This window comes from Streptomyces sp. NPDC030165, assembly GCF_055573595.1.
Genome location: NZ_JBVIBD010000005.1, coordinates 292,005 through 407,347 on the forward strand (window position 1 = coordinate 292,005; position 115,343 = coordinate 407,347).

88 protein-coding genes, 1 pseudogene and 2 riboswitches (1 of these 91 only partly in view) are annotated in these 115,343 nt (G+C 72.0%); of the genes and pseudogenes, 32 read left to right on the top strand and 57 right to left on the bottom strand.

Translation table 11 applies throughout. From position 1 onward, the window contains the following. Window positions 1–121: 121 nt before the first annotated feature. The 6 genes from ACZ4Z1_RS12355 to ACZ4Z1_RS12380 all read right to left on the bottom strand — a co-directional run bounded on the left by ACZ4Z1_RS12355 (window position 122) and on the right by ACZ4Z1_RS12380 (window position 8,090). Window positions 122–1,780 carry a catalase gene (locus tag ACZ4Z1_RS12355; RefSeq protein WP_468486508.1) on the bottom strand — a complete coding sequence of 553 codons (1,659 nt, stop codon included), beginning with the start codon at window positions 1,778–1,780 and terminating at the stop codon, window positions 122–124. 101 nt (window positions 1,781–1,881) lie between these two features. Further along, window positions 1,882–2,898: a YihY/virulence factor BrkB family protein gene (locus ACZ4Z1_RS12360; protein ID WP_468486509.1), complete on the bottom strand. Its 1,017-nt coding sequence runs from the start codon at window positions 2,896–2,898 to the stop codon at window positions 1,882–1,884. A 137-nt stretch (window positions 2,899–3,035) separates the two neighbouring features. Beyond that, the gene (locus tag ACZ4Z1_RS12365; RefSeq protein ID WP_468486510.1) at window positions 3,036–5,600 is read right to left on the bottom strand and encodes an ABC transporter permease; all 2,565 of its coding nucleotides are present in this window, start codon (window positions 5,598–5,600) and stop codon (window positions 3,036–3,038) included. A 42-nt stretch (window positions 5,601–5,642) separates the two neighbouring features. Then, complete coding sequence (locus ACZ4Z1_RS12370; RefSeq protein ID WP_468486511.1) at window positions 5,643–6,425, bottom strand: ABC transporter ATP-binding protein; 783 nt, start codon at window positions 6,423–6,425, stop codon at window positions 5,643–5,645. A 198-nt stretch (window positions 6,426–6,623) separates the two neighbouring features. Next, a complete protein-coding gene (locus ACZ4Z1_RS12375) occupies window positions 6,624–7,355 on the bottom strand; it encodes a mycothiol-dependent nitroreductase Rv2466c family protein (RefSeq protein WP_468486512.1) in 732 nt (243 codons plus the stop codon). A gap of 33 nt (window positions 7,356–7,388) precedes the next feature. Beyond that, on the bottom strand, window positions 7,389–8,090 hold the full coding sequence (locus tag ACZ4Z1_RS12380) for a helix-turn-helix domain-containing protein (RefSeq protein ID WP_468486513.1): 702 nt from the start codon (window positions 8,088–8,090) through the stop codon (window positions 7,389–7,391). Between the two features lie 342 nt (window positions 8,091–8,432). Here ACZ4Z1_RS12380 and ACZ4Z1_RS12385 point away from each other — a divergent pair, with 342 nt between their 5' ends. Next, window positions 8,433–12,341, top strand: a complete 3,909-nt coding sequence (locus ACZ4Z1_RS12385) for an nSTAND1 domain-containing NTPase (protein ID WP_468486514.1) — start codon at window positions 8,433–8,435, stop codon at window positions 12,339–12,341. 49 nt (window positions 12,342–12,390) lie between these two features. On the opposite strand, the gene ACZ4Z1_RS12390 is transcribed toward ACZ4Z1_RS12385, so the two are convergent. The 6 genes from ACZ4Z1_RS12390 to ACZ4Z1_RS12415 form a co-directional block, all read right to left on the bottom strand. Continuing rightward, window positions 12,391–13,098: a S1 family peptidase gene (locus tag ACZ4Z1_RS12390; protein WP_468486515.1), complete on the bottom strand. Its 708-nt coding sequence runs from the start codon at window positions 13,096–13,098 to the stop codon at window positions 12,391–12,393. Between the two features lie 25 nt (window positions 13,099–13,123). Next, window positions 13,124–13,975: a carbohydrate ABC transporter permease gene (locus ACZ4Z1_RS12395; protein ID WP_468486516.1), complete on the bottom strand. Its 852-nt coding sequence runs from the start codon at window positions 13,973–13,975 to the stop codon at window positions 13,124–13,126. A 4-nt stretch (window positions 13,976–13,979) separates the two neighbouring features. Then, window positions 13,980–14,897: a carbohydrate ABC transporter permease gene (locus tag ACZ4Z1_RS12400; RefSeq protein WP_468486517.1), complete on the bottom strand. Its 918-nt coding sequence runs from the start codon at window positions 14,895–14,897 to the stop codon at window positions 13,980–13,982. Next, the gene (locus ACZ4Z1_RS12405) at window positions 14,894–16,258 is read right to left on the bottom strand and encodes an extracellular solute-binding protein (protein WP_468486518.1); all 1,365 of its coding nucleotides are present in this window, start codon (window positions 16,256–16,258) and stop codon (window positions 14,894–14,896) included. The genes ACZ4Z1_RS12400 and ACZ4Z1_RS12405 overlap by 4 nt, the downstream gene beginning before the upstream one ends. A gap of 63 nt (window positions 16,259–16,321) precedes the next feature. Beyond that, window positions 16,322–17,023 carry a response regulator gene (locus ACZ4Z1_RS12410; RefSeq protein ID WP_468486519.1) on the bottom strand — a complete coding sequence of 234 codons (702 nt, stop codon included), beginning with the start codon at window positions 17,021–17,023 and terminating at the stop codon, window positions 16,322–16,324. After that, window positions 17,020–18,648 (bottom strand): sensor histidine kinase, encoded by a 1,629-nt coding sequence (locus tag ACZ4Z1_RS12415; protein ID WP_468486520.1) that lies wholly within the window; start codon window positions 18,646–18,648, stop codon window positions 17,020–17,022. The genes ACZ4Z1_RS12410 and ACZ4Z1_RS12415 overlap by 4 nt, the downstream gene beginning before the upstream one ends. A gap of 245 nt (window positions 18,649–18,893) precedes the next feature. On the opposite strand from ACZ4Z1_RS12415, the gene ACZ4Z1_RS12420 reads away from it, so the two are divergent. Beyond that, window positions 18,894–20,309: a cation:dicarboxylate symporter family transporter gene (locus tag ACZ4Z1_RS12420; RefSeq protein WP_468486521.1), complete on the top strand. Its 1,416-nt coding sequence runs from the start codon at window positions 18,894–18,896 to the stop codon at window positions 20,307–20,309. A gap of 64 nt (window positions 20,310–20,373) precedes the next feature. Here the strand turns inward: ACZ4Z1_RS12420 and ACZ4Z1_RS12425 are convergent, their stop codons facing one another. After that, on the bottom strand, window positions 20,374–21,021 hold the full coding sequence (locus tag ACZ4Z1_RS12425) for a TetR/AcrR family transcriptional regulator (protein WP_468486522.1): 648 nt from the start codon (window positions 21,019–21,021) through the stop codon (window positions 20,374–20,376). Window positions 21,022–21,203: 182 nt separating this feature from the next. On the opposite strand from ACZ4Z1_RS12425, the gene ACZ4Z1_RS12430 reads away from it, so the two are divergent. The 3 genes from ACZ4Z1_RS12430 (at window position 21,204) to ACZ4Z1_RS12440 (ending at window position 24,654) form a co-directional block, all read left to right on the top strand. Then, window positions 21,204–22,892, top strand: a complete 1,689-nt coding sequence (locus ACZ4Z1_RS12430; protein ID WP_468486523.1) for an MFS transporter — start codon at window positions 21,204–21,206, stop codon at window positions 22,890–22,892. 123 nt (window positions 22,893–23,015) lie between these two features. Then, the gene (locus ACZ4Z1_RS12435; RefSeq protein ID WP_468486524.1) at window positions 23,016–23,432 is read left to right on the top strand and encodes a DUF4259 domain-containing protein; all 417 of its coding nucleotides are present in this window, start codon (window positions 23,016–23,018) and stop codon (window positions 23,430–23,432) included. A gap of 157 nt (window positions 23,433–23,589) precedes the next feature. Beyond that, a complete protein-coding gene (locus ACZ4Z1_RS12440; protein WP_468486525.1) occupies window positions 23,590–24,654 on the top strand; it encodes an aldo/keto reductase in 1,065 nt (354 codons plus the stop codon). Window positions 24,655–24,729: 75 nt separating this feature from the next. On the opposite strand, the gene glgB is transcribed toward ACZ4Z1_RS12440, so the two are convergent. From glgB to ACZ4Z1_RS12465, 5 genes are all read right to left on the bottom strand, one after another. Next, on the bottom strand, window positions 24,730–26,925 hold the full coding sequence (gene glgB / locus ACZ4Z1_RS12445) for a 1,4-alpha-glucan branching enzyme (RefSeq protein WP_468486526.1): 2,196 nt from the start codon (window positions 26,923–26,925) through the stop codon (window positions 24,730–24,732). 518 nt (window positions 26,926–27,443) lie between these two features. Continuing rightward, the gene (locus tag ACZ4Z1_RS12450; protein ID WP_468486527.1) at window positions 27,444–29,015 is read right to left on the bottom strand and encodes a maltokinase N-terminal cap-like domain-containing protein; all 1,572 of its coding nucleotides are present in this window, start codon (window positions 29,013–29,015) and stop codon (window positions 27,444–27,446) included. Window positions 29,016–29,297: 282 nt separating this feature from the next. Continuing rightward, window positions 29,298–30,998: a maltose alpha-D-glucosyltransferase gene (treS, locus tag ACZ4Z1_RS12455; RefSeq protein WP_468486528.1), complete on the bottom strand. Its 1,701-nt coding sequence runs from the start codon at window positions 30,996–30,998 to the stop codon at window positions 29,298–29,300. Further along, window positions 30,995–32,998: an alpha-1,4-glucan--maltose-1-phosphate maltosyltransferase gene (locus ACZ4Z1_RS12460; protein ID WP_468486529.1), complete on the bottom strand. Its 2,004-nt coding sequence runs from the start codon at window positions 32,996–32,998 to the stop codon at window positions 30,995–30,997. Before ACZ4Z1_RS12460 ends, treS begins: the two co-directional genes overlap by 4 nt. A gap of 214 nt (window positions 32,999–33,212) precedes the next feature. Then, the gene (locus tag ACZ4Z1_RS12465) at window positions 33,213–33,575 is read right to left on the bottom strand and encodes a S8 family serine peptidase (protein ID WP_468486530.1); all 363 of its coding nucleotides are present in this window, start codon (window positions 33,573–33,575) and stop codon (window positions 33,213–33,215) included. Window positions 33,576–34,180: 605 nt separating this feature from the next. On the opposite strand from ACZ4Z1_RS12465, the gene glgP reads away from it, so the two are divergent. Further along, window positions 34,181–36,898: an alpha-glucan family phosphorylase gene (glgP, locus tag ACZ4Z1_RS12470; protein ID WP_468486531.1), complete on the top strand. Its 2,718-nt coding sequence runs from the start codon at window positions 34,181–34,183 to the stop codon at window positions 36,896–36,898. 19 nt (window positions 36,899–36,917) lie between these two features. Here glgP and ACZ4Z1_RS12475 read toward each other — a convergent pair whose 3' ends face one another. Next, window positions 36,918–37,901, bottom strand: a complete 984-nt coding sequence (locus ACZ4Z1_RS12475; RefSeq protein WP_468486532.1) for a GlxA family transcriptional regulator — start codon at window positions 37,899–37,901, stop codon at window positions 36,918–36,920. Window positions 37,902–37,986: 85 nt separating this feature from the next. Here ACZ4Z1_RS12475 and ACZ4Z1_RS12480 point away from each other — a divergent pair, with 85 nt between their 5' ends. Beyond that, window positions 37,987–38,919: an NADP-dependent oxidoreductase gene (locus ACZ4Z1_RS12480; RefSeq protein ID WP_468486675.1), complete on the top strand. Its 933-nt coding sequence runs from the start codon at window positions 37,987–37,989 to the stop codon at window positions 38,917–38,919. Between the two features lie 46 nt (window positions 38,920–38,965). On the opposite strand, the gene ACZ4Z1_RS12485 is transcribed toward ACZ4Z1_RS12480, so the two are convergent. From ACZ4Z1_RS12485 to ACZ4Z1_RS12500, 4 genes are all read right to left on the bottom strand, one after another. Continuing rightward, entirely contained in the window at window positions 38,966–40,582 is a 1,617-nt protein-coding gene (locus ACZ4Z1_RS12485) for a sensor histidine kinase (RefSeq protein WP_468486533.1), read from the bottom strand. A gap of 90 nt (window positions 40,583–40,672) precedes the next feature. Beyond that, entirely contained in the window at window positions 40,673–41,347 is a 675-nt protein-coding gene (locus ACZ4Z1_RS12490; protein ID WP_468486534.1) for a response regulator, read from the bottom strand. A gap of 154 nt (window positions 41,348–41,501) precedes the next feature. Then, window positions 41,502–43,145, bottom strand: a complete 1,644-nt coding sequence (locus ACZ4Z1_RS12495; protein WP_468486535.1) for a M4 family metallopeptidase — start codon at window positions 43,143–43,145, stop codon at window positions 41,502–41,504. A gap of 270 nt (window positions 43,146–43,415) precedes the next feature. Continuing rightward, complete coding sequence (locus ACZ4Z1_RS12500) at window positions 43,416–45,683, bottom strand: M4 family metallopeptidase (RefSeq protein WP_468486536.1); 2,268 nt, start codon at window positions 45,681–45,683, stop codon at window positions 43,416–43,418. Between the two features lie 573 nt (window positions 45,684–46,256). Here ACZ4Z1_RS12500 and ACZ4Z1_RS12505 point away from each other — a divergent pair. From ACZ4Z1_RS12505 to ACZ4Z1_RS12515, 3 genes are all read left to right on the top strand, one after another. Continuing rightward, the gene (locus ACZ4Z1_RS12505; protein WP_468486537.1) at window positions 46,257–46,763 is read left to right on the top strand and encodes a DinB family protein; all 507 of its coding nucleotides are present in this window, start codon (window positions 46,257–46,259) and stop codon (window positions 46,761–46,763) included. 178 nt (window positions 46,764–46,941) lie between these two features. Next, window positions 46,942–48,483 (top strand): carboxylesterase/lipase family protein, encoded by a 1,542-nt coding sequence (locus tag ACZ4Z1_RS12510; RefSeq protein ID WP_468486538.1) that lies wholly within the window; start codon window positions 46,942–46,944, stop codon window positions 48,481–48,483. 74 nt (window positions 48,484–48,557) lie between these two features. Then, on the top strand, window positions 48,558–48,725 hold the full coding sequence (locus ACZ4Z1_RS12515; protein WP_468486539.1) for a hypothetical protein: 168 nt from the start codon (window positions 48,558–48,560) through the stop codon (window positions 48,723–48,725). Here ACZ4Z1_RS12515 and ACZ4Z1_RS12520 read toward each other — a convergent pair. The 6 genes and pseudogenes from ACZ4Z1_RS12520 to glgX all read right to left on the bottom strand — a co-directional run bounded on the left by ACZ4Z1_RS12520 (window position 48,694) and on the right by glgX (window position 57,451). After that, on the bottom strand, window positions 48,694–49,344 hold the full coding sequence (locus tag ACZ4Z1_RS12520; RefSeq protein WP_468486540.1) for an MFS transporter: 651 nt from the start codon (window positions 49,342–49,344) through the stop codon (window positions 48,694–48,696). The genes ACZ4Z1_RS12515 and ACZ4Z1_RS12520 overlap by 32 nt on opposite strands. Before the next feature lie 19 nt (window positions 49,345–49,363). After that, window positions 49,364–49,945: pseudogene (locus ACZ4Z1_RS12525) on the bottom strand (MFS transporter); the annotation flags it as partial. A gap of 322 nt (window positions 49,946–50,267) precedes the next feature. Continuing rightward, window positions 50,268–50,978: a DUF4328 domain-containing protein gene (locus tag ACZ4Z1_RS12530; protein WP_468486541.1), complete on the bottom strand. Its 711-nt coding sequence runs from the start codon at window positions 50,976–50,978 to the stop codon at window positions 50,268–50,270. 76 nt (window positions 50,979–51,054) lie between these two features. Further along, window positions 51,055–52,983, bottom strand: a complete 1,929-nt coding sequence (locus tag ACZ4Z1_RS12535) for an ABC transporter ATP-binding protein (RefSeq protein ID WP_468486542.1) — start codon at window positions 52,981–52,983, stop codon at window positions 51,055–51,057. After that, window positions 52,980–55,079: an ABC transporter ATP-binding protein gene (locus ACZ4Z1_RS12540; RefSeq protein WP_468486543.1), complete on the bottom strand. Its 2,100-nt coding sequence runs from the start codon at window positions 55,077–55,079 to the stop codon at window positions 52,980–52,982. The genes ACZ4Z1_RS12535 and ACZ4Z1_RS12540 overlap by 4 nt, the downstream gene beginning before the upstream one ends. Before the next feature lie 134 nt (window positions 55,080–55,213). Beyond that, window positions 55,214–57,451 (bottom strand): glycogen debranching protein GlgX, encoded by a 2,238-nt coding sequence (gene glgX, locus ACZ4Z1_RS12545; protein WP_468486676.1) that lies wholly within the window; start codon window positions 57,449–57,451, stop codon window positions 55,214–55,216. 542 nt (window positions 57,452–57,993) lie between these two features. Between glgX and ACZ4Z1_RS12550 the strand changes: the two genes are divergently transcribed. The 7 genes from ACZ4Z1_RS12550 to ACZ4Z1_RS12580 all read left to right on the top strand — a co-directional run bounded on the left by ACZ4Z1_RS12550 (window position 57,994) and on the right by ACZ4Z1_RS12580 (window position 64,880). Continuing rightward, the gene (locus ACZ4Z1_RS12550) at window positions 57,994–59,175 is read left to right on the top strand and encodes a L,D-transpeptidase (RefSeq protein ID WP_468486544.1); all 1,182 of its coding nucleotides are present in this window, start codon (window positions 57,994–57,996) and stop codon (window positions 59,173–59,175) included. A gap of 224 nt (window positions 59,176–59,399) precedes the next feature. Continuing rightward, on the top strand, window positions 59,400–60,626 hold the full coding sequence (locus ACZ4Z1_RS12555; RefSeq protein WP_468486677.1) for a L,D-transpeptidase: 1,227 nt from the start codon (window positions 59,400–59,402) through the stop codon (window positions 60,624–60,626). A gap of 81 nt (window positions 60,627–60,707) precedes the next feature. Continuing rightward, complete coding sequence (locus tag ACZ4Z1_RS12560; protein WP_468486545.1) at window positions 60,708–61,475, top strand: enoyl-CoA hydratase/isomerase family protein; 768 nt, start codon at window positions 60,708–60,710, stop codon at window positions 61,473–61,475. A gap of 263 nt (window positions 61,476–61,738) precedes the next feature. Beyond that, on the top strand, window positions 61,739–62,293 hold the full coding sequence (locus ACZ4Z1_RS12565; protein ID WP_468486546.1) for an ATP-binding protein: 555 nt from the start codon (window positions 61,739–61,741) through the stop codon (window positions 62,291–62,293). Window positions 62,294–62,769: 476 nt separating this feature from the next. Further along, a complete protein-coding gene (locus ACZ4Z1_RS12570; RefSeq protein WP_468486547.1) occupies window positions 62,770–63,168 on the top strand; it encodes a hypothetical protein in 399 nt (132 codons plus the stop codon). Between the two features lie 60 nt (window positions 63,169–63,228). Beyond that, window positions 63,229–64,053, top strand: a complete 825-nt coding sequence (locus ACZ4Z1_RS12575; RefSeq protein ID WP_468486548.1) for a DsbA family protein — start codon at window positions 63,229–63,231, stop codon at window positions 64,051–64,053. Further along, window positions 64,050–64,880: a cytochrome c biogenesis CcdA family protein gene (locus ACZ4Z1_RS12580; RefSeq protein ID WP_468486549.1), complete on the top strand. Its 831-nt coding sequence runs from the start codon at window positions 64,050–64,052 to the stop codon at window positions 64,878–64,880. Before ACZ4Z1_RS12575 ends, ACZ4Z1_RS12580 begins: the two co-directional genes overlap by 4 nt. 78 nt (window positions 64,881–64,958) lie before the next feature. Here ACZ4Z1_RS12580 and ACZ4Z1_RS12585 read toward each other — a convergent pair whose 3' ends face one another. The 3 genes from ACZ4Z1_RS12585 to ACZ4Z1_RS12595 form a co-directional block, all read right to left on the bottom strand. Continuing rightward, entirely contained in the window at window positions 64,959–65,306 is a 348-nt protein-coding gene (locus ACZ4Z1_RS12585) for a hypothetical protein (protein WP_468486550.1), read from the bottom strand. Window positions 65,307–65,513: 207 nt separating this feature from the next. Then, complete coding sequence (gene nadE, locus ACZ4Z1_RS12590) at window positions 65,514–66,344, bottom strand: ammonia-dependent NAD(+) synthetase (RefSeq protein WP_468486551.1); 831 nt, start codon at window positions 66,342–66,344, stop codon at window positions 65,514–65,516. 80 nt (window positions 66,345–66,424) lie between these two features. Beyond that, window positions 66,425–66,979: a GH25 family lysozyme gene (locus ACZ4Z1_RS12595; RefSeq protein WP_468486552.1), complete on the bottom strand. Its 555-nt coding sequence runs from the start codon at window positions 66,977–66,979 to the stop codon at window positions 66,425–66,427. A 535-nt stretch (window positions 66,980–67,514) separates the two neighbouring features. Between ACZ4Z1_RS12595 and ACZ4Z1_RS12600 the strand changes: the two genes are divergently transcribed. The 3 genes from ACZ4Z1_RS12600 (at window position 67,515) to ACZ4Z1_RS12610 (ending at window position 70,064) form a co-directional block, all read left to right on the top strand. After that, on the top strand, window positions 67,515–68,108 hold the full coding sequence (locus tag ACZ4Z1_RS12600) for a phosphatase PAP2 family protein (RefSeq protein ID WP_468486553.1): 594 nt from the start codon (window positions 67,515–67,517) through the stop codon (window positions 68,106–68,108). A 283-nt stretch (window positions 68,109–68,391) separates the two neighbouring features. Further along, window positions 68,392–69,057, top strand: a complete 666-nt coding sequence (locus ACZ4Z1_RS12605) for a class I SAM-dependent methyltransferase (RefSeq protein ID WP_468486554.1) — start codon at window positions 68,392–68,394, stop codon at window positions 69,055–69,057. Next, entirely contained in the window at window positions 69,054–70,064 is a 1,011-nt protein-coding gene (locus ACZ4Z1_RS12610) for an HNH endonuclease (RefSeq protein WP_468486555.1), read from the top strand. Before ACZ4Z1_RS12605 ends, ACZ4Z1_RS12610 begins: the two co-directional genes overlap by 4 nt. A 199-nt stretch (window positions 70,065–70,263) precedes the next feature. On the opposite strand, the gene ACZ4Z1_RS12615 is transcribed toward ACZ4Z1_RS12610, so the two are convergent. From ACZ4Z1_RS12615 to ACZ4Z1_RS12625, 3 genes are all read right to left on the bottom strand, one after another. Further along, window positions 70,264–71,568 (bottom strand): FAD-dependent monooxygenase, encoded by a 1,305-nt coding sequence (locus ACZ4Z1_RS12615; protein WP_468486556.1) that lies wholly within the window; start codon window positions 71,566–71,568, stop codon window positions 70,264–70,266. Window positions 71,569–71,750: 182 nt separating this feature from the next. Continuing rightward, complete coding sequence (locus tag ACZ4Z1_RS12620) at window positions 71,751–72,047, bottom strand: putative quinol monooxygenase (RefSeq protein ID WP_468486557.1); 297 nt, start codon at window positions 72,045–72,047, stop codon at window positions 71,751–71,753. A gap of 143 nt (window positions 72,048–72,190) precedes the next feature. Continuing rightward, a complete protein-coding gene (locus ACZ4Z1_RS12625) occupies window positions 72,191–73,375 on the bottom strand; it encodes an acyl-CoA dehydrogenase family protein (RefSeq protein ID WP_468486678.1) in 1,185 nt (394 codons plus the stop codon). 534 nt (window positions 73,376–73,909) lie between these two features. Between ACZ4Z1_RS12625 and ACZ4Z1_RS12630 the strand changes: the two genes are divergently transcribed. Further along, window positions 73,910–75,385 carry an NAD(P)/FAD-dependent oxidoreductase gene (locus tag ACZ4Z1_RS12630; RefSeq protein WP_468486558.1) on the top strand — a complete coding sequence of 492 codons (1,476 nt, stop codon included), beginning with the start codon at window positions 73,910–73,912 and terminating at the stop codon, window positions 75,383–75,385. A gap of 133 nt (window positions 75,386–75,518) precedes the next feature. Beyond that, window positions 75,519–76,331 carry an alpha/beta fold hydrolase gene (locus ACZ4Z1_RS12635; protein WP_468486559.1) on the top strand — a complete coding sequence of 271 codons (813 nt, stop codon included), beginning with the start codon at window positions 75,519–75,521 and terminating at the stop codon, window positions 76,329–76,331. A gap of 55 nt (window positions 76,332–76,386) precedes the next feature. Here ACZ4Z1_RS12635 and ACZ4Z1_RS12640 read toward each other — a convergent pair whose 3' ends face one another. Together ACZ4Z1_RS12640 and ACZ4Z1_RS12645 are read right to left on the bottom strand one after the other, a co-directional pair. Then, the gene (locus tag ACZ4Z1_RS12640; protein ID WP_468486560.1) at window positions 76,387–78,213 is read right to left on the bottom strand and encodes an ABC transporter ATP-binding protein; all 1,827 of its coding nucleotides are present in this window, start codon (window positions 78,211–78,213) and stop codon (window positions 76,387–76,389) included. Continuing rightward, window positions 78,210–79,868 (bottom strand): ABC transporter ATP-binding protein, encoded by a 1,659-nt coding sequence (locus ACZ4Z1_RS12645; protein ID WP_468486561.1) that lies wholly within the window; start codon window positions 79,866–79,868, stop codon window positions 78,210–78,212. Before ACZ4Z1_RS12645 ends, ACZ4Z1_RS12640 begins: the two co-directional genes overlap by 4 nt. 402 nt (window positions 79,869–80,270) lie before the next feature. On the opposite strand from ACZ4Z1_RS12645, the gene ACZ4Z1_RS12650 reads away from it, so the two are divergent. Next, a complete protein-coding gene (locus ACZ4Z1_RS12650) occupies window positions 80,271–81,965 on the top strand; it encodes a CocE/NonD family hydrolase (RefSeq protein ID WP_468486562.1) in 1,695 nt (564 codons plus the stop codon). Between the two features lie 350 nt (window positions 81,966–82,315). Beyond that, a complete protein-coding gene (locus ACZ4Z1_RS12655; protein ID WP_468486563.1) occupies window positions 82,316–83,692 on the top strand; it encodes a methyltransferase in 1,377 nt (458 codons plus the stop codon). Window positions 83,693–83,727: 35 nt separating this feature from the next. Here ACZ4Z1_RS12655 and ACZ4Z1_RS12660 read toward each other — a convergent pair whose 3' ends face one another. Together ACZ4Z1_RS12660 and ACZ4Z1_RS12665 are read right to left on the bottom strand one after the other, a co-directional pair. After that, complete coding sequence (locus tag ACZ4Z1_RS12660; RefSeq protein WP_468486564.1) at window positions 83,728–84,447, bottom strand: nucleoside 2-deoxyribosyltransferase domain-containing protein; 720 nt, start codon at window positions 84,445–84,447, stop codon at window positions 83,728–83,730. Beyond that, window positions 84,437–85,237 carry a helix-turn-helix domain-containing protein gene (locus ACZ4Z1_RS12665; protein WP_468486565.1) on the bottom strand — a complete coding sequence of 267 codons (801 nt, stop codon included), beginning with the start codon at window positions 85,235–85,237 and terminating at the stop codon, window positions 84,437–84,439. Before ACZ4Z1_RS12665 ends, ACZ4Z1_RS12660 begins: the two co-directional genes overlap by 11 nt. 478 nt (window positions 85,238–85,715) lie before the next feature. Between ACZ4Z1_RS12665 and ACZ4Z1_RS12670 the strand changes: the two genes are divergently transcribed. Continuing rightward, window positions 85,716–86,393, top strand: coding sequence for an MmyB family transcriptional regulator (locus ACZ4Z1_RS12670; protein ID WP_468486566.1), 678 nt, complete (start codon window positions 85,716–85,718; stop codon window positions 86,391–86,393). A 91-nt stretch (window positions 86,394–86,484) separates the two neighbouring features. Here ACZ4Z1_RS12670 and ACZ4Z1_RS12675 read toward each other — a convergent pair whose 3' ends face one another. After that, the gene (locus tag ACZ4Z1_RS12675; RefSeq protein ID WP_468486679.1) at window positions 86,485–86,967 is read right to left on the bottom strand and encodes a helix-turn-helix domain-containing protein; all 483 of its coding nucleotides are present in this window, start codon (window positions 86,965–86,967) and stop codon (window positions 86,485–86,487) included. 80 nt (window positions 86,968–87,047) lie between these two features. Next, window positions 87,048–88,751, bottom strand: coding sequence for a carbamoyltransferase family protein (locus tag ACZ4Z1_RS12680; RefSeq protein WP_468486567.1), 1,704 nt, complete (start codon window positions 88,749–88,751; stop codon window positions 87,048–87,050). A 217-nt stretch (window positions 88,752–88,968) separates the two neighbouring features. On the opposite strand from ACZ4Z1_RS12680, the gene ACZ4Z1_RS12685 reads away from it, so the two are divergent. Next, complete coding sequence (locus tag ACZ4Z1_RS12685; protein WP_468486568.1) at window positions 88,969–89,892, top strand: GNAT family N-acetyltransferase; 924 nt, start codon at window positions 88,969–88,971, stop codon at window positions 89,890–89,892. Window positions 89,893–89,906: 14 nt separating this feature from the next. Here ACZ4Z1_RS12685 and ACZ4Z1_RS12690 read toward each other — a convergent pair whose 3' ends face one another. The 10 genes from ACZ4Z1_RS12690 to vioD all read right to left on the bottom strand — a co-directional run bounded on the left by ACZ4Z1_RS12690 (window position 89,907) and on the right by vioD (window position 100,690). Next, window positions 89,907–90,941, bottom strand: coding sequence for a glycosyltransferase family 2 protein (locus ACZ4Z1_RS12690; RefSeq protein ID WP_468486569.1), 1,035 nt, complete (start codon window positions 90,939–90,941; stop codon window positions 89,907–89,909). A gap of 46 nt (window positions 90,942–90,987) precedes the next feature. Next, a complete protein-coding gene (locus tag ACZ4Z1_RS12695; protein WP_468486570.1) occupies window positions 90,988–91,707 on the bottom strand; it encodes a class I SAM-dependent methyltransferase in 720 nt (239 codons plus the stop codon). 67 nt (window positions 91,708–91,774) lie between these two features. Further along, window positions 91,775–93,016 (bottom strand): ATP-grasp domain-containing protein, encoded by a 1,242-nt coding sequence (locus ACZ4Z1_RS12700; protein ID WP_468486571.1) that lies wholly within the window; start codon window positions 93,014–93,016, stop codon window positions 91,775–91,777. Window positions 93,017–93,035: 19 nt separating this feature from the next. Further along, a complete protein-coding gene (locus ACZ4Z1_RS12705) occupies window positions 93,036–93,707 on the bottom strand; it encodes a PIG-L deacetylase family protein (protein ID WP_468486572.1) in 672 nt (223 codons plus the stop codon). Then, the gene (locus ACZ4Z1_RS12710; RefSeq protein ID WP_468486573.1) at window positions 93,704–94,702 is read right to left on the bottom strand and encodes an NAD-dependent epimerase/dehydratase family protein; all 999 of its coding nucleotides are present in this window, start codon (window positions 94,700–94,702) and stop codon (window positions 93,704–93,706) included. The genes ACZ4Z1_RS12705 and ACZ4Z1_RS12710 overlap by 4 nt, the downstream gene beginning before the upstream one ends. A 5-nt stretch (window positions 94,703–94,707) precedes the next feature. Beyond that, on the bottom strand, window positions 94,708–95,760 hold the full coding sequence (locus tag ACZ4Z1_RS12715) for a Gfo/Idh/MocA family protein (RefSeq protein WP_468486574.1): 1,053 nt from the start codon (window positions 95,758–95,760) through the stop codon (window positions 94,708–94,710). A gap of 69 nt (window positions 95,761–95,829) precedes the next feature. Continuing rightward, entirely contained in the window at window positions 95,830–96,549 is a 720-nt protein-coding gene (locus ACZ4Z1_RS12720) for a hypothetical protein (protein ID WP_468486575.1), read from the bottom strand. A 42-nt stretch (window positions 96,550–96,591) separates the two neighbouring features. After that, window positions 96,592–97,620: an arginine beta-hydroxylase, Fe(II)/alpha-ketoglutarate-dependent gene (gene vioC, locus ACZ4Z1_RS12725; protein WP_468486576.1), complete on the bottom strand. Its 1,029-nt coding sequence runs from the start codon at window positions 97,618–97,620 to the stop codon at window positions 96,592–96,594. 56 nt (window positions 97,621–97,676) lie between these two features. Then, a complete protein-coding gene (locus ACZ4Z1_RS12730) occupies window positions 97,677–99,521 on the bottom strand; it encodes a non-ribosomal peptide synthetase (protein WP_468486577.1) in 1,845 nt (614 codons plus the stop codon). After that, window positions 99,518–100,690, bottom strand: coding sequence for a capreomycidine synthase (gene vioD / locus ACZ4Z1_RS12735; protein ID WP_468486578.1), 1,173 nt, complete (start codon window positions 100,688–100,690; stop codon window positions 99,518–99,520). Before vioD ends, ACZ4Z1_RS12730 begins: the two co-directional genes overlap by 4 nt. A gap of 154 nt (window positions 100,691–100,844) precedes the next feature. Between vioD and ACZ4Z1_RS12740 the strand changes: the two genes are divergently transcribed. Continuing rightward, window positions 100,845–101,768, top strand: a complete 924-nt coding sequence (locus ACZ4Z1_RS12740) for a macrolide 2'-phosphotransferase (protein WP_468486579.1) — start codon at window positions 100,845–100,847, stop codon at window positions 101,766–101,768. A 250-nt stretch (window positions 101,769–102,018) separates the two neighbouring features. Here ACZ4Z1_RS12740 and ACZ4Z1_RS12745 read toward each other — a convergent pair whose 3' ends face one another. The 5 genes from ACZ4Z1_RS12745 to gcvT form a co-directional block, all read right to left on the bottom strand. Further along, on the bottom strand, window positions 102,019–103,401 hold the full coding sequence (locus tag ACZ4Z1_RS12745; protein WP_468486580.1) for an L-serine ammonia-lyase: 1,383 nt from the start codon (window positions 103,399–103,401) through the stop codon (window positions 102,019–102,021). 123 nt (window positions 103,402–103,524) lie between these two features. Further along, window positions 103,525–105,255 (bottom strand): APC family permease, encoded by a 1,731-nt coding sequence (locus ACZ4Z1_RS12750; protein WP_468486581.1) that lies wholly within the window; start codon window positions 105,253–105,255, stop codon window positions 103,525–103,527. A gap of 258 nt (window positions 105,256–105,513) precedes the next feature. Then, window positions 105,514–106,773 carry a serine hydroxymethyltransferase gene (gene glyA, locus ACZ4Z1_RS12755; RefSeq protein WP_468486582.1) on the bottom strand — a complete coding sequence of 420 codons (1,260 nt, stop codon included), beginning with the start codon at window positions 106,771–106,773 and terminating at the stop codon, window positions 105,514–105,516. 55 nt (window positions 106,774–106,828) lie between these two features. After that, on the bottom strand, window positions 106,829–107,203 hold the full coding sequence (gene gcvH, locus ACZ4Z1_RS12760; RefSeq protein ID WP_365839675.1) for a glycine cleavage system protein GcvH: 375 nt from the start codon (window positions 107,201–107,203) through the stop codon (window positions 106,829–106,831). An 88-nt stretch (window positions 107,204–107,291) separates the two neighbouring features. Then, window positions 107,292–108,419: a glycine cleavage system aminomethyltransferase GcvT gene (gene gcvT, locus ACZ4Z1_RS12765; RefSeq protein WP_468486583.1), complete on the bottom strand. Its 1,128-nt coding sequence runs from the start codon at window positions 108,417–108,419 to the stop codon at window positions 107,292–107,294. Window positions 108,420–108,450: 31 nt separating this feature from the next. After that, window positions 108,451–108,559: riboswitch (glycine riboswitch) on the bottom strand. Next, window positions 108,560–108,655: riboswitch (glycine riboswitch) on the bottom strand. 250 nt (window positions 108,656–108,905) lie between these two features. Between gcvT and ACZ4Z1_RS12770 the strand changes: the two genes are divergently transcribed. Continuing rightward, window positions 108,906–109,658: an AAA family ATPase gene (locus ACZ4Z1_RS12770; RefSeq protein WP_468486584.1), complete on the top strand. Its 753-nt coding sequence runs from the start codon at window positions 108,906–108,908 to the stop codon at window positions 109,656–109,658. A 183-nt stretch (window positions 109,659–109,841) separates the two neighbouring features. On the opposite strand, the gene ACZ4Z1_RS12775 is transcribed toward ACZ4Z1_RS12770, so the two are convergent. After that, complete coding sequence (locus ACZ4Z1_RS12775) at window positions 109,842–110,651, bottom strand: hypothetical protein (protein WP_468486585.1); 810 nt, start codon at window positions 110,649–110,651, stop codon at window positions 109,842–109,844. 235 nt (window positions 110,652–110,886) lie between these two features. Here ACZ4Z1_RS12775 and ACZ4Z1_RS12780 point away from each other — a divergent pair, with 235 nt between their 5' ends. The 4 genes from ACZ4Z1_RS12780 to ACZ4Z1_RS12795 all read left to right on the top strand — a co-directional run. Continuing rightward, the gene (locus ACZ4Z1_RS12780) at window positions 110,887–111,684 is read left to right on the top strand and encodes an enhanced serine sensitivity protein SseB (protein WP_468486680.1); all 798 of its coding nucleotides are present in this window, start codon (window positions 110,887–110,889) and stop codon (window positions 111,682–111,684) included. 160 nt (window positions 111,685–111,844) lie between these two features. After that, window positions 111,845–112,651 carry an enhanced serine sensitivity protein SseB C-terminal domain-containing protein gene (locus tag ACZ4Z1_RS12785; protein ID WP_468486586.1) on the top strand — a complete coding sequence of 269 codons (807 nt, stop codon included), beginning with the start codon at window positions 111,845–111,847 and terminating at the stop codon, window positions 112,649–112,651. Between the two features lie 652 nt (window positions 112,652–113,303). After that, complete coding sequence (locus ACZ4Z1_RS12790) at window positions 113,304–114,302, top strand: ABC transporter permease (RefSeq protein ID WP_468486587.1); 999 nt, start codon at window positions 113,304–113,306, stop codon at window positions 114,300–114,302. A gap of 70 nt (window positions 114,303–114,372) precedes the next feature. After that, on the top strand, window positions 114,373–115,343 hold the 5' portion of the coding sequence (locus ACZ4Z1_RS12795) for an ABC transporter substrate-binding protein (protein WP_468486588.1). 778 nt of this gene lie beyond the right edge of the window; the window shows 971 of its 1,749 coding nt (coding positions 1–971); its start codon is at window positions 114,373–114,375; the stop codon falls past the right edge of the window.

A 115,343-nucleotide genomic window follows, 5' to 3' on the forward strand; every position in this document is an offset into this window, starting at 1 on the left:
CCTCCCCCCCCCCCCCCCCCCCCCCCCCCCCCCCCCCCCCCCCCCCCCCCCCCCCCCCCCCCCCCCCCCCCCCCCCCCCCCCCCCCCCCCGGGACGTCGTCCGTGCGTACACCCGTGCCCTTCAGGAGGCGACGGTATGCCGCGCGTCGGGTACGCAGTGGGTCATGGTCAGCCCGGAGACGTCCCGCGGCGGGTTCTCGCCGAGGCGCGACAGCCGCTCGCGGTCCTCGTCCGTCAGGTTCTGGCCCGCCAGCGGCTCCAGGTGGGCGACGTCCTTCGGGCCGATGCCCAGGCCCTCGCCGACGCGCAGCCCGAGCTCGTTCTCGACCAGCAGGAAGTGCCACACCATCCGCTCCTGGACGGCACGGTCGGTCTGGGAGATCAGATCGGTGAAGTTCTTCACCAGGTCGTCGCGCTCCCAGTCCTCCATGAGGCGGAAGCGCTGGCCCGCCTGGAGGTAGTCGTTGGTGCGCGGGATGCGTTTGCGGGTGAGCCGGCCGCGGATCTCCGGCCCCTGCTCGTCGTGGGTCGGATAGCTGCCCTCCCGCAGGCCCCCGGTGATCGACGGCTCGTAGTTGACCTCCGGGTTCTGCCCGTGCCGGTCCTGCTCGTACGCCATCAGACCGTCGCGCTGGTTGGTGTGCACGGGGGCGTGCTTGGCGCGGTTGACCGGGAGCTGGAGGTAGTTCGGGCCGACGCGGTAGCGCTGGGTGTCGCTGTAGGAGAAGGTCCGGCCGACGAGCATCTTGTCGTCGGAGAAGTCCAGGCCGTCGACGAGGACGCCGGTGCCGAAGGAGATCTGCTCGTTCTCGGCGAAGTAGTTCTCCGGCATCCGGTCGAGCACCATCCGGCCCACCGGCTTCGGCGGGAAGTCCTGCTCGGGCCAGGTCTTGGTGTCGTCCAGCGGGTCGAAGTCCAGCTCCGGATGGTCGTGGTCGTCCATCATCTGGACGACCAGCTCCCACTCGGGGTGGTCGCCGCGGCCGACCGCCTCGTACAGGTCCTTGGTCGCGTGGCCCAGTTCCCCGGCCTGGACGGCGGCGGCGTCCTCCTCGGTCATGCTGCGCACGCCCAGCTTGGGCAGCCAGTGGTACTTGACCAGGACGGTGTCACCGGCGTCGTTCACCCATTTGTAGGTGTTGACGCCGAAGCCCTGCATGTGCCGGTAGTCGGCCGGGATGCCGCGCGGGCTGAAGAGGTTGACCAGCATGTGCATCGACTCCGGCGTCTGCGACATGAAGTCGAAGATGCGGGCCGGCTTCTGCTCGTGCGAGACCGGGTCGGGCTTGAGGGCGTGGATGACGTCGGGGAACTTGATGGCGTCCCGGATGAAGAAGACGCCGAGGTTGTTGCCGACCAGGTCCCAGTTGCCGTCCTCGGTGTAGAACTTCACCGCGAAGCCGCGCGGGTCGCGGGCCGCCTCGGAGGAGTCCCGGCCGCCGATCACGGTGGAGAACCGTACGGCCACGTCGGTGCGCTTGCCGGCCTCCTGGAACAGCTTGGCCCGGGTGTAGCGGCCGACCGGCTCGTCGCCCCACTTCCCGTAGCTCTCGAAGTAGCCGTACGCGGTCACGCCGCGAGCGTGCACCACCCGCTCCGGGATGCGCTCCCGGTCGAAGTGGCTGATCTTTTCGAGGAACTGGTAGTTCTCCAGCGTGGCGGGTCCGCGCGCGCCGACCGTCCGCTGGTTCTGGTTGTCGTAGACCGGGTGGCCTTGCCGGTTGGTGAGCACCGGGCGGTCGTCGCCGGGTGCCGGTCCCTGGTTTGCTACGTCTGTCACTGCTCTCGGTTTCCTTAGCACTCGAAGGCGCTCGGGTCCGCGCCGTGGGTGGGGCTCCGGAAGGACAGGGGTACCCGCTGGAGCGGCGGTGGTGCAGACGCTCACCTCTTTGGGGCAGTGTCCTGACCGCCGGGGACCGGCTCCGGGTCCGTACGGTGGCGCCGGCGCGGCAGCCGCAGGCGGTCCGGCCACTTACGGGTGTCCCGCGGCTCCACGTACGGCTCCTCCCGCGGCGGGTGCCCCTCGGTGATCGCCCGCTGCCGGGCCAGCTCGGCGTCGAACTCCAGGCCCAGCAGGACCGCCAGGTTCGACAGCCACACCCAGACCAGGAAGACGATGACGCCGGCCAGGGTGCCGTACGTCTTGTTGTACGAGCCGAAATTCGCCACGTAGAGCGCGAAGCCCGCCGAGGCGGCCAGCCACAGCAGGACGGCCAGGAAGCTGCCGGGGGTCAGCCACCGCAGACCCTGGCCCCGTACGTTGGGCGTGGCGCGGTACAGGATGGTGATCATCAGCACCACGAGCAGGACCAGCACGGGCCACTTGGCGACCGACCAGACCGCCAGTCCGGTGTCACCGATGCCCAGGCCGCGGCCCGCCTGCCGGGCCAGCGGGCCGGTGAAGACCACGATCACCGCGCTGGTGGCCAGCAGCACCATCAGCACGACCGTCACGCCGAGCCGCAGCGGCAGGGTCTTCCACGCGGGCCGCCCCTCCGGCAGGTCGTAGACGGCGTTGGCGGTACGGATGAAGGCCGCGATGTAGCTGGAGGCCGACCACAGCGCGGCCAGCAGCCCTACGACGGCCAGCACACTGCCCGTGCCGGGCCCGTTCTGCAACTGGCGCACGGCGCCGCGCAGAATCTGTTGCGCCGCGTCCGGTGTGATCGCCTCGAGAGTGCCGAGCACGGCGTCGGTCGCCGACTTCCCGATCACCCCGAGCAGGGAGACGAGGACCAGCAGCGCGGGGAAGAGGGAGAGCACCCCGTAGTACGTGAGCGCCGCGGCACGGTCGGCGAGCTCGTCGTCCACGAACTCCTTGGCCGTACGCCGCAGGACGTCCCACCACGAGTGAGCGGTCAGACCGGTGGGTTTCTCGGACGAGGATTCGACTGCCATACGGCTGCGAGTTGCCCGTTCGGGGCGGGCGAACCCCGTCGTCCGGCACGGCCTGCCGGCACCGGAAAAGCGCCTGCCCCGTCCCTGGGGAAAAGGGACGGGGCAGACGGGCGGGAGGGGGACCGCCTTCGGGAGGGCTACTGGGCGCCGATGGACTCCAGCATGTTGAGGCGGGCGGCGCGGCGGGCCGGCCAGGCGGCGGCGAGGACGCCCACGACCAGGGCGATCGCCAGGAAGATGCCCAGCCGGTCCCACGGCAGGATCATTTCGTACGTCGGCATCGAGGAGGCCGCCATCTTGCCGCCGGCCCAGGCGAGGAAGACGCCCACGCCGATGCCGAGCACCGCGCCGAACAGGGAGATGACGACCGATTCGAGGCGGACCATCTGCTTGATGCCGGTGCGGGCGAGGCCGATCGCGCGCAGCATCCCGATCTCCCGGGTGCGTTCGAAGACCGACATGGCCAGGGTGTTGACGACACCGACCACCGCGATGATCACGGCCATGCCGAGCAGTCCGTAGACCATGTTCAGCACCATGTCGATCTGGCCGGCGTTCTCCTTGCGCAGGTCGTCCTTGTCCTGGACCTTGAGCAGCGGGCTGTCGCCGAGGACCTTGCGGATCTCCTTCTCCAGCCCGGCCTCGGGCCCATTGGCGGTCTTGACCAGGACCTTCTCGTCCTTGAGGGGCTTGACGTGCGGGTCGACCAGCGCGGTGGCGCCGAACATGTCGCCGACGGTGGCGTTGTCCTCGTAGACGGCGGCGACCTTCAGCCGGGCCTTCTCCTTCTTCTCCGTGCCGGTGAAGAAGCCGACCTCGTGGGTCTCGCCCGGCTTCCAGCCCAGCTTCTCCGCCCGGCTGCGGGAGACCGCGACCCCGCCGTCGCGTACGGCGTCCAGCGAACCGCTGCGGAACGTGAGGTCGGTGACCTGGTCGAGGTGCGCGAGGTCGGTGCCGGTGAGCTGGCCGTAGCCGCTGCCACCGTCCGTCTCGAAGGCGGCCGAGCGGATGGGCACCGCAGCCGTCACGCCGGGCAGGTGGGCGGCCTTCTTCGTCAACGCCGGGTCCAGCCCGCGGAAGTTGGCCGTGCTGACCTGGTAATCGGCGGTGAGGCCCTGCGCGGCCATCTCGTCCGAGGCCCGCTGTCCCGAGACGCCGGCGACCGTCATGCCGGTGATCAGGGTGAGGCCGATCATCAGGGCGGAGGCGGTGGCGGCGGTACGGCGCGGGTTGCGCAGCGCGTTCTCCTTGGCCAGCTTGCCGCTGACGCCGAAGATCCGGGTGGTGACCTTGCCGGTCAGGGCGACCAGCGGCCGGGACAGCAGCGGCGCCAGGATGATGACGCCGACCAGGGTGAGCGCCGAGCCCACCATGGGGATCATCATGTCCTCGGCGTCCTTGAGGGTGGAGACGTAGAGCATCACCGCGACACCGAGGGCGGTGACGATCGCGCCGATGACGTTGCGCAGCACCATGCTGCGCAGCGCGGGCGGCGCGTCCACGGTGTTCAGCGCTTCGACCGGGGCGATCTTCGCGGCCTTGCGGGACGGCAGCCAGGCGGCCAGTACGGTCACCAGCACACCGACGGCCAGCGCGGACAGTACGGCGTTCGGACTGATGACCAGCGGGCCGTCGGGGAAGCCCGCGCCGTTGGCGTTCAGCACCGCGCGCATGGTGACCGCGATACCGGTGCCGAGCGCGAATCCGACGACCGAGGAGACGAGGCCGAGCAGGCCCGCCTCGGCGAGCACCGAGCGCACCACCTGGCGGCGGGAGGCGCCGATCGCCCGCATCAGCGCGATCTCGCGGCTGCGCTGGGAGATGAGCATGGTGAAGGTGTTGGCGATGATGAAGATGCCGACGAACAGCGCGATGCCCGCGAACACCAGCAGCGTCTTGCTCATCGCCTGGTTGCCCTGTTCGACCCTCTTGGCCTGCTCGGCGGCGAGTACGGTGCCGCTGGTCGCCGTCGCGCGGTCCTTCGGCAGCAGCTTCTCGACCGCGGCGGTCAGCGCCTTCTCGTCGGTGCCGGGCTTGGCGGCCACCACCAGCTCGTCGTACTGGCCGGGGTGCACGAACAGCTTCTGCGCGGTCGTGGTGTCGAACAGCGCGAGGCTGCCGCCCGCGGTGACCTGCGGGTCCTCGGAGTGGACGACACCGACGAGCTTCTTGCGCAGGGCCGGTCCGTCGGTGGCGAAGCGCACGCTGTCGCCGACCTTCAGGCCGCTCTTCTTCGCGGTGCCCTCGTCCAGCGCCATCTCACCGGCCGAGGCGGGGCCGCGGCCCTGGACGAGCGGGTAGCGGCTGTCCTTGCCGTCCGCGCCCGGCTGGTAGTTGGTGGCCACGTTCTGCCAGTCGTTGCCGATCGGCTGGTTGTCCTTGTCGGCGACGGTGGCGCGGCCGCTGACGTTGGTGTGGACGGCGGCCACGCCCGGCAGCGAGCGGACCTGGTCCGCCAGCCGGTCGGTCAGCAGCGTGGTGCGGCGGGCCTCCGGGTCCTCGGGCACCTCGCCCGAGGTGGCCTGTACGGAGACGGCGACGTCCTTGAAGCTCTTGGCCGAAGCCTTCTTGACGGCCTCGCCGACGGTGTCGCTGAAGACCAGGGTGCCGGAGACGAAGGCGACGCCGAGGAGGACCGCGAGCGCGGTCATCATCAGGCGGGCTTTGTGCGCGAGCACGTTGCGCAGGGCGGTTCGGAACATGGTGGTGGTGTCAGTCCTGGGGTGAGGTGTCGGCGGCGGGCGTCAGCTCGTACGGTTCTTGGCGTCGAACAGCCGCATCCGGTCCAGGACGGCGTCGGCGGTCGGTTCGTACAGTTCCTCGACGATGCGGCCGTCGGCGAGGAAGATCACCCGGTCCGCGTAGGCGGCGGCGACCGGGTCGTGGGTGACCATGACGACGGTCTGTTCCATCGCCCGTACGGACTCGCGCAGGAAGCCGAGCACCTCGGCGCCGGAGCGGGAGTCGAGGTTGCCGGTCGGCTCGTCGGCGAAGATGATCTCCGGCTGGGAGGCCAGCGCGCGGGCCACCGCGACGCGCTGCTGCTGGCCGCCGGAGAGCTGCGACGGCCGGTGCTTGAGGCGCCCGGAGAGGCCGACCGTCGATACGACGCGGTCCAGCCAGTCCCGGTCGGGCTTGCGGCCGGCGATGTCCATCGGCAGCGTGATGTTCTCCAGCGCGGTCAGCGTCGGCAGCAGGTTGAACGCCTGGAAGATGAAGCCGATCTTGTCGCGGCGGAGCCGGGTCAGGTGCTTGTCGCTCAGCCCCGTCAGCTCCGTGTCCCCGATCCGTGCGGAGCCGGAGGATATGGAGTCCAGGCCCGCCATGCAGTGCATCAGCGTGGACTTGCCGGAACCGGACGGGCCCATGATGGCGGTGAAGCGGGCCCGGCCGAACTCGACGGACACGTTGTCCAGCGCGACCACGCGGGTCTCGCCCGCCCCGTAGACCTTGCTCAGGTCCGTGGCACGGGCGGCGACGGCCGCGGTGGCTCGGGCGGGGGCGGGGAAAGCGGCCGCGTGGGACACGGGTGAACTCCTGGGAAGGGGACGGACGGGCCGCGGGGCACACGGGGCCCCGGCGGAACACCCGGCTCCGCGGGGCCGGAGGGCCCTGAGAGCCGGGTGAGTGGTGCTGTCCCATTCTCGGCCGGGCGGGGGCCCCGATGCCTCAGCCCGGAGAGGGGAAAGCCGCACCGGCCGGAAGTCCGACCCGGGCGGGGTCCGTCATCCCGTGGAGGGACGGGCGTCCGACTTATGGCCGACGTGCGCGGAGCCTCCGGAGGGCGGCTCGGGACCGAAGTCGGGCTCCGCGGCGGCCGGGCGGCGCAGCTCGAAGAAGCCCGGTACGGACGCCATCTTCAGGGCACCGTCCCACAGCCGCCCCGCCGCCTCGCCCCGGGGCGCGGGGGAGACCACCGGACCGAAGAAGGCCACTCCGGCCGTCCCGCCCGCTCCGGCCGCCCCGTCCACCGCGACGACCGGCGTTCCGACGTCCTCGCCGACCAGGGCGACGGCGCGCGCGTGCGAGGCCCGGATCACCGCGTCGTACTCCGTGGTCCACGCCGCCGCGGCCACGTCGCGCGGCAGCCCCGCGTCCGACAGCGCGCGCTCGATCCCGTCCCACTCGCCCCGATGGTGCAGCCGTACGCCGAGCGCCTGGTAGAAGCGGTCCAACGCCTCGGGCCCGTACCGCTGTTCCACCGCGGCGCAGGCCCGCACCGGCGCCCACAGGTACGCGCGCCACTCACCGTCCGGGTCCTCCGGGTTCACCTCCCGGCCCTCGTTGAGCACCTGGAGGCTCATCAGCCGCAGGCGCACCCGGACCGGTCGGACCCGGGTCACTTCCCGTATCCACTGCGCGGCGATCCAGGTGTAGGGGCAGACGGGGTCGAACCAGAAGTCCGCCGTGACGCCCGGTCCGGCCACCGTACGCGCCGCTCCCGCCGTCCCGTCCATCCGCGCCCTCCCCGCCGTCGAGGCCGGACGCGGTCAGCCGCCGCCGGCGCGCGCCCAGAACGTCTCCAGGATGCCATCGAGGAACGCCTGCCCGGCATGGCCCGACGCGTCGGCGCTCCCGCCGCCGCCCCAGTTCAGCGAGGCGGCCATCAGCCCCTGGTAGTCACCGTGCAGCCCCTGGAGGGCGGCCTGTACGCGCGGCTTCGGCAGCGGGACCAGCTTGGTGACCGGCCGTACGTACGCCTGCCAGCGCGTGGTCGCGGCGCTGTGCAGCAGCTCGGTTAGCTTTCCGTCCCGGCCGGTCAGCCGGACCAGCGCGCGGCACGGCAGCCGCAGCGCCGCGGCCAGATCCGCCGCCTGCCGGTCGTTGCCGGCCCAGGTCCCGGCCGCCTCCATCCGCGCGTACGCGGCGGGCTCCATCCCGATGCGCAGCGCCAGGTCCTCCGCTGCCAGACCGCGCGCGAGCCGGTGTTCGCGCAAGGTCCGCGGCGCCGCGAGCAGTTCGCCCGGCGCGCACCACAGGGCCCCGGCCAGCGCGGACAGCTCCGCCTCCGAAGGGGACGCCTCGCCCCGCTCCCAGGCGGCCACGGCCGCGGGCAGGACCCGCAGCCCGTACGCCGCCCAGATCCCGTACGCGACATGCGCGTGCGTCATGCCGAGCGCCTCGCGCAGCCGCCGTGCCGCCGAGGCGTCGAACGGTGGTCCGGGCGGGCCGCCGGTGGGGTGCGTGGTCACCGGCCCACGGTAGGGGCGGCGGCACCGGCGTACCTATGGTGCGGAGGTACAGGACGCGAAGTCGTAGGAAGCTACGGCCGCGCTCCGTACGTCCGGCCCGCCGGGGGCGCCGCGGCGCGAGGACGCACGGTACTCGCACCACCCCCGTTCGCCACCCCGACGGCGCTGGAGACCACGACTGTGCCCCGCCGCGGAGTTGTCCGAAAGTGCGGCTCGTCAGGGACGAACAAGCCGGACAATGGGAGACCGGGCCGCGGGGGCGGCCCCGGCGCAGGAAGAAGGTGGCGGGTTATCGCAGGGGGCGGGCAGCACAAACCCCGGCTGGGACGGCCCGAACGGCCGGTGGACCCGCAGGCCGGGCCGGTCGAGCGGCTGGCCTGGGAACTGCGGCAGCTGCGGCAGCAGGCCGGGACGCCGAGCTACCGCACGCTCGCCAAAACGGCGCACTACTCCGCCAGCACACTGGCGGAGGCGGCCAAGGGCGAGCGGCTGGCGACGCTGGACGTCGTGCTCGCCTACGCCCAGGCGTGCGGCGGGGAACGGGCCGAGTGGGAGGCGCGGTGGCGGGCCGCCGCCGGGGCGGGCGACGACGAACCGGTCACGCCGCGGTGCCCGTACCCGGGCCTGGCCGCCTTCGAAGCGGCGAACGCCGCGGAGTACTTCGGCCGCGCGACCCTCGCCAAAGAGCTGTCAGGACGCGTCGAACAGCACGCCCTCACCGTCGTCTTCGGCGCCTCGGGCAGCGGCAAGTCCTCCCTGCTGCGGGCCGGACTGCTGCCCCACCTCGGCGCGCACTGGCACCCGGTGCTGCTGACCCCCGGCGCACGGCCGCTCGGCGCCCTCGCGGCAGCGGTAGCCCGCCTGGTGGCGGAACAGGAACCACCGGACGGCGGCGGAAGCCCGGCCGCCGACACCGTCCCGGCGGTGGGGGAGGCGGCTGTGGCGGTGGGGGCTGCGGAGGGTGCGGGGAAGGAAGGTGCTGCCGGGGGTGCGGAAGAGGGCGCGGGTACGGCCGAGGACGCGCGTACGGGCGAACACCCCGCCTCCGTCCCCGAAGCCCCCACCTCGACCCCCGAAGCCCCCACCCCCACTTCCGAAATCCCCACCCCACCCCCCGAAGCCCCCACAACCCCCCTCCTCCGCCGCCTGGACGACGACCCCGCCGCCCTCGACCTCGCCCTGCGCACCTGGCTCGCCGCGCGGCCGGACACCGCGCGTGCGCTGCTGGTCATCGACCAGTTCGAGGAGGCCTTCACGCTCTGCGCCGACGAGGCCGAGCGCACCGCCTTCCTCGGCGCGGTGGCCGATCTGGCCCGTTCCGGGGACCGGCGGATCCGGCTCGCCGTCGGCATCCGGGCGGACTTCTACGCGCGCTGTTTCGTGCACCCGGGGCTGGTCGCCGTGTTGCGTACGGCCGCCCAGCTGCCCGTGGGGCCGCCGAGCCGCGCCGAGTTGCGGGACATCATCGCCGAGCCCGCCGTCCGGTCCGGTGTCCAGGTGGACGCGGACCTGGTGGAGGCGGTGCTCGCCGAGGCGGCCGGCCAGCCGGGGGCGCTGCCGCTGGTCGGGCACGCGATGCGCGAGGCGTGGCACCGGCGCAGTGGGGAGAGCCTGCGGCTGGCCGATTACCGCGCCACCGGGGGGATGCGCGGCGCCGTCGCGCAGACCGCCGAGCGAATGTACGACGAGGCCGGGCCCCGGCAGCGGGACGTGATGCGGGCGGTGTTCCTGCGGCTGACCGCGCTCGGTGAGGGGACGGAGGACACCCGGCGCCGGCTGGCCCGCCGCGAACTGGACGGCCTGGCCGATCCGCACGAGATCGACGGGCTGCTGCGCAAGCTGGCCGCGGCCCGGCTGGTCGTGCTGTCCGACGGCACGGTCGAGGTCGCCCACGAGGCCGTCATCCGGGCCTGGCCCCGGCTGCGGCACTGGCTCGACGAGGACCGGGAGGCGCTGCGGACCCACCGCAGGCTCACCGCCGCCGCCGAGGCGTGGCACGAACTGGGCCGGGACGCGGGCGCGCTGTACCGGGGCGCGCAGCTGGCCGGCGCGCAGACCTGGGCGCGGCTGCACGGCGCCGCCCTCAACGCCCTGGAACGGGACTTCCTGCGCAGCGCCACCGGCGCCGACCGGCGGCGGGGCCGCCGCGCGCGCTGGCTCACCGCGTCGCTCGGCGCCCTCCTGGTCCTCGCCCTGATCGCGGCGGGCATCGCCTTCGAGCAGCGGGCGGACGCCGAGGCGCAGCGCCGGATCGCGGTGTCCCGCCAGTACGCGGCGGAGGCGGGCGAGCTGCGCCGGGAGCAGCCCCAGGCGGCGGCGCTGACCGCGCTGTACGGCTACCGGCAGGCGGAGACGGCCGAGGCGCGGGGCAGTCTGCTCAGCGCCTACGCCGCCCACCGCGCCAACCAGTTCACCGGCCACACCGGCGTCGTGAACGCGGTGGCCCACAGCCCGGACGGCCGTACGCTGGCCACCGGTTCGGTGGACCGTACGGTCAAGCTGTGGGACACCGCCACCGGCCGGATGCGCGGAACCCTCATCGGCCACACCGGCCCGGTGTACGCGCTCGCCTTCAGCCCGGACGGCCGGACGCTCGCGACCGCCGGGGACGACGGCAGCGTCCGGGTGTGGGACGTCGCCCAGCGCCGCCGGATCGGTGTGCTGGACGGCCCTTCGGGCCGGGTGGTCTCGCTGTCCTTCTCCCACGACGGCCGTGCCCTCGCGTCGGGCAGTACGGGTGACGCGGTACGGCTGTGGGACGTGCCCTCGCTGCGCCGGGCCGCCGACCTGACCGGGCACGCCGGCAACGTGACGGCGGTGGCCTTCTCGCCGGACGGGAAGGTGCTGGCGTCGGCCGGTGACGACCGTACGGTCCGGCTGTGGGACGCGCGTACCCACCGGCCGCTGGCCACGCTCACCGGACACGTCCAGCCGGTGTTCGCGCTGGCCTTCGACTCGGACGGCCGCACCCTGGCCAGCGGGGGCGGCGACCGCACGGTCCTGCTGTGGGACGTCGCGAAGCGCCGCAGAGCGGGCGAGCTGACCGGGACCGCCGACCGGATCACGGCCCTGGCCTGGGAGCCGAACCGCCGCACGCTCGCCGTCGCGAGCTACGACGGCATCGTCCGGCTCTGGGACGTCAACGCCCGGCACGCGCGGGAGAAGTTCACGGCGCGCGTGGAGTCGGCGAGCGCGCTGTCCTGGGCGCGGGACGGCTCCGTCCTGGCCGCGCCTTCGGACGACGACACGGGCACGGTCCGGCTGTGGCGCGCCGCCGGGGGCGGGCGGGAGACGCTCGGCGGCCGGCAGAGCGCGATCACCTCGGTCGCGGTGTCCCCGGACGGCCGGATCATCGCGGCCGCGGGCAGCGAGCTGACGCTGTGGTCGGCGGACCGGCCGCGGCCGCTGCGGACGCTCGACGCGCCGCCCGGGGTGATCATGAGCCTGGTGTTCTCGCCGAACAACGACGTGTTCGCGTCCGTGCACGCCGACCGCACGGTCCGGCTGTGGGACGCGCACACCGGCCGGCTGCTCGCCACGTTGCGCGGGCACACCAACACCGTCCGCCAGGCGGCCTTCTCGCGGGACGGCCGGGTGCTGGCCACCGTCGGGGACGACCACAACCTGTTCCTGTGGCACGTGGCCGGCCACCGCCGGATCGCCGAGCGCAAGCTGGCGGGCAGCGGGTCCACCGTCACCTTCGCTCCGGACGGCGAGACCCTGGCGGTCACCGAGAACGCCGCCAACCGGGGCATCGTCCGGCTGTGGAACGTGGCGGATCTCCGGGAGACCGCCCGCTTCGCCGGCCGTTCCTACCCCATCTTCGCCGCCGCTTTCGCCCCGGACGGGAAGACCCTGGCGACGTCCGGCACGGACCACGACGTCCAGCTGTGGGACGTACCGGGGCGCCGGATGAGCGGCACGCTGCGCGGCCACTCCAGCAGCGTCGCCTCGCTGGCGTTCAGCCCGGACGGCCGCACCCTGGCCTCGGGCGGGGACGACGACACCGTACGCCTGTGGGACCTGGCCGGCCGCCGCACGTCGGCCGTGCTCTCCGGGCACACCGGCAGTGTGCTGTCCCTGTCGTTCTGGCCCGACAGCCGGGCCCTGGTCAGCGGCAGCGCGGACGGTACGGTCCGCGAGTGGTACATCGTCGTGGCCGACGCGGCCAAGTCGATCTGCGAGCTGAGCCGGCAGGGCCACTGGGCGCGGACGGCGCTGGGCGTGCCGGCCGACTGGTACTGCAGGTGACCCGCGCCCGCGGGGACGGGCGCGGGTGTGCCGCTCGGACCGTGGACGCTCAGTGCAGGGTCAGGCCGTACGCCTGCAGGGCCGGGACGACCGGCTGGAGGTAGGTGCTGCCGCCGGAGGCGCAGTTGCCGGTGCCGCCCACGGCGAGGCCGAGCGCGGTGCTGCCGGAGACGGCGGGGCGGCCCGCCGTCGTACCCGGCTCGGAGCAGGCAGAGGTCTGGACGAGTCCGGACACCGTGCCTTCCGGGTAGCTGACGCTGGCGTTCACGGCGCGCACCCGCCCGCAGTGCGTGCCCGTCGAGGGCCCGGCCAGGCACACCGACTGGCCCACCGCGGGCCGGGCCGCGCCGGTGATGTCGAGGAACCGGCCGCCGCCCAGGTCGATCTCGCCCGGGTAGGTCACGGCCGGGGCGGTGTAGCGGATGAGGGCGTAGTCCTCGCCGGGGAAGCGCACGGCTTCGGTGACGCCGACGTGGACGGTACGGGCGGCGTCGGCGTACCAGTCCCGGGCGCCGCCCACGCACCGGCCCTCCATGATCGCGTAATAGGTGCCGGCCTTGGTGGCGTTGAAGCCGACGGTGCAGCGGCCGGACGCGCTGTACAGGACGTTGCCGCCGCGGACCGCCGTCGCGGCGGCCGTACGGGACGGACCGGTGTCCGGGGCGGCGCCGGCCGGCGGCGCGGCGGCCAGGACGGCCGACGCGGCGGTGGCCAGCGCGGCCAGGGAACGGAGCACTGCGGTGGGTCTCGGTCGCACGGTTCCTCCTCCGGGAGGGGACGGGTCAGCCCTTCACCGCGCCGCCCAGCGCGAACCCGCCGCCCAGCCGGCGCGAGATCAGCACGTACAGCAGGACGACCGGCGTCGAGTACAGGATCGAGAAGGCCGCCAGCTGGCCGAAGGCGATGGCGCCGTAGTTGCCGAAGAAGGTGAAGATGCTGACCGAGGCGGGCAGTTGCTCGGGGGTCAGGAGCAGCAGGAACGGGACGAAGAAGTTGCCCCACATGATGGCGAAGGTGTAGATCGTCACGACCGTGACGCCCGGCCCCATCAGCGGCAGGATCACCCGCCACAGCGTCTGGAACCAGGACGCGCCGTCGGTCCAGGCGGCCTCTTCGAGGGCGCGGGGGATGCCGTCCATGAAGTTCTTCATCAGCCAGATGGCGAAGGGGAGCTGGGAGGCGGCGAGGAACAGCGCGGTGCCGTACACGGTGTCGATCAGGTTGACCTGTACGTACAGCGCGTACACCGGGACCATGATCGCGGTGATGGGCAGGCAGGTGGAGAACAGGACGGTCAGCAGGTACGGGCGGCTGAACCGGGAGCGGTAGCGGGACAGCGGATAGGCCGCCAGGGCCGCGCAGGCGACCGTCAGGGCGCTGGCGCTGCCGCACAGCACCAGGCTGTTGAGCATCGGCGTGAAGGTGATCTCGTCCGTCAGGACCGCCGAGAAGTTGTCCAGCGACGGCGACCCCGGCACACGGACCCGCAGCGTCGCCCCGGTGTCCAGCGAGGAGAGCACCAGCCAGGCCAGCGGTACGGCGAAGGCGACGGCCACGGCGAGCAGCGCCGCGTCGGCGGCGAGACGGCGCCGGGTGCGGCGGGTCAGCAGGGGCTTGGCGGACCGGGCGCGCACCGCGTCACACCTCCTCGCGCAGCAGGCGCAGGTAGACGACGGAGAACAGGGCGCCCACCACGAGCAGCAGCAGGGCGACGGCGGTGCCGTAACCGATCAGCGACTTCAGGAACGCCTGGTCGTACATGAACACCGGCAGGGTCTGGCTGCGGCTGCCGGGGCCGCCGCGGGTCATGGCCCAGATCAGCCCGAAGACGGAGAGCGTCTGGAGGGTGTTGAGCATCAGGTTGGTGCCGATGGAACGGCGGATCATCGGCAGCGTCACGTGCCACAGCCGCTGCCGGCCGTTCGCCCCGTCCACCTCGGCGGACTCGGTGACCTCCTGGGGGACCTCGGAGAGCGCGGCCGAGTAGATCAGCATCGAGAAGGCGGTGCCGCGCCAGACGTTGGCGAACGACACGGCCAGGATGGGCAGCGTGAACAGCCAGTTCTGGGCGGGCAGATGGAGCCAGTCCAGGATCGCGTTGAGCGTGCCGCGCCGTTCGAAGAACGTGTACAGCAGGAAGCCCGCGACGATCTCCGGCAGCACCCAGGCGGTGAGGACGACCGCGCCGGTGACCGTACGGACGGCCCGGGAGGCGCGCCGCATCAGCGTGGCGAGCGCCAGGCCCAGGGTGTTCTGGCCCAGGACCGACGAGATCAGGGTGAAGACCAGCGTCAGGACGACGGCGTTCAGGAAGGCGGGATCGCCGAAGGCGTGCCGGAAGTTGTCCAGGCCCACGAACGAGGTGGACTCCTGGCCGGTCAGCTGCATGTCGGTGAAGGCGATGCAGACGCAGTAGCCGATGGGCCCGGCGAGGAAGAGCAGCAGCAGGAGGGTCGCGGGGGCCAGCGGTGACCAGCGCAGCAGGGCGGTACGGCGGGACCGGGCGCCGCGGCCCGCCGTGCCGTACGCGGTGGCCGGGGTGGCGGCGCGGCTCATGGCTTGGCGACGACCTGTCCGTCCGCGATGGACTTCAGCTGCTCGTCGTAGTCCCGGGCCGCCTTCTCCGGGGTGGCGTCACCGGAGGTGACCGCCTCCATCGCCTCGCCGATCGCCGCCGACACCTTGGGGTAGACGGGCAGTGCGGGCCGGTACCGGCTGACCTTCACCAGGTCGGTGAAGAAGTCGATGCCCGGAAGGGACTTCAGGTACGCGGGGTCCGCCGCCACGTCCTTGCGTACGGCGATCTGTGCGCCGCGCACACACCACTCCAGCGCGTTGCGCTGCGTCTGGAAGGTCTCGATCAGCTTCCAGGCCAGGTCGGGCTTCTGGGACTGCCGCGGTACGGACCAGGTCCAGCCGCCCGCCAGGCTGACCCGGCCGGGCGCCGCGCCGGTCTGCGTGGGGAACGCCGTCCGGCCCAGCACCGCCGGCCACCCGGGCCACGGCTTGCCGCCGCCTTTCGGCTGCCACTGCTGGCCCAGCCACGAGCCGTCCAGGTTGATCGCGAGCTTCTCCTCGGGCATCAGCTCGGTGGCGACGTTCGTCTGGATGTTGGGGCTGAGCGCGTCGGACACGTCGGGTCCCAGCTTTTCGCTGTAGACCGTGCGCAGGAACTCCAGGCTGTCCCGGAAGCCCTTGCTGCCGGTGACCCACTTCTTCGTCGCCGGATCGTAGAGCTGGTCCCTGCCCGTGCCGTACAGCAGCATCTCGAAGCCCTGCATGACGGCGGCCTCGCCCGCTCCCTTGCCGGTGTAGACGTTCAGCGGGATGACGCCGGGGACCTTCCGCTTGATGGTGCGGGCCGCGTCCAGCACCTCGTCCCAGGTCTTCGGCTGCCAGTTCTGCGGCAGCCCCGCCTTCTTGAAGATCTTCTTGTTGAACCACAGGCCGCGGGTGTCCGTGCCGTCCGGTACGCCGTAGGTCCTGCCGTCCTGCGCCCGTGCGGCGGCCTTCGCGGCCGGCTCGAACTGTTTCCAGTCCGCCCACTTGGCGATGTAGTCGTCCAGCGGGCGCAGCAGCCCGGCGGTGATGTCGGAGTTGATCAGGAAGGTGTCCTCGTAGACCAGGTCGGGGGCGGTCTTCGGGGAGCGCATCATCTGCTGGATCTTGGCGTAGTAATCGTTCTCGGACGCCTGGATCGGGATCAGTTCGACCTTCTTGCCCGGGTTGGCCTTCTCGAACGCGCGGGCCACCATCTCGACGTAATCGTCCCGGACCGTCACCTTGTTGTTGGTGTCCTTGATGAACGCGACCTTGAGGGTGTTCTTGTCGCCTCCCGAGCCGCCGCCGCAGGCGGTGAGCGTGCCTGCGGCCAGCACGGCGGCGGTGAGCAGAGCCATCGGAGCGGTGCGGCGCACGGCATGACCTCCAACTAGCCACGGCAGGCTGCCCGGTGACCGTAAGACAGGGGTAAGGGGAGGTCAATGCCCCATCCAGCGGTAGCGCAATTCAGGACGGCCCACCTGGCCGTACTGCGGGGAGCGGGCGGCGCGGCCCGTGTCGACGAGGTGTTCGAGGTAACGGCGGGCCGTGATACGGGAGATGCCGGTCTCCTCGGCGGCCGCGGTGGCGCTCAGACCGCCGGGGGCGGCGCGCAGCGCGTCGGTCACCACGCGCAGGGTCGCCGAGGTCAGTCCCTTGGGTGGCGCGGCGGGCCGCGGTGAGCGCAGGGCCGCGATCGCCCGGTCCACCTCGTCCTGTCCGCTGGCCTCCCCGGCGGCCGCGCGGAAGGCTGCGTAGCGCAGCAGCCGGTCGCGCAGCGTGGCGAACGTGAACGGCTTCAGCACGTACTGCACGACGCCGAGCGAGACGCCCTCCCGGACGACGGCCAGGTCACGCGCGGAGGTGACGGCGATGACGTCGGCGGCGTGCCCGGCCGCCCGCAGCGACCGTACGAACGCCAGGCCGTGCCCGTCCGGCAGGACCAGGTCCAGCAGGATCAGATCGACACCGTGCCGGTCCAGATGCCGCCGGGCCCCGGCGACGGAACGCACCGTCCCCGACACGGTGAAGCCGGGCACGCGGCCCACGTACAGCGCGTGCGCGTCCGCCGCCACGGGGTCGTCCTCGACGACGAGCACCCGCAGCGGCGGTGCCGTGGTCTGCGGACCTGGCAGGTTCATCCGGTGCTGCCCGCTCCGGCCGCGGTGTCCCCGGCCCGCAGCGGCAGCCGCACCGTGAACTCCGCGCCGCCCCCGGGTGCCTCGCCCACCCGCACGGTCCCGCCGTGCCGCCGGACGGCCTGCCGGACGAGCGCCAGCCCGAGCCCGCGGCCCGCGCCGCCCTTCGTGCTCCACCCCCACCGGAACACGTCCTCGGCGTCCGCCACGCCCCGCACGCCGCCGCCGTTGTCCGCCACCCGCAGCAGCAGTTCCCCGCCGTCGGCCAGCGCGGTGACCCGCACCCGGGCACCCTCCGGGGCCGCCTCGATCGCGTTGTCCAGGAGGTTGCCGAGGACCGTGACCAGGTCACGCGGCGGCAGGGACGCCGGCAGGACACCGTCGTCGATACGGCTGTCGGTGGTCAGGACGAGTTCGACGCCGCTCTCGTTGGCCTGGGCGGCCTTGCCGAGGAGGAGGGCGGCGAGGACGGGTTCGGCGACCGCGCCGACGACCTGGTCGGTGAGGGCCTGGGCCAGCTCCAGCTCGGCGGTGGCGAACTCCACGGCTTCGGCCGTACGGCCCAGTTCGACGAGGGAGACGACGGTGTGCAGCCGGTTGGCGGCCTCGTGCGCCTGCGAGCGCAGCGCCCGGGTGACGCCGCGTACGGAGTCCAGTTCGCCGGAGAGCGCCTGGAGTTCGGTGTGGTCGCGGAGGGTGACGACGGTGCCGCGCCGTTCGCCGCCGGAGACCGGCGAGGTGTTGACGACCAGCACCCGGTCGTCGGTGAGGTGGGGTTCGTCCGTGTGGGGGGCGGGGGACAGGAGGGTGTCGGTGAGGGGCGCGGGCAGGCCGAGGCCGGTGACGGGCCGTCCCAGGGGGTCGCCCCTCAGTCCGAGCAGTTCGCGGGCCCCGTCGTTGAGGAGCGCCACCCGCCGCTCCCCGTCCAGCATCAGCAGCCCCTCGCGTACCGCGTGCAGCGCCGCCTCATGGTAATCGTGCAGGCGGCTCAGTTCTTCGGCGTTCATGCCGTGGGTGTGCCGGCGCAGGCGCGCGTTGACGAGGTACGTACCGAGTCCGCCCAGGGCGAGCACCCCGGCCGCGACGGCGGCCAGCGCCATGACCTCCTGCCGCAGCCCGTCGCTGATCGTCTCGACGGTGATGCCGGAGCTGACCAGGGCGACGATGCGGCCGCCGTCCTTCTGGTCCCGTACCGGCGTGATGACGCGCACGGACGGGCCGAGCCTGCCCCGGTGCGTCTCGGTGTACGTCCGGCCGGCCCGGGCCTCGGCGGTGCGGCCGAGGTAGGTGCGGCCGATGGCGGACGGTTCGGGGTGCGTCCACCGCTTGCCTGCCGTGTCCATGACCACAATGAAGTCGACCCCGGCGTCCCGCCGCAGCCGCTCGGTGTACGGCTGGAGCTCCGCGGTGGGATCGGCCGAGCGCACCGCCCGCGCCACCGCCGGAGCGTCGGCGACCGCGGCGGCCACCGCCGTCGTCTGCCGCCGCGCGGTCTCCTCGGCCTGCCGTCCGGCGCTGACGTACGCGAAGACGGCGTACCCCGCCACCACCACGCTCACCAGCACCACCTGCACGGCGAACAGCTGCCCGGCCAGGCTGCGCGGCCACCGGACGCGCGGACGGCGCACGCCCGTCGCACCAGGTGCCGGGCGCGCGCTGCGCGGCGGGTCCCCCCGTCGGGAACGTGGCATGGCCGACAGTCTGCCCGTCCCTTGACGCGTGAACGAAATGCACGCAAGGGTGACGGGCGCCACAACGGCGTGCATAGTCACCGGGACTGTTCTGCGTACGGGCCGCGTACCGGCACGACACGGGCCGGATACGGGTTGCAGAGCCGCAGACCGGCGCAGGACCAAGGACCGAGGAGTCAGCCGTGGCCGCACAGACCCCACCGCCCGGGGGCACGACCGAGGAGACCGCACCGCGACAGAAGCGGGACCGGACGCATTACCTCTACATCGCCGTGATCGTCGCCGTGCTCGCCGGCATCGCCGTGGGCTTCGCCGCCCCCGGCTTCGCCGTCGGGCTGAAGCCGCTGGGCACCGGCTTCGTGAACCTGATCAAGATGATGATCTCGCCGGTGATCTTCTGCACGATCGTGCTGGGCGTCGGCTCGGTCCGCAAGGCCGCCAAGGTCGGCGCGGTCGGCGGCCTGGCCCTGGGCTACTTCCTGGTGATGTCCACGGTCGCGCTGGGCATCGGCCTGGTCGTCGGCAACATCCTGGAGCCGGGCTCCGGCCTGCACCTGACCGAGTCGCTGCGGCACGCGGGACAGGCCCAGACCAAGGGTGGCGCCGAGTCGACCACGGACTTCCTGCTGGGCATCATCCCGGAGACGCTGGTCTCGGCCCTCACCCACGGAGAGGTGCTCCAGACGCTGCTGGTGGCGCTGCTCGTGGGCTTCGGCCTCCAGGCGATGGGCGCCTCCGGCGAGCCCGTACTGCGCGGCATCGGGCACCTCCAGCGGCTGGTGTTCCGCGTACTGTCGATGATCATGTGGGCCGCGCCGGTGGGCGCGTTCGGCGCGATGGCCGCGGTGGTCGGCGCGACCGGCGTGGACGCGCTGAAGTCGCTCGCCGTCATCATGGTCGGCTTCTACGTGACCTGCCTGCTGTTCGTCCTGGTCGTGCTCGGCACCCTGCTGCGCCTGATCGCCGGGGTCAACATCCTCTCCCTGCTGAAGTACCTGGGCCGGGAGTTCCTGCTGATCCTGTCCACCTCCTCCTCCGAGTCCGCGCTGCCCCGGCTGATCGCGAAGATGGAGCACCTGGGCGTCAGCAAGCCGGTCGTCGGCATCACCGTGCCGACCGGCTACAGCTTCAACCTCGACGGCACCGCCATCTACCTGACGATGTCCTCGCTGTTCATCGCGGAGGCGATGGGCAGCCCGCTCTCCCTCGGCCAGCAGGTCTCGCTGCTCGTCTTCATGATCATCGCCTCCAAGGGCGCGGCGGGCGTGACCGGTGCCGGCCTGGCGACGCTGGCCGGCGGCCTCCAGTCGCACCGCCCCGAACTGGTGGACGGCGTCGGCCTGATCGTCGGCATCGACCGCTTCATGAGCGAGGCGCGGGCACTGACCAACTTCGCGGGCAACGCGGTGGCCACGGTCCTGGTCGGCACCTGGACCAAGGAGATCGACAAGGCCAGGGTGGGTGAAGTGCTCGCCGGCCGCCTCCCGTTCGACGAGCGCACGCTGAGCCCGGACGGCCACGCGGCGGACGCCGACGCGGTGCCGGGCGGCGTGCCGGAGCAGCACGCGGACGGGTCCAAGGAGCCGGCGAAGGTCTGAGACCGCGGGTCCGGCACGGTACGAGCCCCGGTGGCGCTCATCGAAGCGCCGCCGGGGCTCGCCGTCATTCCGCCCGTCCCGCCCCGCCGTCTCCCGTCACCGGCGACGCCTCCGCCTCCCGTACCGCCTCCGCCACCCGCTCGTCCGGTACGCCCGCCGCCGCCAGCACCGTCTGCGCCGCCGCGTGTCCGGCCGCCTCGGCGCCCAGGTCGCCGTCGTTGACCGCCTGCATCAGCCCGAACAGCATGTGCTCGTGTACGTGCGCGAGGGCGCGCGGGGGGAGCGGTGAGCGGAACAGGCCCGCCTCCAGGCCGCGCGTCAGGATGGTCGTCGCCCGGCGCCGTACGGGCTCCAGGCGGGCCCGGATGCCCGCGTCCGTGACGCTGCACTGGGCGAGCGAGACCAGCAGCCGGTAGCGGTCGGCGCACTCCCACGCGGCGAGGGTGGCCCGGGCCAGTGCCACGTCGGCGGGCTCGGACGGGTCGGCCGTGCCGTCGGCGAAGGCGGTCGTCACGTCGTCCACGGCGGCGTCCGTCAGTGCGGTGATCAACGCCTCCCGGCTGGGGAAGTGGCCGTAGACGGTGCGTCGTACCACTCCGGCGGCGCGGGCGATCTGGTCCATGGTCGCGTCCGGGTGCCGCAGCAGTTCGGCCAGCGCGATGTCCATGATCCGGCGGCGGTTGGCGTGGGCGCGGCTGGTGAGTGCGGTCATGGCGCGGCGGCTCCTCGGTCGGCGGACGCGTGCGGTCACGGTCCCGCTCCCCCCTCATTTTGCACATGGCTGTGCAGCGACGTAAATTGCACACCGCTGTGTAATTGCACATCGGCGTGCAAGATCGTGCGCGCCTGCCCGGCGCGCCACCGAGAACGTTCTGAGAGCCAGGGGTGAATCGGGTGCCTTCTCCGCAGACCCGGCCGGTCCACGACACGGACCGGCCCTATCCGAAGCGCTGGTGGGCCCTGGGCGTGCTGTGCCTGAGCCTGCTGATCATCGTGATGGCGAACACCTCGCTCACCGTCGCGGCCCCCGACATGACCGCCGACCTGGGCCTGTCCAGCTCCGACCTGCAGTGGGTCATCGACGCCTACACCGTCCCGTACGCCGCGCTGATGCTGATGCTGGGCGCAGTCGGCGACAAGTACAGCCGCCGCGGAGCCCTCGTCCTCGGCCTGCTGGTCTTCGCCGGCGGATCGGTCGCGGGCGCCCTGGTGGACAGCTCCGGCGGCGTCATCGCGGCCCGCGCCGTGATGGGCGTGGGCGCCGCCATGATCATGCCCGCGACGCTGTCCCTGCTGGCCGCCACCTTCCCGCGCCGCGAACGCGCGCTGGCCATCACCATCTGGACCGCGACCGCCGGCCTCGCCATCGCCGTCGGCCCGCTCGTGGCCGGCGCGCTCCTGGAGGACCACGGCTGGTCCTCGTCCTTCCTGATCAACGTGCCGGTCGCCGCGCTCGGCATCCTGGGCGCGCTGCTGGTCGTCCCGGCGTCCAAGGCGGGCCACAGCGACCGGCTCGACTACGTCGGCGGCCTGCTGTCCGTCGTCTGGGTCGGCTCGCTGATCTACATGCTCATCCAGGGCCCGCACTTCGGCTGGGACGCCCGCGCCGTCGGCGCCGCGGTGGCCGCCGCCGTCGGCCTGGTCCTGTTCGCCGTCTGGGAGCTGCGCCACCCGCGCCCGGTGCTGGACGTACGCCGCTTCGCCCACCGCGGCTTCGCCGGCTCCAACCTCGCCGTGGCCCTCTTCTTCCTCGCGGTCTTCGGCGCGTTCTACTACCTCACCCAGCACCTCCAGTTCGTCCTGGGCTACTCCCCGCTGGACACCGGCATACGCATGCTGCCGCTGGCCGGCGCGGTCTTCGTGGGCGCCGCGCTGACCGGCTTCCTGACGCCGCGGCTGGGCATGAAGGTCACGGTGACCACCGGCATGGTCGGGGGCACGGTCGCCCTCGCCCTGCTCACCCGCGTCGACGCCGGTTCCTCGTACGGCGACTTCCTCGCCCCGCTCATCGTGCTGGGCCTGGCCATCGGCCTGTCCCTGTCGCCCTGCACGGACGCCATCATGGGCGCCTTCCCCGAGGACCAGCTCGGCGTCGGCGGCGCCGTCAACGACACCTCCATCGAACTGGGCGGCTCGCTCGGCATCGCCATCCTGGGCTCCGTCCTGGCGAGCACGTACTCCACCAAGCTGTCCGACGCGGCGGCCTCGGCCGCGGCGCACGGCGGCCCGAAACTGCCGGGCGACGCGCTGTCCACCGCGCAGGACTCGGTGGGCGCCGGGCTGGCGGTGGCCAAGGAGGTCGGCAAGCAGGTCGCGCAGGGCGCCGCGCCCAAGGTGGGCCCGGAGAAGGCGCAGGCGCTCGGCCTCCAGCAGGCCCAGGCGGTCGCGGACGCGGTGCGCGGGGCGTTCTCCGACGCGGTGGCGCACACCAGCCTGATCGGCGCGGTCGTGCTCGGCGTGGGCACGGTGCTGGTCGCCGTACTGCTGCCGCGCCGCCGCCGTACGCAGGAGCCGGTGACCGGGCCCGAGGCCGCCCGCGAACCGGTCGCGGCGGGCAGCGGCGGCACCTCTGCGCGCGACTGAGCCGCGTCCGCACGGAATCCGTACCGCACCGCCGGGCCGATTGTCAGTGGCAGATGCCACGATGCAATCGGCCCGGTGGTGGTGCGGGGCCGCGGGGTGGCAGCGAATGAGGGGTGGAAGCTGATGGGTACGCGGGGTTCCGGGCCGTTCGACGGTGACGCGGCGGCGGACTTCCTGGGCGAACTGGCCGCGATGCCGGAAGACCGGCGGCTCGGCGCGATACGGGGCGTGTTGTCCACGGCCGCCGCCGAACGGGACTACCTGGAGGCCCCGGAAGCCGAGATGGCGGTGGCCGCGGCGGCCCTGCTCGCCGCCGCCCGCGCCGGCCGTGCGCTCCCGGACGGTCTCGCGTACGGCCCGGAGCTGGCGGTCGGCCCGCCGCCGCAGCAGCTCGCCGTGCTGGCGGGCCACGCCCTGGACCGGATTCTCGCGCCGGACTCGGAGCTGGCCGAGCTGTGGGACGCGTCGGGAGGCGGCGGTCGGGAGTGGCGGGCGGGCCTGGCCCGGCTGCGTGCGGAGCTGACCGGGCGTGCGGACTGAGAAGCCCGGGGCAGGGCGCCCGGCCGCCCGGAGCGGACCGCCCGGGCCCGGACGCGCGGCCGTACGCCGCCACGCCGCGCACCTGCCGCGCTGCGTACCGGCCCGGACCTACGGTTGACCGCGGAGCGTCACCAGCGCCGGCGACCGAGGAGAAACCGTGGAGTACCGCACGCTCGGGCAGTCGGGCCTGAAGGTGTCCCGGCTCGTGCTCGGCACCCTCAACGTGGGTGCGCGCGAGCAGTTCGCCCAGATCGGCGGGCTCGGCACCGACGAGGCCCGCCGGCTGTTCGACATCGCGCTGGACGCCGGCGTCAACATGATCGACACCGCGAACATGTACTCCTTCGGCCAGGCCGAGGAGATCACCGGCGAGGCGCTGCGCGGCCGGCGGGACGACGTCCTGCTCGCCACGAAGGTACGGATGCAGGTCGGCGACGGGCCCAACGAGGGCGGCTCGTCGGCGTACAGCGTCCTGCGCGAGGTCGAGCGCAGCCTGCGCCGCCTCCAGACCGACCACCTGGACCTGCTCTACCTGCACCAGTGGGACGGCCAGACACCGGTCGAGGAGACCCTGACCGCCCTGGACCGGCTCGTCGCCGACGGCAAGGTCCGCTACGTCGGCATCTCCAACTTCAACGGCTGGCAGATCATGAAGACGCTGTACACCGCGCGGCTGCACCGCCTGGTCGCGCCGGTGGCCCAGCAGGTCTACTACACCCCCGAGGCCCGCGAGGCGGAGTACGAGATCCTGCCGGCCGCCCTCGACCAGGGCCTCGGCACGCTGGTCTGGAGCCCGCTGGGGGAGGGGCTGCTCAGCGGCAAGGTGCGGCGCGGACAGCAGGTGCCGTCCACGACCCGGCAGGGCACCGACTGGCCCGAACCGCACGTGGTCGACAAGGAGCGGGCCTACGACATCATCGACGCCCTCGCCGGAATCGCCGAGGCGCACGGCACGTCCGTACCGCGCGTCGTGCTCGCCTGGCTGCTGGGCCGCCCCGGCGTCACCGGCCTGGTGATCGGGGCCCGCAACGAGGAGCAGCTGCGCGACAACCTCGCGGCCACCGGCCTCTGCCTCACCGAGGCCGAGACGGCCCGGCTCACCGAACTCTCCCAGCTGCCCGCCTACTACCCGTACTGGCACCGTGTCCTGAACGCCTCCGACCGCCCCGATCCGGCCGAGGCGCCCTTCCTGGAGGGCTGGAAGCGGGCCATGGACGGCTGAACGGGCCGGCGCGGAAGGCGGAACGGACCGGGGCTCCGCCGCCCCGGCCCGTTCACCGCCTCGTACGGGCCGCCGTCACACCGGCCGCAGCCAGACCGTCGCCAGCGGCGGCAGCACGGGGGTGATCGATGCCGGCCGACCGTGCCACGGTACGGACGCGTCGGGCACCAGCGGTTCGGAGTTGGCCACCCCGCTCCCGCCGTACCGCGTCTCGTCCGTGTTCAGGACCTCCCGCCACGCCGCCACGTCCGCCGGCACCCCGAGCGGATACGCGTGCCGCACCACCGGCGAGAAGTTGGAGACCGCCAGCAGCGGGGTGCCGTCCGTGCCGTACCGCAGGAAGGCGAAGACGTTGTCCTCACTGGCGCCGCCGTCGATCCAGGAGAAGCCCTCCGGCACCGTGTCCTGCTCCCACAGCGCGGGCGTGTCCGTGTAGCGGCGGTTCAGGTCGCGGACCAGGTCCCGTACGCCCCGGTGGTCGGGTTCGGCCGAGTACGACGGGTCCAGCAGCCACCAGTCGGGGCCGTGCCCCTCCGCCCACTCCGCCCCCTGCGCGAACTCCTGCCCCATGAACAGCAGCTGCTTGCCCGGGTGCGCCCACATGAACCCGAGGTACGCCCGCTGCGTGGCCCGCTGCTGCCACCAGTCGCCGGGCATCTTGGAGACCAGCGAGCGCTTGCCGTGCACCACCTCGTCGTGCGAGATGGGCAGTACGTAGTTCTCCGAATACGCGTACACCATCGAGAACGTCATCTCGTTGTGGTGGTACTTGCGGTGCACCGGCTCCTTGCCGACGTAGTCCAGCGAGTCGTGCATCCAGCCCATGTTCCACTTCAGCCCGAAGCCCAGCCCGCCGAAACCGCCGGGCCCCACATGGTGGGTGGCGCGGGTGACGCCGTCCCAGGCGGTGGACTCCTCGGCGACGGTGACCACGCCGGGGCAGCGCCGGTAGACGGTGGCGTTCATCTCCTGGAGGAAGGCGACCGCGTCCAGGTTCTCCCGCCCGCCGTGCACGTTGGGCGTCCACTCGCCGCTCTCGCGGGAGTAGTCCAGGTAGAGCATGGAGGCGACGGCGTCCACCCGCAGCCCGTCGATGTGGAACTCCTGGCACCAGTACACCGCGTTGGCGACCAGGAAGTTGCGCACCTCGGTACGCCCGTAATCGAATTCGAGGGTGCCCCAGTCGGGGTGCGCGGCCCGCGCCGGGTCCTCGTGCTCGTACAGCGGCCGCCCGTCGAACTCCGCCAGCGCCCAGTCGTCGCGCGGGAAGTGCGCCGGCACCCAGTCCATCAGCACGCCGATCCCGGCCTGGTGCAGCGCGTCGACCAGGTACTTGAAGTCGTCGGGGGTGCCCATCCGGGCGGTCGGCGCGTAGAAGCCGGTGACCTGGTAGCCCCAGGAGCCGCCGAAGGGGTGCTCGGCGACCGGCATCAGCTCGACGTGGGTGAATCCCAGGTCCTTGACGTAGGCGGGCAGCTGCTGGGCGAGCTGCCGGTAGGTGAGCCCGGGACGCCAGGACGCCAGGTGGACCTCGTAGACGGAGAACGGCGCCGCGTGCACCGGGCGCTCGGCGCGCCGCTCCAGCCACGCGGCGTCCTGCCAGCGGTGGTGCGAGGCGTGCACGACGGAGGCGTTGGCGGGCGGGCACTCCGTACGGCGGGCCATCGGGTCGGCGCGCAGCGTCTTCGAGCCGTCCGGCCGGGTGATCTCGAACTTGTACAGCTCGCCCTCGCCCAGCCCCGGCAGGAACAGCTCCCACACCCCGGACGAGCCGAGTGAGCGCATCGGGAAGCCGGTGCCGTCCCAGTAGTTGAAGTTGCCGACGACGCGCACGCCCCGGGCGTTCGGCGCCCAGACGGTGAAGCGCGTCCCGGTCACCCCCTGGTGGGTCATCGGCCACGCGCCCATCGCCTGCCACAGCTCCTCGTGGCGGCCCTCGCCGAACAGGTACAGGTCCAGTTCGCCGACGGCGGGCAGGAAGCGGTACGGGTCGTGCACGTTCACGTCGTTGTCCTCGTACGAGACCAGCAGCTCGTACTCGGGGATCGCGGACAGCGGCAGCACACCGCCGAACAGGCCGTCGCCCTCGTCGTGCAGGTCGGCCCGCAGACCCTTGGCGAGGACGGTGACGGCCCGCGCGTACGGGCGCAGTACGCGAAAGAGCACGCCGCCGCGTACCGGGTGGGCGCCGAGCAGGCCGTGCGGGTCGTGGTGCGCGCCGGACAGCAGCCGGTCGCGGTCCCCGGGATCGAGCGGTGGCGCGGTCCGCACGCCGTGGCTCCCGCCGCTGGGCTCGGGGCCGGGCTCGGGGCCGGAGCCGTCGGGCCGGGCGCCCCCGGCTTCCGGCAGCGGCTCGCCGTGGTCCCGCTGGTGCGGTGGCCGCTCGGCGGACGGCGACGGTGAGGGCGACGGAGCGGCGGGCGCGGAGGGAGCGGCGGGCGCGGTGGGGGAGGCGGCTCCGCCGGGTCCGGCAGGCTCATCACGTCCCGGCAGGAAGGTCGCCGGGACACCGGACCGGCCGGCGGGCGCCTCCGGGGACGTGTCCCGGACGGCCGTGCCTCGGGCGGGCGCGGGTTCTTGCGATGGGCGGCGGGACGACGAACGGGCGGTCACGAGAGGAGCCTCCTCGGCCAGATGTCAGGTATCAGGGCTGTCTGAGATGTCTGATGTGTCTGGTATGCGGGGGTCTGGCGCACGCCGGGTACGCCGGGCCCACGGGCGGGGGCGCCGGTGCCGCACCCGCCGGCGGCGGTGCTCCGTAGAGCCCCGGGTGGCCCGCTCCCGCCGTTTCATGCGCGCCCATCGGCCCCGTCCAGGTCCGGCCCGGCACAGGGGTCCGTGCCGGCGGCGCCCCGGGAGGCCTGTGCCCCGGCCAGCCGCCGCACCGCGGCCATCGGTACGGGCAGCCAGTTCGGCCGGTGGCGGGCCTCGTACAGCACTTCGTAGACGGCCTTGTCGGTCTCGTACGCCCGCATCAGCTCGGGCGCCGAGCGCGGGTCGAGCCCGCCGGCCTCCGCGTACCCGAGGCAGTACGCGGCCCGGGTGCGCCGGGCCCACTCCAGCGACCACGGATCGCCCCCCGAAGGGCCGCTGCGCGCCGCGTAGTCGAAGGAGCGCAGCATGGCCGCCACGTCCCGCACCGCGGGCTGCGGGCGCCGCCGTTCGGCCAGCGGCCGGGACGGCTCGCCCTCGAAGTCGATCAGCGACCAGCGGCCCTCGTCGGCGGTCCGCAGCGTCTGGCCCAGGTGCAGGTCGCCGTGGATGCGCTGGGCGGACCAGGCCCGGCCGTCGTGCCCGAGCGCCGCCAGTTCGTCGAAGGCGGTGCGCAGCCGCGCGCAGTACGGCCGCAGGGCGGGCACCACGCGCGCGGTGGCCACCAGCCGCTCGTTCATCCGGGCGGCGATCGCGTCGAGTTGGGGGCGGCGCAGCTCCGTGGTGGGCAGCGTCTCGGCCAGCGCGGTGTGCACCTCGGCGGTGGCGTGCCCGAGGGCCCGCGCCGAGCTGGTGAAGTCGGCCTGCACGGCGAGCGCGTTGAGGGCCAGCTGCCAGCCGTCTGCGGAACCGCTCAGATAGGGCTGGAGCACGCCGAGCGTGACCGGCTCGCCCTCGCCCGCCTCCGGGTCGGTCTCGAACCACGCGGCGGGCGCGGGGACCCGCCCGCACTTGGCGCGGGCCAGCGCCAGCGGCAGTTCGAGGTCCGGGTTGAGGCCGGGCGCGGTACGCCGGAACACCTTGAGGATGTACGCATCGCCGTAGACCACCGAGGAGTTGGTCTGCTCGGCGGTGACCGGCCGGGCGGGCATCCCGGAGGAGATGGTGCTGTCGGCCACCCGGCAGAACCGCAGCCCGCCGAGCCGCCCCGGCACGCGAAGCCGCTCCAGCAGGAGCGCGCACAGCCGGTTGTCGAGCAGGGCGTCGTAGACCGTGCGGCCGTGCAGCGGTCCGCCGGCGGGGCGGCCGATCACGGCGGGGGCGAGCTGCGGCGGCAGGGCGCTGTGCACGCCGAGCAGGAGCTGGTAGCAGTCCGCGGTCGCCACCGGGCCCGTGGGCGGCGCGGTGGTCTGATCGGCCGGGCTCTCCGGGGGCACCGGCTGCGGGCCCCCGGGGGGAACCGCCGACTGCTGCGCCCGTACGAGCAGGTGCAGCAGCCCCGGTGTGGCGCCACCCGCCGCGCACGGCAGCAACTCGGTCGCCGACACCAGCTGGAACCCCGTGATCGGCCGCCCTTTGCCGGCGAACCACCGCTGCCGCGGCAGCCATTCGCTGAGCAGGGGGACGAGTGAGGACAACAGCGCGGGAGCGGTGGTCGAGAGGCGGTCATGCGAACTGCGGATGGCACGGGTCGAGGCGGTCTCCGACATGGCGTCGCGTCCTTTCCCCGGGCACACGACAGATAGGGCAAAGTGTCCCGGAATGCGGCCTTGACTGTGCGGCGGTGCGGGACGTGTCGGGTGAGGATCGTCCGTACGGCAGCGGTGTCTGTGGGGATTACCCCTGACACCGGGGTTTCGGCGCTGGCTCACCCGGCCCGTGCGGTAGTAGGGAGACTGCCCGTGGGGGCGGTCGGAAAACGCCCGTACCCGCTTCGCGAGCGGATACGCGCGATGGTTTTCCGCCGCCCCGGCCGGACGCCGGTGGGGCCCCTAGACCGCCCCCCTCCGCAGCCGGAACCAATAGAAGCCGTGACCTGCCAGGGTCAGCAGATAGGGCCATTCGCCGATGGGCGGGAAACGGACGCCACCGATCAGCTCGACCGGGTGCCGCCCGTTGAATGTGCGCAGATCCAGTTCGGTGGGCTGCGCGAAACGCGAGAAATTGTGCACGCACAGCACCAGGTCGTCCTGGTATTCGCGCAGGAAGGCCAGTACCGCGGGGTTGGACGAGGGCAGTTCGGTGTAGGTGCCGAGGCCGAACGCCAGGTTCTGCTTCCGGATCTCGATCATGCGGCGGGTCCAGTGGAGCAGCGACGACGGTGAGGACATCGACGCCTCGACGTTGGTGACCTGGTAGCCGTAGACCGGGTCCATGATGGTCGGCAGGAAGAGCCGGCCGGGGTCGCAGGAGGAGAAACCGGCGTTGCGGTCGGGCGTCCACTGCATCGGTGTGCGGACCGCGTCCCGGTCGCCGAGCCAGATGTTGTCGCCCATGCCGATCTCGTCGCCGTAATACAGGATCGGCGAGCCCGGCAGTGACAGCAGCAGCGCGGTGAACAGCTCGATCTGGTTGCGGTCGTTGTCGAGCAGCGGGGCCAGCCGGCGGCGGATGCCGATATTGGCCCGCATGCGCGGGTCCTTGGCATATTCCGCGTACATATAGTCGCGCTCTTCGTCCGTGACCATTTCGAGCGTCAGCTCGTCGTGGTTGCGCAGGAAGATGCCCCACTGGCAGTTGGCCGGAATCGCCGGGGTCTTGGCGAGGATTTCCGAGACCGGGTAGCGCGATTCGCGGCGTACCGCCATGAAGATGCGCGGCATGACCGGGAAATGGAACGCCATGTGGCATTCGTCCCCGCCCTTGGAGTAGTCACCGAAATAGTCGACCACGTCCTCCGGCCACTGGTTGGCCTCGGCCAGCAGCACCGTGTCCGGGTAATGCGCGTCGATCTCCGCCCGTACGTGCTTGAGGAAGGAGTGCGAGGCGGGCAGGTTCTCGCAGTTGGTGCCCTCCTCGGCGTACAGGTACGGCACCGCGTCCAGCCGGAACCCGTCGATGCCCAGGTCGAGCCAGAAGCGCAGGGCGGAGAGCATCTCCTCCTGGACGGCCGGGTTCTCGTAGTTCAGGTCCGGCTGGTGGGAGAAGAAGCGGTGCCAGAAGTACTGCTTGCGCACCGGGTCGAAGGTCCAGTTGGACGCCTCGGTGTCGACGAAGATGATGCGCGCGTCCTGGTACTGCTTGTCGTCGTCGGCCCAGACGTAGTAATCGCCGTACGGGCCGTCCGGGTCGGTGCGCGACTCCTGGAACCACGGGTGCTGATCGCTGGTGTGGTTCATGACGAAGTCGATGATCACCCGCATCCCGCGCTGGTGCGCGGCGTCCACGAACTCCACGAAGTCGGCCAGGTCACCGAATTCCGGCAGTACGGCGGTGTAGTCCGACACGTCGTAACCGCCGTCCCGCAGCGGCGACTTGAAGAACGGCGGCAGCCACAGGCAGTCCACGCCCAGCCACTGGAGATAGTCCAGTTTGGCCGTGATGCCCTTGAGGTCGCCGATGCCGTCGCCGTTGCTGTCCTGGAAGGAACGCACCAGGACCTCGTAGAAGACGGCCCGTTTGAACCAGTCGGGATCGCGGTCCTTGGCCGGCGTGTCCTCGAACTTGTCCGGGACGGGCTCGTTGACGATCAATTGGGTGACCCTCCGATCGGTGAGGACGGTCGCAGGGAGAACAGGTGCGCGGGCGCCGGTGCACGGCCCGGATCGAGGCGCACATAGTTGTCCCTGCCCCAGTGGTAGGTCTCGCCGGTGAGCTCGTCGCGCACCGGGACGGAATCGTGCCAATCGAGGCCGAGTTCCGGCATGTCCAACGACACCGTCGCCTCGTGGGTGTGGTGCGGGTCGAGGTTGACGACGGTGAGCACCGTGTCGGCTCCGGCGCCGTTCCCGGCCCGTTTGGAATAGGCGAGGACGGCGTCGTTGTCGACGCGGTGGAAATGGAGGTCGCGCAGCTGTTGGAGTGCCGGGTGCCGGCGTCGCAAGCGGTTCAGAGCGGTGATGAGGGGGGCGATGCTACGTCCCCGGCGCGCCGCTGTCTCCCAGTCCCGGGGCCTGAGTTGGTACTTCTCCGAATCCAGGTACTCCTCGCTGCCACTTCGTACCGGTGTCGACTCGCACAGCTCGAATCCGGCGTATACACCCCACGTCGGGGAGAGGGTGGCGGCCAGTACGGCCCGTACCTCGAACGCGGGGCGTCCGCCGTGCTGCAGATAGGCGTGGAGGATGTCCGGCGTATTGACGAAGAAATTCGGCCGCATGTACGAGGCCGTTTCCCGCGACAGCTCGGTGAGGTACTCGGTCAGCTCGTGCTTGGAGTTGCGCCAGGTGAAATAGGTGTACGACTGCTGGAACCCGATCTGCGCCAGCGTGCGCATCATCGCCGGGCGGGTGAACGCCTCGGCCAGGAAGATGACGTCCGGATCCGTGCGGTTGACGTCCGCGATGACCTTCTCCCAGAAGAGCACCGGCTTGGTGTGCGGGTTGTCCACCCGGAAGATGCGCACCCCGCGCTCCATCCAGAAGCGCAGCAGCCGTTCCGTCTCCCGCACCAGGCCGTTCAGGTCCGCGTCGAACGCGATCGGGTAGATGTCCTGGTACTTCTTCGGCGGGTTCTCGGCGTGGGCGATGGAGCCGTCCGCCCGGTGGTGGAACCACTCGGGTTGTTCGGCGACCCAGGGGTGGTCCGGCGAGCACTGCAGGGCGAAGTCCAGTGCCACCTCCATGCGCAGGTCGCGCGCCGTACGGACGAAGTGCTCGAAGTCCTCGAAGGTGCCGAGGTCCGGGTGGAGGGCGTCGTGCCCGCCCTCGGCCGAGCCGATGGCCCACGGCGACCCCACGTCGTGCGGGCCCGCGGAGAGCGCGTTGTTGGGGCCCTTGCGGTAGGAGGTGCCGATGGGGTGCACGGGCGGCAGGTAGACGACGTCGAACCCCATGGCCGCGACCGCGGGCAGCCGCTCGGCCGCCGTCCGGAACGTACCGCTGACGGGCGGCGCGCCCTTGCGTACGACCGCGCCCTCCGAGCGCGGGAACAGCTCGTACCACGACCCGAACAGGGCGCGGCGGCGCTCGACCAGTAGCGGCACCGTCCGCGAGGCGGTGACCAGTTCGCGCAGCGGGTGCCGGGCGAGCGCGCCGGTCACCTCGGGGGTGAGTGCGGCGGCGAGCCGGGTCGCGGCGGGCAGCTGCGGGTCGCGCAGGGCGTCCGCGGCGGCCAGCACCGCTTCCCGGCCGTCTCTCTTGGGCACCCCCTCGGCGGCGCGTTCGTGCAGCGCCGCGCCCTCGGCCAGGACCAGTTCGGTGTCGATACCGGCCGGAATCTTGATGCCGGCGTGGTGGCGCCAGGTGGTGACCGGGTCCGACCAGCCCTCGACGCCGTACGTCCACCGGCCCTCCACGTCCGGGGTGACGTCGGCGCCCCATCGGTCCGTGCCGGGCGCCAGTTCGCGCATCGGGGTCCAGGGGCCCGGGCGGCCCAGGGGATCGCGCAGGACGACGTTGGCGGCGACCGCGTCGTGGCCCTCGCGGAAGACGGTGGCCGAGATCTCGAAGGTCTCACCGACCACCGCTTTCGCCGGACGACGGCCGCAGTCGATCAGGGGGCGGAGGTCGAGCACGGGGATGCGGCCGATCATGGGGTCACCTGACGGTTGGGAGGTGCTACCGAATTCTGTCCTTTCTATCGTTTTTGTGGCGGATGGACGGGCTGCGGGCATGGGCTCTCCTGTCCGCTTTCACTCGGTTGGCGGATGGGGCGGTGCGGGAAGCCGTGCGGCGCGCCGGGGCGCAAGAGCGGTACCGCACAAGCCTTCCCGCGGCGCACGGGCGGGCAATCGGGCCGTCCGCGCACTACCGGTACGTAACCGCGGAACGGAATATGACCCGGGCTCCGGCAGCACCCGCAGGCGGTACGGACGCCTCCCGGCGCACGGTGACCACCCCGCCCGTACGCGGTACGGGGTCGCGCTTTCCTGGGCTCATCAGCCGGAGCTGACCTGCGACGACGCGGTCGGCGAACCGGGGCCGGCCGCCTTGGTCCGATGCTCGGCCGCCGCGGCGGCCGGGCGCGTTCCGCACCTCCTTGGGTCCGGCCCGCCGAGGGGACGGGAGGTGGAGCGCAGCTGCGCCGGCTGCGTGCGGAGCGGCCATGGACGTACCGGAGAGGGGCCACTTCGCTGTGTCTCCCGGGTTCCACACCGACGTGATGTCCACACCCGGTGCGAACAGGCCGAGCAGCGCACCCCAGTTGGAGAACGCGGCACGCCGGTCCCGGGCGGGCCGGCCTGTGCGGTGGTGCCTGTGCCCGTACGGTCCAGGACGCGTACGCGGCCCGGCCGCGGCGCGGCGTAGGGCCGGTCCAGCGGCAGGCTCGGGTGGTCCGGCCGATCCGGCCGGTCCAGCCCCCAGGGGGGGGGCGGATTGCGCTGCGTACGGTCCAGTGGCACGGTCCCCTCCTCAACTCGGGCGGGAGCCGCCGGAGTCGCGGGTGGAGGGCCGGGTACCGCACCCGGGCCGGCGGCGCCACCCGGCAGCCTTCCGCCCGACGGGGATCCGAACAAGAGTGCACGAGGGTGGGGAACCGGCCATATCGGCCGCGAGAGGTGGGTGGGAAGCGAGGGGAGGGCCGGGCCGGATCGTGTCACCGTGGCGCGCCGCACCGCGTCCCGCGGTGGCCCGAAGACGCCCGTCGGGTGACTGGCTCGGCCGAACGGGTGACGAGTCAAGGGCCGTGCCGATCATGGCAGTTGGCGTCCGGATCCGACCGGATTCCGGGGTACCGGGCGAATCGGGCGGGGGTGCGCCGCTACCGTCGTAGCGTGAAGGCCATTCGTCGGTTCACCGTTCGCCCCGTCCTCCCGGAGCCCCTGCGGCCCCTCAGCGACCTGGCGCGCAATCTGCGCTGGTCCTGGCACCCCGAGACCCGCGAACTCTTCCACGCCATAGCCCCCGCCGGCCGGCGCCGGGCGGGGCTGGACCCCGTACGGCTGCTGAGCACCGTCTCCGCCGAGCGGCTCGCGGAGCTGGCCGGGGACCGCAGATTCCTGCGCCGGCTCGGCGCCGCCGCCGACGACCTGCAGGACTACCTCACCGGGCAGCGCTGGTACCAGAGCGCCCAGCAGGGCGGCCGGGACGGCCGGCTGCCAGATGCCGTCGCCTACTTCTCGCCGGAGTTCGGCATCACCGCCGCGCTGCCCCAGTACTCGGGCGGCCTCGGCATCCTCGCCGGCGACCACCTCAAGGCCGCCAGCGACCTCGGTGTCCCGCTCATCGGGGTCGGCCTGCTCTACCGGCACGGGTACTTCCGCCAGTCGCTCTCCCGCGAAGGCTGGCAGCAGGAGCACTACCCGGTGCTGGACCCCAACGAGCTGCCGCTGGACCTGCTGCGGGAGGCCGACGGGACGCCCGTCCAGGTCGCCCTCGCGCTGCCCGGCGGGCGGCAGCTGCGGTCGCTCGTCTGGGTGGCCAGGGTCGGGCGCGTACCGCTGCTGCTCCTGGACTCCGACGTGGAGGAGAACGGCCCCGGCGAGCGGGACGTGACCGACCGGCTCTACGGCGGGGGCAGTGAGCACCGTCTGTTGCAGGAGATGCTGCTGGGGATCGGCGGGGTGCGGGCCGTACGGACGTACTGCCGGCTCACCGGACACGCCGCGCCCGAGGTCTTCCACACGAACGAGGGACACGCGGGCTTCCTCGGCCTGGAGCGCATCCGGGAGCTGGCGGACGCCGGCCGCGAGGGCGGCCCCGGCGAGGCCGGCGGGCCGGTCGGCCTGGACTTCGACGGCGCCCTGGAGACCGTACGCGCCGGAACGGTCTTCACCACCCACACCCCCGTCCCCGCCGGCATCGACCGCTTCGACCGCGAGCTGGTCGCCCGGCACTTCGGCGAGGCGGCGGAACTGCCCGGCATCGACGTCGAACGCATCCTCGCCCTCGGCCTGGAGACCTATCCCGGCGGCGAGCCCAACTGCTTCAACATGGCGGTGATGGGGCTGCGGCTGGCCCAGCGCGCCAACGGCGTCTCCACCCTGCACGGCCGCGTCAGCCGGGAGATGTTCGCCGGGCTGTGGCCGGGCTTCGACCCGGAGGACGTGCCGATCACCTCGGTGACCAACGGGGTGCACGCGCCCACCTGGGTGGCGCCCGAGGTCTTCCGGCTGGGCGCGCGCCAGATCGGCGCGGGCCGCACCGAGGACGCGCTCTCCGTCGGCGACTCGCGGCGCTGGTCGGCGGTGGCCGACATCCCGGACGCGGACGTCTGGGACCTGCGGCGGGTGCTGCGTGAACAGCTCGTCGAGGAGGTACGGCGGCGGCTGCACGTCTCCTGGCGCCAGCGCGGCGCCGGGGCCGCCGAGCTGGGCTGGATCGACGGCGTGCTCGACCCGGACGTCCTCACCATCGGCTTCGCCCGCCGGGTGCCCTCCTACAAGCGGCTCACCCTGATGCTGCGCGACCGCGACCGCCTGATGGACCTGCTGCTGCACCGCGAGCGGCCGATCCAGATCGTCGTCGCGGGCAAGGCCCACCCGGCCGACGACGGCGGCAAGCGCCTCATCCAGGAACTGGTCCGCTTCGCCGACGACCCGCGCGTACGGCAGCGGCTGGTCTTCCTGCCCGACTACGGCATGGCCATGGCGCAGAAGCTCTACCCCGGCTGCGACGTCTGGCTCAACAACCCGCTGCGCCCACTGGAGGCCTGCGGCACCTCCGGCATGAAGGCCGCACTCAACGGCTGCCTGAACCTCTCCGTCCTCGACGGCTGGTGGGACGAGTGGTACGAGCCGGACTTCGGCTGGTCCATCCCGACCGCCGACGGCCACGCCACCGACGAGAACCGGCGCGACGAACTGGAGGCCAACGCCCTGTACGAGCTGCTGGAACAGCGGGTCGCGCCGCGCTTCTACGACCGCGACGCGGACGGCGTACCGCAGCGCTGGGTCGAGATGGTCCGGCAGACCCTGGTCAACCTGGGGCCGAAGGTACTGGCGGGCCGCATGGTGCGCGAGTACGTGGAACGCCTGTACGCCCCCGCAGCCCGCTCCCAGCGCTCCCTGACCCCGCAGTCCGCGACCGAACTGGCCGCCTGGAAGACCCGGGTACGGGCCGCGTGGCCACAGGTCGCGGTGGACCACGTCGAGACCGGAGCCCCGGTCGTGGACCGCGCCGAGCCCGTCGGCGTACCGGGCGCCCCGCCCAACGGCAGCGCCGAACTGGGCGCCACCCTGGCGCTGCGGGTCCGCGTCGCCCTCGGCGACCTCGCCCCCGACGACGTGGAGGTCCAGGCCGTCTCGGGCCGGGTGGACGAATCCGACCGCATCACCGACGCCACGACCGTCCCGCTCAAACCCACCGGCGGCCCCGACCTGGAAGGCCGCTGGCTCTACGAAGGCCCCCTCGCCCTCGACCGCACCGGCTCCTTCGGCTACACGGTCCGTGTCCTGCCGGCCCACCGCCTGCTGGCCTCCGCGGCCGAGATGGGCCTGCTGGCGGTGCCGTCGGAGGCGACGGGGGAGGAAGCGGGGGTGCTGATGCGGTGACCGGCCACCGCCTTGCGCGTCAGTGGCCGGTGGCCACCGGCTCCGTCCCCACCGTCCGGCCGGGCGCCCGGAACGTACGGCGGTACGCCTGGGGGGAGACGCCGATGGCGGCGTGCAGATGCTGGCGCAGGGAGGCGCCGCCGGCGAAGCCGACGTGGCCGGCGACCAGGTCCACCGGGAGGTCACTGGTCTCCAGCAGCTGACGGGCGCGGAGCAGGCGCTGCTGGATGAGCCACCGGCCGGGGCTCAGGCCGGTCTCGTCACGGAAGCGGCGGTTGAAGGTGCGCAGGCTCATTCCGGCGTGCTGGGCCAGCCGGGTCAGCGTCAGCGGTTCGTCCAGGTGCTCCAGGGCCCACTGCTGGGTGGCGGCCGTGCCGGTCGCGGTGGGCGCGGGCACCGGCTGCTCGACGTACTGGGCCTGGCCGCCGTCGCGGAACGGCGGCACGACGCACTTGCGGGCCACGTGGTTGGCGAGCGCGCCGCCGTGGTCGGCGCGCACCACGTGCAGGCACACGTCGATGCCGGAGGCGGCGCCGGACGAGGTCAGCACGTCGCCGTCGTCGACGAAGAGCACGTCGGGGGTGAGCCGGACCCGCGGGAACCGCCGCCGGAAGTCGTCGGTGAGCTGCCAGTGCGTGGTGGCCGGGCGGCCGTCCAGCAGTCCGGCGGCGGCCAGGACGTAGGCGCCGGTGCAGATGGACACCGTGCGCGTACCGGGCCGGACGGCCGCCAGCGCGGCGGTCACCGCGTCGGGCAGCTCGGTGCGGACGTGGTCGGGGGCGATGGACGGGATCACCACGGTGTCGGCGGTGCGCAGCACCTCGGGTCCGTGTTCCACCACGATCGAGAAGTCGGCACCGCAGCGCACCGGGCGCCCGTCGGCCGAACAGGTCAGCACCTCGTAGCGGCCCTCGGCCGCGCCGAACACCCGTCCCGGGATGCCGAGTTCGAACGGATAGACGCCGTCCAGGGCCAGGACCACCACTCGATGCGCACGCTGCATGGCACGATCCTATCGGACGATGGCCATCGTGCCATTGTTGTGGCCGCCGGGGCCGGTGATGCTGGACGGCATGAGCGAACACACCATGCGTGCCATCAGCCAGGACGTCACGGGCGGCCCCGAGGTCCTGAAGGAAACCGAACTCCCGCGGCCCGAGCCGGGCGTCGGCCAGATCCAGATCGCGGTCCGTGCCGCCGGGGTGAACCCCACCGACTGGAAGCACCGCGCGGCCGGTCTCTTCGTCGAGCGGCTGCCCCGCGTCCTGGGCTGGGACGTCTCCGGCGTCGTGACGGCGGTCGGCATCGGCGTCACCCTGTTCGAGCCGGGCGACGAGGTCTTCGGCATGGTCCCGTACCCGTACGGCGTAGGTACCCATGCCGAGTACGTCACCGGCCCCGCGCGGGCCTTCGCGCACAAGCCCGCCGCCCTCGACCACGTCCAGGCGGGCGCCCTGCCGCTGGCCGCGCTCACCGCGTACCAGGCCCTGGTGGACACCGCGGACGTACGGCCGGGACAGCGCGTCCTGATCCACGCGGCGGCGGGCGGCGTCGGCCACCTCGCCGTACAGATCGCCAAGGCCAAGGGCGCGTACGTGATCGGTACGGCCGGCTCCGGCAAGCACGACTTCCTGCGCTCCCTCGGGGCCGACGAGGTGATCGACTACCGGGAGACCGACTTCACCGAGGCCGCCGGTACGGTTGATGTCGTCCTGGACGCCATCGGCGGTGACACCCTCACCCGCTCCCTGGACGTGGTGCGCGAGGGCGGCACCGTCGTCTCGATCCTCGTCGGCAGCACCCCGGAGGACCGCGCCAAGGCCGCGGAGCGCGGGGTCCGCCTCGCGCTGATGATCGTCGAGGCCGACCACGCGGGCATGAGCGAGATCGCAGCCCTCGCCGAGGCCGGCACACTGCGTGCGCACATCGCCGCGGTCTTCCCGCTGGAGCAGGCCGCGAAGGCGCACGAGATGGGTGAGAGCGGCCGTACGCAGGGGAAGATCGTCCTTGAGGTGAAGTGACGTCTCTTCCGTACGGGGCCGGACGGGGACCGGGCCGCACGTCCGGCTACCCGGCCGGCGGCCGGTCCCGCCGGTGTACCAGTCCCTTCGACGCCAGCCGGCCGTCCGCGAAACACAGCTGGTAGGCCACATCGTCGTCGTACGCACGGAAGGTGTAGTACCGGCAGGTGCGGCCGGGAGGCGGCGCCGGGGTGCCGTCCGGCGGTACGTCCAGGGAGAAGAACGGCAGCCGCGACTCCACCGCCTCCCGCCCCTCACCGATGCGCAGCGCGTCGTACGTCCCGCGGTCCAGGACCGACCAGGACGGGCTGACCAGCGCGAAGACGCCCATGAGCAGCAGCAGCCCGGTGAACAGCGCCGCCGGTACGGCCACCGTCTGCACCAGCCGCCGCCGCACTTGGTGCCGGGCGGACGCCAGCTCCCGCTGCGACCGGCTCCACCGCGCGCTGTCGCCGGGGCCGCGCACCGGCGCCCCGTCGGCCGTCGGCAGCCGCGCCGCCACCTCGTAACCACCCTCCGGCGTCGGCCCGGCCCGCAGCTCGCCGCCCGCGAGGCGCACCCGTTCGTCCAGCCCGACCAGCCCGTTGCCGCCCGGGACCAGGGCCGGTGCCGATGCCGTGCCGGGCGGCGGCGGTGCGTTGGTCACCGTCACGTCCAGCCGCTGCCCGTCGCCGGTCAGCCGTATCTCCACCGGCGCGCCCGGCGCGTGCTTCGTGGCGTTGGTCAGCCCCTCCTGCACCACGCGGTACACCGCGCGGCAGCCCATCACCGGCATGGCGTCCGGGTCCTCCGCCGCGGCCCCGTCACGCCGCAGCACAACGTCCAGGCCGCAGGACCGGGCGCGTTCGACGAGCGCCTCGACGCTGTCGTCGGCGGGCAGCCGGGAGGGCGCCGGCTGGTCGTCGGTGCGCAGGACGCCGATGATGTCCCGCAGGTGCTCGGTGGCCGCGCCGGCTGCCGCCCGCAGCTCGCCGACGGCCGCGCGCTGGTCGGGCGCCAGCCGCGGGTCGATCTCCAGGGCCCCGGCCCGCAGGGCGAGGAGCGCCAGTTCGTGGCCGAGCGAGTCGTGCATGTCCCCGGCGATCCGGGCCCGTTCGCGCAGCCGGGTGCGGTCGGCGACCGCCTGCTGCTCGTGCTCCATCCGCTCGGCCAGCTGCCAGCCCGTACGGACCAGCGCCGCGTACTGGCGGCGGTAGCGGCCCAGCAGCCACGGCAGGACGACGTTGAAGAGCAGGGTGAGTACGGCGGAGAACCACGGCCACAGGTTGCGGGTGACGACGACGCACAGCGGCAGGCTGACGGCCGCGACACCGGTGAAGAACCAGAGGGCGGCGCGGGCCCGTCCGACCCGTACACCGGCCAGGTAGGCCAGCACGGCCAGCGCGGTGGCGTACTCGAACGTGAAGAAGTCACGGGCCGACGTCAGCCCCAGCACCACCGGCACGGCGAGCGCCCCGAGCGGCCACTTCCGCCGCACCACCACCGCCAGCCCCAGCAGCGGAATGCCGGCCAGCGCGGTCCAGGTCCGTACCTGCGGCACCCCGTCGAACGCGGCGGTGAGCGGTAGGGACAGCGCCAGCCAGAGACAGACGGCCGGCAACCGGGCCGCCCACCGGGAACGTTCGGCGGCGGGCGGCGCGAGCCGGGTCGGACGAGTGAGCATGACATCAGCTTCGCCGATGGAGGCCAGCGTGCGCCCCTGACGAAAGTAACGGAAGCACCGCCACCGGACCTGCGTCCCGGCGCCCCCGGCTCACACGTCCCGCACCAGCCCCGCCTCGTACGCGAGGATCGCCGCCTGCACGCGGTTCTTCAGGCCCAGCCGGGCCAGGATCGCGCTGACGTACGCCTTGACCGTGCCCTCGACGACGAACAGCCGCCCGGCGATCTCCGCGTTCGACAGTCCGGCGCCGACCAGCGCGAGCACCTCGCGCTCGCGGGAAGTCAGTTCCTCGGTACGGGAGCGCGCCGCGGCCGCCCTGCCCAGCGCCACACCGCCGAACTGGCTGATGACGCGCCGCGCCACGGACGGCGAGAGGTACGCGCCGCCCTCGGCGGCCGCCCGTACCCCGGTGATCAGCTCCCGCGGGTCGCCGGTCTTCAGCAGGAAGCCGCTGGCGCCGGAGCCCAGGGCCCCGGCCACGTACTCGTCCTCGGAGAAGGTCGTCAGCATCACCACGGCCGTCTCCGGCAGCGCCCGGCGCAGTTCGGCAGCGGCGCCCAGGCCGTCCAGCCGCGGCATCCGGATGTCCAGCAGGCACACGTCGGGACGGTGCCGCAGCGCCAGCTCCACCGCCTCGCGCCCGTCGGCCGCCTCCGCGACCACCTCGACACCGGGTGAGGCCGTCAGGATGGCCCGCACCCCTGCCCGGATCATCGCCTCGTCGTCCGCCAGCAGCACCCGGACGGTCACCCCCGCATCGCTCATACGGCCACCCTAGCCAGCGGCCCGGCGACGGCCGCCGGGCATATGGAAGGGCGGTGTCCGAAGGGAGGTTGGGAGCCTCCGGACACCGCCCGGTCACGGGGGCGTACTGCCCCGGGAGCGCCGACCGGCCGTCAGGGGCCGGCCGGTGTCGTGCTTACTTCACCGCGACGCCCGTCCACGCCGCCTCGACGCCCTTGACCTCGGCGCTGTCCGCGCCGTACAGGTCGGTGGCCGCCTTGACGGTCGCCTCGCGGGCGCCCTTGTAGTCGGTGTTCGAGGTCATGTAGGTGGTCAGGGCCTTGAACCAGATCTTCTCGGCCTTGTCCCGGCCGATGCCCTCGACCTTCTTGCCGTCCGCGGTGGGGCTGTCGTACTTGACGCCGCCGATCTCCTTGGCGCCGCTGCCCTCGGACAGCAGGTAGAAGAAGTGGTTGGCGATGCCGGAGGAGTAGTGCACGTCGACGTTGCCGGCGTCCGCGCTCCAGCTGTCCAGGGACTGGCCGTCCTTGGAGGGCTTGTCCATGTAGCGCAGCGGCTTGCCGTCACCGGCGATGTCGATCTTCTCGCCGATGAGGTAGTCGCCGGCGTCCTCCTTGTTCTTGGCGAAGAACTCCACGGAGGTGCCGAAGATGTCCGAGGTCGCCTCGTTCAGACCGCCGGACTCGCCGCTGTAGGTGAGGTTGGCGGTGGCCGAGGTGACGCCGTGGCTCATCTCGTGCGCGGCGACGTCGATCGAGGTGAGCGGCTTCTTGTTGCCCTCGCCGTCGCCGTACGTCATGCAGAAGCAGCTGTCGTCCCAGAACGCGTTGGAGTAGTTCTGGCCGTAGTGGACACGGGAGGTGGCGCCCTTGCCGTCACCCTTGATGCCCGCGCGGCCGTGCACCGTCTTGTAGTAGTCCCAGGTCAGCTGGGCACCGTACGCGGCGTCGACGGCGGCGGTCTCCGGGTCGTCGGCCTTGCCGTTGCCCCACTTGTCATCCTTGTTGGTGAACAGCTTGCCCTCGCCGCTCTCGCTGCCGCTCAGGTTGAACGTCGAGTGGCCGCCGCGCCCCTCGTCGGTCAGCTCGTAGCCGCTGCCGCCCTTCTTCGAGCCGATCTCGACGGAACCGCTGTAGGCGGAGGTGCCGGCGCCGTTCTCGATCCCCTGGTACTGGAAGATCTTCTTGCCGGTGTTGGCGTCGGTGATGACGTGCAGCTGGTTGGGCGTGCCGTCCTTCTGGAAACCGCCGACCACGGTGTCGTACGCGAGGACCGGGGTGCCGGAGGCGGCCCAGACGACCTTCTTGGGCGTCACGGCGGCGGCCTGCTGGGCGCCGAAGGACTTCGCGGTGCCCTGGGCGGCCTGGGCGGCGGCCTTCGGGGCGACCTTCGGGGTGGTCGAGGCGACGGCGATCTTCGCGCTGTTGGCCTTGGTGGTGCTCTTGACCGCACCGCCCTTGGCCCGGTGCACGATCAGGTCGCCGCCGAGGACGGGCAGTCCGGCGAAGGTGCGGTCGTAGCGGGTGTGGGTGGTGCCGTCGGCGTCCTTGACGACGTCCTTGACGACGAGCTTCTCCTGGGCGCCCAGGCCCAGTTCCTTCGCGGCCTGTGCCTTGGTGGCGCCGGCGTCACGCAGCAGTTCGGCGCGGTGCGAGGCGGTCAGCTGGACGGGCGAGGCCGCCGCGGCCTTGGCGGTGGTGCCGGGGCCGGCGGGGGAGGCCCCCGCGGTGCCGGCCGTGACGGCCGCGGCTATCAGTGCGCCGGCCGCTGCCAGCGAGGTGCCGGTGATACGCGCCTTACGGGAAATGTGGGGGGACACGCGTGTGCTCCTTCGACTTTGCCAGGGTGGGGGTGCAAAGCGATGCGGGTGTGACTTGAGGGGGAAGACTGCCATTCGAACGCGTGCATGTCAGGAGGCGGTAGCGAAGTTGGCGAGAAATCGTCCGTAGAGCGAACATCACTGTTCGTATGCCGGAGTTGAACGCAACGGAACGGGCGTCGCCCCTGGTGAGGAGCGACGCCCGGTCGAACGGGGAGCTGGAACTGTCCGGCCGGCCACGGCGGTTCACCCGCGCGGCCCGCCGTCACCTCAGAAGGTCAGCTTCCAGCTGTTGATGTAGCCGGCGTCCTGCTGGTAGACGTCCCGGACCCGCAGGTTCCAGGTGCCTTGCGCGACCTCAGAGGAGGCGTTGACGGTGTACGTCGTCTTGACGTTCGCCGCCGAGTCGGCCGCGTCGGAGTTCTTCAGCCGGTAGGCGGTGCCGTCCGGGGCCACCAGGTCGATGACCAGGTCACCGCGGTAGGTGTGCACGATGTCCACGCCCACCTTCAGGGCGCTCGGCGCGTTGCCCGTACGGGTCACCTTGACCGGCGAGTTGACCGCGCCGCCCGCGTCCGGAATCTGCACGTCGTCGGTGTTCTCGAAGACGTCACCGCCGCTGGCCGGGTTGACGGTCCAGGTGAAGCTGGTGGTGCCGGTCTTGTTCGCGGAGTCGGTGACGGTGACCGTCACATTGCTGGTGCCCGCGGTGGTCGGGGTGCCCGAGATCAGACCGGAGTCCTGGTTGACCGACAGCCCGGCCGGCAGCCCGGTGGCCGCGTACTTCAGCGCGCCCGCGTTGCTGCTGGTGGCCTTGATCTGCAGGCTGGCGGGCTGGCCGACGGTGCTGGTCTGGTTGCCCGGGTTGGTCACGCTGACCCCGGAGTCCGGGACGCGCTGGCCGACGTTGACCGCCGCCCAGGTGTTGGCGACCGTGTTGTACGTGGCGCTGCCCTGGCCGAACAGCTCGGCGGCGGCGGACAGCGTCGCGGTGCGGGCGGCCGCGTAGTTGGTGTTCGCGTTCATGAACTTCGTCAGCGCCGAGAACCAGACCTTCTCGGCGTTGGCCCGGCCGATGCCGGGCACCGGCAGGTTGTCGTAGGTCGGGCTGTCGTAGTGGACGCCGTTGATGTCCTTGGGCCCGCTGCCCTCGGCCAGCAGGTAGAAGAAGTGGTTGGCGACACCGGACGAGTAGTGGACGTCGATGCCTCCGATGCCGGAGTACCAGTAGTCCTTGGACCGGCCGTCCTTGCTGGGCTTGTCCATGTAGCGCAGCGGCGTGCCGTTGCCGTTGATGTCGATTTCCTCGCCGATGAGGTAGTCACCGACGTCGTTGGGGTTGTTGGCGTTGAACTCGACGGCGGTGGCGAAGATGTCCGAGGTGCCCTCGTTCAGGCCGCCCGGCTCACCGCTGTAGGTGAGGTTGGCGGTGGCCGAGGTGACACCGTGGGTCATCTCGTGGGCCGCCACGTCGATGGAGGTCAGCGGCTTGACGTTGCCGCTGCCGTCGCCGTACGTCATGCAGAAGCAGCTGTCCTGCCAGAACGCGTTGACGTAGTTGTTGCCGTAGTGCACCCGGCTGTACGCGCCGACACCGTCGCCCCTGATGCCGCTGCGGCCGTGCACGTTCTTGTAGTAGTCCCAGGTCAGCGCCGCGCCGTAGTGCGCGTCCACACCGGCCGTCTGGGCGTTCTGCGGAGTGCCGTCGCCCCACACGTCGTCCGCGTCGGTGAACAGCGTGCCGGTGCCGGAGGTCCCGCGGTTGAGGTTGTAGGTCTTGTGGTTGCCGCGAGTGGTGTCGGTCAGCGTGTACGAGGGAGCGGTGCCCAGGGTGACCTGGCCGCTGTACATGCTGTTGCCGGTGCCTTCCTGGACACCCTGGTACTCGTGGAGCTTCTCGCCGGTCGTGGCGTTCGTGATCACGTGCAGCTCGTTGGGCGTGGTGCCGTCCTCCTGCACGCCGCCGACGACCGTCTCGTACGCCAGGACCGGCTTGCCGTCGGCGACCCAGATCACCTTGCGCGGCTCGCGGGCCTCGGACTTCTTCGCCCCCTGCGCCTTCGACGCCTTCAGCGCCCTGTCCTCCGCGGCGGACGGCGCGAGCTTCGGGGTGGTGGTCGGCACGTCGAGCTGCGACCGTACGTCCTTCGAGACGCCGCGCAGCGTGCCGTTGGCCGCCTCGTGGACGACCAGGCCGCCGCCGAGCACCGGCAGCCCCGCGTAGGTGCGCTCGTAACGGGTGTGCACACTGCCGTTGACGTCCTTCAGGACGTCCTTGACGACCAGCTTCTCCTTGGGGCCCAGCTTGAGCTGCCTGGCCGTCTCAGCGGTGGTGGCCTTGGCCTCCCGCAACAGTTCCGCACGCTGCGCCGGGGTCAGCTTGGCGGGCAGCGCGCCCGGGTCGGGCTGCGCGGTGACCGGGCCGGGCCGGGGAGCGGCAGCCGTGCCGGCGCCTGCCTGCACGGTCACGGTCAGCATCGCGGCCATGGCGACCACGGCGCCGGTCGCGACGGCGCGCCTATGGGGGGTGCGTCTCACACTGACTCCTTCTGCGGTGGCCGCGACCGGTGGGTGGGCGGCCGAGGGGGACCGGGCGGCGGAGTGACCGTCCGGGCAGAGCGAGGCAGAACACGTGGAACGTGTGGGGGGAGGCACCAGGTGCGGGTGGTCCGGGCCTTCGAGCGTGGAGCGTCGAACGGGCCGTGGGCGCGAAGTGGTGCACTGTGGGGCTCCGCGCAACGGATGCGGGGAAGAGTGCCACCTGAGGGCCGCCATGGGCAGTGGCCGGTCGATAGTTGGCCGGAAAACGTCCGTAGAGCGGGGGCCCGGGTCCGTATACAGGACGTGACGGTACGTCCAACCCCAGCGGCCCCGGGTTCCCCGGACGGCCCCTTCCGCCGCGGCCTGCCCCCGGTACGTACGCCGGCCCTTGCGCGATGCGGTGTCCGCCGTCCCGGCCGTCCCGGGCGCATACACGGTCGGCGGACCGTCCGTCGTCCGGTACGGCGGCGAACCGCCGTCTTCGGCCACCCGCGGCGCACCCGTCTCCGCGGAAACCGGGATGCGGCGGCGCGCCGCGCCCGGCAGGATCGGGCGGTCGAAAGGAACCGGATGACCACCGAACGAACCGCCCCGCCGCTTCGCGCGGGTGAGCGCGAAACCCTCCGCGCCTACCTCGACTTCCACCGGGCGACGCTCGCCATGAAGTGCGACGGCCTGACCGACGAGGAACTGCGCGGCCGCTCGATGCCGCCCTCCACGCTCAGCCTGCTCGGCCTCGTACGGCACCTGGCGGAGGTGGAGCGCACCTGGTTCCGGCGGGTGATCAACAAGGAGGACATCCCTCTGGTGTGGTCACCGGACGGCGATTACCAGGCGGCGTACGACCCCGGCACGGCCACCCGCGAGGAGGCGTTCACCGCCTGGCGGACCGAGGTCGAGCACGCCCGCCGCATCGAGAGCGCCGCCCCCTCACTGGACATGACCGCCCACGCGCCCCGCTGGGGCGCCGACGTGACCCTGCGCGTCGTGATGCTCCACGTCATCCTCGAATACGCCCGCCACAACGGCCACGCCGACTTCCTGCGCGAGGGCATCGACGGGGTGGTGGGGCCCTGAGAGCCGGTGTCCTGAGGGCCGGTGCTCCGAGACCGGTGCTCCGAGACCGGTGCTCCGAGACGGTGCCCGGGGCCGCCAGGAAATGGCTGGCGCGGCGCCGCACGGCGGCGGGACGATGCGGGATGCCGCAGTCGCCGCACGCCCTGTGCGCGCCCTGCTCCCCCGGAGGGAAGCCGTCATGACCGACGCCGCACCCGAACCGCCCGATTCCTCCCGCCCCGGGCCCGCAATCCGCACGACAGCCGGGGCGGTGCGCGGCAGCCGGGAAGCGGGTGCGGCGGTCTTCCGCGGCATCCCGTTCGCCGAGCCGCCGGTCGGCGCCCTCCGGTTCGCCGCGCCGCGGGCGGTGCGGCAATGGGACGGCGTACGACCGGCCCTGGCGTACGGGCCCCCGCCCCCGCAGGGCGGCCACTTCGGCATGGAGGCACTGTCGCAGGACGCCGCCGACGACTGGCTGACGGTCAACGTCTGGACACCCGACCCGGGCCCGGCCGCCGGGCTGCCGGTGATGGTGTGGATCCAGGGCGGCGCCTACACGATCGGCACGTCCGCCCTTCCCGGGTACGACGGGGGCCGCCTGGCGCACGCCGGTGTCGTCCTGGTGACCTTCAACTACCGCGTGGGGCCGGAAGGGTTCGGGCAGTTCGCGGGGGCGCCCGCCAACCGGGGCCTGCTCGACCAGATCGCCGCCCTGGAGTGGGTACGGGACAACATCCGGGCCTTCGGCGGTGACCCGGCCCGCGTCACGGTCTTCGGTCAGTCCGCGGGCGCCGGATCGGTCGCCGCACTGCTGGCGATGCCGCGTGCGGCCGGACTCTTCGGCCGGGCCGTCGCGCAGAGCGTGCAGGGCACGTACTTCTCCCCGGAACTGGCCGCCGACATCGCCGCCGCCTGCGCCGCCGAGCTGGGGCGTGAGCCCACGACGGGCGACCTGTCCACCGTGCCCCCGGCCCGGCTGTCCGCCGCCGGGGACGCGATCGGAGCCACGATGGACCGGTGGGCACACCGCTGGGGCGCCATCGCACACCGCACGATCCCGGTCTCACCGGTCGTCGACGGGGACACACTGCCGCGCACGCCCTGGCAGGCCCTGGCGGACGGCGCCGGCCACGACCTCCCGCTCCTCGTCGGCCACACGCGGGACGAACAGCGCCTGTTCACCGCGATCGAGGGCCTGCTCGGCCAGGTGACCCCCGAACAGGCCGCAGCCGCCCTGCGCGTCTTCGCCCCCGGCCCGGACGGCGCACGCCGGTACCGCGACGGCTTCCCGGCCGCCACCCCGGACGAGCTGTACGAACGGGTCCACTCCGACTGGCTGTTCCGCATGCCGTCCCTCCACCTCGCCCACGCCCAGGCCACCGGCGGCGGCCGCGCCCACCTCTACGAGCTGACCTGGCCCGCCCCCGGAATGGACGGCACCTTCGGCGCATGCCACGGCCTCGACGTACCCCTCGTCTTCGGAAACCTGGACCGGGGACAGCCTGCCGTACTGATCGGCGAGGAGCCCTCCCCGGAAGCGGAGGCGCTGTCGGCCCGTATGCGCGCGGCGTGGACGGCGTTCGCCACCGACGGTGACCCGGGCTGGCCCGCGTACGACACGGAACGGCGGCCGGCACAGCTCTTCGACAGCCGTCCGTCCGTCGCCCCCTACCCGGAGGAGACCTCCCGCCTCATCTGGCAGGACCACGCCTTCTCCGCGTTGCGGTTGGCCGACGGATAGATCCGCATCAGCTCTATTCCACGGAGGCCCCTGCTGAAGGACGTGCGGAGCAGGCCCCGCTGAAGGATGTGTGCATGCTCGACACCCTGGACCGTGCCCTGATCCACGCGCCGCACATAGACGGCCGCGCGCCCTTCGGCCATATCACCGTCGCCCTCGGCGTCTCTCCATCAGAAACGCCCCAGCGTGGCCCCAGCTGCTGTACGGCGTTCAGCAGCCCGGCCGCCGACCCGATCTCCTGAGCAGCGGCCGCAGGGCGATGGTGAAGAAGGCGGGGCCGAAGAGGCCGACGCCGAAGCCGACGACGCCCAGCGCGAGCAGCAGCGGCTGGGGGTAGGCCGTGGGCTCCGCCGCGTGGTACACGGCGATGGCGGCCAGCGCTCCGACCAGGAGCACGGCCAGGCCCATCGACATGGTGTGGTGCCCGTAGCGCCGGACCAGGCGGGCGCCGGCCAGCCACGACGCGATGGCCAGGCCGACCGACCACGGAGCGAGCGTCAGCCCCGCGTCGAGCACGTCGGTCCCGAGCCCCAGCTGGAGCTGTAGCACGACGACCATCATCAGACCGTTCGTCACCGCGAAGAACGCCGCCGACGTCACCAAGGCGGCCGGGAAGCTCCGGTGCGCGAACAGGCTCGGCTCCACCAGCGGGCTGCGGCCGCCCGCGCCCGCACGGCACTGGTGCAGCGCGAACCCGGTCAGCACCAGCAGACCGGACACGACGGACCCCCAGCTCCACCCGGACAGCGCGGCGATGTCGCCGCCGATGAGCGGGTGGACGATGAGCCCGACACCGACCATGGCCACAAGCGTGCCGGTCAGATCGAGTGTGGGCCGCTCCGGAGCCCGGTTCTCCGGCATCTTGGGGGCGATGGGCCAGCACGGTCACGGACACCGGGACGTTGACCAGGAATGCCGCGCGCCACGACGAGCCGAACAGGTCGGCATGGGTCAGGACGCCGCCGAGCACCGGACCGCAGACGGCGGCCAGACCCATCACCGGGCCGATGCTGCCCAGCGCCTTGGACACCTCGTCACCGGTGAACATGGTTCTGATCAGGCCGATGGTCTGGGGAATGATCACGGCCGCCGCGGTTCCCTGGACCACACGGAAGGCGATCAGCAGACCCGCCGAGGGCGCCAGGGCGCAGGCGGCGGACGCGAGCATGAAGCCGGTGACACCGATGACGAACACCCGCCGCCGGCCGGCGATGTCACCCAGCCGGCCACCGGTGATCAGCAGCACCGCGAACGGGAGGGTGTAGGCCGTGGTGAACCACTGGATGGCGGAGACCGACCCGCCCAGATCGGCATGTATCGCGGGCGCGGCGACCTGCACCATGGTCGCGTCCAGCAGGTTCATGGCCTCGCCGAGCAGCAGGGCGGTGAGCGCCGGCCACCGCCATCGGTACGCCGCTGGGGAAGGCGGCGCGAGTACACGATTCCCACGCGACGACCCGATGCGGGCGCCCGGCCGGCGGAGGCACCGAGATCGTCACGCTCCTGGGAGGCGATACCCAGGTCCTGTCATGGATGGCGGTCGCTCCGGCCCGTCTCGACGAGGTGGTCACCACGTTGGCCCGCCACGGCGAACTCGCTCTCGTGGCGCACACCACCGTCCCGCCACGGGTGACCCGTGCGCAGAACCGCGCACCCTATGGGTCTCTTGAGCGAGGGAGAGAGGGAACGAGGGGAGAGGAAGCGAGGGAGCGAGGGAGCGATGACTGTGCATGGTCCCCTGCGTTTCATACGGCCCTGTGTCCCTGCGTCCTGCGGGAATCGGGTCAGCTCTCCGTGCCGAGGGGTTCGGCGGCCGGGGAGGCCGATGCGGTGCCGGGCCGACGGGAATCGTCGACGCGTCGCCGCTGCGCCGTGGTGAGGGCGTGGACGACGAAGATGCCGGCCAACGCCGCGCCCGCCACGGCCGTGTCGGCGGCCAGGAGCAGGGGGACGTCCTTGTAGGCGCGAGCGATGACGTCGTCCGTGGAGCCCGTGTACATCATGCCCACCCCGCTCAGCATCCCGGCGAGCCACAGGCCCCACCACCAGTTCACGGCGCGCGGCAGGGGCTCTCCCGGGGCGCTCGCACGGTGGATGTCGGCGACGATTCCGCGGGGCACCCACAGGTTCGCGACGGGCACGATCCAGCCCGCGTAGACCCACGGCCAGGCGTAGCGCGGCGGCTGTCCGGACAGGGCGCCGGCGTTGTCCCGTACGCGCCACAGCCAGACCAGGAAGGTGAACGCGCACAGTGCCGTGGCCGCGTCCCCCAGGGCACTGACGAGGTGGTAGGCGTCCTCCAGCGCGGTCAGCGGGCGGTGCAGGCCGTCGCCCTGGTCGGGCGGCCCGGAGGCCGGCATCCCGGCGGCGGCGAGCCTGACCTGCCACAGGGCCCGGGCCACCCAGGCGATACCGGCGAGGGCGAGGGCGGCCACAGCACAGCGGGCCGCTGCCCGGACCGGGCGCAGGGCGGACGGCGCTACATGATCGTTCACCTGCTCATTGTTTCTCACGGAAGGCCGCGTACGCCAAGGCGTGACCCCCTACCGGATCCACCGGCGGCCGGGCCGCTCACACCACGCTCTCCCGCCACGCCTGGTGCAGTTCCGCGAAGCGGCCGCGGGCCGCGATCAGTTCGGCGGGGGTGCCGTCCTCGACGATGCGGCCGGCGGACATCACCAGGACCCGGTCGGCCGTCTCCACCGTGGACAGGCGGTGGGCGATGACCACCGCCGTACGGCCGCGCAGGACCGTGTCCATGGCGCGCTGGACCGCGCGTTCGCCGGGTATGTCGAGGGAGCTGGTGGCCTCGTCGAGGATCAGTACGGCCGGGTCGGCGAGCAGGGCGCGGGCGAAGGCGACGAGCTGGCGCTGCCCGGCGGAGATCCGGCCGCCGCGCTTGCGCACGTCGGTGTCGTACCCGTCGGGCAGGGCCGCGATGAAGTCGTGGGCGCCGATGGCCCGCGCGGCCCGTTCGATGTCCTCGCGGGTGGCGTCGGGGCGGCCGATGGCGATGTTCTCGGCGACCGTGCCGGAGAACAGGAACGCTTCCTGGGTGACCATGACCACCGAGCGGCGCAGGTCGGTGGCGGACAGGTCGCGCAGATCGACTCCGTCCAGCAGTACCCGGCCGGCATCGGAGTCTCCCCCGTCCGCATGGGGCCCAGAGCTCGGGGAAGGGTCGTAGAACCGGGCCAGCAGCTTGGCCAGGGTGGACTTGCCGGCGCCCGTGGCGCCGACCACGGCGACCGTACGGCCGGCGGCGAGGGTGAGGTCGAAGCGCGGCAGTACCTCGCCGCCGGTGCGGTAGGCGAACCGGACGCCGTCGAAGGTGACCTCGCGGCCCGGCCGGGAGCCGGGCCGCTCCGGCAGCGGTCGCGGACCGGCGGGCTCCGGGACGCCCGGGCGCTGGGCGAGCAGCCCGGCGATCTTCTCCAGTGAGGCGGCGGCGGACTGGTAGGAGTTGAGGAACATGCCGAGGCGGTCGATCGGTTCGTACAGGCGGCGGAGGTAGAGCACCGCGGCCGCCAGGACGCCCAGCGCCAGGCCGCCCGAGGCCACCCGGTACGCGCCCCACAGGACCAGCGCGGCCACCGCGACGTTGGCCACCAGGCGCGAGGAGACGACGTACCGGGCCATCTCCAGTATCGCGTCGCCGTTGGTGCGCTCGTGCCGGCTGTTCAGACGGGCGAACGCCGCGTCGTTGGGACGCTCGCGCCGGAACGCCTGCACCGGGCGGATGCCGTTGAGGGTCTCCGTGAACTTCACGATGACGGCGGCCATCGCCGACGACTTCACGCTGTAGACACGCTGGGATCGGCGCCGGAAGGAGCGTACGAGCAGGTAGAGCGGCCCGGCGGTGGCAACGGCGGCGGCGCCCAGACCCCAGTCGAGGTAGAGCAGCGTCGCCGTGATGTAGACCGTGGCCAGGACGATGGAGATCAGCTCCTGGAGGCCCTCGTTGAGCAGTTCGCGCAGCGCCTCCACGTCGGTGGTCGCGCGGGAGATCAGCCGGCCCGACGTGTAGCGCTCGTGGAAGTCCAGGCTCAGCGCCTGGCCGTGCCGGAAGATCCGGCCCCGCAGGTCGAGCAGGACGTCCTGGCTGATCCGCGCGGAGAGCCGGACGAAGACGTACTGGAGTCCGCCGCCCGCCGACGCGCACAGCAGATAGGCCACCGCCACGGCGATCAGCGGGCCGTGCGAGCCCGCGCGCAGGGCCGGAACGGCGTGGTCGATGGCGAAGGCGACCAGCAGCGGCCCGGCCTGCACGGCCGCCTGCTGGAGCAGGAGGAGGACGGCCGCCGCCCAGGCGGCACGGGTGTGCGGGCGCAGCAGCGAGCCCAGCAGGCTGCGGGAGGCGCCCTTGGCGGTGGGCAGGATGTCCTGCGCGAAGGCGTCGGGGGCGGCGGGAGCGGCCGGGGGAGGGGAGGGAGGCCGGGGCGCGCCGTCGCCGTCCGGCGCGTCACCCGTGGCCGTACCGGCACCCGTGGTCGTGGTCATCGCACGCTCTCCCCTTCGCGCCGGGCGGTGCTCCCGCCGTACGAAGCGCCGGACATCAGCGCGGCGTACTCGGTGTTCTCGCGGAGCAGCTGGTGGTGGCTGCCGACCGCCGCTATCCGGCCGCCGGACAGCAGCGCCACCCGGTCGGCGAGCAGGACCGTGGACGGGCGGTGGGCGACGACCAGGGCGGTGGTGGTCGCCAGGACCTGCCGCAGCGCCGCCTCGACCAGCGCCTCCGTATGGACGTCCAGCGCCGACAGTGGATCGTCCAGGACCAGGAAGCGGGGCCGGCCGACCACCGCGCGGGCCAGCGCGAGCCGCTGCCGCTGCCCGCCGGACAGGCTCAGCCCCTGCTCGCCGACCTCGGTGTCCCGGCCGTCCGGGAGCGCGTCCACGAACCCGTCGGCCTGGGCCACGCGAAGGGCCCGCCGGAGGTCGTCGGGGCCGGCGCCCTCCCCGCCCATCAGGACGTTCTCCGCCACGGTCGCGGAGAACAGGGTCGGTTCCTCGAAGGCCACCGCCACCCGGGCGCGCAGTTCGTCGCGGGTCAGCGCCGTGATGTCCGTGCCGTCGAGGGTGATACGCCCGCCGGTAGCGTCGTAGAGCCGGGGGACGAGCGCGGTGAGCGTGGTCTTGCCGCTGCCGGTCGCCCCGACCAGGGCCATCGTCTCCCCGGGACGGATGTGCAGGTCGACGCCCTGGAGGGTGGGCGGGGCGCCGGCGGGGGCGTCCGGATAGCGGAAGGTGACGCCGTGGAAGGCGAGCCCCGCGGCCGCGAGGCCGGCTTCGGGCGTGCGCCCGTTCGCCTTCCGGAGGCCAGCGGCTCCCGGAACGGGTTCTGCCGCTTGTCCGGCCGCTTCCCGGGGGCCCGCGGCTTCACGTCCGGTTTCGGCACCGGCTTCGGCCGCGCACCTGGCCGCCTTCCGGGGGTCCGCAGCCACCGGAGCGGCGCCGGCCACCTGTCCGGCCGCCTCCCGGAGGTCCGCGGTTCCCGGAGCGGTCTCAGCCACCTGCCCGGCCGCCTTCCGCGTATCCTCGCGGTCCGCCACCGGCTCGTCCAGGACCTCGAAGTACCGGTCGGTGGCCGCGGCCGCGTCGTTGCTCATGGCGAGCAGGAAACCGATCGACTCCACCGGCCACATCAGGGCCAGTGCCGTGGACAGGAACGCGACGAGGGTGCCGGCCGACAGGTCCCCGTCGGCCACCTGGACCGTACCGAGCACCAGTGCCGCCCCGATGGCCAGCTCCGGCAGCGCCATGATGAAGGCCCACAGGGCGGCCAGCAGCCGTGCCTTGCGCAGTTCGGTCGTGCGCAGCCGGGCCGTCAGCTCCCGGAAGGCACGGGCCTGGCTGCGGTGCCGGCCGAACCCCTTGATGATCCGGATGCCGAGGACGGATTCCTCCACGACCGTGGTCACGTCGCCGACCTGGTCCTGGGCCCGCCGCGCGGCCACCGCGTACTTCGCCTCGAAGACCGAGCACAGCGCGATCAGCGGCACGATGGGCGCCAGCAGCACCAGCCCCAGTGACCAGCGCTGCACCAGCAGGATCACGCAGCCCACCAGAATCGTGGTGGCGTTGACGATGAGGAACGTCAGCGGGAAGGCCAGGAACAGGCGCAGCAGTTGCAGGTCCGTGGTACCCCGGGACAGCAGCTGGCCGGAGGCCCAGCGGTCGTGGAAGGCGACCGGCAGCCGCTGGACGTGGCGGTACAGGCTCTCGCGCATCGTGGCCTCGACGCGCGCCAGCGGCCGCGCCACCAGCCAGCGCCGCAGCCCGAACAGGCCCGCCTCCGCGAGGCCCAGCAGGAGCAGGTACCCGCCGCCCAGCCAGGCCCCGCCGGGGTCCCGGTCGGCGACCGGCCCGTCCACGAGCCACTTGAGGACCAGGGGGATGACCAGCCCGATGCAGGACGCGAGCACCGCCACGAACGCCGCCGTGAACAGCCGCGCCCGCACCGGCCGTACGAACGGCCACAGGCGCAGCAGGGAGCGCACGGCGGAGCGCCGGGCCGCCGTGCGCCGCTCGTCGGCGGGGGCGGAAGAAAGCCTGTCGGGCTGCTGCTGTCTCGTCACCTTCGCTGCATCGGTCATCATCGCCGAGAGTACGGCTCGCCACTGACATCACTCCTCGGGATTCCGCCGGCCCCGTGCGGAAGTTGGGGGGAGCGGTGGTGTCAGGCCGCCACCCCGCACAACGGGCCTCAGGCGGCCACCCCGCGCAACAGGTCTCAGGCCGTCACCACGCGCAACAACAGCACCGACCGCTCGGGGACGGTGAGCCGGGCGCCGGCGTGCAGCCGCGTCCCGGGCGGCGCGTCCTGCTCCTCCCGGGAGGTGTCGACGACCAGGCCGTACGCGTCGGCCCAGGGCGGCCCCGGGAGGGTGAAGGCGGCCGGACGGTGGCCGGTGTGCAGGACGGCGAGGAAGCTGTCGTCGGTGATCCGGCGGCCTTCGGGGTCGCGCTGCGGGATGTCGGTCCCGGAGAGGTACATGCCGAGGGTGGTGGTGGGCGCGTACCAGTCCTGTTCGGTCATCTCCGAGCCGCGCGGGGTGAACCAGGCCAGATCGCGCAGGCCGTCCGGGCGCTGCGGCCGGCCGGAGAAGAACGCGCGGCGGCGCAGTACGGGGTGGTCGCGGCGCAGCGCCATCAGCCGGGACGCGAGGGTGGCGAGGGCCCGCCAGCCCGGGTCGTCGAGGAGCGACCAGTCGACCCAACTGGTCGCGTTGTCCTGGCAGTACGCGTTGTTGTTGCCGCCCTGTGTGCGGCCCATCTCGTCGCCCGCGACCAGCATCGGCACGCCGGTGGACAGCAGCAGGGTGGTGATCATGTTGCGCAGCTGCCGGCGGCGCAGCGCCTGTACGCCGCGGTCGTCGGTCTCACCCTCCGCGCCGCAGTTCCAGGAGCGGTTGCCGTCCGTGCCGTCCCGGTTGCCCTCGCCGTTGGCGGCGTTGTGCTTGTGCTCGTACGAGACCAGGTCGCGGAGGGTGAAGCCGTCGTGCGAGGTGATGAAGTTGACCGAGGCGTACGGGCGGCGGCCGCCCCACGCGTACAGGTCGCTCGACCCGGAGAGTCGGTAGCCGAGGTCGCGTACGTCGGGGTGTGCGCCGCGCCAGAAGTCGCGCACGGTGTCGCGGTAGCGGTCGTTCCACTCCGTCCACAGCGGCGGGAAGGCGCCGACCTGGTAGCCGCCGGAGCCCACGTCCCAGGGCTCGGCGATCAGCTTGACGCGGCGCAGCACCGGGTCCTGGGCGATCACCGCGAGGAACGGCGAGAGCATGTCCACGTCGTGCATGGAGCGGGCGAGCGCCGCCGCGAGGTCGAAGCGGAAGCCGTCCACGCCCATCTCGGTGACCCAGTAGCGCAGCGAATCGGTGATCAGGCGCAGCACGTTGGGCTGGACGACGTGCAGGGTGTTGCCGCAGCCCGAGTAGTCGGCGTAGCGGCGGCTGCCGTCCGCCAGCCGGTAGTAGCCGCGGTTGTCGATGCCCCGGAAGGACAGGGTGGGGCCCAGCTCGCTCGCCTCGGCGGTGTGGTTGTAGACCACGTCGAGGACGACCTCGATCCCGGCGTCGTGCAGGGCCCGCACCATCCGCTTGAACTCGCCGACCTGCTGGCCGCGCGTCCCGGAGGCGGCGTAGGCGGCGTGCGGCGCGAAGTAGCCGATGGAGTTGTAGCCCCAGTAGTCGCGCAGGCCGCGGCGGAGCAGGTGGTCCTCGTGGGCGAACTGGTGCACCGGCATCAGCTCGACGGCGGTCACGCCGAGGCGGGTCAGGTGGGATATCGCGGCCGGGTGCGCGAGGCCGGCGTACGTGCCGCGCAGCTCCTCGGGGATGTCCGGGTGGAGCATGGTGAAGCCGCGGACGTGCAGTTCGTACAGGACGGTGTCGGCCCAGGGTGTCTTGGGCCGCCGGTCGTCCATCCACTCGTCGCCGCCGTCCTCCGGGCCCTCGTCGGCGACGACGACGCCTTTGGGGACGTACGGGGCCGAGTCGCGGTCGTCGCGCACGGTGTCGGCGACGTGCTGCTGCGGCCAGTCGCGGACGTGCCCGTACACCTGGGCGGGCATCGTGAACTCGCCGTCCACGGCGCGCGCGTACGGGTCAAGGAGCAGCTTGGCAGGGTTCCAGCGGGCGCCGGTCCACGGGTCCCAGCGGCCGTGCACCCGGTAGCCGTAGCGCCGGCCGGGCCGTACGCCGGGCAGGAAGCCGTGCCAGATCTCGTGCGTCAGCTCGGTGAGCGGATGGCGGGTCTCGCGGTCCTCGTCGTCGAAGAGGCACACCTCGACGGCCTCCGCGCCGCCCGCCCACAGGGCGAAGTTGGTGCCCGCCACGCCGTCGGGGCCCGTACGGTAGCGGGCCCCGAGAGGCTGCGGGCTGCCGGGGCGTACCGGCACGGGGAGGGGGGCGTCCCGGTCCGCCGCGTCCGCCGCGTCCGCCGCGTCCGGCGGGTCCGCCGTGCCCGGCACGGTGACGGGGCCGGCCGGCGGGCCCGGAGGTACGTGGACCCGCCGGCCGTTGACGGGCGCGGCGCCGCGCCCGGCCTCCGTGCCGTTCACCGCGTCCGGGCCAGGTACGCGCGGGGGCGCCGGCTCCGTACCCGCGGGCGGCGCCGTTCGTCCGGGACCGCCGTCGTGCTGCCCGCCGCGCACGCCGTCCTCGCCCCGCACGTCCCGTACCGACTCCTGCTCGGGTGCGCTCGACACAGGCCAGCCTCCCGCGGCTCATGACTCGGTCGGACGGGTCCGCGCGGCGTCCCGGCCGCGCACCCGGCCCGTCCTCCCCTGTGTTCTTCCCGCAACGGGCCGCCGCCTCACGTTTCCTCGGTGCCGGGGCCCTCGTTGGTCTGTCCGTGACCTATCGCGGCGTGACATATCGGGACATGGAGCGGCGGATCCTCGTACGGCGGACTCCCGGACGGACCGCTTCCGTACCGGTGCCTTCCGTGTGGCGGCCCCCGGCAGGAAGCCGTCCGGTACGGCTGCCCCGCCGGGGCAGGGGGCCGTCCTCCATGACGGCCGCCACCGCCGCCGTCCTCACGGCCGTCGTGGCGCTGGCGGGCTGCGGGCTTCCCGAGGCGGTGTCCGGGGGCAAGCCGCGGTCACCGAAGGAGGCGATCCGGATCACCCCGGGGGACGGCGCGAAGGACGTGCGGGAGGGCGACCGCATCACCGTACGGGTGCCGGACGGGCGGCTGGAGCGGGTCGCGGTCAGCCGCATCGAGGACGACGGCAGCACGCCGGTGCCGGGCCGGATCGCCCCGGACGGGCTGAGCTGGCGCCCGTCCGGGACGGCCCGCCTCGCGCCGGCCGCGCGGTACACGGTGGACGCGGTGGCGCTGGACGGGCACGGCCGCCGGTCCGCCCGCCACACCACCTTCACCACGTACGTGCCGCCGCACCGCCTCGTCGGCTTCTTCACGCCGGAGCACGGCGCCACCGTCGGGACCGGCATGATCGTTTCGCTGGAGTTCAACCGGCCGGTCGCCGACCGGGCGGCCGTCGAGCGCGCCGTCTCGGTCACCGCCCGGCCCGCCACCGAGGTCGCCGCCCACTGGTTCGGTGCCCGTCGTCTGGACTTCCGGCCGCGCATCCGCTGGCGGCCCGGTACGCGGGTGACCATGGACCTGCGGCTGCGCGGCGTGCGGGCGGCCCCCGGAGTGCTCGGGACGCAGCGCAAGCAGGTCCGGTTCAGGGTCGGCCGGGATCAGACCAGCCGGGTTGACGCGGCGGCGCACACGATGACGGTGTGGCGCGGCGGCCGGCGGCTGGCCACGCTCCCGGTGACCGCCGGCAGCCTCGCCAGCCCCACGTACAACGGCAGGATGGTGATCCTGGAGCGGCACCCGGTGACCCGCATGGACGGGGACACGGTGGGCTTCGGCGGCGAGTACGACATCCCGGACGTGCCGCACGCGCTGCGCCTGACCACGTCGGGAACGTTCCTGCACGGCAACTACTGGGCGCCCGCGCGGACCTTCGGCGGCGCCAACACGAGCCACGGCTGCATCGGGCTGCGGGACACCCAGGGGGGCGGCCCGGACACCCCGGCCGGCTGGTTCTACGACCGGTCGCTGGTCGGGGACGTCGTGGAGGTCGTGAACTCCCGGGACCGGGTGGTCGCGCCCGACAACGGCCTCGGTGGCTGGAACATGCCGTGGCGGATGTGGCGGGCGGGCTCCGCGCTGCGGTGACAGGCGCGGCGACGCTAAGACTTTTCCGGCCGACTTCGGGGCGAACCGGACTCCCTTCCGTGCGATCCCGCCCCACGCATATCACTTGAGGCCGAACGGTGACATTGCCGGGTGAAGCCACTGTCAGTGGGGTGTGGTTACCTATCGGCTGAGCGTGCGTGGGTAGATATGCGCGTACGGGGGATTGCGGGCCGGGCGAGGGAACAAAGGGGCCAGTCGTGAACGTGCAGCAGAGGCAGCCGGTGCCGGGGGAGCGGCGAGCGAGGCCACCGAGGAGCGGCGGGGTGCTCGCGCTGCTGCTGACGGCGCTGCTGATACTGCTCACCGCCTGCGGAGGCGGGGGCGACGGCAAGAAGGACGGCGGGACCGACCCGGACAAGCAGCCGTCGCAGGCCAGTGTGACGATCACGCCCGAGGACGGCGCCAAGGACGTGGCCACCGACGGCGCCCTGAAGGTCAGCTCCTCGCGGGGCCGGCTGTCGTCGGTCAAGGTCCAGGACGACAAGGGCAATCCGGTCGCGGGCAAGCTGACCGGCGGCTCGGTCTGGCAGCCCACCGGCAAACTGCGCGCCGCCACGACGTACAAGGTCGACGCCGTCGCGGTCGACGACCAGCTGCGCGAGTCCGCCCGGCACGCCACGTTCACCACCCTGGTGCCGGAGAACACCTTCGTCGGCCGCTACACCCCGGAGGACGGCCAGACCGTCGGCGTCGGCATGCCGGTCTCCATCAACTTCACCCGGGGGATAACCGACCCCGAGAGCGTCCAGAAGGGCATCAAGGTCACGGCCGAGCCCTCGGTGCCGATCGCGGGCCGCTGGTTCGGCAACGACCGCCTGGACTTCCGCCCCGAGACGTACTGGAAGCCCGGCACGAAGGTCACGCTCGACATCGACCTCAAGGGCGTCGAAGGACGGCCGGGCGTCTACGGCACGCAGTCCAAGCGCATATCCTTCACGATCGGCCGCAGCCAGGTGAGCACGGTCGACGTGCAGACGAAGGAGATGTCCGTCGTCCGCGACGGCAAGAAGATCAAGACGATCCCGGTCACCGCGGGCGGGCCGGGCACCGAGACGTACAACGGCCAGATGGTGATCAGCGAGAAGCACGAGGTCACCAGGATGAACGGGGAGACCGTCGGCTTCGGCGGCGAGTACGACATCGCGGACGTGCCGCACGCCATGCGGCTGAGCACCTCCGGCACGTTCATCCACGGCAACTACTGGTCCGGCCGCTCGACGTTCGGCTCCCGCAACGCCAGCCACGGCTGCATAGGCCTCTTCGACCAGCGCGGCGGCGGTGACAGCTCCACCCCGGCCGCCTGGTTCTACGCCAACTCGCTGATCGGCGACGTGGTCACGGTCAAGAACTCCCACGACCGGACGATCGCGCCGGAGAACGGCCTCAACGTGTGGAACATGTCCTGGGAGAAGTGGCGGTCCGGCCGGTAGGCGCGGCCCCGCAGCCGGCGCCCGGGCCGTTGGCCGAAGGGCGCCGGTCCGCCTCGCGTTAACGCGGACTAACCTGCCCTCATGACTGTGAACTTCGAGGTCGCCGAGGGCGTCGGCACCATCCGCCTGGACCGCCCGCCGATGAACGCCCTGGACGTCGCCACCCAGGACCGGCTGCGCGAGCTGGCCGAGGAGGCCACCCGCCGCGACGACGTGCGCGCCGTCGTGATCTGGGGCGGCGAGAAGGTGTTCGCGGCCGGCGCGGACATCAAGGAGATGCAGAACATGGACCACGCGGCCATGGTCGGGCGCTCCAAGGCCCTGCAGGACTCCTTCACCGCCGTGGCGCGCATCCCCAAGCCCGTGGTCGCGGCCGTCACCGGGTACGCGCTCGGCGGCGGCTGCGAGCTGGCGCTGTGCGCCGACTTCCGGATCGCCGCCGACAACGCCAAGCTGGGCCAGCCGGAGATTCTGCTCGGCCTGATCCCGGGCGCCGGCGGCACCCAGCGGCTGGCCCGGCTCATCGGCCCGTCCAAGGCCAAGGACCTGATCTTCACGGGCCGCCAGGTCCGGGCCGACGAGGCGCTGTCGCTCGGGCTGGTGGACCGGGTGGTGCCCGCCGCCGAGGTCTACGAGCAGGCGCACGCCTGGGCGGCCCGGCTCGCGGCCGGTCCCGCCATCGCGCTGCGGGCCGCCAAGGAGGCGGTCGACGCGGGCCTGGAGACCGACATCGACACCGGCCTGACGATCGAGCGCACGTGGTTCGCGGGTCTCTTCGCCACCGAGGACCGGGAGACCGGTATGCGGAGCTTCGTCGAAGAAGGCCCGGGTAAGGCCAAGTTCCGCTGAAGCGGGAGTGGTTGACGGGGTTCCTGGTGTACGGCTGACAGCCGGTGCCTCGTGCGGGGGAATTGCGGAGAGTGCCGGAACGCCCGGAGCGGACCCGTCCGCGGTGCACGTTCATCGGGTAGGCGCATGAAGTCACCGCAGGTCAGAATGGATTCGGCCGGGCTTCCCCTGCCGTGGGCATATGTCGCGGCAGGGTGCCGGAACCGGGCGTTCCGGGCAGGGCATTCCCTCCGTTCCGCCCCCGTGACCCCGCGGTAACGGCCATGATGGGGGTCATGGCGGGCCTCGAAGGAATGGAGCAGCCGCGGCCGCGGAGCGGCACGGCCGCCGCACGCTGGGGACTTCCCGGAGGTCTCCCCGGTGCGGGTGCGGAGGGCGGCCCGTCCGGCGACGGCGATCCCGTCGCCAAGGCGCTGGAGCTGGTGGGTGACCCGACGCTGGACGAGGTCCGCCTGCCCTCCCGCCCCGAATCCGCCTTCACCGCCCGCCGGCTCGCCCGGTCCGTGCTCCTCAAGCGGTGGAACGTCGCCCCTCAACTGGCCGAGCACGCCGTACTGTTGGTGTCCGAACTGGTCGGCAACGCCGTCCGGCACACCGGCGCGCGCACCTTCGGGCTGCGGATGCTCCGCCGTCGAGGCTGGATCCGTATAGAGGTCCGTGACCCGTCCCGCGGTCTGCCCTGCCTGATGCCGGTCCACGAGCTGGACATCAGCGGCCGCGGTCTCTTCCTCGTCGACAAGCTCTCCGACCGCTGGGGCGTGGACCTGCTGCCACGCGGCAAGACGACGTGGTTCGAGATGCGGGTCATCGACCGCTGAACGGCCGGCGGCGGCCGTCGTGCGCGACGGCATGGGCCGGGATCACCCCGGAACGCGACTGGGGCCTGCCCGCGGTGTACGCGGGTGAGGCCCCAGTGTCGACCGCCGACGGGTGAAAGGGGTGTACCCGCGGGGTCTGGACGACCTTGGCCCGGGTCAATGGGGGGTCGCTGGAACCGACTATGGCAGGCCGGTCGCGGCCTTGCCAAAGCGGCATTTACGGACAGAAGGTGCCGAAAGTTGATCAAACGCTACGCGATCCAAGGTGAGCTACGACACCAGCCTTGCAATTAGCGGTTAGGTAATCGATTCCCTCCATGGTTATGCGATCGCAAACGTGGGTTATGCAGGTAACCCGGTGGCGGGGAACGGCGGTCGGTAGCGGGACACCGGGGCCGCGGTCCGTAGGATGGGCGGCTCACACCGGCGGAACCCGGTGCGGGCCCGGCAGAGGGAAACGGAAGGAGGACCGGGGCATGGAACGCATACGCCGCTCGGCCGCCGCGATCCTGCTGCTCCTGCTCGCCGTCACCTTCGCGCCGCTGCTGTGCCGGGTGGGCGGCGTCCAGACGCCGCCGACGCTGCCGGCCGCCGCCGCGCAGACCGCCGTACAGGCAGCCGACGGCACCGCGACCGGCCCGGTCACGCAGCACGCCGTCGCCCAGGCGCCGAAGAAGTGCTCCGGGCAGCACGCCCCCAGCCAGAACGAGTCGGTTCCGGTCCCCACCCCGAACCGCGGCGAGCCGCTGGCGCCCGCCGCCGCGCCCGCCCCCGTCGCCGCCGCCGCACCCGCCTGCTTCTCACTCGCCCGCCCGCCCACCGGGACGGCGCCCGCCACCGATCACACCGCGCTCCTGCCCGTACTGCGGATTTAGGCCGCCGGTCCGTACGCACGGCCCGACCTTCTTCCCACCCGGTACGTCTGGAGCATCACCATGCCCACTTCCTCGTCATCCGCCTCACCCACCCGCAAGATCGCCGCCATCGGCGCCGTCGTCGCCCTGGTGGTGGCACTCGTCGCCATCGGCATCGCCGTCGGCAAGGCCGTCGAAGGCGGCTCGGACAGCGACACGAACACCCCCGGCGCCGCCGCCTCCGTCTCTCCCCAGGAGGACGACGGCCAGCAGCGGCTGTACGACCAGCTCGCGCAGCAGACCAGCCGCCGCACGGACGGCGACCCGCTCGCCGTCGGCCGGAAGGACGCCCCGGTCGTCCTCGTCGAGTACGCGGATTACCAGTGCTCGTTCTGCGGGCGCTTCACCCGGGAGACCCAGCCCGAGCTGATCAAGAAGTTCGTGGACGACGGCACCCTGCGCATCGAGTTCCGCAACTTCACCATCTACGGCGCCGACTCCGAGCGGGCCGCCCGCGCCTCGTGGGCCGCCGGGCGGCAGGGCAAGTTCTGGCAGCTGCACGACGAGCTGTACGCCAAGACCAACAAGGGCAGCGCGCTGGCCGAGGACAAGCTCGTCGAGATGGCCCGCAAGGCCGGTATCGAAGACCTCGACACGTTCCGCAGCGACCTGAACAGCTCCGCCGCCGCTGCCGCGCTGAAGAAGGACCAGAACGAGGGCTACGGGATCGGCGTGCAGTCCACGCCCTCCTTCCTCATCAACGGCCGGCCCATCGCCGGCGCCCAGCCCACCGACGTCTTCGAGCAGACGATCAGCCAGGCCGCCGAGCAGGCGAAGAAGGCCGGCAAGACCGGCGGCGCGACGAAGGACCAGGGCTCCGGCAAGGCGCAGGAGCCGGCGAAGTGACGGACATCGGCTACCTCGCCGCCTTCCTGGGCGGCGCCCTCGCCCTGCTCAGCCCGTGCAGCGCCCTGCTGCTGCCCGCCTTCTTCGCGTACTCCCTGTCCCACCCCGGGCGGCTGCTGGCCCGTACCGGCGTGTTCTACCTGGGCCTCGCCACCACCCTGGTCCCGCTCGGCGCGGCCAGCACGGCCGCCAGCCGGCTCTTCAACGGCCACCGGGACCTGCTCGTCGCCATCGGCGGCTGGGTGGTGATCGCGATGGGCGTCGCCCAGATCCTCGGTCTCGGCTTCGCCTTCAGACGCGCCCAGCAGGCGGCGGCCCGGATCACTCCGCGCTCGGCCGTGTCCACCTTCCTGCTGGGCTGCGTGTACGGCCTCGCCGGGTTCTGCGCCGGGCCGATCCTGGGCGCGGTGCTGACGGTCACGGCGGTCAGCGGATCACCGGTCTACGGCGCCTCCATGCTCGCCGTGTACGCGCTCGGCATGGCCCTGCCGCTGTTCGTGCTCGCACTGCTCTGGGACCGCTTCTCGCTGGGCAGCCGGGGCTGGCTGCGCGGCCGCGAATTCAGCGTCGGAAAACTGCGGCTGCACACCACTTCCCTGATGTCCGGCCTGTTCTTCATCGGCATCGGCGTCCTGTTCCTCACCTTCAACGGCACCAGCGCGCTGCCCGGAATCCTGGACGCGGACACGGAGGTCGGCGTCGAGCAGTGGGCCACCCGGGTCGGCAACGCCGTACCGGACTTCGTCCTCGTCGCCGTGGTCGCACTCGTCGTCGCGGGCGTACTGGGCCGGATCGCACTGCGCCCGGAGAAGAAGCGGCAGGACTGAGGGTTCTCGCGCCCGCCCCGCACGCCTGCCGGGCGATCCCGCAGGCGTGCGCGGGCCCTCCGGCAGGCGTGCGCCGTCCTAGGCGCTGCGGCGCAGGGAGTGATCCTGCCGGTCCCAGTGGTACGGCTGATGAGGGCCGGCGTCCGCACGGCGGCGGCGGTCGTTGCACAGCAGGCACTTGCCGTACCCCGGAGGCAGCGGGTCCTCGGGGTCGCCGTACAGCGGATCGACCGCGCCGTGCGGATGTATGGCGCAGCCGGTCGGGCCGGTCAGCGTGCTGAGCGAGCTGGCGGCGGTCAGCGCCTGCCGCAGGACGTCGACGAGCTGGTCGGCGTCCCGCCGGGTGGGCGCCGCCTGGAGGGAGGAGGCGATGTCGGATGCGGTCGTCAGCGCGGTCTGGAGTTCGCGCAGGTCTGCGTAACCCATGCTCCGGAGCGTAGAGGCCCCCACTGACAATTGATCTTCCGATCGCATTTCGCGGCTTCGCATGCCCCATCCATGCCCGCCGCGGACCACGATCGAGCACACCTCGGGTGACCGTCCCCTAGCCGGAGCATGACAGGCGGCACCGGGGCGCACGCGAAAGCGGTGCGGAGCCGGAACCGGCCCCGCACCGCAAACGTTCTCCATGGCTCAGGGAGCCGTCGGCAGCTCCCGCTTGTGGGCCGTGGCGTGATAGCGGCGCACGATCGCCTCGTACGCCTGCTCACCGACCGGCTTGCCCTCCAGGAAGTCGTCGATCTCGTCATACGTGACACCGAGGGCGTCCTCGTCCGGCTTGCCCGGGTCCAGCGTCTCCAGGTCAGCGGTCGGCACCTTGTGGACCAGCTCGGCCGGGGCGCCCAGCGCGTCGGCGACGGCCCGCACCCGGCGCTTGGTCAGGCCGGTGAGCGGCACCACGTCCGCCGCGCCGTCGCCGTACTTGGTGAAGAACCCGGAGACCGCCTCGGCGGCGTGGTCGGTACCCACGACCAGGCCGTCCTGGGCGCCCGCGACCGCGTACTGCGCGATCATCCGCTGCCGCGCCTTGATGTTGCCCTGGACGAAGTCCTGGTGCCGCTCGTCCCGGAAGGCGAGCCCGCCGGCCAGCGCCGCCTCCAGCGCGGCGTCACTGGCCGGGCGGACATCGACGGTCAGCACCCGGTCGGCCTTGATGAAGTCCAGCGCCAGCTGCGCGTCGTGCTCGTCGGCCTGGACCCCGTACGGCAGCCGCATCGCGTGGAACGTCGCCTCGTGCCCCGCGTCACGCGCCCGCTCCACCGCCAGCTGGCACAGCCGGCCGGCGGTGGTGGAGTCCACGCCGCCGCTGATGCCCAGGACGAGCGCGCGCAGGCCCGTGGTCGTCAGCCGTTCCGTGAGGAAGGCCACGCGGCGTTCGATCTCCGCCTGGACGTCGAACGACGCGGACACCTGGAGATCCCGGGCGATCTCCTGCTGCTGGGACGTGGACGCCGGGTCGGTCACGGCTGCTCCTTCGGACGCGGGACCAGCGTGGTACGCGGGCTGCGCGGTGCTGGTACGGACAGGACAGGACTCCTAAGACTCTATGACGCGGACGCCCATTCCTTCAGGGCGGCCCTGTCCGCGAAGTCGGCCACGTCCTTGTCCAGCGGCCGGTCCGTGTACTGGTGGAAGCGCCACGGCGCCTTGATGCGCGGGTGCCCGGCCGAGACGTAGTCCGCGATCCACAGGCCGTCGCCGGCGTACGAGGTCGTGTCGCGGTTGAGCCAGAAGTCACGGTTGCAGTACAGGATCACCCGGTGTGTCGGCCGCAGCCGCTTGACCTCCTTCAGGAACTGGTCCTTCTGCGCGTTGCTCGCGTACGTGCCGCCGCCGGTGCGCTCCCAGTCCGCCGCCAGCAGGTCGCCCTCCACGGACGCGCACTTCTCGACGAAGTACTCCGCCTGCGCCGCGATGTTGCCCGGCCACAGGAAGTGGTAGAAGCCCACCACGCACCCCGCCTTGCGGGCCTTGGCCGCCTGCGCGCTCTGGTGCGGGTTGATGTACGAGCGGCCCTCCGTCGCCTTGACGATGACGAAGTCCAGACCGGTCGCCGAGTACGAGGGGTTGTGGGAGCTGACGTCGACGCCATGCAGCATGTGCGGCCTCCTGCCGACCGAAAACGATCGATTACGATGCGTCACCTGGTGTTATCAGCAGTTCAACATGTCCACGCCGCCTTGCGCCAGAGTCAGGCGGCGAACATTCGCTGATCAACGCGTTGTTGGCGGGCCGGCGGCCGCGGATGACGTTCTTCGACCGAGGGTGATCGACTGTCGAACCGGTAGCGATACGTGAAGTTTCGGGGGCTGGCTACGGGGGAGGGGCGCACGGTCCGGCCAGGGAAGGGGCGCGCGTCGGCCAGAGAAGCGCCGGAGTTCGGCCAGACCGGGCGCCCCCGTGTTTCGGCCGCCCGCCGGAGTGCCCGGCACGAACGGCCGGACCACCACGCGCGGGGCCCCGCACCGCCGCCCCGCAGTCGCCCCCGGCACATTCCTCCGGCACGAACCATCTCTGACCTCGGCAGACTTACCGGATGACGCACGCCGCACGACGCCCTCACGGCAACCACCCCGCCGACCCCTCCCCGGCCGAGCCGGCCATCGCGCCCCTGCGGCCCACCCCGGAGACTCCGTGACACCGTCCGAAACCCGCCCACAGCGGCCGCGCGCCCCCGGCCCCCTCCTCGCCGCCGGACTGTGCGCGCTGCTCCTCGCTGCCACCGCCGCGTCGCTCGCCGTACACGACTGGGCCCCGATCGGCCCCGAACGCGCTGCCCACGCGTGGGCGGTGGCCCACCGGCCGGACGCGGCGGCGGCCGCCCGCGTGATCACCGCTACCGGTTCCGGCCCCGTCCCCTACCTGCTGGCCCTCCTGGCAGGCGCGCTCGCAGGCCGGGACACCAGCGAGCGGCTGCGCACGGCAGCCGCCGTCCTCGCCGTCCTCCTCCTCGGCCAAGCCGTCCGGTACGGCCTGATGGAACTGATCACCCGCCCACGCCCCTCCGCGGCCGACTGGACCGCCCGGGCCACCGGCCACTGCTTCCCCTCCGGCCACTCCACAACGTCCCTCCTGGTCGCCGGCATCCTCACCTGGGCAGTACCGACCCGCATCCACCACACCCCCGCCCGCCACCTGGCCTGCGGCGGACTCGCCGCATGGGCCGCCTGCCGGTCCCGCGCGCCCCTGCCACCCCATCCGCCCCCGACGCCACCCCGCGCCCCCTGAACGGCCCATGACCTGCCCAGATGTTCCCCAAGGGCGGCATGGACCAGCGCGGCCACGATCCTCTACCCGCACGGCCGCGAGGTCGCGGGCTGCGTCCGCCACTGCGCCCGCATGCCGGCCGGCCTCGAAGGCGCCCGCGTCCACCCGTTCGCCCGGTCAACAGCGCCATGGAGATCTGCCCACGGGCCCGCGAACTGCCCCCCTTCGCCGGGGAGGTAGGCGAATAAAGAGCCGAACACGCAGGTCGGAGAGCGTTGTCAGTGCCGGGCCGTAGTCTGCGCACATGACGACGAACGGGGCAGCGGACACCGACGACGGCACCGCACGACAGTGGACGGCCGGGGGCACACCGGCCGTCCAGCCGTACTACGCCCAGGCCGCACAAGCACTGGCCGAACGGTACGAGAGCGTCCGCTTCGAGGCTGTGCACCGGGACTTCCTGCCCCTGCTGCCCGCCGCCCCGGCCCGCGTGGCCGACATCGGCGCGGGCACCGGCCGGGACGCCGCCGCCCTGGCCGCCCTCGGACACGAGGTCTTCGCCGTCGAGCCCGTACCGGAACTGCGCCGCGTCGCCCGCCGCCTGCACCACTCCCCGGCGATCCACTGGCTGGCGGACTCCCTCCCCGCCCTCACCCGCCTCGACGGAGCGGCCGGCACCTTCGACGCGATCCTCCTCTCCGCCGTATGGATGCACCTGGAAGAGCCGGACCGCCCGGCCGCGATGCACCGCCTCCACACCCTCCTCGCCCCGGGCGGCCGCCTCCTCATCTCCCTGCGCCACGGCCCCCCGCCCGAGGACCGCCGGATGTACGACATCCCCGCCCCCGAAACCGTCACCCTGGCCACCCGATACGGCCTGCGCCCCCTCCAGAAGACCACCGGCACGGACCACCTCGGCCGCGACGCCGTCCACTGGTCGTCCCTGGCCTTCGAAAAGGAGCGGGCATGACCCAGGACGACTTCTACGCCGCCGCCCCGTCCGCCCGCGCATCGTGGCGGATGGCCATCCTGATGGGTCGCAACGCCCGTACCTACAAATTCGCCCTCGGCGACGCGCTGCTCCGCCAGGCGGCCCAGGGCCACACGGAAATCCCGCTGCGCGACCTGGCCGCCTCGTACGCGATGGCGTTCCTCGAACGCCGGGCTCCGCAGGCCCCGGGGGACGAGGCGGCGCTCGGCGCCGCGGACTTCCTGACCGTAGCGGCGCAGGAGCGCGCGGAATCCCGTCGGCTCGGCCACCCCACCGAACGGCTGCTGGACGCCGCGGAGCAGTCGATTCCGAGGATGGTCATGCGCAAGTTCCACCACTACGGCGGCGGCGAGACACCGCACCGCTTCTACGACCTCGCCGGGCGCGGACGCCACCGCACGGTGCGGCTCAGCCCGGCCCTCGGGCAGGTGGCGCGCTCCTACGAGCGGGAAGGGCTCCGCGCGGAGCTGGACGCCCGCTGGAGCATCGTGGAGAACAGCTTCGCGACCGGCATAGGACGCAGCCTGATCGAGGAGGGCATTTACGTCGACCTGGACACCCTGCACGTCACGGACCGACACCGGCGCCGCCCGGTCACCGGCGTGGCCGAGGCCGTGGCCGGGTTCCAGCACGGGCGCTGCCACATCTGCGACGAGCCGTTGGACTCCGGCACACGGACCGCCGTGGACCACGTCTTCCCGCACGCCCTGATGCGCCGCTTCGCCAGTGTCGGCGGCTGGCGCGGCCCCGACCTGGACAGCCTGTGGAACCTCGCCGTAGCCCACGCGAAGTGCAACGGGGAGAAGAGCGACCGCATGCCGAAGCCCGCCGAGCTGACCCGCCTGGCCCGCCGCAACGAAGCGATCATGCGCTCCCCGTGGCCCCTCCACACCACCCTTCGCCGCACCCTGCAGAACGCGTTCCCCGGCCACCGAATACCGAACTGGGCCGCGTTCCTGCGAGAGGTCGGGAAGGTCTGCGTTTAGGCCGTCAGCCCGAGGACGGGAAAGCCGCCCACCGGCCGGGCCGCGGGGAAACGCGGGCCCACGCCGGCCGGCACCCGGCATGACATGCGCGTAGGGGGCGAGGGTGGCCTTGGGAGTCGAGTGCCCGAGCCACTTCGAGAGGCTGACGATCGTTCACCGAGACCCTGGTGCACGGCCCGGTCCCGGCGCTCGACGGAATCTACCTGACTGGATGCCGGTTCTGGAGCTCGCGGCCGCCGAACGCGCCCGAGCCGTCGGCCGCGGACCAGGCTGCCGCCAGCCCGGCCTGGTCCAACGTCCGCCAGTCCGGGGTCTCCTGCACCAGGAGCCGTCCCAGCCGCCGTCCCAGCTTGACCATCGCCCGGCCGGTCGTACCGCGCTCGGCGCCGTACGCGTCGAGTGCATCCGGCCGCTCCGGTACGGCGCGCAACGCGGTCTCCAGGGCGGCGGCATCCTGCAGTGCCTTCACTGCGCCGCCGGCCATGTGCGGGCGCGCGACGGTGGCCGCATCGCCCGCGAGCAGCAGCCGCCCGGCGGTGTAGCTCGGCGCAGTGAAGTCGTACATCGGCTGGATGAACTGCTCCTCGCGCGGCGTCAGCCGGATCAGCCCGCCCCAGTAAGGCGGCATCAACGCGTCGCTGACATGGGCGAGATGGGCGTGCAGCGCGTCGGTGAGGGTGCCGGGCGGCAGGCTGGTGGGGGTGTCCAGCGCCAGATCGAGACCGGCGGGCGGGGAAGTGTACACAACCCAGTTGGCGCGGTGGCCGCCCCGGCCGTCCGGGATGCGGTAGATGATGGCGTGACCGCCGGGGAAGACGACGTAGATACAGTCCTCCACCGCCCAGGGAGTGGCCGGCAGGCCCGGGAGGTCGAGTTCCGCCAGCCGCTCGGCGGGGACGGCGCCGCGCCAGGCCAGATAGCCGGCGTAGCTGGGCCCCACCTCGGGAAACGCGGCGTCGCGGACCGTCGAGCGATAGCCATCGGCGCCGATGACCAGATCGAAGCGCTCCGTACGGCACCCGGCGTGAGGCCGTGCGCTTCCGTTCTTGCTGCTGCTGCCGTCGTCGAGTTGCAGCACGGCCCCGTCCGCGAAATTGCCGACCCCGGCCACCCTTACGCCCGGTCGGAAGACGGTGTCTTCCGGCAGCCGTCGCCGTAACTCCCGCCAGAGCGGTCCCCAGCAGTACGAGCGGAACGGGAAGGGCAGGACGGCGAACGGGCGGCCGAGCGGTGCGGCGCCGTCGCGGTGGTACCAGCGGCGGGTGGTCAGTTGCACCCAGGGCATCGCCGTATCCAGGTATCCGGCGGCCGCGAGCTCGGCGTACCGGGCGTCGTGCATCACCAGGCCGACGCCTCGGTCCGCGAGGCGGCCGCTGGTGCGTTCAAGGACGGTGACCCGGCCCGCGCCGACGCGATGCGCGGCCAGAGCCGTGGCGCAGCCGGCGATGCTGCCGCCCACGACGGCGACATCGGCCCCTTCGATCTGGAGGCGATGTGAGTTCATACTGAGGGTCCTCCTGCACGTTTCGGCAGCCGGCGGGACGGCTCGTGGCTGCCCCGTTCCGCCGGCTCTTCCCGGGCCCGGGCCAGGTCCGTCTCGATGAGGGTGGTGTGCACGTACCGGTACTCACGCGTGCCCTCTTCCCAAGCCTCGAGGCGCAGGAGCACGGTTTCGAGAGCTGCGAATCATCCGGCGGGAGCGGGCACCAGCTTCCGAATGGTCAGCGGCTCGGCAAGAACCGTGTCCAGTTCCTGCCTCAAATGGCGGAAGTGAGGGGTGGCGAAGTGTTCGGCAAGTGCTTGGGGGTCCGTCCATTCCTCCACAAGCACCATGCGGGCGGGCTCGTTGCGGTCTGCGTAGGGGCGATAGGCGAGGCACCCGGGTTCCTCCAGGGACGGCTCGATCATCGCCTCCAGGATCGTGCGGAGACGGTCTTCCTGACCGGTCTTGGCCAGGGCCTCGGCGATGACAGTGAGGGACATGACGGGCGGGGCTCCTTGCGTGATGGCGGTCGTTACGGGCGTGCGGGTGGGGCGGGCCCGGCACGGTGTACGGACCGCGGCGGGGCCCGTGTCGGCCGCACCGGAACGTGCCGCAGACAGCTGGAACAGGGGCACGACTGCTGTCAGCGGCGAGTTTGCAGGCTGCCGCCGAGGAGGTATTGGCCGACCATCTCAAAGTTGGTCGAGGCCAGTTGAATGTGCTTGACCACGGTATGGATGTCGCGGAAGCAGCGCTCCAGTCGGTGTGCGCGATACGAAGAGGTGGCGCCCGACATTTCGCAGACCGTGTCGACGGCAGCTGTCGCGTTCTCTGCAGCCATGGCGCACGTGAGCCGGATCAGCGCGGAGAGCTCGTCACCCCCGGTCTCACCGAACTGCTCGGCGTTCCGCACCGCGTCAGCGACGAGGCAGTGCGCCGAGCGCACCCCTGCGCAGGCCCTGGCAAGGCGATCCTGCACCGTGTGGCTGTTGCTGAGCGTGACCTTTCCTTCAGAGGGAATCTTGGACATGGCCAACTCGGTGAAGCAGTCCAGGGCTTGGCCGGCAATGCCGAGCGCCGTAGCAGCGGCGAGAAAGGGGCCGAAGTCGTAGTAGCCGATGCCGTAGGCCCTCGAAGCGCGCCTCGACGGAGGCGCCACCAACGCGGCGTTGTCCACGGTGTGCGCTTCGGGTACGAACACATCGTCTATCTCGTAGTCGTTCGACGCAGTTGCGGCCAAGCCTGTCGTGTACCAGGTGTCGAGCGGTTTCACCTCGGTGACGGGGGTGAACAGCATGCGGACCTCGCCGGCGGTCTCGCCGTTCGTGATCCGGGCCGCGGAGACGATCCACGCCGCGCCGGCGAAGCCGGAAGCGAAGCCCCAGCGCCCGGACAGCCGGTAGCCCCCCGGGACCTTCTCCGCGGTTCCCGTGGGGTGCACCGAGCCAACGACGAGCTTGTCGTGCTGGGAGAAGATGATGCGAGCGCTGTCTTCGGGCAGGTAATCCGTAATGCGCCCGATCGCGCCTTGCACTCCGATTTGCCACGCGACTGAAGCGTCATGACGAGCAATAAGCTCGATGGCGCCCATTCCGGCGGACAGGGGAGCTTGACCACCGCCGAGTGCACGAGAAACGAACATGCGATGCAGGCCGAGCTCGGCTATTTTTTCGTAGACTTCCGATGACGAGGCCCGGTTTGCCTCAGCTTTGTCCCGATCAGTGTCAACCGTGGGGAGGATTTCCTCCACGCGCGCGGTCCACTCGGTCGTGAATCCGGGTAATGGCAGTCGGGAAAATATCGTCGGCTTCTTCGCGGCGGGCTGCATGGTCACATTTCTCCATTCCCTGGTCTCGGTGGTGAGTTCGCTTTTCGGTGCAGAGCATCTTCGACACGGTGGGGTGACCGCAGCCTGTGCCCCTGACCGTCCGGCGCGGTATCGGCCGGCCCGAACGGTGGCGCAAGCCGTGCAAGGCGTCGAGCGGTTCACGCACCGGCCCTTCCGGCAGCTCCGGCTCGAGCGGCTGCTGCACCGGTGTCCCTCCCCTCGGCTTCCGCCCGCCCCTCGGTGATCGGGCTGATGGCTCTCGTCCGTGCTGGCGTGAGCGTGTACGTGCCCGGTTCCGGGCACCCAGGAGACCCGGCCGCTCACTCGGAACCGTACGGAATCCCACGCACCGACTCTGTGACGGAATTGGCCGCGCCGAAACGTAGGTGCTGCAACTTTCCGCGCGGCGAAATGTCAATGCACCTTCTTCCGGGCCTGCTTGCGGCCCTCCGACGGCGTGCGGTTCGCTTGCCGGCAGCGCAGAACCCCAGGAACACGGCACAGCCATTGACGGTAACAACAGGTGAGGTGAAGATGTCGAAGACGGCCGACGCGCCAGGTCAGACGGATGTCATCGTTGTAGGCAACGGTGTACTCGGGTTATCGGTCGGGGTGGAAATCGCCCGCACCCGTCCCGATGTGCGAGTGACTCTCCTGGGGAAGCCCGCGCGCCAGTACGGCGCGACGCCTGCCGCAGGTGCCATGCTCGGCGCGTTCGGCGAGGTCACCGCTCATGCGCTCGCCTCGGAGCACGGCCGGAAGAAGCATGCCCTGGCTGTACAGGCGCAGCGGCTGTGGCCGGAATGGATCGAAAGCCTGGAGGCCACCGGGGCAGCCGCCGACGGCCGGATCAAGACGGCGGACGACACGGTTGTCCTGCTGAACACCGTGGGCCATTCCGCCCTGGACGACGCGAATTTCGCCGCCGTGCTGACGGCTCTGAAGGAAGCGAACGCACCGCATGAGGAAATAGCTGTCGAATCCGTCGACTGGATCGACCCGGACCCGAATTCCCGGCCGCTGCGCGCCCTGCACATCGAAGGCGAGGGGGCGGTTGATTCCGGAATCCTGCTGGCGGCGCTGGAACGCTCCTTCCTCCAGGCGGGAGGGCGCCTCCACCCGGTGGACGCGGCGGAGATCCGGGCCGCGCACGGGCGCGTCGAGGGCGTGGTGACGGACGACGGGGACTTCTTGCCGGCGGGTCATGTGGTGGTGGCTGCCGGGGCCCGTAGCCAGAGCCTGGTGGCAGCGCTGCCAGGCCTGGCGCACCGCATCCCCCGGATCTACGACGGGGTGGGCGTCTCCGCGCTCGTCGACACCTGGGACGGCTCCGGTCCCGCCACGGTGCTGCGTACCTCCAACCGTGCCTTCGCCTGCGGACTGCACCTGGTGCCCCGCGCGGGCGGTTCGGTCTACATCGGCGCCACCAACGCGGTCTGCCTGGAACCACGCGGCGCGGCCAGCATCGAGGAGACGGTCTTCCTCTTCAACTGCGCTACGCACCAGCTGCACCGTGGACTCAACGGCTCCGAGCTGCGCAAGGTGCAGGTGGGCAGTCGCCCGGCCCCGATCGACGGCTTCCCGCTCATCGGCGGCACCTCGGTCGAGGGGCTGTGGATGCTGTCGGGCACCTACCGCGACGGGCTCCACATGTCCCCGCTGCTGGCCCGGCACGTCGTGTCCCTGATGGACGGTGGCACCGGGGTGGACGGTCTGTACGAGTTCCAGCCCGAACGCGACCTGATCTCCGCCTGGAGCCGGGAGGAGATCCTGCAGGACGTGGTCCGTCACACCATGGCGACGGGGTACGAGTTCCCCTGGCGGCTGCCGCTCGAATGGCCGCACATGATGGAGTCCTTCCTCCAGGGCCCGTTCGCAGAGCTCGCGGACCGGCTGAGCGACACCTACACCCCGCCCGCGGACCTCATGACCGCGATCATGTTCTCGGAGCGTGAGCAGCAGGACGAACTGGTCGCGTACTACGCGAACGTCTACCGGGAGTGGCACTGACCCCGGGACCCGCGCGCTGAGCCACGCGGGTCCCGGGCACTGTCTGCGATGCGGCAGCTACGTACGGGCGCGCCGTCCGTACGGAGGTGCCGCATTCGCATGTCCGGGAACCACCGAGACGAGGGAACAGACGATGCCGACGCTCCACGTGCACGGCCAGGAGTGGCACTACCAGCAGGAGGGCGTGGGCGAGCCGGTGCTGCTCCTCCCGGGCGCCGGCGAGGCCGGTCACGTCTGGCACCTGCACCAGGTACCTGCTCTCGTCGCGGCCGGGTACCAGGCCGTCACCATCGACCTGCCCGCCCCGCAGGGAGTGCAGGAGGGGAACCCGTTCACCGCACTCGCGGACGCCACGGCAGCGTTGACGGCGGCGCTGGGTCTGGCGCCCTGCCGTCTCATCGGCTTCTCCTTCGGTGCGCAACTCGCCCAGGAAATGCTGGTGCGCCGTCCCGAAGCGTTCAGCGGAGCGGTGCTGATGGCGACGCGGGGCCGGCCGGACCTGGCAGGCCAGGCCCTGCTCGCCGCGGAGCGCGCCTGCCGCGCAGAGGGAGTCCGGCTGCCGCCTCCGTATGCGGCGTTCGTGCAGGCGGCTCTCCAGCTGTCACCTGCCACCTGGCACGACGAGCACGCCCTGCGGGACTGGCTCGACGTCTTCGAGTTCACCGCGCGCTCCGACGCCGCGGGTCGGCAGCTCCCCCCAGCGGCGGTCTCCGTCGACCAACTCGACGCACTGCGAGGTGTGTCGGTGCCCGTGCTGGTGCTGGGCTTCGCCCATGACCTCATCGCCCGCCCGGCGCTCGGCCGCGAAGTGGCCGCGGCCTGCCCGCGCGGCCGATACGAGGAGATGGCGGACTGCGGGCACCACGGCCACCTGGAGCGGCCGGACGCGGTGAACGAGGCCCTCGTACGCTTCCTCGGTTCCCTGCAGGCGCCGCGCCGACCATGACGAACGGAAGCTCCTGGCCGCCTCGGCCAGGAGCTTCCGCGTTGCCGACGCGGTCTCAGCGGAGCACGGCCACCGACCAGGACGACCACAGCCGGGCATAGGCACCGTCCAGCCGCAGCAGTTCCGCGTGGCTGCCGATCTCGACGATCCGCCCGCCGTCCATCACCGCGATCCGGTCGGCGCCCTGCACGGAATCGAGCCGGTGGACGATCGAGATCACCGAGCGGCCCACCAGCAGCGCGGCCATGGAACGCTCCACCTGGCGGGAGGCAGAGGGATCCATGAGGGCGGTGGCCTCGTCGAGTACCAGCGTGTGAGGGTCCGCCAGGATGAGACGGGCCAGGGCGAGCTGCTGGGCGGCAGCGGCCGGAACATCGGTCCCGCCCGTCGCGATCGGGGTGTCCAGGCCTTCCGGCAGGGAGCGCACCCACTCCTCCAGGCCCACCGTCCGCAGGGCGGACCACAGGTCGGTGTCGCTCCACCCGGTGTCGTCGCCTGTCGTACGAGGCGCCCTCTCCGGCAGCGTCATATTGCTGCGCACGGTTCCGGCGAAGACGTGGTTCTCCTGCGTGACCAGGGCGACTTCGTGCCGCAGTGTGTCGACGGACATCCGCTCCACCGGTGCGCCGCCGATCTCCAGCACGCCCTCGGTGGGGTGGTGCACCCCGGCCAGCAGCTTGCCCAGTGTGGACTTGCCCGCACCGGAGGTACCGACGACGGCGATGCGCTCGCCGGGCGCGATGTCCAGGTCGATGCCGTGCAGCACCTCGCGGCCCGGCTCGTACCCGAAGCGCACCCCGCGCAGCCGGATTTCCCGGCCGTCCGGGATTGCTCCCTGGTCGGAGCGTTCCACGGGCAGGCGCTCAACGCCCAGGATGCGGCGCAACGCGGCGTTGCCGATCTGGAGTTCGTCCGTCCAGGAGAGCAGTTCCACCAGCGGCCCGTTGAGGCTCTGGACATACAGCACCATGGCCGTGATCTCGGCCAGGCCGACCAAGTCGGCGCGGTAGGCGGCGCCGCCGGCCAGCAGGGTGACCGCCAGGGGGAGCATGGTGGACAGGTCGAGGCCCGGGTACCAGATCGTCTGGAGCCAGGTGATGCGCTGCCGGTGCCGCACGATCTGCGCCACGGCCTCGCCGTGGTGGGCCAGCCGGCGCCGTCCCAGGCTCAGCGACTCGACCGTGGCGGCGCCGCGGACCGTCTCGTGCGTGCTGGCCAGCACCTCGGCCTCGTCGCGGAGCAGATGCTCGTAGCCCCGGTTGGCCCGCGGCCGGTACCAGCGGGTCGAGAACACCGCGAGAGGCAGGCCGATGAGCAGCGACAGAGAGAGCAGCGGTGAGGTCAGCAGCATCGCGGCGACGGTCAGCACGAGCGTGACGGCCGCCATCAGGATGCGGGGCAGCGCGAGTCGGATGCCGTCGTTGAGCCGGTCCACGTCGGACGTGGCGCGGCTGAGCAGATCGCCGGTGCCGACGGACTCGACGGTACCCAGCGGCAGGCGCGTCACGCGCCGGACGAAGCTCTCCCGGATCTCGGCGAGTACCTTCTCTCCGAGGAGGGTGGTCTGCACTTGCGCGAAGCGGGTGAGCACCGCTTGTGTGGCCAGCATGGCCACGAAGGCCAGCGCGATGATGTCGACGCGGAAGGCGCTGGTGCCCCGCTGGACGGACTCGACCAGGTGACCGAGGAGGCGGGGGCCGACGAGGCCCGCGATCAGTGCGAGGCAGAAGAGGGCCAGCATGGCCGTGATCCGGCCACGGTTGTGGCGGACGAAGGTCCAGAACCAGTGGGTGACGTCCGGTCGTTGGGCCAGTGGCAGCCGCACCTGTCCGGGTGCGTCGTCGGACGCCGCAACCGGGTTGTCCGTGGTCTGCGTCGTCATGATGCCGTCTGCTCCGCTTCGGGGGCTGTTCGCCGGTCGGTCTCGGGTGGAAGGCGAAGCACGGTGTCGGCCGTGTTCGTCCACAAGGGGCTGTCGGTGAGGACGAGCGTGGTCCGGCCCGCCCGGTATGCAGCCACTCGTCGGGCGATCAGGGCTTCGGTGGAGGCGTCCACCGCCGAGGTGGGGTCGTCGAGAACCAGCACGTCGGGGTCGGCGAGCAGGACACGGGCGAGGACCAGACGCTGGCGCTGTCCGCCTGACAGGGAGCGGCCGCCTTCGACGAGCACTCCGTCGAGACCGCCGGGCACGGCGTCCAGCACGTCAGTGGCGGCTGCGGCGCGCAGAGCACTCATCAGTTCGCCGTCGGTGCGCGTGGTCTCGCCGGACAGCTCGGCCCTCAGCGGTCCGCTGAACAGGATGTCGTCGTGTCCCGAGTACACCACTCGGGCACGCAGGCCAGGCAGGTCGGCGTGCTCCAGGGGTACATCCCCCACGCGCGTGCCGGCTGCGGCTTCATCGGGCGGACCGTAGCGGGTGATTCGGGCGGCCACCGCGGAAGCGCGTGCGCCGGAGCAGGTGATGGCCGTCAGTTGTCCTGCAGGCGCATGGATCCCGGTGGTGTCGTCGGTGAGTGACAGCGGGCCTGCCGGCAGTGGCTGCGGGTCGGCCGGGGGCCGGGGGTGCGCAGTGATGCTCAGGAACCGGCAGACGCGCCCGGCTGCCACTCGCGCCAGGCTCATCGACTCCGCCGCCTCGGTGGCGGTGCTCACTGGGATGACCAGAAAGACCGATGCGCCGTAGAACGCCACGAGTTCACCGGGGGTGATGGCCCCGGACAGGGCGAGCCGGGCGCCGAGCCAGGCGACGAGGATGGTCACCAGGCCGGGCAGGAACACCCCGGCCGCGCCGATCCAGGCTTCCATACGGCCGGCCGCCTCGCCGGCGCGGCGCACCTCTTGGCTGATGTCCACGAATCGCGCGGTGAACGTGCGCTCGCCGCCGATGCCGCGCAGTACGCGCAGCCCCGAGCAGATGTCGCCGGCCTGGGCCGTCGCGGTGCCGAGGCGGTCTCGCTGCTCTTCATTGCGGCGCTGCAGCGGACGCAGCAGCGGGCCGATGCCCAGCAGTGCCGCGGGCACACCGATCAGTACGACGATGCCCAGTACGGGGGAGGTGACGGTCAGGGCGACGGCGATGACCAGGAAGGACACGACGGCGCCGGAGGACCGGCCGACGACCTCGAAGGCGCTGCCGATGCTGGGCACGTCCCCCGCGGCGATGGCCACCACGTCGCCGGACGCGGTGCGGTGCCGCAGTGAGCCGCCGAGCCGGACGGCATGGCGGGTCAGCACACGGTGCGTGGTGGACACCGCGTGCATCTGGCCGCCGACGGCGGTCTGGATCAGACCGGCTCCCGCACCGGCTTGGACCACGGCCAGCACCAGGACGACGGCCACCCAGCCGAGGAGCGACTCGGAGGCGCCGGCCTGGATGCCGTCGTCAATGGCGTAGCCGACGACCAGCGGCAGAAGGGCGAGCGGGAGCATCCACAGCGCCCCCAGGAGAGCGCTCAGCACCAGCGGCCACGGTCGGATGCGGATCAGCCACCACAGATAGTGCCAAGCGCTGTGGTGGTCGGCTTCGGGAACGGTCACCGGGGACTCCGCGGGCCGGAATATACCGATGAGCAAGAGGGATTCTCCAAGAGTGTGCGTGGGCCCGGACGCACCGAGGACCTAGGTGCTCGGGCTGTGACGGCCGAAGAAGCGCGGGGAACCGAAGGCGATCATTCAGGCCGGTCGAATCGGGTGTCAAGAAAGATTCCCCCAGACGGAAAGCTTGCGGCCACGGCGTGCACAAGTCCTCCTTCAGCAGGGAACGTCTCGTACTCCGGGCCGGCCGGAGGCGCCGTTGACTCACCCGAAAATCCGGGCGAAAGCTGCCCGCTGAGCCGGTCACCACCTGGTTTCTCCGTTCCTGAGCAGGGTGGCCCTCATGGCCCCCGACGTAAGGACCTGGTTGTGCGCATCGTCGTGGAACAAGATGTCGACGTTCCCATGAGAGACGGCACCGTATTACGGGCCGACGTCTATCGGCCGTATTCACCTGGCCGGTTTCCCCTGCTCGTCCGGCGCACTCCTTACGGTCGCGGCGGCCCGCCCGCGGGGGCCTCGCTGGACGCGCTGCGGATGGTGAACGCCGGGTACGTCCTGCTGGTTCAGGACGTCCGGGGGCGGGGTGGGTCGCAGGGCGGCTTCGAGCCCTTCCGGTACGAGGGGCAGGACGGTGCCGACACCGTGGCGTGGGCGGCGGCGCAGCCGTACTGCGACGGCGCGGTGGGCATACTGGGCCGCTCCTACGAGGGGACCGCCGCGCTGCTGGCCGCGGCCGAGGCGCCCGACGCGCTGGGCGCGGTCACCCCGCACATGGCCGGATCTGATCTCCACGAGGGCTGGTGCTACCAGGGGGGCGCATTCCAACTGGGGTTCTGTCTGCACTGGACTCTGATCGACCTGATCCTGCCTCAGCTGCCGCAACCGGGCGCGGACGGGGCGCATCCCGACACCGCCCGGGTGGTCGCGGCGCTCGACGGCATTGAGGAGCTGTACCGGACACCCTGGCGCGCGCCCGCGCTGCTGGACCGGCTGGCCCCCTACTACCGGCAGTGGCTGGAACACCCGGCCCCGGGAGAGTACTGGCAACGGGCCGCGCCCAACCATGGATACGAAGCCATGCGGGCGCCCGGGCTGCACATCGGCGGCTGGTACGACATCTTCCTCGGCGGAACGCTGGAGAACTTCACGGGGATGCGGACACGGGCCGGCTCGCCGGCGGCCCGCGAGCTGTCCACGCTGGTGGTGGGGCCGTGGTCGCACCGCGTCGCCGGGGGGATCTTCCCGCAACGACGGTACGGGACACGGGCGGATGAGCAGATCCTGGACGTCACCGGGCTGCATCTCGCCCACTTCGACCGCGCCCTCAAAGGCACCGCGAGCGGCGCGCACGAGCGCGTGCGGCTCTTCCTCACGGGAGCCGACCGCTGGGTGGCGTACGACGACTGGCCGGTGCCCGGCACCCATACCGTGGCCCTCCACCTGACCAGCGGCGCACGGCACGCCAACACCGCGTCCGGGGACGGGCGGCTGCTCGCCGCGCCGCCCTTGGACGCCGCCTCCGACCGGTTCCGGCACGACCCCGCCGACCCGGTGCCCACCACCGGCGGGCCGACGCTGATGACGGGCCTGTTCGTCGGCTCCGACTGCGGGCCGCAGGACCAGCGCGCGGTCGAGGCTCGGCCGGATGTGCTCTGCTACACGGGCGAAGTACTGACAGCGCCGCTGACGGTGGTCGGCGAGGTGGTCCTGGTCGCCTACGCCTCCGCCTCCGGCCACGACACCGACCTGACGGCCAAGTTGGTGGACGTGGCCCCTGACGGCCGCGCCGAGAACCTGTGTGACGGCATCGTCCGGGCCCGTTACCACGCCGCGCCGGACGGTCCCCGTTCGCTGACGCCGGGCCGGACCGTCGAGCTGACCGTGCGGCTGGGCGCGGTGGGACATGTGTTCCGCACCGGGCACCGGATCCGGCTGGAGGTGGCCGGCAGCAATTTCCCGCGCTTCGACGTCAACCCCGGCACCGGCGGCTGCTCGACGGCGCTGCAGGAGCAGCCGTACGAGCCGCAGGTGGTGTCGGTGCACCACGGGGGAGCCTGTCCGTCCCGGCTGCTCCTGCCGGTCCTCACGGACAGCTGAGGTGGCCCGGGCGACCGTGGCCGGAACGTGCTGTCCGCAGGCGTTCGCCCAGGCCGGGCCGACGACCGGCGGCAGGAAGGATTTCCGGCCGAACGGCCAGGCCGTTCTTTTCAGCGGGCGACAGGAACCAGGGTTTCCGCCGGCTGACGCGCCGTCGGCAACCACGCGGCGCGCCTTCCGCCGCCCTTTGCGAGATTCCTCTGCGCGCGCCCCTCCCCGACCGTCCTGGACGACGAGCGGAGTCCGCCGGCCGGCTCGGCGCCCCGGGAGCGGCACGCCCCGAAGCGAGCAGCTCAAGACTCCCCCTTCGACTGCCCTGCCCGTACCTTCCCGATCCCCGAGGAGTCATCATGACCGTGCAACACGACCAGAACACGGCCGGGGGCGAAGCCCGGACCCCTGCTCCCGCAGTTTCCCCGCACCCCCGCGGCACCGGGACCTCCGCCCACTGGACCCGGCTCGGGCAGGTGATGCGCGACCTCGACTGGGCGTTGCGCACGGAGTCCTACCGGCACGCCGCGGGCGCCGCGCACCAGCCGTGGCTGCCCGCCGACGCCGCTGACGACCCGCTGTACCACCTGCTGCACCTGGGCGAGAGCCAGGCCGCCCCACCCCCTGAACTGGCGACGGCGCTGGCGGAGCTCGGCCTGTACGACGGTTCGGACGGCGGGCAGCGGACTGCGGGCCACTACTTCACGGCGTTCCGCGGCATGCTCACGGTGGCCGACCACCACGGCCGCCCCGCGCGCAGCGGCGTCTACCTGGGGGAAGACGGGCTGGCGTTCACCGACCGCCTGCTGAGCGTGCACGCGCACGGCACGGCCCTGGACATCGGCTCCGGCTCCGGGCTGACCACCAGCGCCCTGGCCGCACGCGGGCTGCACACCACCGCCCTGGACATCAGTGGGGACTGTGTGGCCGCGACCGCGGCGACCGCCGCGCTGAACGGGCTCGCGCAGCGCGTCGAGGCGGCTCAGGCCGACGCCACCAAGACGCTGGGGGGCGGCGAGCGCTACGACTTCATCGCGTCCAACCCGCCCGGCGTCGTGGTGCCGGAGACACTGGACTACGGCCCGGGTGGGAACGGCGGCCCGGACGGGCTCGCAGTGGTGCGCGCGGTCACCGGTGGCGCGCCGCGCATGCTGCGCGACGGAGGCACGCTGCTGATGCGCTTCGAGTCCCCGGGTGATGCGCAGGGTCCCCGAATCCTCGAGGAGGTCTTCGAACAGGCCGGTGGCAGCTCGGTGTTCGTCACCGTGCAGTCCCGGCTTCCGATGCGCACCCGCAGCGGGCTCACCGCGCTGCGCGCCGCCGCGCACAACCCCGAACTCTCCCCGGCCGAGCTGCTACGCCGCCTCGACGCACACACCGACGCACTGGGCGCCGGGTCCTTCTACACGTCCTTCATGCTGCTCCGCAAGGACGGGCGCGCCCGGCGTGAGGTGCACGACCTGACCGGGCGGCGGGGGGCCGCGGGCCCCGCGTCCGCCCGCCCGGAGCCGCCGGACGGCGACGTCTCGCGACTGCCGCCGGGGGTCACCGGGCTGGACTGGCAGCCGCATCTGCGGCTGGTGCGCGAGCGCTGGGACGACGCGGCAGCGGCCGCGCGCCGTCACGGGGAACTGGACGCAGTGGTGGCCGAGGTGTTCGGCGACGCGGTCGAGCGGGACCCCGTGCACAGCCGTAGCCTGCACGCCCTGCTGAGCGGGCTGCCGGGGATGGCGTAGTGACTCCACGGTCCACCCGGCCGGCGGCAGGTGTGTCAGCTGTGGTGGTCGCAGCGCTCCCCGCGCACGACGAGCGTGGTGGCCGCCTCGCCGGGAGCGGCGGGGGCGGCCAGGTGGGCCCGGATCGCCCAGCGGTGTGCCGGGTGGCCCTCGGCCCAGAGCACTGCCGCGGACCGCAGCTCCCGTCCGGCGGCGCGCTGCTCGGCGTACCACTGCCGGAACGCGGGGGCGGTCCACAGCTGGAGCGGGATCCAGCGGGCGCCGCCGGTGCGCTCGGCACCCGCCGCCAGCCTGTGCAGGGCCGCGCGCACCGTTGCGTCCAGCGACTCGCTCACTGGTACCCCGAGAGCGTGGGCGAAGTGCAGCAGGTATTCGTTGCGCTCGGCACCGGCGGGCGAGCCCAGCACCACCCGGCCGGAGCGGTGCCAGGCGCCCCACTTGACGTTGGTCACCAGCCCGGGCAGGGAGGGCATGGTGCGTGGGACGTAGAAGAGGATGACGTCGCTCATGGCCATCGCCTCCTCCTCCCAGGCGATCTGGTCGGCGTAGGAGAGCGGCTCGCCCTCCTCGGGTTCGGGCAGGAAGACCGCCAGAGTGCCGTCGCCGTCCCACTGCTGTGTGATCCACCGCACCGCCTCGTCGCGCCACGACGGCACGTCGGGGTTCAGAGAGGTGGGTCCGCACAGGTAGAGGGAGGCGGACCAGGTGCCGGGGAAGGAACGCCCGGCGCGGACGACAGCGATCTCAGCGGGCATGGCGGGCTCCCATGGTGTTCAGGACGTCGCCGGGCGGGGTGGTCCCGCCCGGTCCGGGGGTGCGGGAGGTGCGGCCCAGTCGGGCGGCCGTCTCCATGACGACGGCGGCTTCGAGCTTGTGGGACTGCCTCATCTCCGAGCGCCGGGTCAGCAGGCTGACCGAGGCCACGGTGGCCGCACCGCGCCGTACGGGGGCGGAGACCAGGTCCCAGCCGGGGAGGGCTGACGGGGTGCGGGCGTGCCCGAGGGCGCGTATGCGCTCCAGCCCGGCCTGCTCGGGTGCTGCCCCGGGCAGGTTCGCGAGCAGCACGAGCCCTGCCGCGTCGGCGTGCAGGGGTGCGCGGAAAAGCAGGCCGGCACGGTCTCCTCCGTCCGACGTCGGCACGGGCTCCGTGCCGGGGGCATGGCTGCACCACAGGCTGACCCGCAACGGCGGCCGGAGCATGACGGGCACGTGCAGGAAGGCCGCCCGGCCCGCCCGGCGGCACAGCGCGGCGAGTTCCGCTCCGACGATCTCCAGCGATACGGGCAGGTGGGGCAGTTGGCCGGATGGCGGGGCGGCATGCCGGGCGAGCCGGTAACGGCCGTAGCCGGACTGCAGCACCGCGCCTTCCCGTACGGCTGACTGGAGGATGCGATGGGTGGTGGAGCGCGCCAGGCCGGTGAGCCGGGTCAGCGTGTCGAGGGCATGGGCGCCGGGGCCGAGTTCATGGAGTGCCCTGAGTAATCGAAACGCCCGGTCGGCGGCAGTCTGAGGAGATTCGTCCGGAGACGGTTGTGCAATGTTCAACTCTTCCCCCGGTGGCCTCGTGATCAGCAGGAGGTGAATACGCGTCAAGGTCATTTTCCGTACTCGCATGCGAGTACCGCAACGAATGCCAATTTCCAGAACATTCACTTCCAGAAGGGGTAGTTCCGGTTCAAACCACTAGGGCCTGGCGCCCCGTCAGGGGGAATCAGGACGCTCATGTCCGGCCTCTGACGGGTTCGCATCCTTGACACGGTTCTTTCCCTGCCAAGATCCTTTTGTACCGGGACATTCTCATCCACCGCGGTCACATGGGGGAACCTTGGCATCGGAAGGCTCGCGCACGCAGGAAGTGAAGAGACATCTGCGGGACTTATTGCGGGAATGTCGTGCACGGGTCGGCGCGGAGGAAATAGTGCCCCACAGTCGCGACCGTCGCCGTCCGGGTATTTCTCAGGAGAACACCGCGGCCCTGCTGGGCTGTTCGACGCGGTGGTACGCGACGCTGGAGTCGGGCCGCATGGAGAATGCCACCGGGGAATTTCTGGACAGCGTGGCATACGTGCTGCGGATGACCGACCAGGAGCGCCAGGCGCTCTTCCTGTACGCATCAGGACGGCTGCCGCCGGACCTCAAGGAGCCGCCCTCCATGCCCCCGCACCCGGGCTGGGACTCCTTCGTGCAGCAGCAGGCCCAGCCCGCGTGCATCTACACCCGCTCCTGGGACCTGGTGGTAGCCAACACGGAGTACCTGGACCTGCTGTACCGCAGCGTGCAGGGCGGTGTGGCCGGGCTCGCCGACCGCAACATCCTGCGCTTCGTGCTGCTGGACCCGACGAACCGCTCCGGCGCCCTCGCCGACTGGCAGGACAGCTGGGCCCTGCCCATGCTCGGCGAGTTGCGTGCCGCGCTCGCCGCCACGCCCGACGACCGGGAACTCACGGCGCTGCTGCACAGCGTGCTCGTCGATCCGGTGGTCAGGGAGCTGTGGGACCGTAGCTCCATCCCGCCGCGCATACACCCGGACGGGGTCACTCAGGCGGTCCGGCACCCCCGGCGCGGCCACGTCGAGTTCACCGTCCTCGCGGCGAACCCGATGCAGGCCAGGGACCTGCGCTTCGTCACTCTGACGATCGTTGGGGCCGGCCCGGTGTGCCAGGCCCCGGGCACGCGTGCCGGTCTGGGGTGTTCGATTTAGTCGGTGAGCCAGGACCGGATGTCGCCTCCGAGGGCCTGGACGGAGGGCAGCGACTTCTTGATGTCGGGTGTCCTGCGGGTCGCGTAGTGGTTCAGGATCGGAGGAAATTCGCAGACCGGCCGGGACTTCCTGCCCAGCTTGGCGGGGAACTTCTCGGACTCCGCTGCCCGGTGGCGCCGGTGGAGCGAGCCGACGGCCTTGCCGGAGGCGATCTCCAGGGCGACGAGAAGGGTCGTCGTGCCGGCCCGGACGTAGTCGTGACGACGTCACGGGCCTTGTCGGCGGACGGCGGATCGGCGATCTTCCAAAGACCACCGGGACGCGGGTCGTCGCACAGGCCGTCCCGTCCTCGCTCGATGAAGCGGCGCCGCCAGGTGCGGACCGTGTCCGGAGCGACCCGCGGCCGGCGGGACACCTCCATGATCGAGTGGCCTTCGGCGCACTCCGGCACGATCCGCGACCACTGGGCCAGAACCCGAGAGCCCGAGAACCTGTGTCTGTACCCCGCCTGTGCCCGGGCGTCCGGAACGCACGCTCGCCGCACGGTGCGGCGACGAACCCAGCCCTCCAGCATCGCCCGCTGGGCATCGGTGACCGGCAACGGCGCAATCTCCGGACCCGGACGACGCGTACCCGCCTCAGGTCACCGGCCGCTCAGCGGTGGATGAGGAAGGGCCCCAGCGCCAGGGCATCGAGTGGCGACCTGGCGAAGGTGGCCAGCGCATCTCGCGGTGAGCACACCACCGGCTCGGCATTGCCGTTGAAGGAGGTGTTCAGCAGGACGGCGCTGCCCGTGCGTGTCTCCACCTCTCCCAGCAGCCGGTGGTACAGAGGGCTGACATCGGCCGATACGGTCTGCGGACGAGTGGTGCCGTCCACATGGGTGGCCGCGGCCAGCCGTGCACGGCTGCGCTCGGGGACCGGCACCGTCACGATCATGTAGGGCAACCTCGTGTGCAGGTCCAGCAGTTCGGCGGCGGCTTCCTCCTGCAGGCTCGGCGCGAACGGCCGCCATGCCTCGCGGTCCTTGATGGTCAGGTTGATCCGGTTCTGCTGCTCGGCCGGGGACGGAGCCGCCAGGATGCTGCGCTGGCCGAGAGCGCGGGGACCGCCCTCGCTGCGCCCCTGGTGCCAGCCCACGATCTCCCCCCGGGCCAGCAGCCGCGCCGTCTCGGCGGCGATGTCGTCGGGCTCGGTGTAGCGCGTACCGGTGGCGGTCAGGACGTGCCGGATCGCGTCCGGCCCCCACTGCGGGCCCCAGGCGACGGTGCCCGTCATCGGGCTGATCCGCTCTCCCGCCTGCGCGGCCACCCACCCGGCGGCCCCCAGGCTCACCCCCTGGTCACCGGCGAGCGGCTGCACGAACAGCTCCTCGACCTGGGGCAGCCGCATCAGCTTGCCGTTCAGGGTGGCGTTGAACCCCACCCCGCCGGCCACCAACAGCGTCGACTCACCGGTGTCGCGCAGCAGTCCGCGCACCATGGCCAGCACGCTGTGTTCCAGTGCGGCCTGCGCGGTGGCCGCCAGGTCCCGGTACTCGAAGGGGTCCCGGGCGGTACGGCGGGTGTAGCGGCCGAGTGCCGGGTCCCAGCCACGCGTGACCGCGTTGGGCGGCACGCCGAGGGTCTTCTCCAGCCGGTCCAGCCACAGCCGGATGGTGTCGTCCTCCTCGTCGGTGCGCCCGCGCGAGAGCAGGTCCTCGGGCACGGCGTCCACGCGGTATCCGTCCCCCTCGACGAGCAGCGCGCCACCGAACGTGGTGTCGCCCACCGTGCCGTACGGCGCCAGGCCCATGAGCTTGCCCGCGGCGTCGGCACCCAAGCCGGCATACGCGCACACCGCCGCGTAGAAATAGCCCAGCGACCAGCCGGGCGACACCGTCCGCAGCACCTTGAGGTCGCCGCCGCTGCCCACCGCCAGGGTGGCGCTCTCGGTCTCACCCTGTCCGTCGAGGATCAGCACCGCGCCACTGTCGTGGCCCGAGAAGTAGTAGGCACTCGCGGCGTGCGCCGTGTGGTGCTCGACGAACAGCAGCCGGGGGTCCTTGCCGCGCGGGAACAAGCTGCGCGGGAGCAGGAAGTCCAGCGCCTCCGCGTCGGAGGGAAACCACTCCAGGCCGCGCTGGGCGAGCAGCGCGGGCATCTCCCAGCCGTGCGCCACGATGTCGATGTCCTCGATGCCCAGCCCCGCCTCGGCCAGGCAGTAGGAGACGGCGTGGTGGGGCGCCTGGCCGTACGCGTGCTTGTCGCGGGTGAACCGTTCTTCCTCCGCGAAGGCCACGACCTCGCCGTCGACCAGCAGGCACGCCGACGCGTCGTGACTCGCCCCGGGCCAGCCATTCACACCGAGAATGCGCATGTATTTCCCCTCCAAATAGTGTCCGTGGACACAGCCATTGACAGTCGCTAACCCTGGAGCTCACACTTGGGAAAGCGCCTCCCCTGCGGAATATCATTCTGCGGAGGACTTTGTCTTGATTCCCTTCGGGGGATTTGATTAATCACTCTGGGGCGAGCCCTGGCTTCCTGTCAAGAGAAGCTTCTGCAGCTCGCCCGGATTTCCGTGTGGACCTTGCATGACATTCCATGTCGATATCGACGACCGGGAGGTTTCCCGAATGTTGCACGTACGCATGGGCCTGGAAGGGGCCGAAATCCGCGCCATGGGTGAAGAGTCGGATGCGGCCGAGGATTTCCATCAGACCCGGGAGAGGCTGTCTTTCCTCCAGCGGCAGGGGGGTGCCGTGCAGTTCCCCGAGGTGTGGGACGAGGCCCGGCCGCGCGCCGCGATGCTGCTGGAGGAGAGCGACGGCGCGTGGTTCATGTGGAAGGGGCCGACCGGGTCGCCCGATCCCGAGGTGTTGCGCCGGCTGCTTGCGCACTGTGCCGGGTTGCCGCAGGTCACGCTGATACTGCGTCCTGAATGGGAGCTGCCCGGCGTCCTGGCCGCCGCCGGGTTCCGCCCGTCCGGGACCTTCCGTACGCTGCTGGTCGATGCGGCCGGGAACGACGAGGAAGTCCTCGGCAGGATGCGCGCCAGCACCAGGAGTCGGGTACGGCGGGCCCTGCGATTCGGGTTCACCTTCGCCGACGACCCCGGGCTGCTGCCTCGTTTCCACCCCTTCTACGCCGATGCGATGCGCCACGCGGATTCCCCCGATTTTGCCTCGGAGGCGTACCTGCGGGAGCTGCTGGAACTCCCGCGGGTACACCTCTTCGGAGCCGTGCACGGAACGGATATGGCCGCCGGTTCGGTATGCCTGGTGAACGGCGACTCGGTCGAGGCGCGCTATGTCGCCACCAACCCCGAATACCGGACGCAGGCGGCATTGAATTTCGTGCACTTCCAGACCATGAAATGGGCGGACGCGCAGGGGTTGCGTTATTTGGATCTCAGCGGCATCGACGGGGATGAGACAAGCGAGAAGACGCGGTTGATAAATCGCTTCAAACTCGGTTTCGGGGGCACGGTGTTCAGTTATCCGGTCTACTGCCGCTGAAGGAGTGCGGAGGACTACGGCAGGCCGGGCGGTGCGGGGGTGCGGAAGACCGACAGGTCCTCGACCGGCACGATCTTCCGCCCCCGCTTGCGATGCGCCCGGCGCAGCCGTTCGCGCTGCGCCGGGGTGAGCTTGGGACAGTGTTCCGGCACGGCCCGCAGCATGCGGGTGCGCCCCGCGTGCGCGGGCAGGCGGTCGCGCACCTTGAACGGGTCGCGCAGCAGGTGGTAGACGGTTCCGGTGTGGTAGGTGGCCTGCATCAGCGCATAGAAGGCCGCCGCGAGGAGGCCCTTGTCCCGGGCACAGCCGGCCAGCGTCCGCGCCGAGTCGTACAGCCGCCACAGCACGGGTATCGCGGGCGTGGTGAAGACGCCGAGCTGCTGGCCGATGGCCTCGCCGATGCCGTAGCGCCAGTAGCTGCGCAGGTTCTGGAAGCCGTGTTGGGCTCCGTGGTGGATCATTGCGTCGGGCAGGTGCACGACAGGGATCTCGGCGAGCTGGAGCCGGAAGTCGAACTCCCGGTCCTCGCACCAGTGGACGAGCGGGTCGTAGTGGTAGCCGCCGATGTGGTCGGCGACCCGGCGGTCGTAGATGAGCGGCGGGGAGAGGGCGCTGATGTAGTCGCCCTCGTCGAACTCCCGCACCCGTGCGGTGAGTCGGCTCAGCACGCCGTCCGACTCCCCGTACACGACCTGGCCCTTGACCACGGGGTGGTCCAGCACGGCCTTGACCATCATGCGCACGACGCCGGGGGCGAACGTGCAGTCGGAATCCATGTAGAGCAGGTACTCTCCGCTCGCCGCCTTGGCACCGGCGTTGTAGGCCGCCCCGAGGTTGCCCGCATCGGGGATCTCGGTGACCACCAACGGCCGAGGGTGCTCGGCGATGATGCGGCGGATCTCGTCGGAGGCGCCGTTGAGCGCCAGGACGATCTCCACGTCCTCGTCGACGGACGCGATGCAGTCGACGATGCGCACGTCGTCCTTGAGCGCGATGACGATACTGGTCCGCGCGAGACCGGCCGCAAGCGCCGCCTCGGTGTCGTTCATTTCTCCCTCTCTTCCCGCTCGGCCACCTGGCCTGGCCTGTTTCCGGTCAGTCCTTGCGCAGGACGTAGACGTGCGTGGTGTGAGCCGGGGAGTAGGCGTCACCGTCGATATTGCGTACCGAGACGGTCCGCAGCCCGTGGCCGCGTGCGGTCTCCTCCAGGGTGAACGGGTCCATCACGTACTGGAGGTGCGTCTCGTGCCACAGCGTCTCGGCACCCCGGCGCAGGGTCAGGACCGTGCGGCTCCGGTCGAAGGCCGACTCCCAGTGGTGCCTGCGGTGCAGCGTGTGGCCGTCCTTCTCGTTCTCGTACTCCAGCGCTCCCCAGTCGGACTTCAGGACCCTGCGCGACGAGTAGTCGAACACCATGTGACCGCCGGGCCGCAGGGCGTCGGCCGCGCAGGACAGGCAGCTCGCCAGGTCGGACGGCGGCAGGTAGTTCAGCGCGTCGAAGCCGGAGACGACGAAGTCGTAGCCCTCCCCCGCGCGGAAGCCGGCCATGTCGGCGACGACCTGGCGGTCCTTGGGCACCTTGCCCCAATCGAGCATCTCCGCGGACCGGTCCAGCGATGTCACGTCGAGCTGGGGCAGCAGCTCGCCCAGGACGCGGGCGCCGACGCCGGTGCCCGCACCGAGGTCCAGCACCCGGGCCGGCCCCTCCGCGAGTTTCGCCAGCTCGGCAGCGATACCCAGCCGCCAGGTCTCGCGTGCGGTCTCGCCTTCGAACAGCTCATAGGTGCCGGCCCATTGGGCATACGCGATCGGCATACGGATTCCTCCAGGTGTGAGCAGGTGTACGGAGCCGGACTGCGAGGCAGGCGCAGCGGCACAAGGGTCAGCGGGGCACGGCGGCGCGGTGGCACAGCTCCAGCGGGAGCCGTGCCAGGGCCTCGCCGGCCACGGCCTCGGCCGCCGCGACATCGGGCCCGGTGGCGATCACCCCGGCCAGCGGCTCGGTGCCGCCGCTGTACCGGGGCAGCCGCAGGCCCGGCCGCAGCTCCATGCCCCAGAACAGGTCGTAGACCTCCGGCGGCCGGGGCACCGCGTCGAGGTCCCCGGCCCGGACGACGGTGCCCCCGTCGGCGGGCAGATACCTCTGCACCACGGCCCTCCGGGCTCGGGGCACCAGGTCCCCGGGCACGACGGGCCTGCCCAGGGCCAGCCGCACGGCGTTGGGCAGCGGGTCGACGCCGGTGCCCAGCGGCATCACCTCAGTGGCGATCCGGGCGCCGGTCAGCCGACAGGTGATCTCCAGCAGGAAGACCCTGCCGTCAGGGGTACGCAGCACATCGGTGTTGACCACGGCGTCGTGCAGGCCGAGCGCGCGGGCGCCCGCCCGGACCACGGCCACCACGTCCCCGGCCGCCCGGTCGTCCAGTGCGGTCGGCATGGTGTCACCGCCCTCGAAGAAGTACGGGGCGAACTCCTCCTTGCGCCCGTACTCGCGGTCGGCGAACCCGGTGACGTGGAAGGTGCCGTCGACCACGAGCCCGGCGACGGTGTGCTCGGTGCCCGCCAGGAACTCCTCCACGACGACCCGGCCCGAGGCGCTGAGCCGGAGCGCCTCGCGGATCCGGTCCGGCGCGGTGTCCGGTGCGTCGAGCTTGGCGACCCCGGCGGAGCCGGACAGATCGCGCGGCTTGACGACCGCGGGCAGTTCGATCCGTGCCAGGGCCGCCAGTGCACCCTGAAGATCGTCCGCGGCCTGGTGACGCGGCACGCACAGGCCCGCGCGCTCAAGTACGGCGAGCCGCCGGTCCTTGAGCGTGCAGTCCAGCGCGACCTGTTCGTCGACGCCCGGGCAGCCGAACCGGCGGGCCAGCCGCGCGACCACCGGAGGGTTGTCGTAGCCGAGCGACAGGACTCCGTGCACGTCCCGCAGCCCGGCCTCGGCGACGGCGCGCTCCACCGCGGGGGAGTGGCCGGGGTCGGCCACCAGCAACCGGTCGGCGGAGCGGCGTACGCGTGCGGTGGGACGGTCGGTGAGCACCACCAGGTCGAGACCCATGTCCTTGAGCGCCGCCAGCGACCTGTCCATGCCGGAGCCGATACCGCACACCAGCAGTCTCTCGGTCATGGTCCTCCTCCAGTGCAGATCACGGCGCCGGCGGTACGGCGCCCAGGCTGAGCACCTCGAACACCTCGGCGTGATCAGTGCCCGTGGCGACCGCGCCCCGGTAGCGCGCCAGGGCGCGGACCGCTTCGTCCCAGGCGGCGTGCCGGAGCTGGGAGGCGTAGGCGCGCATGGCCTCGACCTTGCGGTCGACGAATCCGGTGACGTCCTCGGCGTACTGGTACTCAGGCAGGGGAGCCCACACCTCGTAGCCGAGCACCAGCCGGGGCGCGGGGGCGGGCTCTCCGGTCTCGCCGAAGAAGGCGGACGTCGCCATCCACACGGATTCCATGGCCAGTTGGTGCACCATGCGGTGCTCGACGTCGCCGTCGTGACGGTGCGGTACGTAGACGAGGTCGGGCCGGGTCTCGCGGATGAGCCGGACCAGGTCCAGGTGCACCCTGCGGGTGAGCTGGAAGTCCCGCGACGGCTCGTCGAGCACGACGCACCGGTGCACGCCCAGCGCGGCGTTGGCCTTGCGCGTCTCGTCGGCGAAGTCCGCATCGGTGCGTTCGGTGTCGTACAGGCTGCGCTCGCGGCCGATGACGACGGCGACCGTCACCTCGGCACCCTCGCTGGCGTGCTTGGCCATCGAGGCACCGCAGCCGATGACGTCGTCGTCGGGATGGGGGGCGACGACCAGGACGTTGGTCACAAGGCGGCCCCGGCGTCCGGCACGGGAGACGCCGCGCCCAGCCCGAACCAGTGCGCCCACGAGGCGACCAGGACCATGCCCTCGTCGAGCGTGGTGGCACAGGGCACGCCCAGCTGCCGGGCCGCCCGGTCGGAGGCGACGCGTGCGGTGGCACGGTACAGCTCCGCCTCCCAGTCCGGAACGTCCGCCGCGGCCGCGTCGTACGATCCGGGTGTGAGCCCCCGGATCGTACGGAAATGGTCGAAGAACCGGCCCCAGGTGGTGGTCTCGTCGGCCGCCAGCAGGAACCGGCCGCCCGCCACACCGGGTCGTGCGCAGGCTCGGAGCACAGCGTCCGCCACATCGTCCACGTACACGGCGTTGCACACGCCGCCGTCGGCACCGCTGGGCAGCACGGCGTAGTCGGCGGCCGGGCGGCGCAGCTGGGCGCCGGTCCACTGGTCGCCCCAGGGGCCGTAGACGACGCCGGGCTGCAGGACGACGACCTCCAGGTCCGGGCCGTTCGCCCGCAGGGCCAGTTCCTCGGCGGCGAGCTTCTGCTGCTCGTACTCGTGGTCGGCCGGGTCAGCGGGCCGGTTGGGGGCCTGTTCGTCGAAGGGGCCTTCGGCGGAGGCGTACACGTCGACGGTGCTGAGGTGCACCACGCGGCGCACTCCGGCGGCGCGGGCGGCGGCGAGGAGGTTCGCCGTGCCGTCGACCGTGGCCGCCCACCGCTCCGTCACGTCGCCGCCGCTGCCGAACGCGCAGTGCACGACCACGTCACAGCCCTCCAGCGCCTGGCGGAGCGCGTCGGAGTCGGCCAGGTCGGCGGTGCGGAAGTCCAACCGGTCCTGGGGCAGCGTGGACAGCCGCGCTGCCCGGCCGAAGCCGCGGACCACGGCCCGCGCCTCGGCCCCGGTGCTCAGGACGAGCCGCTCGACGACGCGCCCGCCTATGAATCCGCTCGCGCCGGTGACGGCGACGCGGGTTCCGGTCAGCTCCTCGGTATCGATCATGTCGCTCAGGCTCCGCTCGTCGTGCGGTGGGTGGTCCAGGGCTGCGGCATGGCACGACGCGCCGGGCCGTGGTAGCAAGCGTCGATCAGGTCGACCACTCGCTTGCCGTCCTCGGCGGGTGAGTAGGGCGCCATTCCGGGTGTCCGGCTGGCCGCCGCGAAGTTGGCGAGCTGCTCCACGAACAGGGCCTCCCACTCGTTCTGGGCCGGGGCGACCGCATCGACGTCGCCGCGGTGCAGCTCCTCCCCGGCATGGGTGGTCAGGGTGCACTCGCCCGCCGGGAAGTCGGTGCCGATGCTCACCTCGGCCTCACTGCCGGTGATGACGCAGGCAGTGCCGAGCGGGCGCAGTCGGCTGAGTTCGACGATCACATCGACGGTGCCGAACCGCAGCCAAGTGCGGCTCTCGCTCTCCACACCGCCCAGCGAGTCGTCCTGGTGGTCCAGCAGCGTCATGTCGTCGCCCAGCCACGAGAAGAGCGTGTCGAAGACATGCGAGCCGGTGTCGGTGAGCACCCCGCCATGGGCGAGCCGCCGGTCGAACATCGACCACGTGACCGGCTCCCAGCTGTAGGGGTGGCCCTCGGTCCAGCGCACGCGCCGGACGGTGCCCAGCGCTCCGCTGCGGATCAGCCGGCGCACCCAGGCGTACGCGGGGAACAGCCGCCGGGGGTGTGCCATGGCGAGCAGGGAGTCCGGGTGGTCGGCGGCCGTCTTGAGGAGGCGTTCGGCATCGGCGGGGGTGGTCGTCATGGGCTTTTCCAGGAGGACGTGCTTGCCGTCCTCCAGGAGGTCGGCGGTCAGCCGGGCGTGCGCGGTGTGGGGCACGGCGACGACAGCGGCGTCGAACAAGCCGCGCGCCTCCTGCCAGGTGGTGGCCAGATGCGGGGATTCCGCTCCGCCGTGTTCCCGGTACACCGTCAGCGCGTCCTCGGCGTGGCCGAGGTCGGGGTCCACCAGTGCGGTGAGCCGGGCCCCGGGTACGTGCGGCAGAGCGGGCAGGTGGCAGGCCCGCGCCGCCGCGCCGCAGCCGATCACGGCCAGGCGCAGTGAAGTCATCAGCACTCCGTTCGAGGTTCGGAAAGTGGAGGAGGAGAGGGACGGGAAAGGGGGTTCGCCGCCCGGGGTTCACGTCCGGTGGACGACCCACACGTTGGGTTCGACGTACGTGGCCGTGCCGTCCGCGTCGGCGCGCACCGGGGTCAGGGCACCGGGAACGACGTACGGGCCGGGTCCCGGCATGGGAAAGCCGAGCACCTGTTCCCAGCGCCGGATGGGCTGGCGCACCGTCAAAGACTGTTCGGCAATGGCCAGGTGCTCGGCTCCGAGGCGCAGATGGGTGCGCAGCCAGGGGTCGAAGGGCGCACCGTCGGGGGTGCGCCAGCGGGCGTACTCGGCCATCGGGACGAGCGGGTAGCGTGCCTTGTCCGTGGGCCGCACGGGGATGATGACGCCACGCCAGCCCGCGTCGGCCGCGGCCCGCCGCGCCCGGCCGAGCAGCAGCCGGGGCAGCCCCGCGCCGCGCTGCTCGCGGGCCACGGACACGGAGAGCAGGCACAGTGCGGTGGGCCGTGCGGCGAGGTCGTCGTCGACGGCCCGCACCAGGACGTCGTCGGAGCCGCCGGGCAGGTCCGCCACGGTGCCGTCCCAGCGCACCGGCAGGCCGTTCGCCGCCGCGACGAGCTTGCCGTCGGCGTCGGTGACGCACAGCTGGTGCGCCGCGAACTGCTCGTACAGGTGGTGCCAGCGCCAGTTCCCGGGCGACTCCCACGCCATGAACGGCGGCATGTTCTCGGCGACCAACCGGTCGACCGCGTCACGGAGCCCGGGCCTTTCGGAGAGCGGCACAACGGTCGGCTCGGAGTGTTGCGGAGGTGTGCCCACGTGCCCCTAGCCGATCAGCCGGGAGTCGGCCGAGGCCCGCATCTCGCGGGACTTGCGCAGGTCGCTGGTGACGTTGATGCGCTTGAGCCAGCGGTCGCTGCCGTCGTAGCGCGCCCGGAAGGGCACGCGACCGTGCACGGCCAGATGGTTGTTGACGCACAGCACGTCTCCCTGGCGCAGGACGACGTTGCCGAGCGCCCGGTCCACCACCTCCGTGACGGCCTGGAGCGCCTCCTGGGCGTGCGGGTCGTCGTCCGGGACCTCCATGAAGTACGGGTCGAGCCGGAGGTACGGGGCACGGCGCGAGCCGTACAGCACGGCGACGCGCTCCCGGTTGCTGATCAGTCGCTCGATGCTGGCGAACCGTTCGGCGGCCTCGGCGTCGTCGGACGTCGAGTTGTTCTTGGGGAGGTGGGACTCGTCGGGAGCGATGTAGAAGCGCTTGCCGAAGAGCGTGTCGACGTGCTCGGGCGAGAGGGCGGACAGGTCCAGCTCGCCGACGGTCGTCGCGACGTCGTCCGGGTTGCGCAGGGCGGACAGCAGCAGGTAGTCGCCACGGTACGGATGAAAGGCGTCCTCGATGTGCCAGGTGAGCAACTCGGAGCTCCCCGTGCCGAGTTGCTCGTGGTCGTGGCCCTTGACCGGGAAGACGTCGTGGACGAGCCGCCCGTCCTGCTGGGTGGCCCAGCCGAACGGCTCGCCGACGACGGCCCCGTACAACAGGAGCAGGATCTCTTCGGGGAACTCCGGCCCGGGGCGTTTCCGGTCGCGCCAGTGCTGAGGAGTGGTGCCGATCCGCTCGCTGTCGATGCGGTGGCCGCTGAGCACGCAGTAGCCGCTGGCCTCCTCCAGCGCGAAGCTGCGCAGGAACCTGCGGGTTCGCTCGGGCAACCGGGCGCCCAGGAAGGGCAGGTCGAATATCAGTTCCGGATCCTCCGGCGAGGTGTACCTCCGGGACAGCTCGATCGCCAGGTCGGCGGAGATCTCTGCTTCCCTCGCCGTCAGCTTCAGCACGTTTCGGGTTGCGGTGTGCACGGCTCTGGGTCCTTTCGCGGGGGCCCCGGGGGTGTCCGCCGGGACGGGTCGGTGCGTCAGCGGTGGCCGGAGAGGTGCTCGGCGAGCTGTCGGGGGGTGGGGCGGTCGAAGAGCGCGCTGACGCGCAGTGCGGCGGCCGCGGGCAGATCCGTGCGCAGCTCGCTCACCAGGCGCATGGCCAGGATCGACTGTCCGCCGTGGGCGAAGAAGTCGTCGTCGGGGCCCAGCGCGGGTGCCTGGAGCACGGTGCGGAACCGGTCCAGCACGGTGGTCAGTGCGCCGTTGGTGTCCTGTGTGGCCGAGGCGGACACGGCTGCGGGCGCCTGCTCGCCGGCGGTGGCGCAGAGCGCGGCGAGCGCTGCCGTGTCGATCTTCCCGTGCGGGTTCTTGGGAAGCGCGGCGACCCAGTACAGCCGGGTGGGGACGGCCCACTCCGGCAGGGCCGCGGCGACCGGGCGTACGGCACGCCGCCGCCGCTCGCCGGTCAGCGGGCGGACGGTGCCGGGCGCGGGGCGCATCGCGGGGTCGGCCGGGACCAGGCAGGCCGTCAGGGAGCTGCCGTCCACGGGGTCGAGCAGGACCACCGCTTGGGCGACGTCCGCGCCGTCGGCCAGGGCGCGTTCCACGGCCGGGGCCTCCAGCCGGTGCCCGCGCACCTTGAGTTGGGCGTCGTCGCGGCCCAGGAACACGAGGTTGCCGTCGGGCAGGAAGCGCCCGAGGTCCCCGGTCGTATACGTCCGGGCGCCGGGCATGCGGTCGTGCGGGTCGGTGCGGAAGCGCCGGGCGGTCTGCTCGTCGTCGTCCAGGTAGCCCCGCGCCAGCGATGGTCCGGCGATATGGATCTCACCGGTCTCGCCCCGAGGCAGCACCCGACTGTCGCGGCGCACGGTGACCGTGGCGTTGGCCAGGGGGATTCCGATGGGCACCTCGTCGGCGTCCTCGGGCAGTCGGCCGGTGTAGAGAGTGGAGGTCACGGTGCACTCGGTCAGCCCGTACACATGGACCAGTGCGGCTGACTGGCGCCGTTGCCATGCGCGGTAGGCGGCGGGGTCCATACGCTCGCCGCCGACGAGCACCGCGCGCAGTGCGGGCGGCGTCGTGCGGCTGGTCGCGTCGAGCCAGCGGGCGTACTCGCGCCAGTACTGGGTGGACAGCTCCACCACGGTGGCCGCACTGTTGTGCAGGGCCCGGTGCAGGTCCTCCGGTTCCAGGGGCCGGGTGTGCGGGCGGCACACGACGGCGCCGCCGGCGGCGAGCACCGGGAAAACCTCCTCGATCACCACGTCGAAGCCGAGGGAGGCGACCTGGAACCAGCGGTCGGACGGGGTGAGGGCCAGGCGCTCGCGGAGAGCGTCGGCGAAGCCCGCCAAGGCGCCACGCTCGATCAGGGTGCCCTTGGGACGGCCGGTGGAGCCGGAGGTGAACAGGATGTACGCGAGTCGGCCGGCGTCGCGCGCGCCCGCGCGGGGCCGGGCGGCGGGCGGCGCCGGGTCCAGGCCCGCCACCTCCAGCCGGGGGGTGCCGTGAGGCAGCGGTGCCCCGGCACCATCAGCCCGGTGCAGCCAGACCGTCGCGTCGACGCGACGGACGAGGTCCTCGCGCAGTCCGGGCGGCAGCCCGTCCTCCAGGACGGTGAACGCCGCGCCGGCCTTGAGCGCGGCCAGCATGCCCAGAACGGCGTCGCGGGGCCGGTCGAGGGCCAGGCCCACGACGGCTTCGGGTCCCGCCCCGGCTGCTGCGAGGCGCGCGGCGAGGGCCTCGGCGCGGGCGTCGGCGGTGCGGTACGTCCAGGCGTCCTCGCCCTCCAGCAGGGCGGGGGCGCCGGGGCGCAGCCGGACGTGGTGGTCCCAGCGGTCCAGGAAGTCCGCGGAGGGCGGGAGGCCCGCGAGTGCGCGGTTCATCGTCCGCTCCCTCGGCCCCGGGCGCCCAGGAACTGGGAGAGCCTGTCCAGTCCCTGGCGGAACTCGTCCTCGGCACCGCCGAAGCCCAGCCGCACGCCGTCGGGGCGGTCGAAGGCCGTGCCGGGTACCAGCAGTGTCCCGTACTGGTCCAGCAGGTCGAGGCAGAAGCGCTCGGTGTCATCGACGCCGGGCAGGCCCAGCAGTGCGCACACGCCGCCCTGTGGGCGCTGCCAGGTCACCGCGCCGGCGTGCTGGGCAGCCCACGCGTCGAGCAGCGCCAGGTTACGGGCCGCCTGCTGGGCCCGGGGTCCGATCAGCCGCGGCGCGGCACGCATCGCGTGCAGGGCGATGCGCTCGACGAGGGGCGACAGGAACAGGGTCGTGCGGTCGCGCAGCGGGAACGTGCGCGCGATCAGATCAGGTTCGGCGATGCACCAGCCGAAGCGGAGTCCGGGCAGTCCGAACGCCTTGGAGAACGTGCCGTAGGAGATGGTGTGCGGATAGCTCAGTGTGGGATCGGGCAGTACTTCCGTGCCGTGCGTGATTTCCGCGAAGGCTGCGTCCCACACCAGTAACGCGCCGGTCTCAGCCACCCGATCCAGGAATTGTGCGTACCCGGCAGGGGAAAGCGTGCAGCCCGTGGGGTTGTGTGGAAAATTCACCACGACGGCTTTGGTGCCAGGGGCGATGACCGAGCGCAGCACGTCGTCGGGAAAGGCGCCTTCGGACAGCCGGGCCAGGGGCAGCGTCCGTATCTCGCATCCCTTTTCCTGGGCGAAATGACCCAGTGAATGGTAGATGGAGTCGGGCAGTACCACGCGGTCACCGGGGGCCAGCAGGCTGCCCAGAGTGAGCGCGATGGCCTCGCTCGACCCGTGGGTCACCATGACATGGTCGGAGCGCCCGGCCGTGTACCGGTCGGCGATTGCTTGCCGCAGCTCAGGGGAGCCCTGCGAGGTGCTGTCGTCCATGACGACACCGTCCAGCTCCGCCTGCTCGATGTCGGCTATGCGGCGCAATTCGGAAAATGAATAGGGCTGGACGCCGCTGGAACTGATGTCGAATTCAGCTTTGTCGAGGTTCCGCCGGTACCACTCCTCCAGTATGGGTGGGCCCGGCGGACTAATCACTGCGCCGTCGTTGATTACGCGCGACAAGTTCAGCTCCATGATGGGTAGCAGCAAAGCGGGCAGTGGTTGCGCTACTGGGAAGCGAACCCCAGCGGTGTGGCGGTCCGCAAGCATGCCTGGGCGAAAGTGAGTCGACATTTCGCCGGATGGAAACTTGGTTCGGACACGTTTCCGCGCGGGCACTTTCGCAGCCATGGATGGGATACCGCTGAGCGTTCCGCGGATGTTGGACCGCGCCGCCGTGCACGGCATCGCGATACGTGGCGATACGGCGGCCGTGGACGAGACGGGCTGGGACTTCCGGGTCGTGCACGGCACGGACACCCAGGGCCGGCGGTGGATCCTGCGCAGTCCGCGTCGTGCCGAGGTGGTCGGCCCCGCGGCGGTCGAAGCCCGGCTGCTGCGCCTGCTGCGCGCGCGGCTGCCGACCCGGCTGCCGCACTGGCACGTCCACGAGCCGGAGTTCATCGCCTACCCGAGGCTGCCGGGTTCCCCTGCCGGGGCCGAGGACGCGCAGACGCTGCGCTACACATGGGCGATCGACCCGTGCGCCCGCGGGGCCGATTACCCCGACGCCCTCGCCCGCGTGCTGGCCGCCTTGCACGCGGTGCCCCCGCAGGTGGCAACGGCGGCAGGCGTGCGGCACGTCCCGGCGGCCCGCTCGCGGGAGCATGCGGCCCGCCAACTGGACGACGCGCGGGCCGCGTTCGGCCTTTCGGCGGCACGCTGCCGGGATTGGCAGCGGTGGCTGGCGGACGACGACGCGTGGCACGCCGACCCGGTGCTCGTGCATGGGGACGTGCATCCCGGGCACACCCTGGTGGCTCGGTCAGCGGACGGCGGCGGACGCCTCACCGGGCTGCTCGACTGGACCAATGCCCGGGTCGACGACCCCGCCCTCGACTTCGTCGATCAGTACTACGCCGGGGGACCGGCCGTACTGGACGCGCTCCTGGACGCCTACCGACGGCACGGCGGCCGGGTGCGCCCCCGGATGCGCGATCACATCGTGGCTCGTGCCGGATTCCTCTGGATCCACGTGTCCCTGCTGGGCCTGCGCACCGGTCGCCCGCACCTTGTGCACACGGCTGTCGGCCATCTGCGGAGCACCGGCTGAGCGCACGGACCCGTACGGCGCCTCTCGTCAGGCGACGCGGGGGACCGTCCGAGTCGGGCAACCGTAAGATTTCCGTCTCCTCCGTGCCCTGCGTTCCGGCGGGTCGGAGGGGGGAGGGTCGCCTGAGGGGGCGCGCAGATCTGATCGTGTCCGGTCGTGTCCGGTTCCGTCTGACGCACTCCCGCCGAGTGGACAGGGAAGGCCCTGACAGCGTCGCAAGAAGCAAAACCGCTGAACAGGGCCCATTCCCTCAGCACTCGATGATGTTCACCGCAAGCCCACCCCGAGCCGTCTCCTTGTACTTCACGCTCATGTCCGCTCCCGTGTCCTTCATCGTCTTGATGACCTTGTCGAGGGAGACATGGTGGCGCCCGTCGCCGCGCAGGGACATGCGGGCGGCGGTGACGGCCTTGACCGCGGCCATGCCGTTGCGTTCGATGCACGGGATCTGGACGAGGCCGCCGACCGGGTCGCAGGTCAGGCCGAGGTTGTGTTCCATGCCGATCTCGGCCGCGTTCTCGACCTGCTCGGGGGTGCCGCCGAGGACCTCGGCGAGGCCGCCCGCCGCCATGGAGCAGGCCGAGCCGACCTCGCCCTGGCAGCCGACCTCGGCGCCGGAGATGGAGGCGTTCTCCTTGAAGAGCATGCCGATGGCGGAGGCGGCGAGCAGGAAGCGGACCACGCCGTCCTCGTCCGCGCCGGGCACGAAGTTGATGTAGTAGTGCAGGACGGCGGGGATGATGCCGGCCGCACCGTTGGTGGGGGCGGTGACGACCCGGCCGCCGGCCGCGTTCTCCTCGTTGACGGCCATCGCGTAAAGGGTGGTCCACTCCATGGCGTGCGCTTCGGGGCTGCCCTCGGCACGCAGGGCCCGGGCGCCGTTGGCCGCGCGGCGGCGGACCTTCAGACCGCCGGGCAGGATGCCCTCGCGGGACATGCCGCGGGACACGCATGCCCGCATGACCTGCCAGATCTCCAGCAGCCCGGCGCGGATCTCGTCCTCCGTGCGCCATGCCTTCTCGTTCTCCAGCATGAGGGAGGAGATGGACAGGCCGGTCTCGCGCGAGAGGCGCAGCAGCTCGTCGCCGGTGCGGAAGGGGTACTTGAGGACCGTGTCGTCGAGCTTGATGCGGTCCTCGCCGACCGCGTCCTCGTCGACGACGAAGCCGCCGCCGACGGAGTAGTAGGTCTTCTCCAGCAGCGGGGCGCCGGCCGCGTCGTACGCGAAGAGGGTCATGCCGTTGGCGTGGTACGGCAGGGAGCGGCGGCGGTGCAGGATCAGCTCGGTCGACTCGTCGAAGGCGATCTCGTGGTCGCTGCCTATCTCCGCGCCGAGCAGCCGCAGCCGCCCGCTCTTGCGGATCCGCTCGACCTCGTCGTCGGCCGTCTCCACGTTCACGGTGCGGGGCGAGTGGCCTTCCAGGCCGAGCAGGACGGCCTTGGGGGTGCCGTGGCCGTGGCCGGTGGCGCCGAGCGAGCCGAAGAGCTCGGCGCGTACCGCCGTCGTCTGCGCGAGCAGGCCGTCTTTCTTGAGCCGCCCGACGAACATCCGGGCGGCGCGCATCGGGCCGACCGTGTGGGAGCTGGACGGGCCGATGCCGATGGAGAAGAGGTCGAAGACGGAGATGGCCACGGTGGCGGACTCCCTTGTCTGCTCGTGGTGGACGGTGGAGCAAATGGAGCTGAAGGGGCGGACGAAACGGAAGGTACGTTTCTGCGCCGACTGTCGAGCCTAACCCGGACGGCGGACAGACTCTCAGACGGAGGCCGTCGGACGGCTGTCTTCCGGCGCAACGGCAGAAGACGCAGGGGAGCCGGCCCGGGTGTCGAGTACGGAATCGCTCCCGGCGTCGAGTACGGGATCGGCCCCGAAACGGGTACCGGCACCGGTACCCACCGCCGGGTCCGCCCCGGTCAGCCCCGCCTCGTGCGCGCGAACCCCGGCGCGCACGGCCCGGAAGTAGAAGGCGACGGCGGAGAGTGCGACGAGGGCGATGTCCAGACCGCCCGGGATGACGCCGTGGCCGCCGAAGTCCGGGCTGCCGAGCGCGGAGACCGCGGACATCCAGGCCAGGAAGCCGACCAGCCACCAGGCGGGCGCGAACTGCCTGCGCAGATCCGTTTCCCCGCGGCGCCGCAGCACCACCGCCGCGACCGGCGCGGCGATCAGCGTCAGCAGCGCGACCTTGCCGGTGTCCGGCCACTTCGACCAGTACAGCGCGCACGCCGCGAAGGCGAAGGTGACGGGGCACAGCACCGCGGCCGCGGGCAGCCGGAACGGGCGCGGCAGCTCCGGCCTGGTCCGCCGGAAGACGCCCACCGCGATCGGGCCGATCAGGTACGAGATGACCATGGCCGCCGAGATCACGCTGGCCAGCGCGTTCCAGCTGTGGCCGACGGTGACCAGCAGCAGCACCGAGAAGGCCAGGTTGAGCCACATCGCGGGCCGGGCGGTGCCGTACCGGGGGTGCACGGCGGCCAGCTTCTTGGGGAAGAAGCCGGTCTCGGCGAGGTTCTGGACCATGTACGCGGCGGACGCGACGTTGGCGATGTTGGAGCCGGCCGGCGAGATGAAGGCGCCGAACTGGAGCATCGTGACGACCCAGTGCAGCATCAGCACCTTGGCCAGGTCGGCGAAGGGCGAGCTGAAGTTCACGCCGTGCCAGCCGCCGGCCTGCGCCAGCTGCTCCGGCGGTACGGCGCCGAGGAACGCGGTCTGCAGGGCCAGGTAGATCACCAGGCCCAGCGAGAGCGCGCCGACCAGCGCGACCGGAATGGCCCGGCCGGGGTTCTTCGCGGCGCCGCCCAGGTTGACCACGGCCTGGAAGCCGTTGAAGGCGAAGACCACGCCGCAGGTGGTCACGGCCGTCAGCACGGCCGGCCAGCCGTACGGGGCGAAGCCGCCGTGCGCGGTGAAGTTCGTGGTGTGGAAGCCGGAGGCGATCAGCGCGGCCACGGCCAGCACCGGGATCGCGAACTTCACCAGCGTCAGGACCGTGTTGGCGCGGGCCAGCAGCTGGACCGACCAGTAGCAGGTCAGCCACAGCGCGAAGGTCAGCAGCAGCGCGACGCCGCTCCCGGTCGGGGTCAAATGGTTGGTGGCCGGGTCGACCAGGTCCTGCGCCCAGCCGAAGCTCCAGGAGGACATGTACTGGGTGGCGGCGATGGACTCGATCGGGATCAGTGAGGCGACCGCGATCCACACCGCCCAGCCGGTCAGGAAGCCGAGCACCGGGCCGTGCGAGAGGTGACCGTAGCGGGCCATGCCGCCGGGGATCGGGTACGCGGCGCCGACCTCCGCGTAGGACATCGCGATCATGCCGATGAAGACGGCGCCGATGACCCAGGCGACCAGCGCGGCGGGGCCCGCCACCTGGGCGGCGGAGCCGGCGCCGAAGAGCCAGCCGGAGCCGAAGATCGAACCGATGCCGATCATGGTCAGGGCGAAGAGGCCGATCCCCTTGCGGTTGCCCGCGCTCATGTCCATTGCCGTGCGTTTTCCGTCCTGCTGTGGTGCGAAGGGCCCCGCGTCGTTGGAGGGCCGTTCTCAGCCTATGGGGCGGAAAATCACCGTAAGGCAGACGGAAAGGCCGTACGCCCGAGGTCAACGACCCCGGGCGCACGGCCTGTTCACCCCGCGGACGCCGCCTCGGCGGCACTTTTCGGGGCGTACTTCATGAAACGCGTCACACGGCTGGAGCGGACGTGCCACAGAGGCACGCGACCACCGGCCGTGTGGCGCGGGTCACAGCGACGGGTACAGCGGGTGCTTGCCGGCCAGGGTGGTGACCCGGGCCTTGAGCGCGTCGGCGTCGTACGACGGCTTGAGCGCCTCGGCGATGATGTCGGCGACCTCGCGGAAGTCCTCCGCCTGGAAGCCGCGGGTGGCCAGCGCCGGGGTGCCGATCCGCAGGCCCGAGGTGACCATCGGGGGGCGCGGGTCGTTCGGGACGGCGTTGCGGTTGACCGTGATGCCGACCTCGTGGAGGCGGTCCTCGGCCTGCTGGCCGTCCAGCTCGCTGTTGCGCAGGTCCACCAGGACCAGGTGCACGTCGGTGCCGCCGGACAGCACGGAGACGCCGTGCTCGGTGATGTCGGACTGCGTCAGGCGCTCGGCGAGGATGCGCGCGCCGTCCAGGGTGCGCTGCTGGCGCTCCTTGAACTCCTCGCTCGCCGCGACCTTGAAGGACACCGCCTTCGCCGCGATGACGTGCTCCAGCGGGCCACCCTGCTGACCGGGGAAGACCGCCGAGTTGATCTTCTTGGCGAGCTCCTGGGTGGACAGGATCACACCGCCGCGCGGACCGCCGAGGGTCTTGTGCGTGGTCGTGGTCACGACGTGGGCGTGCGGCACCGGGTTGGGGTGCAGCCCGGCCGCCACCAGACCGGCGAAGTGCGCCATGTCGACCATCAGGTACGCGCCGACCTCGTCGGCGATCCGGCGGAACGCCGCGAAGTCCAGCTGGCGCGGGTACGCCGACCAGCCGGCCACGATGAGCTGCGGGCGGGTCTCCTTGGCCAGGCGCTCGACCTCGCCCATGTCGACCTGACCGGTCTCGTCGTCGACGTGGTAGGGCACCACGTTGTAGAGCTTGCCGGAGAAGTTGATCTTCATGCCGTGGGTCAGGTGCCCGCCGTGCGCGAGGTTCAGACCCATGATCGTGTCGCCCGGCTTGAGCAGCGCGAACATCGCGGCGGCGTTGGCCTGCGCGCCGGAGTGCGGCTGCACGTTCGCGGCCTCGGCGCCGAACAGCGCCTTGATGCGGTCGATGGCGATCCGCTCGACCACGTCGACGTGCTCGCAGCCGCCGTAGTAGCGGCGGCCCGGGTAGCCCTCGGCGTACTTGTTGGTGAGGACCGAGCCCTGGGCCTCCATGACGGCGGCGGGGGCGAAGTTCTCCGACGCGATCATTTCGAGGGTGGACTGCTGACGGTGGAGCTCGGCGTCGACGGCGGCGGCGACGTCGGGGTCGAGCTCGTGGAGGGAGCTGTTCAGAAGCGACATGACTCTTCCTGGGGTTCGCGGGGCGCACGGCCCCGCCGGGCGGCGGGTGGGCGGATCAGCCGGTGAAGGCGGTGTACTCGTCGGCCGAGAGCAGGTCGTCCGGCTCGCCGCTGACCTTCACCTTGAACAGCCAGCCACCCTCGAACGGGGCGGTGTTCACCAGCGAGGGGTCGCTCACGACGTCCTCGTTGATCTCCGTGACCTCGCCGTCGACGGGGGAGTAGAGATCGCTGACGGACTTGGTCGACTCCAGCTCACCGCAGGTCTCGCCCGCCGTGACCGTGGCGCCGACCTCCGGAAGCTGCACGAAGACGACGTCGCCGAGCGCGTTGGCGGCGTGCTCGGTGATACCGATCGTCGAGACGCCCTCCTCGGCGGCCGACAGCCACTCGTGCTCCTTGCTGTAGCGCAGCTGCTGGGGGTTGTTCATGACTTGATTCTCCTGGATGCGGTGGCGTGCTCGGTGCAGGGGTCTTGGCAGGTGAGACGGACGTGCGTCCGAGACGGAGGTACGTGCGTCACTTCTGGCGCTTGTAGAAGGGCAGCGCCACGACCTCGTACGGCTCATGGGTGCCACGGATGTCCACCGCCACACCGGCGGTGCCGGGCGCGGCGTGCGCGGCGTCCACGTACGCCATGGCGACGGGCTTGCCGAGGGTGGGCGAGGGGGCGCCGGAGGTGACCTCGCCGATGACGGCGCCGTCCGGGCCCACGACCGGGTACCCGGCGCGCGGCACGCGGCGGCCCTCGGCGATCAGCCCGACCAGCTTGCGCGGCGGATTGGCCTCGGCCCGGTCGCGGGCGGCCTCCAGGGCGGCGCGGCCCACGAAGTCGCCGCCGTTCGTCGTCTTCTCGAACTTCACGACCCGGCCCAGGCCCGCGTCGAACGGGGTGGTGTCGGTGGTCAGCTCGTGCCCGTACAGCGGCATGCCCGCCTCCAGGCGCAGCGTGTCCCGGCAGGACAGCCCGCACGGCACCAGGCCCGCATCCTTGCCCGCCTCGGTCAGCGCCTCCCAGAGGGCGGCCGCGTCCGCCGGGCGGACGAACAGCTCGAAACCGTCCTCACCGGTGTATCCCGTACGGGCGATCAGCGCCGGGACGCCGGCGACGGTGCCGGGCAGCCCGGCGTAGTACTTCAGGCCGTCCAGGTCGGCGTCCGTGAGGCCCTTGAGGATGCCGGGGGACTCGGGGCCCTGGACGGCGAGCAGCGCGTACGCGTCCCGGTCGTCGCGGACCCCGGCGTCGAAGTTGCTCGCCCGCTCGGTGAGCGCGTCCAGCACGACCTGCGCGTTGGAGGCGTTGGCGACGACCAGGTACTCCGTCTCGCCGAGGCGGTAGACGATCAGGTCGTCCAGGATGCCGCCCTCGGCGTCGCAGATCATGGTGTAGCGGGCGCGGCCGACGGCGACACCGCCGATGTTGCCGACCAGCGCGTAATCCAGCAGGTCGGCGGCGCCGGGGCCGGTGACGGTGATCTCGCCCATGTGCGAGAGGTCGAACAGGCCGGCGCGGGTACGGACGGCGACGTGCTCGTCACGCTCGCTGCCGTAACGCAGCGGCATGTCCCAGCCGGCGAAGTCGGTCATGGTCGCGCCGAGCGCGCGATGCGTCGCGTCCAGCGCGGTGCGGCGGGGGGCTTCGGTCATGGTGTGGCTCCCGGGCATGGGTGACAAGACGGTCTCCCCATCTGTCATCGGAACCTGAGAGGTTCACCGGAAGGCCGTGACCGGTCCCGGTTTGCACCTTGGGTGGAGCCACACCACGGCGGCCCGCTTTTCAGATCTGCCTCGCCCGCGCGGTATCGGGGCCTGAGAGATTCAAGGGAGGACTTGCTCCTTCGGCGCCCCGCCGTGACGGCCGGGGACTCTCCCGCGCGGATTCAAGCGGCCGGTATGGAGTTGGCTGAGCGTGGCACCCGTACGCGGACGCACACGTGGTGTGCGGTCCGGCACTTGGCGCGCACATCATCGCACGGGATGGCCGGATACAGGAGCCCTGCCCGTACCGGTGTTCGCAGGGGTGTCACGACAGTGTCCTGGGACTGTACGAATCGTGGGATTTCCTTGAAGCGCATTACCTTTTCTTGACACTCTGCGGGTAAGGGGACCACACCGGACCGGGAGGGGATCACGGTGCACAGGCAGGCCGCACTCGCGACAAGTCCGGGAGGCGCGCCCCCGGGCTGTGTCCCGGAGCCGGCTCCCGCCGTCGTGCCGGGGTCCCGGCGGCTGCCGCTCGGGGTGGTCCGCCCCGGCCGGGCACGGGCCGCGACGGCGGACGCGCCGACGACGGACGTCGTCGACCTCAGGGACCGGCGTGCCCCGCGCGAGGCGACCGGGCTGCACTTCGCGGCGGGCGACCTGGTGGTGGTCTCCGGCCTGCCGGGCAGCGGCAAGAGCACGCTCATGCTCCGGGTGGTGCCCGCCCACGACCGGCAGGGCGCCGCCGTGCACCGCATCGACTCGCAGGAGGTACGGGAGCGCTGGGAGCGCGGCAGGCTGCGCCGGCTTCCGTACGCGCTCTACCGGCCGCTGGTCCGGGCCTCCCACTACCTGGGGCTGCGGCGGGCGCTGCGCTCCGGCGGCAGCGTGGTGGTGCACGACTGCGGCACGCTGGCGTGGGTGCGCCGCTGGCTCGCGCGCGAGGCCCGGCGCGGCGGGCGCGGCCTGCACCTGGTGCTGCTGGACGTACCACCCGAGGTCGCGCTGTCCGGGCAGCGCTCGCGCGGACGCGGAGTCTCCGGTTACGCCTTCGCCCGGCACCGGCGCGCGGTGCGACGGCTGGCCGCCCGTGCCCGGGCGGCCCGGCTCCCGGCGGGTTTCACCTCGGCCGTGCTGCTGGACCGGCCGGCGGCGGGAGCGCTGCGGGAGCTCGTCTTCGAGTGAGGCGCCGTCTTCGAGGCGGGCCGGAGCCCGTCCGTCCGCCGTACCGTTCGTCGAGTTCAGCCCCGGAATGCCGGATACCTGACGGGCCGTACGGAATGTCCCGTACGGCCCGTCAGGGCCGGTCCTACCCCAGGCATATCTCCCGCATCCGCGCCTCCTCCGGACGCTCGGTACCGGGCCGATCTAGAGGCCCAGGGCCTTGATCAGCACGCTCGGCAGCGAGAGCACCGAGGTGACCAGCGAGCCGACACCTTGCTGCTGCGGCGCCGCGGCGGGCTGCTGACGCTGCGCGTCCGCAGCGGGCTGTGGGTCGGCGGCCTGCTGGGCGTCACCGGTCTGCTGGGTGCCGTCGGCCGGCTGCGGGTCGCTGGTCGGCGCCTTCGGCTGGGCGGCCGGCTGGTCGTCCGCCTCCTCCGTCCCGCCCGCCGGCTCCGCGGCGGGCCGGGCCGGCCGGTTGGCGGACTGGGCCGCGGGCTGGGCGGCGGGCTGGGTGGCCGGCTGCTGCTGGAGGCCGCCGAGGAGCTTGTCGATGCCCAGGATCTTGAAGATGTCGGTGACGGACCGGGAGACCGAGCCGCTCAGGCTCGCGGAGTCGGTGTCCTCTCCCGGCGCCGGGGCCCGGCGCTCGGACAGCTCGTACATCTGTGTACGCAGGTCCTGCGAGACCCGGCGCAGCCGGACCGAGTCGGCCGACACCGCGCGGTCGGAGTCCTCGTTCAGCATGTCCGCCAGCCGCTGCGCGTCCTGCAGAACCGTGTCCAGGCGGGTGCGGGCGGCCCTGACCTCCACGGAGTGGCCGCGGTCGTCGGCCGTCTTCTCGGCCAGCTCGGTCGATGCGTCCGCCAGCCGGCCGATGTCGTCGACGATGATGCTGTGGTTGCGGACCGGGGGTTTGGGTTCTTCGGCCGCGGTCGCGGAGCCCACGACGCCGAAGGCGAGGGCGCCGGCAGTGGTGGCGCAGACGAGGGCGGAGGCGGTCCGGTGCGTTGCCATCAGGAGACGTGCCTTTCTGTAGGAACGGCAGGGCAAGATCACCCTGGAGCCACCTTCGGAGCGGTGTGCACGGTCCGCAACCGCTCGCGCGCGTTCGGTGGTCATCCGGACGCACCAGGGCTCCTCCCGTCTGCTGGCGTTAGGGTCGTCGACCAGGTAAAGCGCCGACGAGCAGCTGTACGAGCAGCCGTACGAGCGGTACGCGGTACGCATGGTGACGAGCGGACGGGTGGACATGGACTTTCCGGAGCAGGGCATTCCGCGGCTGGAGTGGCCCGCCAACGAGCTGGAGGAGGTGCTCGCCGCCTCGGTGGGTCACCCCGGTGCGGGCGCCCGCATCGTCGAGGTGCTGGGCCGCAGCCGGATATGGGTGCCGCTGCCCAAGGGCGGCGGCCCGGAGAGCGCGGGGATGGGCCGCACGGGCCTGGACCTGCCCACCGTCGAGATCGGCTCGGCCGCGTACGTCCCCGTCTTCAGCTCCGAGCAGGAGTTCCAGCGGGTGGCCGGACCGCACCTCTCCTTCACCGTCGCGCCGGCCGCCGAGTTCGCGCGCGGCCTGCCGCCGCTGATCGGCATCGCCGTCAACCCGGAGGGCACGGTCGGCGTGCCGCTGCCGCCGGACGCGGTGGCCGAGCTGTGCCGGACCGGCCGCCCGGACCTGCCCGGGGCGCCGAGCGGCGCCCGGGTCCGGCTGTTCGAGCCGGACTGGCAGGAGGAGCCGGTGGACTTCCTGGCCGCGGCCGGGCTGGAATTCTCGTCGGCGGGCTTCGTGGTCACCGCACGCCGCGCGCTGGCCAGCGTCGAGGGGGACGCGCCCACGCTGTTCGTCGGCGTCCAGGTGGACGCGGCGGCCGTCGCGCCGCACGACCCGGCCGTACGGGACGCGGTGACCGCCGGCCTCGGGCGGGCCCTCGGCGGGACACCGCTGACCTGGCCCGTCCAACTGGTCATGCTGGACCTCGCGCAGGGCGACCCGGTCGCCGACTGGATGCTGGAGCGGGTCCGGCCCTTCTACTCCCGCGACGTCGCCTGAGAGCCTGTGCCCCCCGGTGCCCCCGCGCGCCCGGAGTGCTCCTTTCCGTGACCGCAAGCGGCGTGTGCTGATCCGACCGGGGTCCGGACGCAGGCTCTAAGCTGTTGTTGCAACCGGCGGGCGTACCCCACGTGCCTGCCGACAGGAAGGGACGGACCACGTGAGCGCGGGTGCGCATCAGGGAGCGGCTGCCGGGCAGGTCGAGCAGATGCTGCAGCAGGTCTCGCCCGGCCGGTACGACGCCTACGAGGCGTTGCTGCAGGCACTCGCCGCCGGCCAGGTCTGGATGCTGCTCTGGCACGGCCAGGCCGGTTCGCCCGATGCGCAGTACGGCAACATGGAGGTCGACGGCCTCGGCTACGCGCCGTGCGTGACCTCCGCCCCCGAGCTCGCCGCCAGCGGCTGGAACCGTGCCCACGAGGTCGTCTACGGGCGGGACATCGCGGCCACCCTCTTCCCCGACCGCTGGGGCCTGTGGCTCAACCCGCACGCCCCCGGCGGCGGCGTCGGCATCCCGTGGCTGGACCTGCGGCGCATCGCGGGCGGCCTGGACCGGCTGCCGGCCGGCCCGCTGCGGATCACCGAACCGGCCATCGAGATCCCTCAGTTCTACGCCCTGCTGGGGCAGAACGCGCACCGCACGCCCGCGGTGCGTTCCCTGCGCCGGGCCTGGGTGCAGCCGGCGCTGGGCGCCCCGTACCTGGCCATCGGCCTGGACCTGTACGACACGGGCCAACCGGCCGTGGACTCGGTGCGGTTGATGATCCAGCAGTCCATCGGCGCGGTGCCGGAGGGGCTGCCCGTCTCGACGGTCGCGATGAACGACGAGTACGACCCGGTCGGCATGTGGATGCGGGCCAACGCGCGGCCGTTCTTCGACCGGGACGCCTACGCGGCGGGCCCGGTGCCCGCGCCCGCCCCGGCTCCCGCCCCGGCGTACGGCTACGGCTACCCGCGCCCGTACTGACCCTTCCGTACCGTCCCGCCCCTTCCGCGTCGTTTCCGCCCCTTCCGGGGCCCCGCGGACGCCGGGGCCCCGGGGTCGGCGGGCTCGCGGTATGGGGGCCGCGCGCCTATGAGGGCAAATCGAACGGACGCGTTCCCCCAGCAGGGGGTTACCCGGTGGGGGTGAGCCGGAACCGTGCCGCGCCCACGCCGTGCCCACCGCTTACCGGCCCGAAATGGCCGCTCACGCCCGCAAGTTGACCACCGCGAACCCTCGTGCGACCCGCTCAGTCAGGGCCGGTGTCCGCATAACGGAAGCCCGTGGGCTACATCACAGTTGCGCATCCATTCCCGGCCAGGGCTGGTGAGTGATCGCGAATCGGATGAAGACTCCCGCAGCAGAGGGCTTCGGCCCTGTGTACGAGATGCACCGCTCGTCGTCGCGTGACGTTCCGCGACGCCTGTTCCGCCTGCAACATCCGTAAGACCTGCAACACCTGTACCCGCAACGACCGCAGTCCACGCATCAGTTGCTCCAGCTGTTCCAGAGTTCTCCCAGTTGCATCACCAGCACCATTCGCACCAGAGCACCGCTCGCACCAGTGATGTGAACCAGGCCGCTGACCGCGGCGCGCATGGGCCGGCGGCGCCGGCCGAGAGGGGTCAAAGGCACCGTGACCGCACCGATCGAGACCACCGGGGCGGCTGCCGAAGCGCAGCCGGAAGCGGTGCTGCAAGGCGTCGAGAGCAAGAAGATCGAAGGACGCTCGCTCGGCCAGATCGCCCTGCTGCGCTTCAGGCGCGACAAGGTCGCGGTAGCGGGTGCCATCGTTGTCATCCTGCTCGTCGTGATCGCGGCGCTCTCCCGGCCGATCCAGTCCTGGCTGGGCCTGGACCCCAACAGCCCCCACCAGGACCTCATCGACCCCAACACCACGCTGCCCAAGGGCGACCTCGGCGGGATGAGCCTGGACCACCCGCTCGGCGTGGACCCGAAGTTCGGCCGCGACCTGCTCGCGCGGGTACTGGAGGGCTCCTGGGTCTCGCTGATCGTGGCGTTCGGCGCGACGCTGCTGTCGGTGGCCATCGGCACCGTGCTCGGCGTGGTGGCCGGCTTCTACCGGGGGCGGGTGGACGCGCTGATCAGCCGGCTGATGGACGTCTTCCTGGCGTTCCCGCTGCTGCTGTTCGCCATCGCGATCTCGGCCTCGCTCCAGGGCGGCGCCTTCGGGCTCGAAGGGCTGCCGCTGCACATCTCGGTCCTGATCTTCGTGATCGGTTTCTTCAACTGGCCGTACATGGGCCGGATCGTGCGGGCCCAGACGCTCTCGCTGCGCGAGCGGGAGTTCGTGGACGCCGCGCGCGGCATGGGAGCCCGCGGCCCGTTCATCCTCTTCAGGGAGCTGCTGCCCAACCTGGTGGGCCCGATCATCGTCTACTCGACGCTGCTGATCCCCTCCAACATCCTCTTCGAGGCGGCGCTGAGCTTCCTGGGCGTCGGTATCCAGCCGCCCCAGGCGTCCTGGGGCGGGATGCTCAACCAGGCGGTCAAGTACTACGAGGTCGACCCGCAGTACATGCTCGTCCCCGGCCTCGCGATCTTCGTCACCGTGCTGGCGTTCAACCTCCTCGGCGACGGCCTCAGGGACGCGCTGGACCCCCGCAGCCGCTGACACCGCCCGGGCCCGTACGCCCGGCAGCACCCACCCAAGTTTCCGACCAACGAAGGGGAAACCGACCATTATGCGAAGGTCAGTCCCGGTCGCAACGATCGCGGCCCTCACCAGTGCGGGCCTGTTGCTGTCCGGCTGCAGCGGCAAGAGTTCGGGCGGCGGTTCGTCGGAGGCGAACGCCGCCACCAAGGGCATCGTCAACGCCTCGGACGAGAAGGGCGGCACGCTCACGTACGCGATGAGCGACGCCCCCGAGTCCTACGACCCGGGCAACACGTACTACGCCTACGTCTGGAACTTCAGCCGCCTGTACGCGCGTCCGCTCACCACCTTCAAGCCGGGGCCGGGGCCCAAGGGCAACGAGCTGGTGCCCGACCTGGCGGAGTCGATGGGCAAGTCCAGCGACAACAACCAGACCTGGACATACAAGATCCGCAAGGGTCTGAAGTACGACGACGGCAAGCCGATCACCTCGAAGGACGTCAAGTACGCCGTGGAGCGCAGCAACTTCGCGCGCGACGTGCTCTCGCTCGGCCCGAACTACTTCCAGACGTACCTCAAGGACAACGAGGGCGGCTACAAGGGCCCGTACAAGGACAAGAACCCGGAGGGCCTGAAGTCCATCGAGACGCCGGACGACCAGACCATCGTCTTCCGCCTCAAGCAGCCCTTCGCCGAGTTCGACTACCTGGTCAGCGCCCCGCAGACGGCACCGGTGCCGCGGGCCAGGGACAAGGGCGCGGACTACACCAAGAACATCGCCTCGTCGGGCAGCTACAAGTTCGACACCTACGAGGAGGGCAAGAAGGTCGTCCTGGTCCGCAACCCCCACTGGTCGGCCAAGACCGACCCGCTGCGCAAGCAGCTGCCGGACAAGATCGTGCTGAACATGAAGGTCGCCCAGTCGACGATCGACAAGGACCTGAAGGCCGGCAACACGCACGTCGACATGGCCGGGCGCGGGGTGGACGCCCAGACCCAGGCCCAGCTCCTGACGAGCGCCAGGGAGAAGGCCAACACCGACAACGCGCTCGGCCAGCG

Excerpts from the sequence above, each read along its gene's own strand:
- ACZ4Z1_RS12585 (WP_468486550.1), bottom strand. The coding sequence starts at position 65,306 with ATGGGTTACGCAGACCTGCGCGAACTCCAGACCGCGCTGACGACCGCA.
- ACZ4Z1_RS12615 (WP_468486556.1), bottom strand. The coding sequence starts at position 71,568 with ATGAACTCACATCGCCTCCAGATCGAAGGGGCCGATGTCGCCGTCGTG.
- ACZ4Z1_RS12490 (WP_468486534.1), bottom strand. The coding sequence starts at position 41,347 with ATGAGCGATGCGGGGGTGACCGTCCGGGTGCTGCTGGCGGACGACGAG.
- ACZ4Z1_RS12510 (WP_468486538.1), top strand. The coding sequence starts at position 46,942 with ATGACCGACGCCGCACCCGAACCGCCCGATTCCTCCCGCCCCGGGCCC.
- ACZ4Z1_RS12625 (WP_468486678.1), bottom strand. The coding sequence starts at position 73,375 with ATGCAGCCCGCCGCGAAGAAGCCGACGATATTTTCCCGACTGCCATTA.
- ACZ4Z1_RS12595 (WP_468486552.1), bottom strand. The coding sequence starts at position 66,979 with ATGCTGCATGGCGTCGACGTCAGCTCCCACAACCCCTCGTACTCGGCG.
- ACZ4Z1_RS12575 (WP_468486548.1), top strand. The coding sequence starts at position 63,229 with ATGCCCACTTCCTCGTCATCCGCCTCACCCACCCGCAAGATCGCCGCC.
- ACZ4Z1_RS12550 (WP_468486544.1), top strand. The coding sequence starts at position 57,994 with ATGACGGCCGCCACCGCCGCCGTCCTCACGGCCGTCGTGGCGCTGGCG.
- glyA (WP_468486582.1), bottom strand. The coding sequence starts at position 106,773 with ATGTCGCTTCTGAACAGCTCCCTCCACGAGCTCGACCCCGACGTCGCC.
- ACZ4Z1_RS12740 (WP_468486579.1), top strand. The coding sequence starts at position 100,845 with ATGGATGGGATACCGCTGAGCGTTCCGCGGATGTTGGACCGCGCCGCC.
- ACZ4Z1_RS12610 (WP_468486555.1), top strand. The coding sequence starts at position 69,054 with ATGACCCAGGACGACTTCTACGCCGCCGCCCCGTCCGCCCGCGCATCG.
- ACZ4Z1_RS12670 (WP_468486566.1), top strand. The coding sequence starts at position 85,716 with ATGGAGAATGCCACCGGGGAATTTCTGGACAGCGTGGCATACGTGCTG.
- ACZ4Z1_RS12780 (WP_468486680.1), top strand. The coding sequence starts at position 110,887 with ATGGACTTTCCGGAGCAGGGCATTCCGCGGCTGGAGTGGCCCGCCAAC.
- ACZ4Z1_RS12655 (WP_468486563.1), top strand. The coding sequence starts at position 82,316 with ATGACCGTGCAACACGACCAGAACACGGCCGGGGGCGAAGCCCGGACC.
- gcvH (WP_365839675.1), bottom strand. The coding sequence starts at position 107,203 with ATGAACAACCCCCAGCAGCTGCGCTACAGCAAGGAGCACGAGTGGCTG.
- ACZ4Z1_RS12775 (WP_468486585.1), bottom strand. The coding sequence starts at position 110,651 with ATGGCAACGCACCGGACCGCCTCCGCCCTCGTCTGCGCCACCACTGCC.
- gcvT (WP_468486583.1), bottom strand. The coding sequence starts at position 108,419 with ATGACCGAAGCCCCCCGCCGCACCGCGCTGGACGCGACGCATCGCGCG.
- ACZ4Z1_RS12460 (WP_468486529.1), bottom strand. The coding sequence starts at position 32,998 with ATGATCGGCCGCATCCCCGTGCTCGACCTCCGCCCCCTGATCGACTGC.
- ACZ4Z1_RS12715 (WP_468486574.1), bottom strand. The coding sequence starts at position 95,760 with ATGACTTCACTGCGCCTGGCCGTGATCGGCTGCGGCGCGGCGGCGCGG.
- ACZ4Z1_RS12630 (WP_468486558.1), top strand. The coding sequence starts at position 73,910 with ATGTCGAAGACGGCCGACGCGCCAGGTCAGACGGATGTCATCGTTGTA.
- ACZ4Z1_RS12710 (WP_468486573.1), bottom strand. The coding sequence starts at position 94,702 with ATGATCGATACCGAGGAGCTGACCGGAACCCGCGTCGCCGTCACCGGC.
- ACZ4Z1_RS12425 (WP_468486522.1), bottom strand. The coding sequence starts at position 21,021 with ATGACCGCACTCACCAGCCGCGCCCACGCCAACCGCCGCCGGATCATG.
- ACZ4Z1_RS12565 (WP_468486546.1), top strand. The coding sequence starts at position 61,739 with ATGATGGGGGTCATGGCGGGCCTCGAAGGAATGGAGCAGCCGCGGCCG.
- ACZ4Z1_RS12475 (WP_468486532.1), bottom strand. The coding sequence starts at position 37,901 with ATGCAGCGTGCGCATCGAGTGGTGGTCCTGGCCCTGGACGGCGTCTAT.
- ACZ4Z1_RS12700 (WP_468486571.1), bottom strand. The coding sequence starts at position 93,016 with ATGACCGAGAGACTGCTGGTGTGCGGTATCGGCTCCGGCATGGACAGG.
- ACZ4Z1_RS12435 (WP_468486524.1), top strand. The coding sequence starts at position 23,016 with ATGGGTACGCGGGGTTCCGGGCCGTTCGACGGTGACGCGGCGGCGGAC.
- ACZ4Z1_RS12680 (WP_468486567.1), bottom strand. The coding sequence starts at position 88,751 with ATGCGCATTCTCGGTGTGAATGGCTGGCCCGGGGCGAGTCACGACGCG.
- vioD (WP_468486578.1), bottom strand. The coding sequence starts at position 100,690 with ATGGAGCTGAACTTGTCGCGCGTAATCAACGACGGCGCAGTGATTAGT.
- ACZ4Z1_RS12505 (WP_468486537.1), top strand. The coding sequence starts at position 46,257 with ATGACCACCGAACGAACCGCCCCGCCGCTTCGCGCGGGTGAGCGCGAA.
- ACZ4Z1_RS12375 (WP_468486512.1), bottom strand. The coding sequence starts at position 7,355 with ATGGACGGGACGGCGGGAGCGGCGCGTACGGTGGCCGGACCGGGCGTC.
- ACZ4Z1_RS12675 (WP_468486679.1), bottom strand. The coding sequence starts at position 86,967 with ATGCTGGAGGGCTGGGTTCGTCGCCGCACCGTGCGGCGAGCGTGCGTT.
- ACZ4Z1_RS12570 (WP_468486547.1), top strand. The coding sequence starts at position 62,770 with ATGGAACGCATACGCCGCTCGGCCGCCGCGATCCTGCTGCTCCTGCTC.
- ACZ4Z1_RS12520 (WP_468486540.1), bottom strand. The coding sequence starts at position 49,344 with ATGCCGGAGAACCGGGCTCCGGAGCGGCCCACACTCGATCTGACCGGC.
- ACZ4Z1_RS12635 (WP_468486559.1), top strand. The coding sequence starts at position 75,519 with ATGCCGACGCTCCACGTGCACGGCCAGGAGTGGCACTACCAGCAGGAG.
- ACZ4Z1_RS12695 (WP_468486570.1), bottom strand. The coding sequence starts at position 91,707 with ATGCCGATCGCGTATGCCCAATGGGCCGGCACCTATGAGCTGTTCGAA.
- ACZ4Z1_RS12360 (WP_468486509.1), bottom strand. The coding sequence starts at position 2,898 with ATGGCAGTCGAATCCTCGTCCGAGAAACCCACCGGTCTGACCGCTCAC.
- ACZ4Z1_RS12750 (WP_468486581.1), bottom strand. The coding sequence starts at position 105,255 with ATGGACATGAGCGCGGGCAACCGCAAGGGGATCGGCCTCTTCGCCCTG.
- ACZ4Z1_RS12640 (WP_468486560.1), bottom strand. The coding sequence starts at position 78,213 with ATGACGACGCAGACCACGGACAACCCGGTTGCGGCGTCCGACGACGCA.
- ACZ4Z1_RS12540 (WP_468486543.1), bottom strand. The coding sequence starts at position 55,079 with ATGATGACCGATGCAGCGAAGGTGACGAGACAGCAGCAGCCCGACAGG.
- ACZ4Z1_RS12690 (WP_468486569.1), bottom strand. The coding sequence starts at position 90,941 with ATGAACGACACCGAGGCGGCGCTTGCGGCCGGTCTCGCGCGGACCAGT.
- ACZ4Z1_RS12400 (WP_468486517.1), bottom strand. The coding sequence starts at position 14,897 with ATGAGCCGCGCCGCCACCCCGGCCACCGCGTACGGCACGGCGGGCCGC.
- ACZ4Z1_RS12660 (WP_468486564.1), bottom strand. The coding sequence starts at position 84,447 with ATGCCCGCTGAGATCGCTGTCGTCCGCGCCGGGCGTTCCTTCCCCGGC.
- ACZ4Z1_RS12535 (WP_468486542.1), bottom strand. The coding sequence starts at position 52,983 with ATGACCACGACCACGGGTGCCGGTACGGCCACGGGTGACGCGCCGGAC.
- ACZ4Z1_RS12685 (WP_468486568.1), top strand. The coding sequence starts at position 88,969 with ATGACATTCCATGTCGATATCGACGACCGGGAGGTTTCCCGAATGTTG.
- ACZ4Z1_RS12485 (WP_468486533.1), bottom strand. The coding sequence starts at position 40,582 with ATGCTCACTCGTCCGACCCGGCTCGCGCCGCCCGCCGCCGAACGTTCC.
- ACZ4Z1_RS12515 (WP_468486539.1), top strand. The coding sequence starts at position 48,558 with ATGCTCGACACCCTGGACCGTGCCCTGATCCACGCGCCGCACATAGAC.
- ACZ4Z1_RS12410 (WP_468486519.1), bottom strand. The coding sequence starts at position 17,023 with ATGAACCTGCCAGGTCCGCAGACCACGGCACCGCCGCTGCGGGTGCTC.
- ACZ4Z1_RS12605 (WP_468486554.1), top strand. The coding sequence starts at position 68,392 with ATGACGACGAACGGGGCAGCGGACACCGACGACGGCACCGCACGACAG.
- ACZ4Z1_RS12450 (WP_468486527.1), bottom strand. The coding sequence starts at position 29,015 with ATGTCGGAGACCGCCTCGACCCGTGCCATCCGCAGTTCGCATGACCGC.
- ACZ4Z1_RS12620 (WP_468486557.1), bottom strand. The coding sequence starts at position 72,047 with ATGTCCCTCACTGTCATCGCCGAGGCCCTGGCCAAGACCGGTCAGGAA.
- ACZ4Z1_RS12480 (WP_468486675.1), top strand. The coding sequence starts at position 37,987 with ATGCGTGCCATCAGCCAGGACGTCACGGGCGGCCCCGAGGTCCTGAAG.
- ACZ4Z1_RS12650 (WP_468486562.1), top strand. The coding sequence starts at position 80,271 with ATGAGAGACGGCACCGTATTACGGGCCGACGTCTATCGGCCGTATTCA.
- ACZ4Z1_RS12560 (WP_468486545.1), top strand. The coding sequence starts at position 60,708 with ATGACTGTGAACTTCGAGGTCGCCGAGGGCGTCGGCACCATCCGCCTG.
- ACZ4Z1_RS12730 (WP_468486577.1), bottom strand. The coding sequence starts at position 99,521 with ATGAACCGCGCACTCGCGGGCCTCCCGCCCTCCGCGGACTTCCTGGAC.
- ACZ4Z1_RS12365 (WP_468486510.1), bottom strand. The coding sequence starts at position 5,600 with ATGTTCCGAACCGCCCTGCGCAACGTGCTCGCGCACAAAGCCCGCCTG.